The organism is Streptomyces sp. NPDC006552 (assembly GCF_040611655.1).
In the GTDB taxonomy this organism is placed as follows: Bacteria; Actinomycetota; Actinomycetes; order Streptomycetales; family Streptomycetaceae; genus Streptomyces.
In genome coordinates this window covers 51,110-166,130 of sequence record NZ_JBEXOS010000004.1, presented here as the reverse complement: position 1 = coordinate 166,130, position 115,021 = coordinate 51,110, and the positions used below count along the sequence as shown (strand labels likewise).

General features: G+C 71.1%; 98 protein-coding genes, 4 tRNA genes, 1 pseudogene and 1 riboswitch (1 of these 104 only partly in view). Of the genes and pseudogenes, 50 read left to right on the top strand and 53 right to left on the bottom strand.

Annotated features, from left to right (window positions below; genetic code table 11):
* The 6 genes from trxB to ABZY33_RS04270 all read right to left on the bottom strand — a co-directional run.
* On the bottom strand, positions 1–50 hold the start of the coding sequence (trxB, locus tag ABZY33_RS04295) for a thioredoxin-disulfide reductase (protein ID WP_356489917.1). 928 nt of this gene lie to the left of the window's left edge; only the first 50 of its 978 coding nucleotides appear in the window; its start codon is at positions 48–50; the stop codon falls past the left edge of the window.
* Between the two features lie 142 nt (positions 51–192).
* Complete coding sequence (locus ABZY33_RS04290; protein WP_356489916.1) at positions 193–1,161, bottom strand: hypothetical protein; 969 nt, start codon at positions 1,159–1,161, stop codon at positions 193–195.
* Positions 1,158–1,871, bottom strand: a complete 714-nt coding sequence (gene sigM, locus ABZY33_RS04285) for an RNA polymerase sigma factor SigM (protein WP_356489915.1) — start codon at positions 1,869–1,871, stop codon at positions 1,158–1,160. Before sigM ends, ABZY33_RS04290 begins: the two co-directional genes overlap by 4 nt.
* Before the next feature lie 31 nt (positions 1,872–1,902).
* On the bottom strand, positions 1,903–3,633 hold the full coding sequence (locus tag ABZY33_RS04280) for a serine/threonine protein kinase (RefSeq protein ID WP_356489914.1): 1,731 nt from the start codon (positions 3,631–3,633) through the stop codon (positions 1,903–1,905).
* A gap of 120 nt (positions 3,634–3,753) precedes the next feature.
* Entirely contained in the window at positions 3,754–6,000 is a 2,247-nt protein-coding gene (gene murJ / locus ABZY33_RS04275; protein ID WP_356489913.1) for a murein biosynthesis integral membrane protein MurJ, read from the bottom strand.
* 45 nt (positions 6,001–6,045) lie between these two features.
* Positions 6,046–8,385, bottom strand: a complete 2,340-nt coding sequence (locus tag ABZY33_RS04270) for a DUF6049 family protein (RefSeq protein WP_356489912.1) — start codon at positions 8,383–8,385, stop codon at positions 6,046–6,048.
* Between the two features lie 221 nt (positions 8,386–8,606).
* Here ABZY33_RS04270 and ABZY33_RS04265 point away from each other — a divergent pair, with 221 nt between their 5' ends.
* Positions 8,607–10,079, top strand: a complete 1,473-nt coding sequence (locus ABZY33_RS04265; protein ID WP_356489911.1) for a CCA tRNA nucleotidyltransferase — start codon at positions 8,607–8,609, stop codon at positions 10,077–10,079.
* Positions 10,080–10,213: 134 nt separating this feature from the next.
* Here the strand turns inward: ABZY33_RS04265 and ABZY33_RS04260 are convergent, their stop codons facing one another.
* The 3 genes from ABZY33_RS04260 to ABZY33_RS04250 form a co-directional block, all read right to left on the bottom strand.
* The gene (locus tag ABZY33_RS04260) at positions 10,214–11,485 is read right to left on the bottom strand and encodes an MFS transporter (protein ID WP_356489910.1); all 1,272 of its coding nucleotides are present in this window, start codon (positions 11,483–11,485) and stop codon (positions 10,214–10,216) included.
* A gap of 116 nt (positions 11,486–11,601) precedes the next feature.
* Positions 11,602–12,684, bottom strand: coding sequence for an inositol-3-phosphate synthase (locus ABZY33_RS04255; RefSeq protein WP_356489909.1), 1,083 nt, complete (start codon positions 12,682–12,684; stop codon positions 11,602–11,604).
* Positions 12,685–12,727: 43 nt separating this feature from the next.
* Entirely contained in the window at positions 12,728–13,405 is a 678-nt protein-coding gene (locus tag ABZY33_RS04250) for a PadR family transcriptional regulator (protein ID WP_356489908.1), read from the bottom strand.
* Between the two features lie 374 nt (positions 13,406–13,779).
* Between ABZY33_RS04250 and ABZY33_RS04245 the strand changes: the two genes are divergently transcribed.
* On the top strand, positions 13,780–16,476 hold the full coding sequence (locus tag ABZY33_RS04245; RefSeq protein ID WP_356489907.1) for a transglycosylase domain-containing protein: 2,697 nt from the start codon (positions 13,780–13,782) through the stop codon (positions 16,474–16,476).
* 171 nt (positions 16,477–16,647) lie between these two features.
* Positions 16,648–18,150: a glycosyltransferase 87 family protein gene (locus tag ABZY33_RS04240; RefSeq protein WP_356489906.1), complete on the top strand. Its 1,503-nt coding sequence runs from the start codon at positions 16,648–16,650 to the stop codon at positions 18,148–18,150.
* A gap of 89 nt (positions 18,151–18,239) precedes the next feature.
* On the opposite strand, the gene ABZY33_RS04235 is transcribed toward ABZY33_RS04240, so the two are convergent.
* The 3 genes from ABZY33_RS04235 to ABZY33_RS04225 form a co-directional block, all read right to left on the bottom strand.
* Complete coding sequence (locus tag ABZY33_RS04235; protein ID WP_356489905.1) at positions 18,240–19,271, bottom strand: alanine racemase; 1,032 nt, start codon at positions 19,269–19,271, stop codon at positions 18,240–18,242.
* 146 nt (positions 19,272–19,417) lie between these two features.
* Positions 19,418–20,539 (bottom strand): peptidoglycan bridge formation glycyltransferase FemX, encoded by a 1,122-nt coding sequence (gene femX / locus ABZY33_RS04230; protein WP_356489904.1) that lies wholly within the window; start codon positions 20,537–20,539, stop codon positions 19,418–19,420.
* Between the two features lie 128 nt (positions 20,540–20,667).
* On the bottom strand, positions 20,668–20,988 hold the full coding sequence (locus ABZY33_RS04225) for a hypothetical protein (RefSeq protein ID WP_356489903.1): 321 nt from the start codon (positions 20,986–20,988) through the stop codon (positions 20,668–20,670).
* 289 nt (positions 20,989–21,277) lie between these two features.
* Between ABZY33_RS04225 and rpsF the strand changes: the two genes are divergently transcribed.
* The 4 genes from rpsF to rplI all read left to right on the top strand — a co-directional run bounded on the left by rpsF (position 21,278) and on the right by rplI (position 23,002).
* Positions 21,278–21,568, top strand: a complete 291-nt coding sequence (rpsF, locus tag ABZY33_RS04220; protein WP_006604399.1) for a 30S ribosomal protein S6 — start codon at positions 21,278–21,280, stop codon at positions 21,566–21,568.
* Between the two features lie 73 nt (positions 21,569–21,641).
* Positions 21,642–22,244 (top strand): single-stranded DNA-binding protein, encoded by a 603-nt coding sequence (locus tag ABZY33_RS04215; RefSeq protein ID WP_356489902.1) that lies wholly within the window; start codon positions 21,642–21,644, stop codon positions 22,242–22,244.
* 57 nt (positions 22,245–22,301) lie between these two features.
* Positions 22,302–22,538 (top strand): 30S ribosomal protein S18, encoded by a 237-nt coding sequence (rpsR, locus tag ABZY33_RS04210; RefSeq protein ID WP_003949403.1) that lies wholly within the window; start codon positions 22,302–22,304, stop codon positions 22,536–22,538.
* 17 nt (positions 22,539–22,555) lie between these two features.
* Entirely contained in the window at positions 22,556–23,002 is a 447-nt protein-coding gene (gene rplI, locus ABZY33_RS04205) for a 50S ribosomal protein L9 (RefSeq protein ID WP_324774709.1), read from the top strand.
* Between the two features lie 129 nt (positions 23,003–23,131).
* Here the strand turns inward: rplI and ABZY33_RS04200 are convergent, their stop codons facing one another.
* Positions 23,132–24,469, bottom strand: coding sequence for an MATE family efflux transporter (locus tag ABZY33_RS04200; protein WP_356489901.1), 1,338 nt, complete (start codon positions 24,467–24,469; stop codon positions 23,132–23,134).
* Positions 24,470–24,929: 460 nt separating this feature from the next.
* Between ABZY33_RS04200 and dnaB the strand changes: the two genes are divergently transcribed.
* Complete coding sequence (dnaB, locus tag ABZY33_RS04195) at positions 24,930–26,408, top strand: replicative DNA helicase (protein ID WP_356489900.1); 1,479 nt, start codon at positions 24,930–24,932, stop codon at positions 26,406–26,408.
* A 279-nt stretch (positions 26,409–26,687) separates the two neighbouring features.
* On the opposite strand, the gene ABZY33_RS04190 is transcribed toward dnaB, so the two are convergent.
* Positions 26,688–27,194 (bottom strand): hypothetical protein, encoded by a 507-nt coding sequence (locus ABZY33_RS04190; protein ID WP_356489899.1) that lies wholly within the window; start codon positions 27,192–27,194, stop codon positions 26,688–26,690.
* A 261-nt stretch (positions 27,195–27,455) separates the two neighbouring features.
* Positions 27,456–28,559 carry a M20 family metallopeptidase gene (locus tag ABZY33_RS04185; RefSeq protein ID WP_356489954.1) on the bottom strand — a complete coding sequence of 368 codons (1,104 nt, stop codon included), beginning with the start codon at positions 28,557–28,559 and terminating at the stop codon, positions 27,456–27,458.
* Between the two features lie 270 nt (positions 28,560–28,829).
* On the opposite strand from ABZY33_RS04185, the gene ABZY33_RS04180 reads away from it, so the two are divergent.
* Together ABZY33_RS04180 and ABZY33_RS04175 are read left to right on the top strand one after the other, a co-directional pair.
* The gene (locus ABZY33_RS04180) at positions 28,830–29,714 is read left to right on the top strand and encodes a LysR family transcriptional regulator (protein ID WP_356489898.1); all 885 of its coding nucleotides are present in this window, start codon (positions 28,830–28,832) and stop codon (positions 29,712–29,714) included.
* 248 nt (positions 29,715–29,962) lie between these two features.
* Positions 29,963–31,342, top strand: coding sequence for a serine hydrolase domain-containing protein (locus ABZY33_RS04175; protein ID WP_356489897.1), 1,380 nt, complete (start codon positions 29,963–29,965; stop codon positions 31,340–31,342).
* A 144-nt stretch (positions 31,343–31,486) separates the two neighbouring features.
* On the opposite strand, the gene ABZY33_RS04170 is transcribed toward ABZY33_RS04175, so the two are convergent.
* Both ABZY33_RS04170 and ABZY33_RS04165 read right to left on the bottom strand, forming a co-directional pair.
* Positions 31,487–31,939, bottom strand: coding sequence for a GNAT family N-acetyltransferase (locus tag ABZY33_RS04170; protein WP_356489896.1), 453 nt, complete (start codon positions 31,937–31,939; stop codon positions 31,487–31,489).
* Positions 31,940–31,982: 43 nt separating this feature from the next.
* The gene (locus ABZY33_RS04165) at positions 31,983–32,441 is read right to left on the bottom strand and encodes a MarR family transcriptional regulator (protein WP_356489895.1); all 459 of its coding nucleotides are present in this window, start codon (positions 32,439–32,441) and stop codon (positions 31,983–31,985) included.
* Positions 32,442–32,583: 142 nt separating this feature from the next.
* On the opposite strand from ABZY33_RS04165, the gene ABZY33_RS04160 reads away from it, so the two are divergent.
* Both ABZY33_RS04160 and ABZY33_RS04155 read left to right on the top strand, forming a co-directional pair.
* Positions 32,584–33,789 (top strand): MFS transporter, encoded by a 1,206-nt coding sequence (locus tag ABZY33_RS04160; RefSeq protein ID WP_356489894.1) that lies wholly within the window; start codon positions 32,584–32,586, stop codon positions 33,787–33,789.
* Positions 33,790–34,061: 272 nt separating this feature from the next.
* Entirely contained in the window at positions 34,062–34,484 is a 423-nt protein-coding gene (locus tag ABZY33_RS04155) for a heme-binding protein (RefSeq protein ID WP_356489893.1), read from the top strand.
* A gap of 71 nt (positions 34,485–34,555) precedes the next feature.
* Here the strand turns inward: ABZY33_RS04155 and ABZY33_RS04150 are convergent, their stop codons facing one another.
* From ABZY33_RS04150 to ABZY33_RS04125, 6 genes are all read right to left on the bottom strand, one after another.
* On the bottom strand, positions 34,556–35,422 hold the full coding sequence (locus tag ABZY33_RS04150; RefSeq protein WP_356489892.1) for a GNAT family N-acetyltransferase: 867 nt from the start codon (positions 35,420–35,422) through the stop codon (positions 34,556–34,558).
* Between the two features lie 5 nt (positions 35,423–35,427).
* Complete coding sequence (locus ABZY33_RS04145; protein WP_356489891.1) at positions 35,428–35,964, bottom strand: DUF2269 domain-containing protein; 537 nt, start codon at positions 35,962–35,964, stop codon at positions 35,428–35,430.
* A gap of 180 nt (positions 35,965–36,144) precedes the next feature.
* Positions 36,145–36,627, bottom strand: a complete 483-nt coding sequence (locus ABZY33_RS04140) for an NUDIX hydrolase (protein WP_356489890.1) — start codon at positions 36,625–36,627, stop codon at positions 36,145–36,147.
* Positions 36,628–36,686: 59 nt separating this feature from the next.
* Positions 36,687–37,592: a LysR family transcriptional regulator gene (locus ABZY33_RS04135; RefSeq protein ID WP_356489889.1), complete on the bottom strand. Its 906-nt coding sequence runs from the start codon at positions 37,590–37,592 to the stop codon at positions 36,687–36,689.
* A gap of 220 nt (positions 37,593–37,812) precedes the next feature.
* Complete coding sequence (locus tag ABZY33_RS04130) at positions 37,813–38,313, bottom strand: low molecular weight protein-tyrosine-phosphatase (protein ID WP_356489888.1); 501 nt, start codon at positions 38,311–38,313, stop codon at positions 37,813–37,815.
* Positions 38,314–38,322: 9 nt separating this feature from the next.
* Positions 38,323–38,700, bottom strand: a complete 378-nt coding sequence (locus ABZY33_RS04125) for a phage holin family protein (RefSeq protein ID WP_356489887.1) — start codon at positions 38,698–38,700, stop codon at positions 38,323–38,325.
* Positions 38,701–38,771: 71 nt separating this feature from the next.
* Between ABZY33_RS04125 and ABZY33_RS04120 the strand changes: the two genes are divergently transcribed.
* From ABZY33_RS04120 to ABZY33_RS04105, 4 genes are all read left to right on the top strand, one after another.
* Positions 38,772–39,089 (top strand): cupin domain-containing protein, encoded by a 318-nt coding sequence (locus ABZY33_RS04120; RefSeq protein ID WP_356489886.1) that lies wholly within the window; start codon positions 38,772–38,774, stop codon positions 39,087–39,089.
* 143 nt (positions 39,090–39,232) lie between these two features.
* Positions 39,233–39,445, top strand: a complete 213-nt coding sequence (locus ABZY33_RS04115) for a DUF5326 family protein (RefSeq protein WP_356489885.1) — start codon at positions 39,233–39,235, stop codon at positions 39,443–39,445.
* 184 nt (positions 39,446–39,629) lie between these two features.
* Positions 39,630–40,406, top strand: a complete 777-nt coding sequence (locus ABZY33_RS04110; RefSeq protein WP_356489884.1) for a helix-turn-helix domain-containing protein — start codon at positions 39,630–39,632, stop codon at positions 40,404–40,406.
* A gap of 100 nt (positions 40,407–40,506) precedes the next feature.
* Complete coding sequence (locus ABZY33_RS04105; protein ID WP_356489883.1) at positions 40,507–40,974, top strand: SsgA family sporulation/cell division regulator; 468 nt, start codon at positions 40,507–40,509, stop codon at positions 40,972–40,974.
* 71 nt (positions 40,975–41,045) lie between these two features.
* Here ABZY33_RS04105 and ABZY33_RS04100 read toward each other — a convergent pair whose 3' ends face one another.
* Positions 41,046–42,419: a YibE/F family protein gene (locus ABZY33_RS04100; RefSeq protein WP_356489882.1), complete on the bottom strand. Its 1,374-nt coding sequence runs from the start codon at positions 42,417–42,419 to the stop codon at positions 41,046–41,048.
* 71 nt (positions 42,420–42,490) lie between these two features.
* Positions 42,491–42,655: riboswitch (TPP riboswitch) on the top strand.
* Between ABZY33_RS04100 and thiC the strand changes: the two genes are divergently transcribed.
* Positions 42,648–44,426, top strand: a complete 1,779-nt coding sequence (thiC, locus tag ABZY33_RS04095; protein WP_356489881.1) for a phosphomethylpyrimidine synthase ThiC — start codon at positions 42,648–42,650, stop codon at positions 44,424–44,426. Its footprint overlaps the riboswitch before it by 8 nt.
* A gap of 75 nt (positions 44,427–44,501) precedes the next feature.
* Here thiC and ABZY33_RS04090 read toward each other — a convergent pair whose 3' ends face one another.
* The 3 genes from ABZY33_RS04090 to ABZY33_RS04080 form a co-directional block, all read right to left on the bottom strand.
* Positions 44,502–45,377: a hypothetical protein gene (locus tag ABZY33_RS04090; protein ID WP_356489880.1), complete on the bottom strand. Its 876-nt coding sequence runs from the start codon at positions 45,375–45,377 to the stop codon at positions 44,502–44,504.
* 183 nt (positions 45,378–45,560) lie between these two features.
* A complete protein-coding gene (locus ABZY33_RS04085) occupies positions 45,561–46,628 on the bottom strand; it encodes a metallophosphoesterase (protein WP_356489879.1) in 1,068 nt (355 codons plus the stop codon).
* A 227-nt stretch (positions 46,629–46,855) separates the two neighbouring features.
* Entirely contained in the window at positions 46,856–47,968 is a 1,113-nt protein-coding gene (locus ABZY33_RS04080; protein WP_356489878.1) for a LacI family DNA-binding transcriptional regulator, read from the bottom strand.
* Between the two features lie 377 nt (positions 47,969–48,345).
* Between ABZY33_RS04080 and hisC the strand changes: the two genes are divergently transcribed.
* The 6 genes from hisC to ABZY33_RS04050 all read left to right on the top strand — a co-directional run bounded on the left by hisC (position 48,346) and on the right by ABZY33_RS04050 (position 58,719).
* Complete coding sequence (hisC, locus tag ABZY33_RS04075) at positions 48,346–49,425, top strand: histidinol-phosphate transaminase (RefSeq protein ID WP_356489877.1); 1,080 nt, start codon at positions 48,346–48,348, stop codon at positions 49,423–49,425.
* A gap of 250 nt (positions 49,426–49,675) precedes the next feature.
* Complete coding sequence (locus ABZY33_RS04070; RefSeq protein WP_356489876.1) at positions 49,676–51,187, top strand: cytochrome ubiquinol oxidase subunit I; 1,512 nt, start codon at positions 49,676–49,678, stop codon at positions 51,185–51,187.
* A 20-nt stretch (positions 51,188–51,207) separates the two neighbouring features.
* On the top strand, positions 51,208–52,212 hold the full coding sequence (gene cydB, locus ABZY33_RS04065) for a cytochrome d ubiquinol oxidase subunit II (protein WP_356489875.1): 1,005 nt from the start codon (positions 51,208–51,210) through the stop codon (positions 52,210–52,212).
* A gap of 49 nt (positions 52,213–52,261) precedes the next feature.
* On the top strand, positions 52,262–55,765 hold the full coding sequence (gene cydD, locus ABZY33_RS04060) for a thiol reductant ABC exporter subunit CydD (RefSeq protein ID WP_356489874.1): 3,504 nt from the start codon (positions 52,262–52,264) through the stop codon (positions 55,763–55,765).
* A 186-nt stretch (positions 55,766–55,951) separates the two neighbouring features.
* Entirely contained in the window at positions 55,952–57,547 is a 1,596-nt protein-coding gene (locus ABZY33_RS04055) for a GAF domain-containing protein (RefSeq protein ID WP_356489953.1), read from the top strand.
* Between the two features lie 131 nt (positions 57,548–57,678).
* A complete protein-coding gene (locus ABZY33_RS04050) occupies positions 57,679–58,719 on the top strand; it encodes a M23 family metallopeptidase (protein ID WP_356489873.1) in 1,041 nt (346 codons plus the stop codon).
* 1 nt (position 58,720) lies between these two features.
* On the opposite strand, the gene ABZY33_RS04045 is transcribed toward ABZY33_RS04050, so the two are convergent.
* The 6 genes from ABZY33_RS04045 to ABZY33_RS04020 all read right to left on the bottom strand — a co-directional run bounded on the left by ABZY33_RS04045 (position 58,721) and on the right by ABZY33_RS04020 (position 65,233).
* Positions 58,721–59,617 (bottom strand): HAD-IIB family hydrolase, encoded by an 897-nt coding sequence (locus ABZY33_RS04045; protein WP_356489872.1) that lies wholly within the window; start codon positions 59,615–59,617, stop codon positions 58,721–58,723.
* A gap of 89 nt (positions 59,618–59,706) precedes the next feature.
* Positions 59,707–60,648 (bottom strand): LLM class flavin-dependent oxidoreductase, encoded by a 942-nt coding sequence (locus ABZY33_RS04040; protein ID WP_356489871.1) that lies wholly within the window; start codon positions 60,646–60,648, stop codon positions 59,707–59,709.
* A 107-nt stretch (positions 60,649–60,755) separates the two neighbouring features.
* Positions 60,756–61,298 (bottom strand): RNA 2'-phosphotransferase, encoded by a 543-nt coding sequence (locus tag ABZY33_RS04035; protein WP_356489870.1) that lies wholly within the window; start codon positions 61,296–61,298, stop codon positions 60,756–60,758.
* Between the two features lie 145 nt (positions 61,299–61,443).
* Complete coding sequence (locus tag ABZY33_RS04030; RefSeq protein ID WP_356489869.1) at positions 61,444–62,379, bottom strand: MerR family transcriptional regulator; 936 nt, start codon at positions 62,377–62,379, stop codon at positions 61,444–61,446.
* Between the two features lie 230 nt (positions 62,380–62,609).
* Positions 62,610–64,391, bottom strand: a complete 1,782-nt coding sequence (locus ABZY33_RS04025) for an SDR family oxidoreductase (protein WP_356489868.1) — start codon at positions 64,389–64,391, stop codon at positions 62,610–62,612.
* Positions 64,391–65,233 carry a M24 family metallopeptidase gene (locus ABZY33_RS04020; RefSeq protein ID WP_356489867.1) on the bottom strand — a complete coding sequence of 281 codons (843 nt, stop codon included), beginning with the start codon at positions 65,231–65,233 and terminating at the stop codon, positions 64,391–64,393. Before ABZY33_RS04020 ends, ABZY33_RS04025 begins: the two co-directional genes overlap by 1 nt.
* Before the next feature lie 311 nt (positions 65,234–65,544).
* Here ABZY33_RS04020 and ABZY33_RS04015 point away from each other — a divergent pair, with 311 nt between their 5' ends.
* The 5 genes from ABZY33_RS04015 to ABZY33_RS03995 all read left to right on the top strand — a co-directional run bounded on the left by ABZY33_RS04015 (position 65,545) and on the right by ABZY33_RS03995 (position 69,498).
* Entirely contained in the window at positions 65,545–66,573 is a 1,029-nt protein-coding gene (locus ABZY33_RS04015) for an ABC transporter ATP-binding protein (RefSeq protein ID WP_356489952.1), read from the top strand.
* Positions 66,563–67,465: an ABC transporter permease subunit gene (locus tag ABZY33_RS04010; RefSeq protein WP_356489866.1), complete on the top strand. Its 903-nt coding sequence runs from the start codon at positions 66,563–66,565 to the stop codon at positions 67,463–67,465. The genes ABZY33_RS04015 and ABZY33_RS04010 overlap by 11 nt, the downstream gene beginning before the upstream one ends.
* Positions 67,462–68,373 (top strand): ABC transporter ATP-binding protein, encoded by a 912-nt coding sequence (locus ABZY33_RS04005; protein ID WP_356489865.1) that lies wholly within the window; start codon positions 67,462–67,464, stop codon positions 68,371–68,373. Before ABZY33_RS04010 ends, ABZY33_RS04005 begins: the two co-directional genes overlap by 4 nt.
* Before the next feature lie 9 nt (positions 68,374–68,382).
* Complete coding sequence (locus tag ABZY33_RS04000) at positions 68,383–69,102, top strand: ABC transporter permease (protein ID WP_356489864.1); 720 nt, start codon at positions 68,383–68,385, stop codon at positions 69,100–69,102.
* 310 nt (positions 69,103–69,412) lie between these two features.
* Positions 69,413–69,498: transfer RNA gene (locus tag ABZY33_RS03995), tRNA-Ser, on the top strand.
* Positions 69,499–69,549: 51 nt separating this feature from the next.
* On the opposite strand, the gene ABZY33_RS03990 is transcribed toward ABZY33_RS03995, so the two are convergent.
* The 9 genes from ABZY33_RS03990 to ABZY33_RS03950 all read right to left on the bottom strand — a co-directional run bounded on the left by ABZY33_RS03990 (position 69,550) and on the right by ABZY33_RS03950 (position 79,581).
* On the bottom strand, positions 69,550–70,362 hold the full coding sequence (locus ABZY33_RS03990) for an HAD family hydrolase (protein WP_356489863.1): 813 nt from the start codon (positions 70,360–70,362) through the stop codon (positions 69,550–69,552).
* A 24-nt stretch (positions 70,363–70,386) separates the two neighbouring features.
* Entirely contained in the window at positions 70,387–71,658 is a 1,272-nt protein-coding gene (serS, locus tag ABZY33_RS03985) for a serine--tRNA ligase (protein WP_356489862.1), read from the bottom strand.
* A 672-nt stretch (positions 71,659–72,330) separates the two neighbouring features.
* Entirely contained in the window at positions 72,331–73,263 is a 933-nt protein-coding gene (gene pheA / locus ABZY33_RS03980; RefSeq protein WP_356489861.1) for a prephenate dehydratase, read from the bottom strand.
* A gap of 49 nt (positions 73,264–73,312) precedes the next feature.
* Positions 73,313–74,590: an iron uptake transporter deferrochelatase/peroxidase subunit gene (gene efeB, locus ABZY33_RS03975; protein ID WP_356489860.1), complete on the bottom strand. Its 1,278-nt coding sequence runs from the start codon at positions 74,588–74,590 to the stop codon at positions 73,313–73,315.
* Between the two features lie 6 nt (positions 74,591–74,596).
* Positions 74,597–76,597 (bottom strand): copper resistance protein CopC, encoded by a 2,001-nt coding sequence (locus tag ABZY33_RS03970; protein ID WP_356489859.1) that lies wholly within the window; start codon positions 76,595–76,597, stop codon positions 74,597–74,599.
* 16 nt (positions 76,598–76,613) lie between these two features.
* The gene (locus tag ABZY33_RS03965; protein ID WP_356489858.1) at positions 76,614–77,087 is read right to left on the bottom strand and encodes a copper chaperone PCu(A)C; all 474 of its coding nucleotides are present in this window, start codon (positions 77,085–77,087) and stop codon (positions 76,614–76,616) included.
* Complete coding sequence (locus ABZY33_RS03960) at positions 77,084–77,737, bottom strand: SCO family protein (RefSeq protein WP_356489951.1); 654 nt, start codon at positions 77,735–77,737, stop codon at positions 77,084–77,086. The genes ABZY33_RS03965 and ABZY33_RS03960 overlap by 4 nt, the downstream gene beginning before the upstream one ends.
* A 90-nt stretch (positions 77,738–77,827) precedes the next feature.
* A complete protein-coding gene (locus ABZY33_RS03955; protein ID WP_356489857.1) occupies positions 77,828–78,577 on the bottom strand; it encodes a YcnI family protein in 750 nt (249 codons plus the stop codon).
* Positions 78,578–78,777: 200 nt separating this feature from the next.
* Entirely contained in the window at positions 78,778–79,581 is an 804-nt protein-coding gene (locus ABZY33_RS03950; protein WP_356489856.1) for a hypothetical protein, read from the bottom strand.
* A gap of 191 nt (positions 79,582–79,772) precedes the next feature.
* Here ABZY33_RS03950 and ABZY33_RS03945 point away from each other — a divergent pair, with 191 nt between their 5' ends.
* On the top strand, positions 79,773–80,225 hold the full coding sequence (locus tag ABZY33_RS03945) for an ATP-binding protein (protein WP_356489855.1): 453 nt from the start codon (positions 79,773–79,775) through the stop codon (positions 80,223–80,225).
* Positions 80,226–80,354: 129 nt separating this feature from the next.
* Here ABZY33_RS03945 and ABZY33_RS03940 read toward each other — a convergent pair whose 3' ends face one another.
* Positions 80,355–81,827: an aminopeptidase P family protein gene (locus ABZY33_RS03940; protein ID WP_356489854.1), complete on the bottom strand. Its 1,473-nt coding sequence runs from the start codon at positions 81,825–81,827 to the stop codon at positions 80,355–80,357.
* A 129-nt stretch (positions 81,828–81,956) separates the two neighbouring features.
* Entirely contained in the window at positions 81,957–83,402 is a 1,446-nt protein-coding gene (locus tag ABZY33_RS03935; RefSeq protein ID WP_356489853.1) for a PP2C family protein-serine/threonine phosphatase, read from the bottom strand.
* A 577-nt stretch (positions 83,403–83,979) separates the two neighbouring features.
* Between ABZY33_RS03935 and ABZY33_RS03930 the strand changes: the two genes are divergently transcribed.
* Both ABZY33_RS03930 and ABZY33_RS03925 read left to right on the top strand, forming a co-directional pair.
* A complete protein-coding gene (locus tag ABZY33_RS03930) occupies positions 83,980–84,675 on the top strand; it encodes a bifunctional DNA primase/polymerase (protein ID WP_356489852.1) in 696 nt (231 codons plus the stop codon).
* A gap of 56 nt (positions 84,676–84,731) precedes the next feature.
* Positions 84,732–85,385, top strand: coding sequence for a hypothetical protein (locus ABZY33_RS03925; RefSeq protein ID WP_356489851.1), 654 nt, complete (start codon positions 84,732–84,734; stop codon positions 85,383–85,385).
* Positions 85,386–85,615: 230 nt separating this feature from the next.
* Here ABZY33_RS03925 and ABZY33_RS03920 read toward each other — a convergent pair whose 3' ends face one another.
* The 3 genes from ABZY33_RS03920 to ABZY33_RS03910 all read right to left on the bottom strand — a co-directional run bounded on the left by ABZY33_RS03920 (position 85,616) and on the right by ABZY33_RS03910 (position 88,242).
* Positions 85,616–86,578, bottom strand: a complete 963-nt coding sequence (locus ABZY33_RS03920; RefSeq protein ID WP_356489850.1) for a DUF5926 family protein — start codon at positions 86,576–86,578, stop codon at positions 85,616–85,618.
* Between the two features lie 127 nt (positions 86,579–86,705).
* The gene (locus tag ABZY33_RS03915) at positions 86,706–87,344 is read right to left on the bottom strand and encodes an ATP-binding protein (protein ID WP_356489849.1); all 639 of its coding nucleotides are present in this window, start codon (positions 87,342–87,344) and stop codon (positions 86,706–86,708) included.
* 73 nt (positions 87,345–87,417) lie between these two features.
* Positions 87,418–88,242 (bottom strand): glycerophosphodiester phosphodiesterase, encoded by an 825-nt coding sequence (locus tag ABZY33_RS03910; RefSeq protein ID WP_356489848.1) that lies wholly within the window; start codon positions 88,240–88,242, stop codon positions 87,418–87,420.
* 454 nt (positions 88,243–88,696) lie between these two features.
* Between ABZY33_RS03910 and ABZY33_RS03905 the strand changes: the two genes are divergently transcribed.
* Positions 88,697–90,259, top strand: coding sequence for a trypsin-like peptidase domain-containing protein (locus tag ABZY33_RS03905; RefSeq protein ID WP_356489847.1), 1,563 nt, complete (start codon positions 88,697–88,699; stop codon positions 90,257–90,259).
* A gap of 73 nt (positions 90,260–90,332) precedes the next feature.
* Positions 90,333–90,417: transfer RNA gene (locus ABZY33_RS03900), tRNA-Ser, on the top strand.
* Positions 90,418–90,488: 71 nt separating this feature from the next.
* Here ABZY33_RS03900 and ABZY33_RS03895 read toward each other — a convergent pair.
* Complete coding sequence (locus tag ABZY33_RS03895) at positions 90,489–90,968, bottom strand: hypothetical protein (protein ID WP_356489846.1); 480 nt, start codon at positions 90,966–90,968, stop codon at positions 90,489–90,491.
* A gap of 138 nt (positions 90,969–91,106) precedes the next feature.
* On the bottom strand, positions 91,107–92,000 hold the full coding sequence (locus tag ABZY33_RS03890) for a bifunctional DNA primase/polymerase (protein WP_356489845.1): 894 nt from the start codon (positions 91,998–92,000) through the stop codon (positions 91,107–91,109).
* Between the two features lie 374 nt (positions 92,001–92,374).
* On the opposite strand from ABZY33_RS03890, the gene ABZY33_RS03885 reads away from it, so the two are divergent.
* Positions 92,375–92,686, top strand: coding sequence for a hypothetical protein (locus ABZY33_RS03885; RefSeq protein WP_356489844.1), 312 nt, complete (start codon positions 92,375–92,377; stop codon positions 92,684–92,686).
* Positions 92,687–93,023: 337 nt separating this feature from the next.
* Here ABZY33_RS03885 and ABZY33_RS03880 read toward each other — a convergent pair whose 3' ends face one another.
* Positions 93,024–93,176 (bottom strand): hypothetical protein, encoded by a 153-nt coding sequence (locus tag ABZY33_RS03880; protein WP_356489843.1) that lies wholly within the window; start codon positions 93,174–93,176, stop codon positions 93,024–93,026.
* A gap of 273 nt (positions 93,177–93,449) precedes the next feature.
* Here ABZY33_RS03880 and ABZY33_RS03875 point away from each other — a divergent pair, with 273 nt between their 5' ends.
* From ABZY33_RS03875 to ABZY33_RS03850, 6 genes are all read left to right on the top strand, one after another.
* Positions 93,450–94,637 (top strand): OB-fold domain-containing protein, encoded by a 1,188-nt coding sequence (locus ABZY33_RS03875; protein WP_356489842.1) that lies wholly within the window; start codon positions 93,450–93,452, stop codon positions 94,635–94,637.
* A gap of 169 nt (positions 94,638–94,806) precedes the next feature.
* Positions 94,807–95,295, top strand: a complete 489-nt coding sequence (locus ABZY33_RS03870) for an acyl dehydratase (protein WP_356489841.1) — start codon at positions 94,807–94,809, stop codon at positions 95,293–95,295.
* Entirely contained in the window at positions 95,292–96,458 is a 1,167-nt protein-coding gene (locus ABZY33_RS03865) for a lipid-transfer protein (protein WP_356489840.1), read from the top strand. The genes ABZY33_RS03870 and ABZY33_RS03865 overlap by 4 nt, the downstream gene beginning before the upstream one ends.
* 67 nt (positions 96,459–96,525) lie before the next feature.
* The gene (locus ABZY33_RS03860; protein ID WP_356489839.1) at positions 96,526–97,413 is read left to right on the top strand and encodes a DUF1906 domain-containing protein; all 888 of its coding nucleotides are present in this window, start codon (positions 96,526–96,528) and stop codon (positions 97,411–97,413) included.
* A 194-nt stretch (positions 97,414–97,607) separates the two neighbouring features.
* Positions 97,608–98,231 carry a SigE family RNA polymerase sigma factor gene (locus ABZY33_RS03855; RefSeq protein ID WP_356489838.1) on the top strand — a complete coding sequence of 208 codons (624 nt, stop codon included), beginning with the start codon at positions 97,608–97,610 and terminating at the stop codon, positions 98,229–98,231.
* Positions 98,232–98,352: 121 nt separating this feature from the next.
* On the top strand, positions 98,353–100,005 hold the full coding sequence (locus ABZY33_RS03850) for a long-chain fatty acid--CoA ligase (RefSeq protein WP_356489837.1): 1,653 nt from the start codon (positions 98,353–98,355) through the stop codon (positions 100,003–100,005).
* A 144-nt stretch (positions 100,006–100,149) separates the two neighbouring features.
* On the opposite strand, the gene ABZY33_RS03845 is transcribed toward ABZY33_RS03850, so the two are convergent.
* Positions 100,150–104,286 (bottom strand): PAS domain-containing protein, encoded by a 4,137-nt coding sequence (locus ABZY33_RS03845; protein WP_356489836.1) that lies wholly within the window; start codon positions 104,284–104,286, stop codon positions 100,150–100,152.
* 195 nt (positions 104,287–104,481) lie between these two features.
* Positions 104,482–104,979, bottom strand: coding sequence for an SSI family serine proteinase inhibitor (locus ABZY33_RS03840; protein ID WP_356489835.1), 498 nt, complete (start codon positions 104,977–104,979; stop codon positions 104,482–104,484).
* Between the two features lie 162 nt (positions 104,980–105,141).
* Here ABZY33_RS03840 and ABZY33_RS03835 point away from each other — a divergent pair.
* From ABZY33_RS03835 to ABZY33_RS03790, 10 genes are all read left to right on the top strand, one after another.
* A tRNA-Ser gene (locus ABZY33_RS03835) sits at positions 105,142–105,232 on the top strand.
* Between the two features lie 214 nt (positions 105,233–105,446).
* A tRNA-Arg gene (locus tag ABZY33_RS03830) sits at positions 105,447–105,519 on the top strand.
* A gap of 149 nt (positions 105,520–105,668) precedes the next feature.
* Positions 105,669–106,040: a DUF805 domain-containing protein gene (locus ABZY33_RS03825; protein WP_356489834.1), complete on the top strand. Its 372-nt coding sequence runs from the start codon at positions 105,669–105,671 to the stop codon at positions 106,038–106,040.
* A gap of 65 nt (positions 106,041–106,105) precedes the next feature.
* Positions 106,106–106,963, top strand: coding sequence for a DUF2797 domain-containing protein (locus ABZY33_RS03820; protein WP_356489950.1), 858 nt, complete (start codon positions 106,106–106,108; stop codon positions 106,961–106,963).
* Positions 106,964–107,104: 141 nt separating this feature from the next.
* A complete protein-coding gene (locus ABZY33_RS03815) occupies positions 107,105–108,049 on the top strand; it encodes an amidohydrolase family protein (RefSeq protein ID WP_356489833.1) in 945 nt (314 codons plus the stop codon).
* 123 nt (positions 108,050–108,172) lie between these two features.
* Entirely contained in the window at positions 108,173–108,871 is a 699-nt protein-coding gene (locus tag ABZY33_RS03810) for a chitinase (protein WP_356489949.1), read from the top strand.
* Between the two features lie 74 nt (positions 108,872–108,945).
* On the top strand, positions 108,946–109,695 hold the full coding sequence (locus ABZY33_RS03805; protein ID WP_356489832.1) for a response regulator transcription factor: 750 nt from the start codon (positions 108,946–108,948) through the stop codon (positions 109,693–109,695).
* Positions 109,692–111,182: a HAMP domain-containing sensor histidine kinase gene (locus tag ABZY33_RS03800; RefSeq protein ID WP_356489831.1), complete on the top strand. Its 1,491-nt coding sequence runs from the start codon at positions 109,692–109,694 to the stop codon at positions 111,180–111,182. The genes ABZY33_RS03805 and ABZY33_RS03800 overlap by 4 nt, the downstream gene beginning before the upstream one ends.
* A 26-nt stretch (positions 111,183–111,208) precedes the next feature.
* The gene (locus ABZY33_RS03795) at positions 111,209–112,582 is read left to right on the top strand and encodes a glycosyltransferase (protein ID WP_356489830.1); all 1,374 of its coding nucleotides are present in this window, start codon (positions 111,209–111,211) and stop codon (positions 112,580–112,582) included.
* Positions 112,579–114,690, top strand: a complete 2,112-nt coding sequence (locus ABZY33_RS03790; protein WP_356489829.1) for a glycosyltransferase family 39 protein — start codon at positions 112,579–112,581, stop codon at positions 114,688–114,690. The genes ABZY33_RS03795 and ABZY33_RS03790 overlap by 4 nt, the downstream gene beginning before the upstream one ends.
* 47 nt (positions 114,691–114,737) lie before the next feature.
* On the opposite strand, the pseudogene ABZY33_RS03785 reads toward ABZY33_RS03790, so the two are convergent.
* Positions 114,738–115,021, bottom strand: a pseudogene (locus ABZY33_RS03785) (hypothetical protein); the annotation flags it as partial.

Genomic DNA, 115,021 nt, shown 5'->3' with positions numbered 1-115,021 from the left:
TAGCCGGCGGGCCCGGAGCCGATGATGATCACGTTACGGACGTCGCTCACGGCTTGATTCCTCGTCTCTGCGGGACTGCTGCGTACTGCCGGGGGAGCCTCTTCTCTCGACTCTCACCCCACCCAACGGATCCTACGGGGCCCGCATTCCCGACGTGTCCGGGCGCACGCCGTGAGTCCGTTCGGGCGCCCGTCAGCCGCGGTCGTAGTCGTGGGTGTACAGGACCTCGCCCGCGGAGGACGCGACCTGCTTCGTGCAGGCGGAGTCCACGATGAAGGCCGTGACCCGGTGTGCCGGGTCGGTCTCGTGGGGCAGCACGACGAGGTAGACGCTCTTCCCTCCGTACCTGCCCTTCTCTGCCGCGAGGGGATCCTCATTGCGATGCGTTCCGAGCTGGACGCAGGCTGGGACGGTGGTGGCTCGCTTCGGCATCGGGACGGACTGGGGCGTCTTGGGGCCGCTGTCCTGGGTGCCGAAGGACTGTTTGCCGGTCGTCGAATCAGGAGCCACGGTCTGCGGCCCCGTACCGAGGAGCTCGGAGACCTTCGTGTCCAGGGACCCCTCAGCGAAGGTGTCCCGGGCTCCGCTCTGCTTCGCGGTCGGGGTATCGCCTCCGCCCTGCTGAAGGAGGAGCGCACCGATACCGAGGGCTGCCGCGGCCAGGACCGTCCCCAGGGCAGCGCTCGTACGCCGTCGTGTGACGCGCCTCTTGCGTCCCGGGCCTGAGGCGCCCCGAGGGCGACCCGACGGTCGTTCCGGGGAACGCGGGGCGGCATCGGAGGCGGTGGTGGCGAGCGATGTTTCACGTGAAACGGGATCGCTCGTTTCACGCGCCGCCTCCTCGGCGGCCGCTTCCCCGGGACCGGGAGCGGAGTCGTCAGAGGCAGCGGCGGCCTCGGGGGCGAGGCTGTCCAAGAGCGCCTCGGCCGCCAGGGCCGCGTCGATGCGACCGGCGATGTCCTCGGGCATGCGCGGAGGACCGGGCACCGTACCGAGCAGACCGCGGATCTCCTCCAGCGAGGCGTAGACGTCGGCGCACAGCGAACAGCCGTCGAGGTGGCGCCGGAGGTCGGTCGTACGGGACGCGGGCAGCAGACCCTCGGCCAGGTCGGAGATCTCCGCGACCTCCGGGTGCTCCGCCGTGTCGGTCGTCGATGTCACGCTCGTCCACCTCCGCCCTTCACGGCAGCAGCATCACTGGGTCCTGCCTCGTCCCGAGGCCCTGCTGCGGGTGGGACGGATGTCCCGCGCTCCCGGTTCCTTGTGGCAGGGCCGGTTTCGCCCTTTTCCTGGCTGTCGTCCCCGGTCCGCAGGTGGGTCAGCAGCGGCAGGAGCCGGGCCCTGCCGCGTGAGCAGCGGCTCTTGACGGTGCCGGCGGGGATGTCGAGTATCTGCGCGGCCTCCGCCACGGGGTAGCCCTGCATGTCGACGAGGACGAGGGCTGCCTGCTGGTCCGGCGGCAGCGACCCCAGGGCCTCCAGCAGCTCGCGGTGGAGGTCGTTGCGCTCGGCGGGGGCCTCGGCGGACTCGTGCGGCTCCAGGAGCTGGTCCAGGCGGTCGGCGTCGTCCACCGGTGAGGTCTTGCGGGAGGCCGCCTTGCGGGCCCGGTCCAGGCACGCGTTGACGGTGATGCGGTGCAGCCACGTCGTCACGGCGGACTGCCCGCGGAAGGTGTGCGCCGCGCGGTAGGCGGAGACCAGGGCGTCCTGCACCGCGTCCGCGGCTTCCTCCCGGTCGCCCAGAGTCCTCAGGGCCACGGCCCACAGCCGGTCGCGGTGGCGCCGCACGATCTCTGCGAAGGCGTCCTTGTCACCCGCCACATGGCGGGAGAGGAGGTCCTGGTCGCTCGCTTCGCCGTAGGCGTCGTCCACGGTGGAACCCCCTCCCCTGTGTCCCGCGTCCTCAGCCGGTGAACTTCACATCCGTGACGCCCTGCTTGTAACCGGCGTTGCTGAACCCATCCTTGCCCGCATGCGGCAGCGCAGTCAGCCAGACGAGCACATAGCGCGTATTGACCGGCTTGTCGGCCTTGATGCCGGCGGAGGCCGTGGTGGTCCGTGTCTTGGCCCCGATGCGCTTCAGGCCGTCGACCGAGGCCGGGGTGAGGGAGTCCGCCGCGTAGAGCGAGACGGAGGTGTGGTCACCGCCGTACCGGAGCCCTATCGAGGCGGCGGAGACGTCCTTGGCTGAGCCGAGGTCGTACACGATGCCGACGCCCGGCTTTATGACCATCTCGGGGCCGTCGAGGAACGACTTGGTCCGCCAGAAGGTCGAACTGTCGTCGTCATAGGTCTGCGCGACGTCCCCCGGCGCCTGGGCGTCGCCCTCGGCGACGTACTCCCTGGCGTCCTGGATGGTGATCGGCTTGACGGGCTTCTTGTCCTCCTTGCCGCCGCCGTCGCCATCCGTGATGTGCGTCTCTTCCGTGCCGTCGGACTTGCTGCGGTTCATCAGGGCGTCCGCGAGCTGCCAGCTGCCGAGGCCCAGCGCGGCGATCAGCAGGGCGGAGACGGCCCACTTGAGGGCCCTGCCGGTGCGGCTCTGCAGCGGGGCCGGCGGGGTCGGCACGGGCTGGGTGGGGCCGGGAGGGGTGACCCGTCCGTACGAGCCCTGCTGGTAGGTCGTCCGCTGGTACTCCGGCGGCGCGGTGAAGGCGGGCTCCGGCGGCCGGATCTTCGGCATCTCGCCGATGGCCTTCACCAGGTCCTCCGACGTGGTGCACGGGGGCTCCTGGCGGGACGCCGTCGCCCCGTCATTGGCGAGCGCGCGCATGGCGAGCTCCGCGAGACCGCGGTGGACGCCGGCCCGCACCTGGTCGGGGGCGATGAGACCGACGCCCTTGGGCAGCCCGGACAGGCCGTACGCGTCGTTCTCGTAGGGCCAGCGCTGGGTGAGCGCGGCGTACAGCAGGGCGCCGATCGCCTCGGTGTCGGTGCGCTGGGGAGTCTCGGAGGTGATCCCGCGCAGGGCGGCGTTCACGGCGAGGCCGCGGATGCGCCACTGCCCGGTGGAGGTGCGCAGCACGGCGCTGGGTGTGAGCCGCAGGTGCGCGAGGCCCTCGCGGTGGGCGGCCGCCATCGCGTAGGAGATCTGGCTGACCATCTGGTAGGCGTCGTGCGCCTCGAGGGAGCCGATCGCGAGCAGGGCCGTCAGCTCGGTGGCGTCGGGCAGCCACTCGTGCACGACGTAGACCAGGTCGTTCTCCTCGACCGCGTCCAGGACCTGGACGAAGCGCGGGTCGCCGAGCAGCGCCGACGAACGGGCCGCGGCCAGCACCGAGCGGGCCCGCGGATGGTCGGCCGGCAGCAGGTGCACGCCGACGGCGCGGCGGAGCTTCTCGTCGACCGCACGCCAGCTGCTGAAACCGTCCAGACGAGTGACGCATTCTTCGAGCCGGTAGCGCCTGGCGAGCTTGTGGCCACTGTGCAGCTCGGGCGCTGAGGGCGTGCGAGGGCTCACATGAGTCCCCGTCTCCGCGATGTCCGCGGACTCCTCACGTGTCGTGGTGTCGCGCCCGCCGGCCTCGGCCGCCCCGCCGTCCGTGGCCTGCTCCGCCTTGTCCGCCTTGGCGGTCAACGGATCGTCACCGCTGTTGTCGGCCACGTCGATGGCAGCCGTGCTCCGTTCCGCCACCGTCGTTCCAGCCTCCCCAATCGTTGCGCTCACTCCGACGCCAAAGCCAATTGTGCCCACAGTCCGACGCTATGCACGACACGCGGTGGTCGCCGATGGTTGTGCGCGCCGGTGGACCGGTCAGCGGCCAAGTCGACCGCGAACCATACCGACCATCGAATTCAGTTCCTCGATCCGCATTTTGCGGGCCGCCACGTAGAAGGAGCCCAGCAGGGCCGCTCCGCCGACGACCAGCGCCGCGATCGAGCCGACCACTCCGTGGCCGAGCACCATCGTGAGCGCGTACCCGATCCCGCCGCCGATGATCGCCGCGGGCACCGACGCCAGACAGAGCCGGGCGTACGTACGCACGACGTTCGCGCCGTCCAGGTCACCGCCGAGCCGCTTGCGCAGCCGCTGCCACGCGACACCGACGCCGATGGCATAGGCGAGACCGTAGGAGAAGGCCATGCCGACGACCGCCCAGCGGGCGGGCAGGATCACGTAGCACAGGGCCGAGGCGGCGGCGTTGATGGCGGCGACGATGACCGTGTTGTAGAAGGGGGTCCGGGTGTCCTCGTACGCGTAGAAGCCGCGCAGCACCACGTACTGCACGGAGAACGGGATGAGGCCGAGTCCGAACGCCATGAGGATGTACCCCATGGACTGGGCGGCCTCGGTGCCGCTGGAGCCGAAGAGCAGGGTGCACATCGGGACGCCGAGGGCCACGAACATGAAGGCCACCGGGACGATCGCCACGGCCGAGGTCCGCAGGCCCGAGGAGATGTCGTCGCGCACGGCACCCGGGTCGCCGTCGTGGGCCGAGCGCGAGATGCGCGGCAGCATCGCGGCCATGACCGAGACGGTGATGATGGCCTGCGGCATGCCCCAGATCAGCTGGGCGTTGGAGTAGCCGAGGATGCCGGTGCCCTTGACCGGGGACGCCTCACCCGCGGCGGTGGCGAGCTGGGTGACGACGATGACACCGGCCTGGTTCGCCAGCACGAACAGGACCGTCCACTTGGCGAGCTTCATGGCCTTGCCCAGGCCGTGGCCCTTCCAGTCGAAGCGCAGACGGAAGCGGAAGCCGGTCTCGCGCAGGTACGGGATCATCGCCAGCGCCTGCACGGTCAGCCCGAGCAGGGTGCCGATGCCGAGGAGCCGCACGCCGTCCGCGGGGATCGTCGTCACACCCATGTGGGACTCGGCGGCGGTGCCGTAGACCCAGATGAACATGCCGAACGTGAAGATCATCACGATGTTGTTCAGGACCGGGGTCCACATCATCGCGCCGAACTTGCCGCGGGCGTTGAGGATCTGGCCCATGACGACGTGCACGCCCATGAAGAAGATCGTGGGCAGGCAGTAGCGGGCGAAGGTGACGCCGACGCTGTTGGCCGCCGTGTTGCCGGAGACCGTGTTCGACATCAGCTGGATCAGCAGCGGCGCCGCGAAGACGACCACGGCGACGATCACGGCCAGGGCGACCATCACGAGGGTGAGCAGGCGGTTGGCGAACGCCTCGCCGCCGTCCTCGTCCTCCTTCATGGAGCGCACCAGTTGCGGCACGAACACCGAGTTCAGGCCGCCGCCGACGGTCAGGATGTAGATCATCGTCGGCAGCGTGTACGCGACGGTCCAGGTGTCGCCGAGAAGTCCGGCGCCGAGCGCCGCGGTGATCACCATCGTGCGGACGAAACCGGTGAGGCGGGAGACGAGCGTGCCCGCCGCCATCACCGCGCTCGACTTCATGAGACTCGACCCACGACCGCCCTTCTTGGGAGCGGCGGCCGGTGCGGGAGCGGGCGGAGGCGCCTGGAGCGGTGCCTGACCGAGGAACTGGGTCGGATCGTCGACCGGCACCTCGGACGGCGCGCGGCCCCCGCCGTAGCCGGGCTGCTGGTCGCGGAAGAGGTGGGCGAAGGCGTCCGGCTCGTGGCGCTCCTCGCCGGCCTGCGTCACCAGGTCGTCGACGCCGACGAACTGGGTCGTCCGCGCGTCGTCGCCGTACGGCAGGTACTGGGACGGGCCCTCGGGCTCCGGCGCCGGCGTCTGGGCCCACACGCGGGGATCGGGCTGGTACTGACCGGCCGGCGGCGGGGCGTACAGGGGCCCGGGGGCCTGGTAGGTGCCCGGGGGCGGCGGAGGGTGCGCGGCGCGGTCGTACAGCGCCTCGGTCACCGGGTCCTGGGCGGAGAGGTCCTGCGCCCGGTACGGGTCCTGCTGGTACGCGTCCTGGAGGTACGCGTCCTGGGGATAGGCGTCAGGGGCCTGCTGCGGCGGCGGGACCTGCCCACCGGCCCCGCGGGGGTCGGCGTACGGGCGGCCGTCGCCCGCGGCGGGACCACCCGAGCCCTGACCACGGTCACCGTCGTACGGCGCGTTCATGGATACCCCACCTCATCGTCCCCGGCCCACCGGCCACGACATCGCTCAACGGTCCACTCTCTCACCCGTGCCCGACGGGGCCGCGCTTTCCGCAGCGGTGTCCGCGGTCGGGTCACTCGGCTGCTCCGGAACGTCCGCTTGCGCGGTGGGAGCCGTCGCTTCTTGTGACTCGCCCGGCTCCGCGGCGGTTGCGCCGTCCTGCGGCTCGTCCTCGGGCGGCAGGACGGCCGCGGCGCGCTTGCGCTGGGTGTACATCCGGAAACCGGCCAGGACCAGCAGCAGGACACCGCCGCCGATGACGAGCATCACCGTCGGCGTGATCTCGGTGGCGTCGACCTGGAAGGCGATCTTCTTGCCGTAGGGCTGGTTGTCCTCGGTGAAGAGCTGAGCGTAGACGGTGATCGGTCCGGTGGCCTTGGCCGTGGTGGTGAACTTCACGGACTGGCTGTGGCCGCTGGCGATCTTCACCTCCTGCTCCTCGGAGAGGCCGTCGCCGATCTTGAGGCGGGTGCCGTTGGCCGACGTGAGGCGCAGGACGAGGTGGTCGACGTCCTGCCACAGGTTGTTCTGCACGGACACCGGGATGGTCGCGCTGCGGCCCGAGAGCCGCATTCCTGACTTGTCGATGAGGGCGACCTGGTCGGTGATGTCGGAGAGGTACGTCGAGACACCGTCGCGGAACGACTCCGCGGCGCCGGCCCTGCCCCGCCACGACGTGGACATCTCACGGTCCATCGCCCGGCCGAACGGAGTCACCACGCGGGACTGGTCGGTGAGGACGACCTTGAAGTTCTCGAGGTCGTCCTGGGTGCCCTGGATCTTCTGGAACGCCGCGCCCGACAGTTCCTGCTTCCCCAGCGAGGCGGGGTAGGACCGGGTGGAGGGAACTCGCGTGGTCGCGCCCGGGTCGGGTGTGGCTGTGGTGGCGGCCGACAGGCTCTGCGGCTGCGACCAGGTGCTGTCCTGGAGGGCGTGCAACGCCTCGGCCAGCGCGTGGGCCTGGCTGCTGGTGGGCATCCGCTGCGGGGCCACCACGACGCTGCGCTGCCGGTCCGTCTGCCGGGCGAGCATCAGACTCTGGGCGAGGAACTCCTGGACGGCCAGCGTGGAGTTCTCGGCACGGGTCATGTCGCCCTGGAACGCGGTCGACAGCCGGGCGTCGGCGACCACCGCCGTGGCACCGCCGCCGATGGGCCGCGCGGCGGACGGGGTGTAGGTAAGGCCGCCGGTCTCCCGGAAGCTGTCGCTGCGCGCGATGATCTTGTCGGCGCCGGCGGACGTGGCGACCTTGACGATGTCCGGGTCGACAGCACCCTCCGCGGGCCACGCGTAGGACGTGTCGGCCTTCACATGAAGGATCGTGTCCACGGTGGACACGGCGGCGTCCGTGGCGTCCTTGAGATGGCCGAGCGAACCGGTGACCTTGGTGCCCGAGTGCGCGAGGGACGCCAGATCCGGATCGGCGAACGGCAGTGTGACCACTTTCTGGTCCTCGACGGCCTTCTGCAGGTCGTTCAGCCACTCCTTGGCGACCGCCTGGTCCTTGCCCGACGTGAACTCCCCGTCGGCGCCCTTGATCTTGTAGGTCTCCGTCATCGCGTCGACGGAGGCCAGCAGGTCGGGGTCGAGCACCCAGGTCACGTCGAGGTCGTCGCCGAGCGCCAGCATCTGCTGCAGGCGGCCGCCCGGGGCGATCTGCCGCGCCAGGCTGTCGTCGTTGAAGACGGGCGTCTGCTGCTCGTTCGTTCCGGTCTCGGCGGTGAGGTGGGTGTCGGAGATCAGCGGCCACAGAGCCGTCGTCCTCGTCCGGTTGCCCCCACCGGCCGGCTGCCACGGCAGAAAGGTCCGCTGGATGCCGAGCGTCTGCTGGTAGGGCAGAGCGGCGGTCTGGCCCATGAGGGCCACGCTGATCTGATAGACGCCGTCGGCGCCCAGATGCAGCTCCTTCACCGGCACCGACAGCGTGTAGTCCTGCGTGGCGCCGGGCGCCAGCTTCGCGAGCTTCTGGGCGTACTTGCTCGCGACCTCTGTGCCGTCCGGCGAGCCGCCGGAGCCGCTCTTCGCGGCGTCGTCGAGTGCCGTACGCCCGTCGTAGGAGGTGCCGACCCGCAGCCCCAGGTGTGCGCCGGTGACGGCCTGCTTGCCGTTGTTCCTGACCGTGCCGCGGACCGTCAGGGTGTCCTGGGCCGTCGGCACGCTGGGCGAGAGCTGATTGACGGCCACGTCGACCGTGCTCGTGCCGCTCGCCTTGGCCGCGGCGGTCATCGGTGCGGAGGCCGCCGCCGGCGCGGCACCCGACAGCAGCGGAAGCGCGGTCAGGAGCGGCGCCGCGGCGAGCAGCACGCCGGTGCGCCGCAACAGACGGCGGGCAGGTGAGGGACTCATCCCTGGGAAGTCTGCCGCCTCGGCCACGCGCTCGTCCGTCCCTCGTCGTCGTCAGTGGTCGCAGATGTGTCCACGCATGGTAACGAGGCGCACTGTGGCTGAGTGCCCCGGTCCGCTCCACAAGATCGTGGAGCCAGGGTAGGGGGCCGCTCCGGCGGCCGCGGCACGGCCCCGGGAAACGGTTCGGTCCGGGTGCTTCGCGGCACGTACCCTGTCCTGTTGTGCCGAACGCCAATGAAGACAATCCCAGCGCCCTGAGCCAGGTGCAGCGTCTCGCCGTCAGCGAGCTGCTGCGGGTCTCGCCTGTCGCAGACGACCTCGCCCGCAGATTCCAGGAGGCCGGGTTCTCCCTCGCCCTGGTCGGCGGCTCGGTCCGGGACGCGCTGCTCGGCCGGCTCGGCAACGATCTGGACTTCACGACGGACGCCCGGCCCGAGGACGTACTGAAGATCGTCCGGCCCTGGGCCGACGCGGTCTGGGAGGTCGGGATCGCCTTCGGCACCGTCGGCTGCCAGAAGAACGCCCGCGTCGGTGACGTCGAGCAGAGTTTCCAGGTCGAGGTCACCACCTACCGGTCCGAGGCGTACGACCGCACCTCGCGCAAGCCGGAGGTGTCGTACGGGGAGTCCATCGAGGAAGACCTCGTGCGCCGCGACTTCACCGTGAACGCGATGGCCGTCGCCCTCCCCGAGAAGGACTTCATCGATCCGCACGGGGGCCTTGAGGACCTGGCGGCGCGGGTCCTGCGCACGCCGGGCACGCCCGAGGACTCGTTCTCCGATGACCCGCTGCGCATGATGCGGGCGGCGCGCTTCGCCGCGCAGCTCGACTTCGAGGTGGATGCCGGGGTCGTCGCCGCGATGACGGCCATGGCCGGCCGCATCGAGATCGTCTCGGCGGAGCGCGTGCGGGACGAGCTGAACAAGCTGCTCCTCTCCGCGCACCCGCGCAAGGGCCTGACCCTCCTCGTCGACACGGGCCTGGCCGACCACGTCCTGCCCGAGCTGCCGGCCCTGCGACTGGAGCGGGACGAGCACCACCGGCACAAGGACGTCTACGACCACTCGCTGATCGTGCTCGAACAGGCGATGGCGCTGGAGACCGACGGGCCGGATCTGACGCTGCGCCTCGCGGCTCTGCTGCACGACATCGGCAAGCCGCGGACGCGCCGCTTCGAGGCGGACGGCCGCGTCTCCTTCCACCACCACGAGGTGGTCGGCGCCAAGATGACGAAGAAGCGCATGACCGCGCTGAAGTACTCGAACGAGCTGGTGAAGGATGTCTCGCGCCTCGTCGAGCTGCACCTGCGCTTTCACGGATACGGCACCGGCGAGTGGACGGATTCCGCCGTCCGTCGCTATGTGCGGGACGCTGGTCCGCTGCTCGAACGGCTGCACAAGCTGACCCGGTCCGACTGCACGACGCGCAACAAGCGCAAGGCGAATGCTCTTTCCCGCGCTTACGACGGGCTGGAGGAGCGCGTCGCCCGGCTCCAGGAGCAGGAGGAGCTGGACTCGATCCGTCCGGACCTCGACGGCAACGAGATCATGGAGATCCTGGGGATCGGTCCCGGCCCCGCGATCGGCCAGGCGTACAAGTTCCTCCTGGAGCTGCGCCTGGAGAACGGGCCGATGGAGCAAGACGCGGCGGTCGCCGCTCTCAAGGAGTGGTGGGCGGAGCAGCCGCAGGGCTAGTACGCGAGCCAGATCGCGGGGCGCTGTTTCACGTGAAACAGCGCCCCGCGGCGTTTCTGGGGCCTTGGCACACGGCTAGGGGTCACGGAGTACGTCGTTGTTTCACGTGAAACAACGACGTACTTATCCCCGCCTCAGACCGGGTTCTTCGCGCGGGTCTGGAAGCGGGCCATGGCAAGGGCGACGGCGCCGTAGAGAGCCGCGATGAGCGCTACCAGCGGGACGGAGCGGCCGTCAGGCGGCAGCATCAGGGCCGCCACCCCCGCGGCGGCGACGAACGAGATGTTGAACAGCACGTCATAGACGGAGAAGATCCGTCCGCGGAAGCCGTCGTCGACCGAGGACTGGACGACCGTGTCGGTGGCGATCTTCGCTCCCTGCGTCGCGACTCCCAGGACGAAGGCGGCCGCCACGGTGGGTGCGGGTTCGAAGAAAAGTCCCAGGGCCGGCTCCAGCACGGCGGTCGCGCCGGCGCAGACCGCGATCCAGCCACCCGGTCCGAACCGTCCCGTGGCCGCAGGCGTCACGAGGGCCGCGACGAAGAATCCCGCTCCCGAGACGCCCAGTGCGAGGCCCAGCAGGGCCAGTCCCTCGGACTCCGTGGACGACCACGCGTACCGGCACAGCATCAGCACCATGACCAGCAGAGCGCCGTAGCAGAACCGCATCACCGTGACCGCGGCCAGGGCCCGCGCCGCGGGGCGTCGGGAGGTGAGGTGGCGTACGCCGGCGAGCAGGTCCCGTGCGGTGCCGGACAGGGCCGCTTTGAGCCGCGGTCGCACCAGCTCCGGGTCCGGCCCGAGCAGGTGTATGCCGAGCCGGAGTGAGGCCAGGGCGGCGCAGAGGTAGAGCGCCGCGCCGAGCAGTACGACGGCGGCGTCCGAATCGGCGCCCACGAGGCGGATGACGAAGGCCAGGCCGCCGCCGACGGTCGCCGCGAGGGTGCCCGCGGTCGGGGAGAGCGAGTTGGCCACGACGAGGCGGTCGGCGTCGACGACGCGGGGCAGCGCGGCCGAGAGACCGGCGAGGACGAAACGGTTGACTGCGGTGACGCAGAGGGCGGAGGCGTAGAAGAGCCAGTCCGGTGCGTGGCTCACCATGAGAGCGGCCGTCGCGGAGGCCAGCAGTACGCGCAGCAGGTTGCCGTAGAGGAAGACCTGGCGTCGGCGCCACCGGTCGAGAAGGACGCCCGCGAAGGGGCCCACGAGGGAGTAGGGCAGCAGCAGGACGGCCATCGCCGAGGCGATGGCGGCGGGCGAGGTCTGCTTCTCCGGGGAGAAGACGACGTACGTGGCGAGCCCGACCTGATACACGCCGTCCGCGCCCTGGGAGAGCAGCCGGAGCGCGAGCAGCCGCCGGAAGTCGCGCAGGCGCAGCAGGACGCGCAGATCACCAACGACAGCCATGGGCACAGCCTCACATAGGGGAAGGCCCCCGGTCGCACGGTGGGGTGCGGTCCGGGGGCCTCGACAGCCCTCAGGGGAAAGGGTGTTTCACGTGAAACACCGCATCCGGAGGAAGGTCAGCGCTCGACCTCGCCCTTGATGAACTTCTCGACGTTCTCGTAGGCCTCGTCGTCGAAGTACTGCACCGGCGGGGACTTCATGAAGTACGAGGACGCGGAGAGGATCGGGCCGCCGATACCGCGGTCCTTGGCGATCTTCGCGGCGCGCACGGCGTCGATGATGACACCGGCCGAGTTCGGGGAGTCCCAGACCTCGAGCTTGTACTCGAGGTTCAGCGGGACCTCGCCGAAGGCGCGACCCTCAAGGCGGACGTACGCCCACTTGCGGTCGTCGAGCCACGCGACGTAGTCGGACGGGCCGATGTGGACGTTCTTCTCGCCCAGCTCACGGTCGCGGATCTGCGAGGTGACGGCCTGCGTCTTCGAGATCTTCTTCGACTCGAGGCGGTCCCGCTCGAGCATGTTCTTGAAGTCCATGTTGCCGCCGACGTTGAGCTGCATGGTGCGCTCGAGACGGACACCGCGGTCCTCGAACAGCTTCGCCATCACGCGGTGCGTGATGGTCGCGCCGACCTGCGACTTGATGTCGTCACCGACGATCGGGACGCCCGCCTCGGTGAACTTGTCAGCCCATTCCTTGGTGCCGGCGATGAAGACCGGAAGGGCGTTGACGAAGGCGACCTTGGCGTCGATGGCGCACTGGGCGTAGAACTTCGCCGCGTCCTCGGAACCGACGGGCAGGTAGCAGACGAGAACGTCGACCTGCTTGTCCTTGAGGATCTGGACGACGTCGACCGGGGCCTCGTCGGACTCCTCGATCGTCTCGCGGTAGTACTTGCCCAAACCGTCGAGCGTGTGACCACGCTGGACCTGGACGCCCGAGTTCGGGACGTCGCAGATCTTGATGGTGTTGTTCTCGGAGGCGCCGATGGCGTCCGCGAGGTCCAGGCCGACCTTCTTCGCGTCGACGTCGAACGCGGCGACGAACTCGACGTCACCGACGTGGTAGTCGCCGAACTGGACGTGCATGAGGCCGGGGACCTTGGTCTCCGGGTCTGCGTCCTTGTAGAACTCGACGCCCTGCACCAGCGAGGCGGCGCAGTTGCCCACGCCAACGATGGCTACGCGAACCGAACCCATTCCGGTTGCTCCCTGTGTGTACTGGTGAAGTCCTGAGCGGACTTCACGTGGCGGTGTCTTCGGACGGATCCGGCCGGGTGCTGTCCCGGTGCCGGGGCAGGCCGCCCGTCTCTCCAGATGTGTCCTGCTGAGCTGCGTCCTCCGGGCCCGGCTTTCGCTGGTCACGCCCCGTGCGCTCGCTCTCGATCAACTCGTTCAGCCAGCGCACCTCGCGCTCCACGGACTCCATGCCGTGGCGCTGCAACTCGAGGGTGTAGTCGTCCAGGCGCTCCCGGGTGCGGGTGAAGGAGAGGCGCATCTTTTCGAGCCGCTCCTCCAGCCGGCTCCGACGGCCTTCGAGCACGCGCATGCGTACGTCGCGCGAGGTCTGCCCGAAGAAGGCGAAACGCGCGGCGAAGTGCTCGTCCTCGTAGGCGTCGGGGCCGGTCTGCGAGAGGAGGTCCTCGAAGTGCTCCTTACCTTCCGCCGTCAACCGGTAGACGATCTTGGCGCGACGCCCGGTGAGCGCGGCCGGAGCGTCGGCGGGACCGGCACCCGGTTCCTCGATCAACCAGCCGCTCGCGACCAGCGTCTTGAGGCAGGGGTACAGCGTCCCGTAGCTGAAGGCGCGGAAGACGCCCAGTGACGTATTGAGTCGTTTGCGCAGCTCATAGCCGTGCATCGGGGACTCGCGGAGCAGCCCGAGTACGGCGAACTCAAGGATGCCGGAGCGCCGGCTCATCGTCGCCTCCTCACTGTCGCGGTCCCATGTATCGACTCTTTATGTCGTGCTGATGTATCGACTCGATACATCTCGACGATAGATCGACCATCCGATTGCGACAAGGGCAAGGACGGTGAACGGCGTCACATCAGGGATTCAAAGGAAGCAACTTGCCTGTTTTGGGGTGAACTTCGGCCCTCGGAGGGTTTTGACGGTGCGTAGTCTGTCCGCCATGCAGACCACCGGGAACCAAGTGATGCCTGGGGGCGTCGTTGTCCCAGGTGCAGTGCGGGTGAGTGCCGGAAGCGGCGCATCCGTACTCCGGGGGGACCGGAAACCAGACGCCGTTTCCAGGCGCGCGTGGCCGCGCCTGCCCGAGGAGTAGTCGTTCGATGAGCGAGCACCGTCGCAAACCGCCGCAGCCGCAGGGCGGCGGGCGCGCCGCGGCCCGACGCGGAGCGTCACCAGAACCGTCGGGCCGCCGTGCGGCGCCGCGCGGCAGCACCGCGTCGCCCTCCGGTTCCTACGATCCCCCGAGTTCCTCGGGCTCGTACGGCAGCCCCGAGGAGGACCGTCCCTGGGGAGGCCGCGCGGAGGCCCGCCGGGCCGCGCAGCGCGGCAGCGGGAGCCGGCGCAAAGCCACCCCCGACGGGGGCGGCGCCGGGCGCGGTGGCGCCGGCGGAGGGGGACGCCGCGGTGGCGGCGGCCCGAGCGGTCCGGGGCGCGGCAGGGGCCGCGGCGCGGGAGGCCCGCAGAAGAAGCGGTTCATCGACTACCCGCGCGCGGGCAAGTACGGCGCCGCTCGGTTCGTGCCGTCCTGGAAGCAGGTCGCCGGTACGTGCTTCGGTTTCCTGCTGCTGGGGATCGGCGCGTTCGGCATCGGCCTGCTGGTCGTGTCCGTGCCGGTCGAGGCACAGGCGGCGCAGGCCCAGTCGAACGTCTTCTACTGGGACGACAACACGCAGATGGCCGCGACGGGCGGCAAGCAGAACCGTCAGATCGTGCCCCTGGACGAGATTCCGAAGTCCATGCGCAATGCGGTCATCTCGGCGGAGAACGCCTCGTTCTATGACGACTCCGGCGTCGACCCGATGGGCATCGCGCGCGCGATGTTCAACATGGCGCGGGGCGGTCAGACGCAGGGCGGCTCGACCATCACCCAGCAGTACGTGAAGAACGCCATGCTGGACGACCAGTCGCAGTCGATCTCCCGCAAGGCCAAGGAACTCTTCATCTCGGTGAAGGTCGGCGCCACGGTCGACAAGGACGACATCCTCAAGGGGTACCTCAACACCGCGTACTTCGGTCGCAACGCCTACGGCATCCAGGCGGCCGCGCGGGCCTACTTCGACACGAATTCCCGGGACCTCACCCCCGAGCAGAGCATCTTCCTCGCCTCGATGCTCAAGGGCCCGAACCTCTACAACCCTGACGGAGGCATCGGCGAGGCCGCGACGCCGGCCGCCAACAAGGCGCGTGCCGAGTCGCGGTGGAAGTGGATCGCCGACCGTGAGGTCGAGGTCGGGAACATGACCAAGGCCGAGCGCAGCAGCCTCAAGGGCTTCCCCGAGACCAAGAAGCAGAAGTCCGCTCTCTCGGGCCAGACGGGCTACCTGGTGGACATCGCCAAGGACTACGTCACCAAGAAGAGCCACATCTCGCCCGAGGCCCTGGAGATGGGTGGCTACAAGATCTACACGACCTTCAACAAGAAGAAGGTCGAACAGCTCCAGAAGGCGGTCAAGGCGACCGAGGACAGTTTCCTCGACCCCAAGCACCGTGCGAAGGACAAGTACGTGCAGTTCGGCGCCGGCTCGGTCGATCCGAACAGCGGTGCCATCGTGGCCTTGTACGGCGGCGCGGGGTACGACCAGGACCACTACACGAACAACGCCAACACCGCGGGTGTCCCCGTCGGCTCCACCTGGAAGCCCTTCGTCCTGGCCTCCGCGATGGAGTACGGCACGAACAAGTCGGGCGGGAAGCCGATCTCCCCGATGAGCCTGTACAACGGCAACGACCTCGTCGTGATCAAGGACCGCAACGGTGATCCCATCCGGGCGGCCGACGGCACGCCGTTCCGGCAGAAGAACGAGAGCGACCGGGCTTGGGGCGACATCACCCTGCGCAAGGCCATGGAGCAGTCGGTCAACTCGCCGTTCGTCCAGCTCGGCATCGATGTGGGCCTGGACAAGACACGCGACCTGGCGAAGAAGGCCGGCATCCTTGAGGGCAGCTTCGACCAGGGCAACAAATACAACGCGTCCTTCTCCCTGGGTACGTCCACGCCGAGCGCCATCCGCATGGCGGACGCCTACGGGTCGTTCGCCGCATCCGGCACGCACTACGACCCGTACTCCGTGACCAAGGCCGTCGACAAGAACGGCAGCGCCCTGCCGGGCTTCGAGAAGCCGAAGTCGGCTCAGGCCATGCCGGCGTCGGTGGCGGACAACGTCACCGATGTCCTGCAGAACGTGGTGAAGAACGGTACGGGCAAGAAGGTCGCGGACATCGGCTTCCCCGTCGCCGGCAAGACCGGTACGACGGACGAGAACAAGTCGGCCTGGTTCGTGGGGTACACCCCGGAGCTGTCGACGGCCGTCACGCTGTTCCGTACCGACCCGCGGTCCAACGGCAAGAAGCTGCTGTCCATGAACGGCACGGGTGGAGTGACCTCCATCCACGGTGGTGACATTCCGGCGCAGATCTGGAAGGACTACATGGCGGCCGCCCTGAAGGGCGTCGACCACAAGAACTTCCCCACGCCCGAGAAGATCGGTGAGATCGTCGGCACTCCGACGCCGACCCCGACGCCGACCCCGTCCGTGACGCCGTCCCCGACCGAGACCGAGACGGTCAAGCCGTCCACGAAGCCGTCCACGAGCCCCACGCCGTCCACCAGCGAGTCGTGCGGCAAGTGGGACTGGAACTGTGACGACAACGGCGGTGCGGGCAATGGCGGCACCGACACGGGCGGCACCGACGGCGGGGGCGGGATGAGCCCCTCGCCGACGGAGAGCGTCACCGAAGGACCTGGAGGCACCAGAGGCAACCAGAACGGGGGCGGCCTGTTCGGAGGGACAGGCTAAGCCGCTCGAAGCAGTGCGCCGAGGGCTGTGCGCGGATCCCGGACGGGAACCCGCGCACAGCCCTCAGTCGTTCCTGGGGCGGGTGGTGGGGCCCTGGACGGGCAGTGGCGGTCCTCGCCGCCTCTCCACACCCTCGCCGTCTTCTCGGCCGCGTACGGCAGGATGTGCGGCATGCCCAGTGCTGAGACGACGTATACGAGCCGCCAGGAGCCGGAGCCGGAGCCGGTACGGCCGACCCGGGAGGACGAGGTCGCGGCGGCCGGCAGCGAGCTCATCGGGGGCCCTGTCGGGCGGCGGGCGCTGATCGGGCGCTCATGGTGGACCCCGGTCCGCGTCATCGCGCTGGTGATGCTCGGCATGTTCGCGCTCGGGATGATCCAGAAATTCCCCTGCTACGACGGTTCGTGGTTCTACGGAGCGAGCTCCCAGTACACGCACGCGTGCTACTCGGACATCCCGCACCTCTACCAGGGGCGCGGGTTCGCCGACGGCCTGGTGCCGTACTTCGACAAGCTCCCCGGCGACATGGAGTACCTCGAGTACCCGGTGCTCACCGGCCTCTTCATGGAGGTCGCCGCCTGGCTGACGCCGGGCAGCGGCTCCATCCAGCACCAGGAACAGGTGTACTGGATGGTGAACGCCGGGATGCTGATGATCTGCGCCGCGGTCATCGCCGTCTGTGTCGCCCGGACCCACCGCAGGCGGCCCTGGGACGGCCTTCTGGTGGCCCTGGCGCCCGCGTTCGCGCTGACGGCCACCATCAACTGGGATCTCTTCGCGGTGGCGCTCACAGCGGCCGCGATGCTGATGTGGTCGCGGGGCCGCGCCCTCGCCTTCGGGGTGCTCCTCGGGCTCGCGACCGCCGCCAAGCTCTACCCCGTCCTCCTTCTCGGCCCGCTGTTCGTGCTGTGCTGGCGGGCCGGGAAGTGGCGGTCCTTCGGCGTCGCGACGGTCGGTGCGGCCGTCTCGTGGGTGGTGGTGAACGCGCCGGTGCTGCTCCTCGCACCCGACGGCTGGTCGAAGTTCTACACGTTCAGCCAGGAGCGCGGCGTGGACTTCGGCTCCTTCTGGCTGATCATCTCCCAGCACCGGGACACGCCGCTCGACACCGATGTCGTCAACACCCTGGCCACGGCCCTGATGGTGCTGGCCTGCCTCGGTGTCGGGGCCCTCACGCTGACCGCACCGCGCCGTCCGCGCTTCGCTCAGCTGGCCTTCCTGGTCGTCGCGGTCTTCATCCTCACCAACAAGGTCTACTCGCCGCAGTACGTCCTGTGGCTGATCCCGCTCGCCGTTCTCGCGCGGCCGAAGTGGCGGGACTTCCTGATCTGGCAGGCCTGTGAGGTCGCGTACTTCCTGGGGATCTGGCTGTACCTCGCCTACACCACCAGCGGTGACAAGCATCAGGGTCTGCCGACCGACGGCTACCAACTGGCCATCGCCGCTCACCTGGTGGGCACGCTGTACCTGTGTGCCGTCATCATCCGCGACATCTGGCTGCCGGACCGGGACGTGGTGCGCCGCGCGGGCGCGGACGACCCGTCGGGCGGCGTACTGGACGGCGCCGAGGACCGCTTCGTCCTGGGGTATGCGGCCCATCCCCCGCGCCACGCGGGCCACGGCGGTGAGCAGCCGCCGGTGAACTGGGGCAAGGACGCGGACAGTTCGCTCTGAGCGAACAGGCGACGTGCAGGGAACGGAATCGGGGCCGGGCACCTCCTAGGTGCCCGGCCCCGATGCGTTCGTCTTCAGTAGCAGCCGGTTCAGCGGTCCACGAGCCGGTCGAACTGTGTCGTGGTGTGCCGCAGATGGGCCACCAGTTCCTCGCCCACCTTCGGCTCGGCGGCGTCCGACGGCACGAACAGGATCGACACCTGCATGTGCGGCGGCTCGGCGAACCAGCGCTGCTTGCCGGACCAGACGTACGGCGCGAGGTTGCGGTTCACCGTCGCGAGGCCGGCCCGGGCGACGCCCTTGGCGCGGGGCATGACACCGTGCAGCGCCTTCGGGGCCTCCAGGCCGACGCCGTGCGACGTTCCGCCCGCCACGACCACGAGCCAGCCGTCGGAGGCCGCCTTCTGCTGGCGGTAGCCGAACCGGTCGCCCTTGGCGACACGCGTGACGTCCAGGACCGCGCCGCGGTACTCGGTCGCCTCGTGGTCGCCCAGCCACAGCCGCGTGCCGATCCGCGCGCGGAAACGGGTCTGCGGGAACTGCTGCTGCAGCCGCGCCAGTTCCTCGGCCTTGAGGTGGCTCACGAACATGGTGTGCAGCGGCAGGCGGGCCGCGCGCAGCCGGTCCATCCAGCCGATGACCTCCTCGACGGCGTCCGAGCCGTCGGTGCGGTCGAGCGGCAGGTGGATGGCGAAGCCCTCCAGGCGCACGTCCTGGATGGCGTGGGCGAGCTGCGGCAGGTCCTGCTCGGTCACGCCGTGCCGCTTCATCGAGGACATGACCTCGACGACGACGCGGGCGCCGACGAGGCCGTGCACGCCGTCGACGGAGGAGACGGAGCGGATGACGCGGTCGGGCAGCGGAACCGGTTCCTCGCCCCGCCGGAACGGGGTCAGGACCAGCAGGTCGCCGCTGAACCAGTCCTTGATCCGGGCGGCTTCGTAGGTGGTTCCGACGGCGAGGATGTCGGAGCCGAGGCGGGAGGCCTCCTCCGCGAGCCGTTCATGGCCGAAGCCGTATCCGTTGCCCTTGCAAACGGGCACGAGCCCCGGAAACTGCTCGAGCACGTGCTTGTGGTGTGCCCGCCAGCGCGCGGTGTCGACGTAGAGCGTGAGCGCCATGGCCGGTCCCGGAACCTTTCTCGTGGCTGCGGTGTATCAGAGGTATGAAGAGTCTTTGGAGCTACGTGAATTGTGCCGGGTCCGCCGGGAAAGCGGGGCGGGGTGGGCCGGGAGGGGCCGCAGGCGGCCCCGTGACCGGCCCGCGGTCAGCGCCGGGACATGTACATGTCCAGCGCCTTGTGCAGCAGTTTGTTGAGCGGGAAGTCCCACTCGCCGAGGTACTCGGCGGCCTCGCCACCCGTGCCGACCTTGAACTGGATGAGGCCGAAGAGGTGGTCGGTCTCGTCCAGCGAGTCGCTGATGCCGCGCAGGTCGTAGACCGTGGCGCCGAGTGCGTAGGAGTCGCGCAGCATGCGCCACTGCATCGCGTTCGAGGGCCGGACCTCGCGGCCGATGTTGTCGGAGGCCCCGTAGGAGTACCAGACGTGTCCGCCGACGACGAGCATCGTCGCCGCCGAGAGGTTCACCCCGTTGTGGCGCGCGAAATACAGCCGCATGCGGTTGGGGTCCTCGGAGTTGAGGGCCGTCCACATGCGCTGGAAGTACGAGAGCGGGCGGGGCCGGAAGTGGTCGCGCACGGCCGTGATCTCGTACAGGCGCTGCCACTCGGCGAGGTCCTGGTAGCCACCCTGGACGACCTCGACCCCTGCCTTCTCGGCCTTCTTGATGTTGCGGCGCCACAGCTGGTTGAAGTTCTTGTGGACTTCTTCCAGGGAGCGGTTGGCGAGCGGCACCTGGAAGACGTAGCGCGGCTGCACGTCACCGAAGCCGGCCCCGCCGTCCTCGCCCTGCTGCCAGCCCATGCGGCGCAGCTTGTCGGCGACCTCGAAGGCGCGGGGCTCGATGAAGTCCGCCTCGATGTCGCGCAGGCGCTTCACATCCGGGTCCTGGATGCCCCTCTTGATCGAAGCGGCTTCCCAGCGCCGGATGATGACGGGCGGGCCCATCTTCACGGAGAAGGCGCCCTGCTGCTTCAGGTGCGCCAGCATCGGGCGCAGCCAGTCGTCGAGGTTGGGGGCGAACCAGTTGATGACCGGGCCCTCGGGGAGGTACGCGAGGTACCGCTTGATCTTGGGGAGCTGGCGGTAGAGGACCAAGCCCGCGCCGACCATCTCGCCGTTGCGGTCGTCGAACCAGCCCATGTTCTCCGAGCGCCACTCGGCCTTCACGTCGGCCCAGGCCGGGACCTGCATGTGACTGGCCGCGGGCAGGCTCTGGAGGTATGCCAGATGCTGCTCGCGGCTGATGGTCCTCAGGGTCAGGCTCATTCGGGGCGCTCCTCGGGCTGGTGTGTCCCCATGGGTACAGGGGCTCCGGCTCTCGCGCGAAGCCTACTGCGCCCTGTGAGCGCCCCGACTGGCCGTATGGGAGGTCGACCCCCTTGAGGGGGCTGGCCTCAGCCGAGGATGCCGCCGAACAGACCGCCGTGGGCCATTCCGATGAAGAAGCCGACGGCCGAGGCGCCGAGACCCAGGATCAGGGCGAAGCGTTCCCGGGTCGTCTCCGACACGTACTGGCCGTAGGCGCCGGTGAGGATGCCGATCAGGCCGGTCCAGGAGCTGAGGAGGTGGAGGTTGTGCCAGATCGAGGTGATGAGGGCGATGATCCCGAGCACCGCGGTCACCGCGAGCAGCGTGTCCGGGACCGGATGGGGCTTTCCGTCCGAGGCGAGAAGAGAGCCTGCGTTGGTGCTGTGCGGTCGCATTGCTTGTGCCATGAGGGCACCTCCTGCGGAAGGCGGCGCATCGTAGCGCCATACACACCCGACGTGTACAGATTGCGGGCCTCTGCTGCCGGATTTCAACCGGAAGCCCCGGGGCGGGTAGTCTGTACCGTCTGCAACGGTGTCTGCACGTGTCCCTACGAGGGACTAGTACCCACTGATCCGCTCGGTTCTCCCTCCGGGAGACCGATTGTCAGTGGTCGCCGATACCGTCGCTCACGCATAACAACCCTCCTGCCACGGAACGACCGTGGCCGCTGAGTCCAAAGGAGGTGGGTTCCACATGCGTCACTACGAGGTGATGGTCATCCTCGACCCCGATCTCGAGGAGCGTGCTGTCTCCCCCCTGATCGAGAACTTCCTCTCCGTCGTCCGCGAGGGCAACGGAAAGGTCGAGAAGGTCGACACCTGGGGCCGTCGTCGTCTCTCGTACGAGATCAAGAAGAAGCCTGAGGGCATCTACTCGGTCATCGACCTGCAGGCCGAGCCTGCGGTCGTCAAGGAGCTCGACCGGCAGATGAACCTGAACGAGTCGGTCCTCCGGACCAAGGTCCTCCGTCCCGAGACCCACTGAACTTCCTAGTTCAGCGGTCCTGGGATCCGAGTAGCAGCAAGCAGTCCGCAGCAAACCCGCCGAGAGGTACCCCATGGCAGGCGAGACCGTCATCACGGTCGTCGGCAATCTTGTCGACGACCCCGAGCTGCGCTTCACCCCCTCCGGTGCGGCGGTCGCGAAGTTCCGTGTCGCGTCCACTCCCCGCACCTTCGACCGGCAGACCAATGAGTGGAAGGACGGCGAGAGCCTGTTCCTGACCTGCTCGGTCTGGCGTCAGGCGGCGGAGAACGTCGCGGAGTCGCTCCAGCGAGGCATGCGCGTCATCGTGCAGGGCCGGCTGAAGCAGCGGTCCTACGACGACCGTGAGGGCGTCAAGCGCACGGTCTACGAGCTGGACGTCGAGGAAGTCGGCGCCAGCCTGCGCAGCGCCACGGCCAAGGTCACCAAGACCAGCGGCCGCGGTGGCCAGGGCGGTTACGGCGGCGGCGCCGGCGGCGGCCAGCAGGGCGGCGGCTGGAGCGGTGGCTCCGGCGGCGGTCAGCAGCAGGGTGGCGGCGGGGCTCCCGCCGACGACCCCTGGGCGACCGGTGCGCCGGCCGGCGGCAGCGGTCAGCAGCAGGGCGGCGGCGGTGGCGGCTGGGGCGGAAGCTCTGGCGGTTCCGGCGGCGGCTACTCGGACGAGCCCCCCTTCTAGGCCCTCGGGCCGAGGGTGGGCCGTACCCCCACTTCTTGATCACACAGGAGATACACCATGGCGAAGCCGCCTGTGCGCAAGCCGAAGAAGAAGGTCTGCGCTTTCTGCAAGGACAAGGTCACGTACGTGGACTACAAGGACACGAACATGCTGCGGAAGTTCATTTCCGACCGCGGCAAGATCCGTGCCCGCCGCGTGACCGGCAACTGCACGCAGCACCAGCGTGACGTCGCCACGGCCGTGAAGAACAGCCGTGAGATGGCGCTGCTGCCCTACACGTCCACCGCGCGATAAGGAAGGGTGACCGAAACATGAAGATCATCCTTACCCACGAGGTCTCCGGCCTCGGTGCCGCCGGCGAGGTCGTCGACGTCAAGGACGGGTACGCCCGTAACTACCTGATCCCGCGGAACTTCGCGATCCGCTGGACCAAGGGTGGCGAGAAGGACGTCGCGCAGATCCGTCGTGCGCGCAAGATCCACGAGATCGCCACGATCGAGCAGGCCAACGAGATCAAGGCCAAGCTCGAAGGTGTGAACGTCCGTCTGGCCGTCCGCTCCGGCGACGCCGGTCGTCTCTTCGGTTCTGTCACCCCGGCTGACGTCGCTTCGGCGATCGAGGCTGCCGGTGGCCCGAAGATCGACAAGCGCCGTGTCGAGCTGGGCTCGCCGATCAAGACGCTGGGCGCCCACGAGACGTCCGTGCGTCTGCACCCCGAGGTTGCCGCCAAGGTCAACGTCGAGGTCGTCGCTGCCTGAGGCCTGCGCTGAGCAGAGCTGAAGCAGATGTGGGGCCGCACCCTTCGGGGTGCGGCCCCACACGCGTGTGGTGTGCCGGTGCGGGGCACCGTTTCACGTGAAACGGTGCCCCGCGTCCACAGGGTCGGCTCATCGCGTCGCGCCGGTGACCGCCCAGCGCCCGGACCGATAGCGCGTCCACAGGGTGACCGTGCGCATCGCCATCATGAGCATCATGGCGCCCCACACGGCGGTGAGGCCGCCGCCGAGTACCGGTACCAGCAAGGCCACCGGGGTGAAGACCGCGAGGGTGACGATCATGGCCCAGGCCAGGTACGGTCCGTCCCCCGCGCCCATCAGGACGCCGTCGAGCACGTATACGAGGCCGCAGAGCGGCTGGGCGAGGGCCACCACGATCAGGGCGCCCACGGCCGCGTCCTGGACGGTCCGGTCACTGGTGAACAGCGGGACGTACACGGGACGCGTGGCGACGACCAGGACGGCGAGGACCACACCCGCGGCGAGGCCCCACTGCACCATGCGTCGGCAGACGTCCCGCGCCCCCGCCGCGTCGTCGGCGCCGAGGTACCGGCCGATGATGGCCTGGCCGGCGATGGCGATGGCGTCGAGGGCGAAAGCGAGCAGGCTCCACAGCGACAGGATGATCTGGTGCGCGGCCACGTCGGCATCACCGAGCCGGGCGGCCACGGCTGTGGCGATCATGAGGATGGCGCGCAGCGAGAGCGTACGGACGAGCAGGGGTACGCCGGCCTGGGCGCAGGCCCGGATGCCGGCGATGTCCGGGCGCAGCGAGGCGCCGTGGCGCCGGGCTCCGCGGACGACCACGACCAGATAGACGGCGGCCATGCCTACCTGGGCGATGACGGTGCCCCAGGCGGATCCGGCGATACCGAGGCCGGCGCCGTAGACCAGCCCGAGGTTGAGCGCGGCGTTGGCGACGAAACCGGCGATGGCGACGTACAGCGGGGTCTTGGTGTTCTGCAGGCCACGCAGGATGCCGGTGGCAGCGAGAACCACGAGCATGGCGGGGATGCCGAGCGCGGAGACGCGCAGGTAGGTGACGGCGTAGGGCGCGGCCGTGTCGGAGGCGCCGAAGAGAGCGATCAGGCCGGGAGCGGTGGGCAGGACGATCGCGATGACGGCGGCGCCCAGGAGGAGGGCGAGCCAGACTCCGTCCATGCCCTGCTGGATCGCTGCCCGCAGATCACCCGAGCCGACGCGGCGTGCGACAGCGGCCGTGGTGGCGTAGGCGAGGAAGACGAAGATGCTGACGGCTGTCGTGAGGAGCGCGGAGGCGATGGCGAGTCCCGCCAGCTGGGCCGTGCCGAGGTGCCCGACGATGGCGCTGTCGGCCATGAGGAAGAGGGGCTCCGCGACGAGTGCGCCGAAGGCGGGTACGGCGAGGGCGACGATCTCTCGGTCGTGCCGGCGCCGGGCGGCGCGGGGTGTCACGGAAGCCTGTGTCATGGGCACCAATCTAATCTTCCACAGGTAAGAGATGCAACGGGCCTGCGATCCTTACGTGTGGCGGGTTCGTGTGCGTCGTGGAAGGGGGCTTTCGTGGATCTTGGGCTGACCGGGAAAGTTTTTCTTCTGCACAGCCAGTGGACGGGGTATGCGCAGGTCAGGCCGGTTGTGGTGGAACGGCTGAGGGCTTGTTCACAGGCCTGTCCACCGGGTCGTGCACAGGTTTTCCCGAGTTCTCCACAGCGAGAGGCCCGTCGTCCACAGTGCCTGTGGATAACCAGATTGGCTGACGGTGCCGACGGGCCTACCGTGGGGCGGCGCCCACCGTGTCCTCCGGCCCCGGAAACCTCGAGAAACCGACGCGTCAGAACCGGAATCGGGCCCCTAGTTTTGTCAGTGTCGTGCCGTAGGAATGTGAGGCACGGCGAGGTCCGCTCGGCGGACGGGAGGAGGTGGCCCGGTGAGTATTTCCGAGCCCTTGGACGACCCCTGGGCCGACAGCGGTCCCAGTGACCGCCTGCCTTCTTCCCGGCAGAGCCGTAACGGTGGCCGCGGCCGGGGTGACGAGCACGAGCGCGGCCGGGAAGGCGACGCCTGGGACGACGGGCCGGCCACCTTCGAGCGGGTACCGCCGCAGGACCTGGGCGCCGAGCAGTCGGTGCTCGGTGGCATGCTCCTGTCCAAGGACGCGATCGCGGACGTCGTGGAGGTACTCAAGGGCGCCGACTTCTACAAGCCGGCTCACGAGATGATCTTCCAGGCGGTTCTCGACGTCTACGCCAAGGGCGAGCCGGCCGACCCGATCACCATCGCCGCGGAGCTGACCAAGCGCGGGGAGATCAACAAGGTCGGCGGCGCATCGTATCTGCACACGCTCGTCCAGACCGTCCCGACGGCTGCGAACGCCGAGTACTACGCGGAGATCGTCCACGAGCGCGCCGTGCTGCGTCGCCTGGTCGAGGCGGGTACGCGGATCACGCAGATGGGGTACGCGGCCGACGACGACGTCGACGAGATCGTCAACAAGGCGCAGGCCGAGATCTACGCGGTCACCGAGCAGCGCACGAGCGAGGATTACCTGCCGCTCGGCGACATCATGGAAGGTGCCCTCGACGAGATCGAGGCGATCGGGTCGCGCAGCGGCGAGATGACCGGTGTGCCGACCGGCTTCACGGACTTCGACTCGCTGACGAACGGCCTGCACCCGGGCCAGATGATCGTGATCGCCGCCCGTCCCGCCATGGGCAAGTCGACGCTCGCGCTGGACTTCGCGCGGGCGGCGTCGATCAAGCACAACCTCCCCAGCGTCATCTTCTCCCTGGAGATGGGGCGCAACGAGATCGCGATGCGCCTGCTCTCCGCCGAGGCGCGCGTGGCTCTGCACCACATGCGTTCCGGCACGATGACGGATGAGGACTGGACGCGACTCGCCCGCCGGATGCCCGAGGTCTCGGCCGCACCGCTGTACATCGACGACTCCCCGAACCTGTCGATGATGGAGATCCGCGCGAAGTGCCGTCGGCTCAAGCAGCGCAACGACATCAAGCTCGTGATCATCGACTACTTGCAGCTCATGCAGGCCGGCGGGTCGAAGCGGTCCGAGAGCCGTCAGCAGGAGGTGTCGGACATGTCGCGAAACCTCAAGCTGCTGGCCAAGGAGCTGGAAGTTCCGGTGATCGCGCTCTCGCAGCTGAACCGTGGTCCCGAGCAGCGCACGGACAAAAAGCCGATGGTCTCCGACCTGCGTGAGTCCGGCTCCATCGAGCAGGACGCGGACATGGTCATCCTGCTCCACCGCGAGGACGCGTACGAGAAGGAGTCCCCGCGCGCGGGCGAGGCCGACATCATCGTCGGCAAGCACCGTAACGGTCCGACGGCCACCATCACGGTCGCTTTCCAGGGCCACTACTCACGCTTCGTGGACATGGCGCAGACCTGAGGGGCCCGATTTTGTAGGGGTTCGCATTTCCGATGTCCCTTTCTCATTGACGGTGGCCTTTTTCTGGCCCAAGGGACAGCACAGTGAGACGAACTCCTGTCTGAATCGTTCGCCCGTAGTAGTGCAGATCCCGGTCTCGACCTATGGAATGGCGTTCTCCGACACGATCGTGGAGATGTATCAGCTGATCGAGGCCGGGGCCTCGCTCCAAGTTCGCTGCGCGGGGAAGCACCAGACGGTGAGCGTCGGCGCCGCCGTGACCGTAGCCGTTACGGCGGCTCAGCGGTGAATGCCGTTCTTTGCCGCCAGGTTCAGCAGAACCTCTGCCAACGCAGGCTTCTGTCCGAGGGCCAGAAACGCCAGGGCTGGGGAACCGTCCCGCTCGATCTCGAACCTGTGGCAGACCATCAGGAAGGACATGGTGCCGATCTGGTGATTCAGCACCCTCACGTTGCTCCACGCCACCGCATCCCGCACGCCGCCGGTCAGGTTGGTGACGACCAGGCCGCCCGTGTGGAGACAGCACCTGCTGATCCCGAGCCTGGCAGTACCGCGACTCCATGCCAGCCTTAGACCGTAGATGGCGAGCACCACGGCCATGATGAAGGCACCCTTGGCGAACGCCGCCGGCGGTCTGCGGACGACCAGCAGGAAGAGCAGGACGGCAGCCAGTGCCACGACGCTGCGCCGCGCCAACTGCAGGAGACCGCCTCCGACGCCCGCTATGGGGTAACTCCCGAGCCGCTCGCCCAGGCCGATCCCGAACCCGTTCATGTCCTGTTGCACGATCGATTGCCTTCCTTGGAAGAAACTACGATGTGGACGCACAGCGTCAGAGGGAAAGCCCTTGCCGTGTTCGCGCGGAGTCCCGCCGGTGACGGGCGGGCCATGGCTGGGTCTCCGCGATAAGTTGAGCCATAGTCAGGTGCGGTGCCCGTCATCCTTTCGTCGCTGCTCGCCTCGGCTGCCTGCTCCGCCCCCAGGGGGAGAGCATCTGTCGGTGATCTGCTGGATTCGGCGTTCTGCGGGCCGCCCGAGCGGGCCGGCTCATCGCTGCGCCCTGCCGATGAGGTGGGCGAGGAGGAGGCCGCGGGGGATCATCCGCGCGATCTGGACGTGCTCGGTGTCCGCGTGGGCGCCGCCGCCCACCGCGCCCAGGCCGTCCAGCGTCGGGCAGCCAGCAGCCGCGGTCCAGTTGCCGTCCGAGGCGCCGCCGACGGCGATCCCCCGCAGGGGCTCCTGGCCCAGTTCGGCGGCGAGGCGGGAAGCGAGGGCGAACAGTTCGGCGGAGGACTCCGGTTCCATGGGCGGCCGTTGCGCACCGCCCCGGATCTCCAACCGGGCGCCGGGTGTTCGCACAGTGAGTTCCCGGATCAGCCCATCGATCCATTCCTGCGCCGCCGTGGTCGGAACGCGCACGTCCACCGACACCCGCGCCCGTGCGGGCACCGTGTTGCGCGCGCTGCCGGCCGACAGCAGGGTGGGCGTGACCGTCGAGACGCCCAGGACAGGGTGGGCGGCACCGACGGCGCCCATCGCGGCCCCGATACCGGCGACGGCCAGCACCTGGTGAGCGGCCTCGACGGCGGCGTTGACCCCCCGGTGCGGCTCCTGCCCGGCGTGCGCGGCCCTGCCGTGCACCACGACCTCGTACCGTGAGGTGCCCTTGCGGGCGGTCTTGAGCGCACCCGCCTCGTCCGCTGCCGCCTCCAGTACGAAGGCGGCCCCGCACGCCCGCGCCGCCTCCTCGATCATCTTCCGGGATGTCGGGGAGCCGACCTCCTCGTCCCCGTTGACCAGCACGCACACCCCGTCAGGGGAGGGAAGCGAGGCCAGCGCGTGGAACATCTGCACCAGACCCGCCTTCATGTCCAGCACTCCGGGCCCCCGGGCGATCCCGTCGGCCACCGACCAGGGACGGTCCTCAAGCGAGCCGATGGGCCAGACTGTGTCGTGGTGGCCCAGCAGCAGTACCCGCGGGGTGCCGAAGGCCCACCGCAGATGGGTCACCCCGTCGATCACGATCGTCTCCGGCTCGGCCCCCAGCAGCCTCGCGCCGAGGGCGCCGACCACCTCGGCACTGCGCGCCACCGCCGCATGGTCTGCCGAGAAGGACTCGCAGGCGACGAGCTCCTCAAGATCTGCGAGCATCGCCGCCAGGGCGAGCGCGGACCCCCGGGTCACCGGCCCCACCCCTGCTCAAGTCCCTGTCGCGACAACACACTTCCCCCTTGGGTCTCATGGGTGATTGGGGCGGCGGCGCGCTCCCCTCCGGTGCGCCGCCGCGTGAACGACGCTAGGACCGGGCCAGGCATTACACCAGCGACTGGTTTGCATGGAATCTATGCGCCAGAGGAATGTGTTCGGGCAAGATGGCCGACTGATCAATGGCCGGGTGAGGGTCTTGGTGACGGGAGGAACATGTTCGAGATCGACGCGCTGCGGCTGCTCGTGACCGTGGCCGAGGCCGGGTCGTTCACGCATGCCGCCGACCGGCTCAACTACACACAGTCCGCAGTGTCCCGGCGGATCGCCACGCTGGAACAGCAGGCGGGCGGACCCCTGTTCGAGCGGCTGCCGCGTGGCGTGCGGCTCAATCCCGCCGGGCGGGCGCTGCACCGGCACGCCGTGGAGGTGCTCGACCGGCTGGCGCGGGCGCAGCGGGAACTGGCCGTGCTGCATGCGGGCCACGGCGGACTGCTGCACGTGGGTGCGTTCGCCACCGCCAACATCCAGCTGCTGCCCACCGCCCTGCGCGCCCTCCAGCAGACCAGGCCGGACGTCGAGGTCGTCGCGGTCGAGGGCCCGACCGACACGCTGATGCGGCGCCTCGCGGACGGGGCGCTGGACCTCGCCATCGTCAGCGACTATCCCTCCGGGCTGCCGTCTGCCGACGGCGTCACCACGACCGTTCTGTACGAGGACGAACTGCTCGTCGCCCTCCCACGCGAGCACCGTCTGGCCGAGGCCGGGACGGTCGACCTGCGCGAACTACGCGACGAGCCCTGGGTACAGAGCGCCTACGGCGACCGCCCGACGATGCTCGCCGACGCCTGCGCGCGGGCCGGCTTCACCCCCCAGAAGATCATCCGGATCGCGGAGTGGACCGGGAAATTCGGCTACGTCGCCGCCGGACTCGGCGTTGCACTGGTCCCCTCCCTGGCCGCCTGCGCCGTCCCCGATGAAGTCGTCCTGTGCCGCCTCGCCGACCCCGCCCTGCGCCGCACCCTCCACGCGGCCCTGCCCGCCACCCCTCTGCCAGCGGCACTGGAACTGCGGGACCTGTTGCGCAACGTCGTCGGCTGACCCCCTCGGCATGGCGAGCTTCGCCTTAATAGCGAGTGTGCGCTCAAGGTACCGGCAGGCAAGCAAGGGCCAAGATCGCGAGATAGAAGTGCTGTGTCCCTTAAATGAGACGGCCAGAGAAAACCAGGTCGCCTCAACTGAACGGGACAGTCTGAATGGGGGCCTACACGATCGGTCGGACCGGTCGCCCGGTCCGCCGCTGGTGAAATCGGCTCGACGCGGTCCGGTGTGCGGGGTGGACTGGGGCCATGACCATTCCCGCAGAGCTGTTGCCTGCCACTCGACGTGCCCTCTTGCACCGCATCGCTGTCGCGCAGCGGGACGGGCGTGCCCCGTCTCTCGTCGCCGCCGTCGCCCGGGACGGGGAGTTGGTGTGGTCCGGCTCGCGTACTTCGGTGGAAGGCCACGGGCCGGACGAGGACGTGCAGTACCGGATCGGTTCGATCACGAAGACCTTCACCGCCGTGCTCGTCCTGCGGCTTCGCGACGAGGGGTTGCTGGATCTCGGGGACCCGCTGGAGAAGCATCTCCCCGGGACCGGCGCGGGTGAGGTCACGATCGCCGAACTCCTCGCGCACACCGGTGGGCTGGCGGCCGAGACACCGGGTGAGTGGTGGGAGCGTTCGTCCGCCACGCTCCGCCCGACCCTCGCGGAGGTCCTCGGTGAGCAGCCCTTCCGGCATCCGGTCGGGCGCCGCCATCACTACTCCAATCCTGGCTATACGTTGCTGGGCTCGCTGGTGGCAGCGGTGCGCGGGATCACCTGGGAGGAGGCCCTGCGCCGCGAGGTCCTTCAACCGCTCGGCCTGACCCGCACCAGCTGCACACCGGAGGCGCCGCACGCCGGGGGCTGGGCCGTGCATCCGTACGCAGATGTCCTGTTGCCGGAACCGAGCCAGGACCTCGGTCTGATGGCACCTGCCGGGCAACTCTGGTCCACCGCCCGTGACCTGGCCTCCTTCGCGTTCTTCCTGGCCACGGGGGACGAGCGGGTGCTGAGCGCGGAGTCCGTACGGGAGATGCGGACACCGGCGGCGCCGGTCGTGCCCGGTGACTGGGAGGCGTCGTACGGGCTCGGGACGCAGGTGCTGCGCCGGGACGGCCGGACGCTGGTGGGCCACACCGGTTCCCTGCCCGGCTTCGTGGCGGGGCTGTGGCTGTGCGAGGAGGACGGGCTCGCGGCGGCCACGCTCGTCAACTGCACCTCAGGGGTGCCGGCCCCTACGGTGGCTGCCGATCTGCTGAAGATCGTGGCGGAGGCCGAGCCGCGCATCCCCGCGCCCTGGCGGCCGCTCGCCGATGTCGACGCCGGCATGTTGGAGCTGGTCGGCCCCTGGTACTGGGGGACCCAGGTCGTGGCGCTGCGGCTTTCAGCCGATGGCGGAGTGGACCTGGGCCCGGCGGCCGGTGGTGGGCGGCGTTCCCGGTTCCGGCCGAACGGTGACGGCACTTGGACCGGCCTCGACGGGTACTACGCGGGGGAGGTGCTCCAGGCTGTGCGGCGGCCCGACGGTTCCGTGAGCCACCTGGACCTCGGGTCGTTCGTCTTCACGCGGGAGCCGTACGGCCAGAACACTCCGGTGCCGGGCGGCGTGGACGCGGAGGGCTGGCGGGGACTGCCGAGGTAGGGCCATGCGGGACAGCCCGCTTCACGAAGAGGCCCCGTTTCACGTGAAACGGGGCCTGCCTGGTGTTTCACGTGAAACCGGTCCGCGTGCTTCCGGCGCTGGGGCTGATGGAGTTTTCGACGACCGGGCGTAGGGGCGGGCTCGTCACAACTGCAGCTTGAATCCCACGTGGGAGGCCTCGAAACCGAGCCGCTCGTAGAAGCGGTGGGCGTCGGTGCGGGTCGCGTCGGACGTCAGCTGGACCAGCTGGCACCCCTGGCGCCGCGATGCGGCGACGGCCCATTCGATCAGCTGCGTACCCAGCCCGCTGCCCCGCTCGTCCGCGTGGATGCGCACGCCTTCGATGATCGAGCGGGTGGCGCCCCTGCGGGAGAGGCCCGGGACCACCGTGAGCTGGAGGGTGCCGACCACGCGGTCCGCGCGTACGGCGACCACGAGGTGCTGGTTCGGGTCCGCGGCGAGCCGTGCGTGGGCGGCGAGATAGGGTGCCAGGTCCTCCGGTGACTCACGACGGGCGCCCAGCGGATCGTCGGCCAGCATGGCCACGATCGCCGGGACGTCCTCGGCCGCGGCCACTCTTATCTCAAGATCTGCCATGACGGCAGCCTAGGTGACCGGTGCGGCAGGACGTCCCGGGACGTCACGCGGGGACGCGCAGCTCTTCGACGGCCCGCACGAGCGGTGCCAGCTCGGGGTTCTCGGCCGCGGTGTCCAGGGCCTCACGCAGGGCCTTCTCGTTGGTGGGGCGGGCAGCCCGGAGCAGTTCGAGGCCGGCGTCCGAGACGTTCGTGTAGATGCCGCGCCGGTCGGTAGGGCACAGGTAGCGCAGCAGCAGCCCCCGGTCCTCGAGGCGGGTCACCAGGCGGGTGGTGGCGCTCTGGCTGAGGACGACGGCGTCGGCGACCTGCTTCATCTGCAGGTGGCCGCCCTCCCCGTCGTGCTGACGGCTGAGGACGTCGAGCAGGGAGTACTCGCGCACGCTGAGGTCGTGCCCGGCCTGTAGGGCCCGCTCGATGTGGGCCTCGATCTTTCCGTGGAGCAGGGAGAGCGCGCACCAGCCCTGGGAGAGGGCGGTGAGTGCGGGGTCTGTCGCGGTCATGGCTCGTGGATCCTCCGTCCCGGCGCGGCTGTACACCAGCGTAGTCGATGCTCCGCGATTGCCCGCGTTTGCAATTAGCCAGCGTCTGCAATTATTGTGAGGTCTCGTAAAGCGCACTTGCAACAGTCTGGAAGGTGAACCCATGCCGCTCGCGCTTCTCGCCCTCGCGATCGGGGCTTTCGGGATAGGAACCACCGAATTCGTGATCATGGGGTTGCTCCCGGAGGTCGCGGGTGACTTCGGCGTCTCCATCCCCACGGCCGGATTTCTGGTGACCGGATACGCCCTCGGCGTCATGTTCGGCGCCCCGCTCATGACCGTCCTGGGGACCCGGACCTCCCGCAAGCGCATGCTGATGCTTCTGATGGGCCTCTTCATCGTCGGCAACCTGCTCTCCGCCGTGGCACCGGTCTTCGCCGTGATGCTGGTCGGCCGGGTCGTCGCCTCGCTCGCCCACGGCGCTTTCTTCGGCATCGGTTCGGTCGTCGCGGCCGAACTGGTCGCTCCGCAGAAGAAGGCCGGAGCGATCGCCATGATGTTCACCGGCCTGACCGTGGCCAACGTCGTCGGCGTGCCCCTGGGCACCCTCGTCGGCCAGTCCCTCGGGTGGCGCTTCACCTTCATGATCGTGGCGGCACTCGGGGTCATCGGACTGGTCGGTATCGCAAAGCTGGTACCGGACCTGCCCAAGCCCGCGGGGGTGCAACTGCGCCATGAGCTGGCCGCGTTCAAGAACGTGCAGGTCCTGCTCGCCATGGCGATGACCGTGCTCGGCTTCGGCGGGGTCTTCGCGGCCATCACCTACATCGCGCCGATGATGACGCACGTCGCCGGGTTCTCCGACGGCTCGGTGACCTGGCTGCTGGTCCTCTTCGGCCTCGGCATGGTCGGCGGCAATCTTGTCGGCGGAAGGTTCGCCGACCGAGCCCTGATGCCGCTGCTGTATGTCTCCCTGGGTGCCCTGGCGCTCGTGCTCGGCCTGTTCACCGTCACCGCGCACCACAAGGTTCTCGCCGCGGTCACCATCGCCCTGATCGGCGCACTCGGCTTCGCGACCGTGCCGCCGCTGCAGAAGCGCGTCCTCGACCAGGCCTCCGGAGCGCCCACGCTCGCCTCGGCGGTCAACATCGGCGCCTTCAACCTCGGCAACGCCCTCTCCGCCTGGCTCGGCGGCATGGTGATCTCCGCGGGCCTCGGCTACACCGCCCCGAACTGGGTCGGCGCCGTCCTCGCCGCGAGCGCGCTCGTCCTGGCCGTCGTCTCGGCCGCGCTGGAGCGACGTGCGCCCGAGCATGACGTGGCCGTCACCGGCGCAGAGCGGCGGCCTGCCGAGCCGGTCCACCACTGAGCGGCCGTCCGATCAGCCTGGACCGCGTTGCGGCTAGCCGAGCCGCGGTCCAGCACCGGTCACCTAACGCCCAGCCTGACCGAGCGACAGCACGCCGCGCCGTCCACCACCGAGGACCACCTCGACCAGCCCGTACCGCGCAATGGCGCGCCGATCCGGCCCGCGGCCGGTCACCTCTCGCCCAGCTGACCGAGCGACGGCACGCCAAGCCCGTCCACTGCGCACGCCCCCCGATGTTCAGCCTGCACCACCCGTAAGGAGCCCGATCCCCCATGAGCAGCACCACTCGCATCGCCCCGCTGACCATCCAGGACGCCGAGACGCTCGTCGATGCGGCCCGTCGTGCCGCCGAGGCCGCCGGAGTCACCGTGAGCGTCACCGTGCTCGACGCCGGCGGGCACCTGCTCGCCTTCCGTCGCGACGAGCGCGCCGTGCTGATCTCCGGCGAGACCAGCACGCGCAAGGCCTACACCGCCCTGCAACTGAACGCGCCCACCGCCGACCTCGTCGACCTGGTCAAGCCGGACGGACCGTTCCACAGCCTGCAAACGGCGCTCGACCGGCCGCTGCTGTTCATCGCGGGCGGGCTCCCGGTCCACCGCGGCGGCCACCTCATCGGCGCGATCGGTGTCGGTGGGGGCACCCCCGACCAGGATCACGGCTTCGCCACCACGGCCGCGCAGTCCCTCGCCTGAGAGACCGCACCCGGCATCGGGCCCGGAGCGGCCGCGGCACAGCGGCGCTCGGGGCGGGCCCGTCGCGCTGCTCAGCCGGCGGCGACCGTCAGCGGTGCGAAACGGCGTGCCCAGTCGCCGGGCAGCTCCGCGGCGCCGTAGTTCATCACGGTGTTCATGGCGACGCCGTCCAGGCCCCGCTCCTTGAGCCAGGACAGCAGGGCGTCGTGGCGTACGTCGACATCGGTCCGTAGCGGCCGGTCGGTTCCCGCGGCGAGTCCGGTGATCAGGGACGTGGCGGTTTCGGTGTCACGGGCGATCAAGGGGCCGATGACGTGGGTGTCCATGTTGGGCCAGGCGGCCGCGTATCCGATGAGTTCACCGCCGTCCTCGGCGACGCGCAGCTGGTCCGCGAAGGCGGGAAGGCGGGCGATGACGTGCGTGCGGTCGGCCCCGAACACCTCGGCGTCCAGGCGCAGGATCGCCGACAGATCCTCCGCGGTGGCCGGTCGGGTGGCCACCGCGGGCGCCGGGCCACCGGCGACGAACCGGCCCCGCACCATCTCGGCGCGTCCGGTGACCTTGAAGCCCAGCTCCTCGTAGAGCGGCTGCCCGTACGGCGTCGCGTGCAGCGTCAGCGGCGTGGTGCCCGCCCGTTCGACGATGTACCGCATCAGGCGTCTGCCGACCCCGCGGCGCGCGTACCGCTCGGCGACCAGGACCATGCCGATCGCCCCGAGTTCGGCCCGCTCCCCGGGCCCGTACTCGGTCAGGACGCAGACGGTGACGAGTCCGCCGGCCGGGTCATCGATGCCGTAGCCGGTGCCCGCCGCGAGCAGCAGGCCCCATTTGTGCTCCTCGCGTGGCCAGCCACGGTTCTCGGAGAGGTCGGCGCACGCGCGCACGTCACGCGGGGTGAGGCGGCGGATGGGCAGGTCGGAGAGGGAAGGTGTCGACACGCAGGTCAGGCTGTCGGACGGAGCCCGGTGGCGTCCACCGCTTTGCGCGCACTGGCCCGATGCTTTCGGCCACGTCGGGTCAGGCCCCAGGGCTTGAGGACGGAGATCGCCGTCATGAAGACGTAGGAGGTCAGGGAGACGATCGGGCCGGCCAGCAGATCCGTCGGGCGGGTGAGTGCCTCACCGGCGGAGAGCGTCACCACGGCGTCGTCGACGCCGGGCCGCAGAGCGAAGACCGATGCCGCGGTCGTGACGAGAGTGAGCCAGAACTTGATGTAGACCCACCGGTGCCGGGCCAGCCCCCATGGCGTGCCGAGGGAGAGCAGGAGACCGCTCACCAGGGTCAGCAGGGCGACCGGGATCACCAGCCAGTCAGCGAAGAGCTTCATGGCCCGGGCCGAGGCTTCGACGGCAGGGCCGGCCCCCGTCGCCGTCGCGGTGACGGCGAGCGTGAGAAGCCCGAGCGTGACGCCGAGCCAGGAGGCGGAAGCGGTCACGTGGACGACGAGGAGCGCCCGGCGCGGGCGGCGGCGAAGTTTCACGTGAAACACGGTGCCGGGGACGGGCTCAGCACGCGTCTGCCGGCGGGAGTAACCGGGCCTACTCGTCCCGGCGTACGGGTCGGGAGGCTCCTCAAGGCTGACCGTCGCGGGCCAAGTCCCCGGTGGCGGGCCGCGCACGCCGACGAGGAAGGTCGGGCCCTGGCTCTGGACGGAAGCGGCTCAGCCGAGGTCCGGGGCGTGCATCGCCCGTACTCCCTCGATGTTGCCGTCAAGGTAGTGGCGCAGGGAGAGCGGTACCAAGTGGACCGAGGCGATGCCGACCCGCGTGAAGGGCACCCGGACGATCTCGTACTCACCGCACGGTTCATCGATCTCGGGGCCGTGCCGCTGGTCCAGGTCCATGGACTCCAGGCGGCAGACGAAGAAGTGCTGGACCTTCACGCCGGTCGTCGTGGCGTCCTCACCGATGTGTTCGACGGTGTCCACGAAGCAGGGCACCACGTCGGTGACCTTGGCCCCGAGCTCCTCGTGCACCTCCCGGTGGAGGGCGTCCACGACGGTCGGGTCCTCCGGTTCGACACCGCCACCAGGGGTGACCCAGTACGGATCGACGCCGGGCTTGGTGCGCTTGATCAGGATGAGGTCGTCGCCATCGAGTAGGACGGCGCGTGCGGTGCGCTTGACCACGGGTCGGACGGTCATGGGAGAAATGTGGCCCGGTCGGTTCCACGTGAAACATTCCGAGTCGGGTCAGTCGTCTCTCACGACCAGTCGGCCGCGGCACGCAGGAGCCACTCGTGCGCCCGCGCGATGTGCGGCAGGGCGAGGGTGCCGGTGCGTACGACGAGGAAGTACGTGCGCAGAGGAGGTACCGGCGGATCCAGCAGCGCCACGATCTCGCCGCGTTCCAAAGCGGGCGCACACAGATAGCGGGGCAGGACGGCGAGGCCCGCTCCCGCGATCACGCACGCCAGTACCGCACGCAGATCCGGCACCACGACCGTGCCGGAGACGGCGGGGCGGGAGTCGAAGACGGAAACCCAGTACCGGGAGACCAGCGGCAGCGACTCGTGGACCTCGACCACCGGGAACTTCTCCAGCGAGGGGGCCGCGTCCCGGTGCACCATGCCGGAGCCGATCCGGGCGGCCCAGTGGGCTCCGGCGACCAGCACATGCTCCTCGTCACAGAGCGGAGCCGCCATGAGCAGGGCGCCGCGCGGGCGGGCCGTGGTGATGGCCAGATCATGATGTCCGGCGGCGAGCCCCTCGACCGACTCCTCGGCGGTGCCGAAGGAGGCGCGCAGAGCGATGCTGTGGCCGTCGTCCCGGGTCAGGGCGGTCAAGGCGGGCAGCGCGCGCTCAGCGGTGAACTCCGGGGGCCCCGCGAGGTGCAGCGTACGGACGGCGGACTCCTCGTCGAGTCCGGCCTCGGTGATCTCGACGAGTGCGTCGAGGTGCGGGGCCGCCTTGTGCGCGAGCTCGTCCCCGATGCTGGTGGGCGTGACACCGCGCGCCTGACGCAGGAAGAGCGGGCGGCCCAGCTGTCGTTCCAGTGTCCGTATCTGGGAGGTCACCGCGGGCTGCGAGAGTCCCAGCAGTGCGGCGGCGCGGGTGAACGACCCTGCGCGATGGACCGTCACGAAGGTGCGCAGCAGAGCGAGATCCATCGTGACGCGTGCCTCCCCTCCGGCTCAGGGCCGCGCCCCACTATAAATAAGTCGATAGGGCTCTGTCGCCCACGTGATTGGACACTGACACAGAGTCAACTAGCCTTGTGAGCGCGGTTCTTCGCGCGCAGAACCGGGACGGCCCGAGCCACGAGGGGGGAGGCTCGGGCCGTCCGTCGTGCGGGGGGCGGCAGGTGCGCGGCCCCCCGCCCCGCCCTGGTCAGGGCCGCGCGCCGCGGCCGTCCACCGCGTCCCGCACCGCGTCGAGCAGGCCGTCGCTCGCTGCCTCGACCATGCGCAAGCACTCCTCGAAGCCGCTCAGGTCGCCGTAGTACGGGTCCAGGACGTCCTGGTCGTCGGGGCCGGCCGCGGGGTCGTAGGAGCGCAGCAGGCGCACCTTCGCCGCGTCCTGGGGGGTCGGTGCCAGCCGGCGCAGGGTGCGCAGGTGGCCCGCGTCGAGGGCGAGGACGAGATCGAGGCGGTCGAACCAGTCGCGCCGGAACTGGCGGGCCGTGTGCTCGGCGGGGTAGCCGCCCTCCTGGAGGACGCGGACGGCGCGGGGGTCGGCGCCCTCGCCCACGTGCCAGCCGTCGGTGCCCGCGCTGTCGAGCGCGACGGCACCGGACAGACCGGCTTCCTCGACGCGGGTGCGGAAGACGTGTTCGGCGATGGGTGAGCGGCAGATGTTGCCGGTGCAGACGAAGCAGAGGCGGTACGTCATGGCCGGGGCTCAGTCGTTGTCGGGCAGGACGACGTTCAGCGCCCAGGAGACGATCGAGATGATGAGGCCGCCGAGGACCGCCGTCCAGAAGCCGTCGACGTGGAAGCTGAGGTCCAGCTTGTCGGCGAGCCAGGACGTGAGCAGCAGCATCAGGGCGTTCACGACCAGCGTGATCAGGCCCAGGGTGAGGATGAAGAGCGGGAAGGTGAGAACCTTCACGATCGGCTTCACGAAGAAGTTGATCAGGCCGAAGATCAGTGCCACCACGATCAGGGTGCCGATCTCCTTGCCGGTGCTGTCGCCGGTCAGCGTGATCTTGTCGAGCAGCCAGACCGCGACGGCCAGGGCCCCCGCGTTGGCGAGTGTCTTGACTACGAAATTCATCATGTGTCTGATCGTGGCAGACGGGGCCGGTGTGGATGCCGGTGCCAAGTGGGGACAGCGAGGCGACGAGGGCGATGAAGGCATTCCGGCTGGACGAACTGGAGACGGAGCGCGTCGCCAACGACGGCGCGTACCTGCAGTTCCTGCGTGAGCGGAACATGTCGGTCGGGCTGTACGCGCTGGACGCGGGGGAGCAGGACCCGCAGCAGCCGCACCAGCAGGACGAGGTGTATGTCGTGGTCAGCGGGCGCGCTTCGATCACCGTGGGGATGGAGACCACGCAGGTCGGCCGCGGGAGCGTGGTCTACGTGCCGGCGGGGGTCGCGCACAAGTTCCACCACATCAGCGAGGACCTGCGGGTCCTGGTGGTCTTCTCTCCCCCGGAGAGCTGACCTGGACCCGGGGGTTCCCTAAGGGTCGGGTCAGGGGAGGGCAAGGGGTCGCGGTGCCCCGCGCGGGCCCCCGCCGTGTCAGCATCGAGTGCAGGAAGTCAGGAGAGTCCCGGCACGGGACTCACGGTGAAGGAGCGAGGGCAGTGCGAGAGATATTCGCGGGCATGCCGTGGTGGGTGAAGTGGGTCGCGGTGCCGGTCATCGCCCTGGTCGTGTTCGGCGGGCTGATCGCCAGCGTCGTCGGCTTCGTGATCGGCCTGCTCTTCAAGGTGCTGGTGTTCGCCGCGCTGGTGGGCGGACTCATCTACGTCGTACGGAAGTTCGTGGTGGGGTCGTCCTCGCACAGCGACTGGTGAGGCGCGGCGGGGGCGCCGTAGCGGGCCCGGAGGGTTGTGCGGTGCGACGGTTCGCACGACCGGGGGAAGTTTCCTCTTCAGGCCCGCACCAAGCGGTGGCCAAGGGTTAAAGTCCGGATTCCGACGGCTCCGCCCCCGCGAGCCCGGGGGTGCGCGGGGGACCCACCCGCAGCGGGAGTGCACCTTGGCCACGGCTGATCCCCCACCTGCCGCCCCGCAGACGCTCATCGGCTCCGTCCAGCGAGCCCTGCGCCTGTTGGAGGCGGTCGCCGCGCACGGTGAAGGCGCTCCCGCCAAACAACTGGCCCGCGAGGCCGGGGTCGCCCTTCCCACGGCGTACCACCTGCTGCGCACGCTCACGCATGAGGGATATCTCCGCAAGGAGCGGGGCGTCTTCGTGTTCGGGGCGGCGGCCGAGCGGCTGAGCAGCAGCGGCGCGCAGCAGAATCGTCGCGGCATGATCACCGACGCGCTGCGGCACTGGCGCGACGTCCTGGGGGTGCCGGTCTACTTCGCGCTCTACCGGGACGGCGAGATCGAGGTCATCGCCGTCGCCGACACCCCGGCCACTCCGGCTGTCGAGGAGTGGGCCGACTTCCGGGAGACGGGCCACGCGCACGCGCTCGGCCAGTGTCTGCTCTCCCAGCTCGACGAGCAGGCGCGCCGTGATCACCTCGACCGCTATCCGGCCCGGTCCCTCACCCCGTACTCGGTCCGTGACGACCGGGCGCTGCTGCGCAGGCTGCGGACCGTGGGGCGGATGGAGCCGGTCATCGAGCGGCAGGAGTACGCGCTCGGGACGGTCTGTGCCGCGCTGCCGGTCACCGTCGGTGCGACCGCGGCGGCTTTGGCCATTTCTCTCCCTACCCATCAAGCAGAGAAACTGCTACCTGCGATCCACCGACTTCAGGCGGAGATCGACAAGCTCGTAGGGACACTCTCCTTCTCTATCAGCATCTGAAAACTCACTCCTTGTGATCCCCCGTGTACGTTGAGCAAGATGCGAACAGTGTCAGGAAGGTTATTCCTGGCCAATCGACGGCAAGTTGACGGGGTAGGCGATGCGCGAGTCGGTCCAGGCAGTCCAGGCAGAAGTCATGATGAGCTTCCTCGTCTCCGAGGAACTCTCGTTCCGCATCCCGGTGGAGCTGCAGTACGAGTCCCCGGACCCCTACGCGGTGCGCCTCACCTTCCATCTCCCCGGAGACGCGCCCGTGACCTGGGCGTTCGGCCGGGAACTGCTCGTCGACGGGGTCAACGGCGCGACCGGCGACGGCGACGTGCGGATCTCTCCCGTGGAGTGCGCGGGCGGCGGCCGCACCGACGAGCTGCCGGGCGAGGTGCACATCCGGCTCCAGGTGGGCAGCGATCACGCGCTGTTCCGGGTCGGCGTCGCACCCCTCATCGCGTTCCTCGACCGCACCGACAAGCTCGTGCCGCTCGGCCAGGAACAGGCCCTCTGCGACTACGAGGCCGAACTCGACGAGGCGCTCGACCGGATCCTCGCCGAGGAGCAGAACGCCGGCTGATCACCGGCCGTCACCAGGGCGTTCGGCGTAACGCTTCAGCAGCGCGGTGCACCCGAGCCGTTCCGCGCCGCTCAGTGCTTGCGCCGCCGCCCTCTGCCGCCGCGGGCCGCGGCCGCCACCGCACGCCCCCGGGTCTCCGGCCGGTCGGCGGCGACCACCAGCGCGGCCAGCGCGGTGGTCACCGGAACCGCGGCCACCAGGCCGATCGAACCGACCAGCGTGCGCACGATCTCCTCGGCCACCAGCTCGCTGTTGGCGACCTCGACCACACTGCTCTGCGCGATCGAGAAGAGCAGCAGCAGCGGCAGCGCCGCGCCCGCGTACGCGAGCACCAGCGTGTTGACGACGGACGCGATGTGGTCGCGGCCGATCCGGATGCCCGCCCGGTACAGCCCGCGCCAGCCCATCGCGGGGTTGGCCTCGTGCAGCTCCCACACCGCGGACGTCTGGGTCACCGTCACATCGTCCAGGACACCGAGCGAGCCGATGATGACGCCGGCGAGCAGCAGACCACTCATGTCGATGTGCGGGTACAGGCCGTGGATCAGACCGGTGTTGTCGTCCGTGTTGCCGGTCAGCGCCGCCCAGCCGATGAACAGCGAGCCCAACAGGCCGATGAGCAGCAGCGATACGAGAGTGCCGAGGACGGCGACCGAGGTCCGGGCCGTCAGTCCGTGGCACAGGTAGAGCGCGATCAGCATGATGGCGCTCGCCCCGACGACCGCCACCACCAGCGGGTTCGACCCCTGGAGGATCGCCGGGAGGATGAACAGCGTCAGGACCAGAAAGCTCACCGCCAGCGCGACCAGAGCCATGACACCGCGCAGCCGGCCCACGACGACCACCACGACGGCGAAGATTCCGGCCAGCAGCGCCATCGGGAACTTACGGTTCACATCGGTGACCGAGTACTGCAGGTTCTCCGGTGCATCCGGCGCGTAGGCCACGATCACCCGCTGGCCCGCACGCAGTTGGCGTGGCGAGTCCGGCTGGACGACCTCGGTGAACGTGCGTCCCTTGTCCTTGCCGGTGTCGATCCGGATGGACGCCTTCCCACACGTGCCGGTGGCCTGCTGCTGCGCCGACGAGCCCTCAGCCGTGGAGGTGTCGCCGGTCGGGGTCTCCCCCGAGGCGTTCACGGACTTGCAGTCGACCTTCTCGACCGTGGAGACCGTGGCCTGCTGTGTCTGCCGGTCGAAGCCGACCCCCGTGCGCTCGTGTGCCGGGGCGCCACCGGGCCACAGGACCACCAGACCGACGACGACCGCGACGGAGAACGGCACGAGGACGGCCGCGATGACCTTGCGCAGGTGCTGGGAGACGGGCGCGGCCGGGCCGTGGCTGTGCGAATGACCGTGTCCGTGGCCACCGCCGCCAGGGCCCGACGGGCCTGGCCCGTGCGGGGGTTGGGGCGGCGGAGGCGGGGGCTGCTGGGTGGTGGTCACCGCCCGATCATCGCAAGAACGACAGGGGCCCTCTGTTCAACGCGTCCGAAGGGACGCTAGCGTGGAGGCACCTTTGCACACGCGGGAGCTCGGAGCACCGGGCTGAGAGGGCGCTGACCTTCGTCCCGGCGTGTTTCACGTGAAACAGCGTGGAGCGCCGCCGACGAACATCGCTGCGTCGACCGCCGAACCTGTTACCGGGTAATGCCGGCGTAGGGAGTAGGTCTCATGACCACAACGGACGCACGCACGCCTGTCTCCAGCGGCTCACAGCCGGAGGCCGGGAAGTCCATCGGCTGGCACAAGGGGTACATCCGGGGTTCGCGCCCCGACCTCAACGTGCCGGTCCGCCAGGTGCACCTCACCAACGGCCAGGCCGTCACGCTGTACGACACCTCCGGCCCGTACACCGATCCGACCGTCGACACCGACGTCCGCCGGGGGCTCGCCCCCCTCCGAGAGAACTGGATCATCGCCCGCGGCGACACCGAGGAGTACGCGGGCCGGCCCGCCCGTCCGGAGGACGACGGCATCAAGCACACGTCGCCGCGCGGCGGGCTGCGCAACCTCGACGCGGTCTTCCCCGGCCGGCCGCGCCAGCCGCGCCGCGGCCGGACCGGCGAGCCCGTGACCCAGCTCGCGTACGCCCGGCGAGGCGAGATCACCCCGGAGATGGAGTACGTGGCCCTCCGGGAGAACGTCGCGCCGGAGGTCGTCCGCGAGGAGATCGCGGCGGGGCGCGCGGTCCTGCCCGCCAATGTGAACCACCCGGAGATCGAGCCGATGATCATCGGCAAGCGGTTCCTGGTGAAGGTCAACGCCAACATCGGCAACTCCGCCGTCACCTCGTCCATCGAGGAGGAGGTGGAGAAGATGACGTGGGCGACCCGCTGGGGCGCCGACACCGTCATGGACCTCTCCACCGGCCGCAACATCCACACCACGCGCGAGTGGGTGCTGCGCAACTCCCCCGTCCCCATCGGCACCGTGCCGCTCTACCAGGCCCTGGAGAAGGTCGACGGCAAGGCCGAGGAGCTGACCTGGGAGATCTATAAGGACACGGTCGTCGAACAGGCCGAGCAGGGGGTGGACTACATGACGGTCCACGCCGGCGTGCGGCTGCCGTACGTCCCGCTGACCGCCAACCGCAAGACCGGCATCGTCTCGCGCGGCGGTTCGATCATGGCCGCGTGGTGCCTGGCCCACCACAAGGAGAGCTTCCTCTACGAGCACTTCGAGGAGCTGTGCGACATCCTCGCGGCGTACGACGTCACGTACTCCCTGGGTGACGGACTGCGCCCCGGCTCCATCGCCGACGCCAACGACGAGGCGCAGTTCGCCGAGCTCAGGACGCTCGGTGAGCTGAACACCGTGGCCAAGCGGCACGGTGTCCAGACCATGATCGAGGGCCCGGGCCACGTCCCGATGCACAAGATCAAGGAGAACATCGACCTCCAGCAGGAGATCTGCGAGGAGGCGCCGTTCTACACGCTCGGCCCGCTGACCACGGACGTTGCTCCGGCCTACGACCACATCACGTCCGGGATCGGCGCCGCGATGATCGCCTGGTGGGGCACGGCGATGCTCTGCTACGTCACGCCCAAGGAGCACCTGGGCCTGCCCAACCGCGACGACGTGAAGACCGGCGTCATCACGTACAAGATCGCGGCGCACGCGGCGGACCTCGCCAAGGGGCACCCGGGCGCGCAGGACTGGGACGACGCGCTCTCCGACGCCCGCTTCGAGTTCCGCTGGGAGGACCAGTTCAATCTGGCCCTCGATCCGGACACGGCCCGGGAGTTCCACGACGAGACGCTGCCCGCCGAACCGGCGAAGACCGCGCACTTCTGCTCGATGTGCGGTCCCAAGTTCTGCTCGATGAAGATCTCGCAGGACATCCGCCGCGAGCACGGCTCCACGAAGGCCGAGGTCGAGGCGGGCATGGAACAGAAGTCGAAGGAGTTCGCGGAAGCGGGCAACCGCGTCTATCTGCCGCTCGCCGACTGACCGTCCTGCGTCTCGGACAGCGGGCTCGGGGCGGGCGCCCCGAGCCCGGTCACGGCCCCGTGCCCGGCCCGGCGCTCAGTCGGGCCGGTGCTCGGGGCCGCCGTAGTCCGGGCTCGTGAAGTCCGGGCTGGAGTAGCCGGCGCGCTGTCCCGTGGCGGTGCCGCCGCCGTCGGGGCTGCTGAAACCCGGCCGGTTGTAGCCGAGCTGGGGCATGCGGCTGGGGCCGCCGCTCCGGCCGCCGAGCGCCCCGCCGGCCGGCGGCACCGCCTGCGCTTCCCGCAGGAACGGCAGGATGCCCCGCTCCAGCAACGCTTCGCCCCAGGCTTCTCTGGCGCGCGTCAGCTCCTTGTCGGCCTCGCTGTGGGCGTGGGCCGGCAGCGAGGTCGATCCGTTGCGCAGGGCCGTCAGGAGCAGGCAGACCGCGGCGACGAGGATGCCCGCGGCCGTGAGCGCCCCGAAGACCCAGCCGGCCGACAGCAGCGCGCCGGCGAAGTCCGGCGGCGGGCTGAGCATCTTCAGGACGTAACCGACCAGCAGGAATATCGCGGCCGCGGTCCCCGCGAGGACCGGGGCCAGCACGACGGCGACCGCGGCGACCCCGGGCCCCGTGGTCTCCGCGACCTCGCCGATCGTGGCGGCGAACCCCAGGGAGCTGCCGCCGCCCGCTCCGGCGGTGTTGGAGGCGCCTCCTTCGCTCGGCGGACGGACGGGCCCGGACGCGGCGCGCAGCTCGTCGCGGACCTGGGTGTAGTGCTCGTACTCGGCGGCGGCCGCCGTGCTGATGATCGCGGCCGCGCCCAGCGCCATGGTGCGCAGTTGTTCGGGGTTGAGCCGCCGGCCCCCGGCGGCGAGATCAGGCCGGTCGGGTGCGGTACGCAGCGCCTCATCGAGGAGCCGCTCGAACTCGGGGCGGTCCTCGTTCAGCAAATGCGGAGCGCTGTTCATGTGCATCCCCCGATGCTCCGTAGGGCTTGGTGGCCCGCATGGTTACGAGCCGTCGGGCAGAAACGGAGGGGAGCCTGCTACGGATAGGCCGATGGTAGAGCGGTCACGGCACGAGGTGACAGGGGGTTTCCGAAAATTGCCCCCCTGTGGCACCGGACCCTTTGTCTCCCGCGCCTGCCCGGTGAACTGTCAGATATCCATGGGGAGTTGCTGGACCAGCAGCTTTCCGGCCATGGTCACGCCGCCGTCCATGGCGATGGCCAGGCCGCCCGCGTACACATGCGGCCCCTCGACGACGGGGCCGCTGTCCTCGCCGTCGGCATCCTCGGTCCCGACCTCGCCGAGGAGGTAGGGGATGGGGCTGTGGCCGTGCACGACGCGCGAGCCGCCGAAGGTGCCGAGGAGTTCGCGCACGGCGCCCGGCCCCGTCTCGCCGTCCCGGAACGCGAAGCGCTTGGTGAACTTCCGGAACAGGTCCCAGCACTCGTCCGCGTCGTTGCGCGTGAGCGTCTCGCGGACCGTGTCGTTGACCGCCTCGATCGAGTCGCCGTAGTCGAGGTAGGCGGTGGTGTCCGAGTGCATGAGCAGGTGGTCGTCCTCGATCTCGATCGCGTCGAGCCGGGACATCCACTGCAGATGCACGTCCTGGAGGCGGTCCATGTCGGCCTTCTGACCGCCGTTGAGCAGCCAGGCCGCCTGGAAGGTGGCGGTGCCCGCGCCGGAGTTGACGGGCGTGTCGCCGAACCGTTTCGCGCCGAGCAGCAGCAGCTCGTGGTTGCCCATGAGCGCCTTGCAGTAGCCGCCCGCGGCGGCCGCCTCGGCGCTGAGCCGCATCACGAGGTCGATGACGCCGATCCCGTCGGGCCCCCGGTCGGTGAAGTCACCGAGGAACCACAGCCGCGCGTTCCCCGCGGCCCAGGCGCCCTCCGCGTCGACGAGACCCTTCACGTGGAGCGCGGCGAGCAGCTCGTCGAGGTAGCCGTGCACGTCGCCGACGACGAAGAGCGGGCCCATCCCGTCACCCGTGACGGGCGCCGGCTGACCGGTCTCCATCGGCACGGTGTCCCCCCGGGTGATGACCGGCAGATCGCGCTCGGTCGGGGTGTACCCGTCGGGGAACGGCGCCGGCTCGGGGGAGTCGGGGACGGGCTCGGGCGCCATCATGTTCGCCGGTACGTCATGGACGTACGCGGGAACGCGGAAGTCGCGCAGCGTCTCCGTGCGCGCTGCGGGTCCCTGACCGGCCCCCTGAGTCATCGACCCCTCCACCATTGCGCCGCCTGTGCACCGGATCGGACTGCCTGGTCGCAGCGGCCCGCGGTGTCGTCCGCCCATCATAGGAATGCGGCTCGCGCTGTGTGACGCACCAGGGGTGGTGAATCGGTGACGGGCGGCTGTTCACCACACTTTTCTCCCGAATTGGTGTGGACTTTTCCGCTCGTCCGCGCGGGGGACGACGGGCGGACGACGGCGTGCGGGGGCGGTCAGCCCTGCCTCGGGGACCGGGGCGGGCTGACCGTGGTGCGCTGCGGGCGGCGCTGCGAGGAGGTGCGGACGATGAGTTCGGTCGGTATCACCTGCTCGACCGGACGGTCCCCGTCGACCCCCTCGATCGCGTCGATGAGCAGTTGGATGACGGCCGTGCCGATCCGCCGCGGTTTGAGCGAGAGGGTGGTGATGGGCGGTTCCGTGGTGGCGTACACCATCGACTCGCTGCAGCACACGAGCAGCAGGTCCTCCGGGACGCGCAGCCCGTAGCGGCGGGCCGCGGCGAGCAGGTCGGTGCCGTTGGGGTCGAAGAGGCCGTAGACCGCGTCGGGGCGGTCGGGGCGGGCGAGCAGCCGGTCGGCGGCGACGGCGCCCGCGCACGGGTCGTGCGCCGGGTAGGACTCGTAGACCGGTTCCTGTCCGACCCGCTCGCACCAGTGCAGGTAGGCGGAGGTGGACAGGTGCGTGTAGGTGTCCGTGGTGGTGCCGGTGAGCAGGCCGATGCGGCGGGCGCCGGCCTCGGCGAGGTGGTCGAGGATGCCGAGGACGGCGGCCTCGTGGTCGTTGTCGACCCAGGCGGTCACGGGCAGGGTGCCCGCGGGACGTCCGTCCGAGACGACGGGCAGGCCCTGGCGGACCAGCTCGGTGACGACCGGATCATGGTCGGAGGGGTCGATGACGACGGTGCCGTCGAGCGCGACGTTCGCCCACACGTCGTGGCGTGAGGTGGCGGGCAGGATGACGAGCGCGTAGCCGCGGGCCAGGGCGGCGGAGGTCGCGGCTCTCGCCATCTCCGCGAAGTAGGCGAATTCGGTGAAGGTGAAAGGTTCATCCCCGTAGGTCGTCACGGTCAGACCGATCAGGCCCGACTTGCCGGTACGGAGCGTGCGGGCGGCCGCGGAGGGGCGATAGCCCAACCGGTCGGCGACCTCGCGGACATGGCGTCGGGTGGCGTCCGGGAGCCTGCCCTTGCCGTTGAGCGCATCGGAGACAGTCGTGATCGAGACCCCGGCGGCGGCGGCAACGTCTCTGATGCCTGCCCGGCCCGGCCGGGTGCCCCTGCGGGTCGTCTCCGCCCGGCTCACCTGGTGCTTCCCTGCTGCTGTCATGGCGAGCCGATAGTAGGGCTCATGTGGCTGCATGGCGGAGGCGCATATGCACGCGTTGACAGGCACGTTTCTGCAAGGTCAATCTCTCCCAATGCCCTTGGAATACAAGGCAGTTAGCGATTCGTACCGGGCTGCGTCCTGTGTCGGTGCGTACGGGTCTGCCCACTCGGCGAGGTTGCGGACAGGTCTCAACTCACCTCTACGGGGGATGCGCGCCACGGCGCAAGCCACCGGCGCGCGCCAGGGTGCGAAGCGCCCCCCTCGGGTCGGCGCGCTGCCGCCCCGTCGCGCGGGCGGGAAGGGCGGACCCATTGGGGCGGGCGTCCAATCCTCTTAAGGTGAGCAGTATTGGAACGGTGGCCACAAGGAGGACTGCGGTGAGCGAGACGAACCCCAAGCTGCGTGCGGAGCTGGCGGGGATCCCCACGTATAAGCCGGGCAAGCCCGCGGCTGCCGGGGGCCCGGCGGCGTACAAGCTCTCCTCCAACGAGAACCCCTATCCCCCGCTGCCCGGTGTCATGGAGCGGGCGATCGCCGCGGCCGGCACCTTCAACCGCTACCCGGACATGGCCTGCACGGGGCTGATGGCTGAGCTGGCCGACCGCTTCGGCGTGCCGGTCTCGCACCTGGCCACCGGGACGGGCTCGGTCGGCGTCGCCCAGCAGCTGCTCCAGGCGACCAGCGGTCCGGGCGACGAGGTCATCTACGCGTGGCGGTCCTTCGAGGCGTACCCGATCATCACGCAGATCAGCGGCGCGACGTCGGTGAAGGTGCCGCTGACGCCGGACGAGGACCACGACCTCGACGCGATGGCCGGCGCGATCACCGACCGCACCCGGCTGATCTTCGTGTGCAACCCCAACAACCCCACGGGCAACGCCATCCGCCGGGCCGAGCTGGAACGTTTCCTCGACCGGGTGCCGTCGGATGTGCTGGTCGTGCTCGACGAGGCGTACCGGGAGTTCATCCGCGACCCCGAGGTCCCGGACGGCGTGGAGATCTACCGGGACCGGCCGAACGTGGCGGTGTTGCGCACCTTCTCCAAGGCCTACGGGCTCGCGGGGCTGCGGGTCGGGTTCGCCATCGCCCACGAGCCGGTGGCGGCGGCGTTGCGCAAGACGGCGGTCCCCTTCGGCGTCAGCCAGCTCGCGCAGGACGCGGCGGTGGCCTCGCTGCGTGCGGAGGACGAGCTGCTCGGCCGCGTCGGCTGCCTGGTGGACGAGCGGGCCCGGGTCCTGGAGACCCTGCGTGGCCAGGGCTGGACCGTGCCGGAGACGCAGGCCAACTTCGTGTGGCTGCGGCTCGGCGAGCGGACGATGGACTTCGCGGCGGCGTGCGAGCGGGCCGGGGTCGTCGTGCGCCCGTTCGCCGGTGAGGGGATGCGGGCGACGATCGGGGAGACCGAGGCCAACGACGTCTTCCTGCGGACCGCGGAGACGTTCCGCAAGGAGCTGTGAGCCGGTCCGTGCGGCGGTGACGAGACGCGAGGTGGCCCACCGGCCGCCTCGCGTCTTCGTCTGTCCGCGTGCGGCCCGCTGTGGCGTTGCTCGCAGTAGGGGGCCCCGGCTTCGGTTTCCGACAACCAGTACGACATAATGCTTGTGAATGTGAACGCGTTCACAAGCGCGTCCCGGTTCCTCCGTATATCGGCGGGATCAATGGGACAAATCGCTGGCGTGTGGCGCGGTGATGTAAGGAGATGACGCAGTGGACCTGGCTCTGGCGCCGGAGACTCTGGCGCGATGGCAGTTCGGCATCACCACCGTCTACCACTTCCTCTTCGTTCCCCTGACGATCTCGCTCGCGGCGCTCACCGCCGGCCTGCAGACCGCCTGGGTGCGCACCGAGAAGGAGAAGTACCTCAGGGCCACCAAGTTCTGGGGCAAGCTCTTCCTGATCAACATCGCGATGGGCGTCGTCACCGGCATCGTGCAGGAGTTCCAGTTCGGCATGAACTGGTCCGACTACTCGCGCTTCGTCGGGGACATCTTCGGAGCGCCGCTGGCCTTCGAGGCGCTGATCGCGTTCTTCTTCGAGTCCACCTTCATCGGCCTGTGGATCTTCGGCTGGGACAAGCTGCCGAAGAAGATCCACCTGGCCTGCATCTGGATGGTCTCGATCGGCACGATCCTCTCCGCGTACTTCATCCTCGCGGCCAACTCCTGGATGCAGCACCCGGTCGGCTACCGCTACAACAAGGCCACCGGGCGGGCCGAACTCACCGACTTCTGGCAGGTGCTGACCCAGAACACGGCGCTCGCCCAGGCCTTCCACACGCTGTCCGCCTCGTTCCTGACCGGTGGCGCGTTCATGGTCGGCATCGCCGCCTTCCACCTGGCGCGCAAGAAGCCGAAGAACATCGCGACGATGCGGACCTCGCTCCGGCTCGGCCTGGTCACCCTCGTCATCGGCGGCATGCTCACCGCGATCAGCGGCGACCAGCTCGGCAAGGTCATGTTCAAGCAGCAGCCGATGAAGATGGCGTCGGCCGAGGCGCTCTGGGACGGCCAGGACGCGGCACCGTTCTCGATCTTCGCCTACGGAGACGTGAGCAAGGGCCACAACAGTGTCGAGTTCTCCGTCCCCGGCGTGCTGTCCTTCCTCGCCGACGACAACTTCACCTCGCACATCCCCGGCATCAACGACACCAACAAGGCCGAGCAGCAGAAGTACGGGCCCGGCGACTACCGGCCGATCATCCCGGTCACCTTCTGGGCCTTCCGCTGGATGATCGGCTTCGGGATGGCGTCCTTCGCTATCGGGCTGCTCGGGCTCTGGCTCACCCGCAAGAAGTTCATGCTGCCGCAGGCGATGCGGACCGGTGAGGACGAGGTGCCGAACCTGGTCCTCTTCAAGAACAAGGCGCTGAGTTCGAAGTTCACCAAGCTCTACTGGATCGTCGCCCTGTGGACCATCGGGTTCCCGCTGATCGCCAACTCCTGGGGCTGGATCTTCACCGAGATGGGCCGGCAGCCGTGGGTCGTCTACGGCGTCCTGCAGACCCGCGACGCGGTCTCCCCCAGCGTCTCGCAGGGCGAGGTCATCACCTCGATGACCGTCTTCACCCTGCTCTACGCGGTGCTCGCCGTCATCGAGGTCAAGCTGCTGGTCAAGTACATCAAGGCCGGCCCGCCCGAGCTGAGCGAGGACGACCTCACCCCGCCCACCAGGATCGGCGGCGACCGTGACGCCGACAAGCCGATGGCCTTCTCCTACTAGGCCGAGGGAGCGCACAAGTCATGGAACTCCACGATGTCTGGTTCGTCCTCATCGCGGTCCTCTGGATCGGCTACTTCTTCCTGGAGGGCTTCGACTTCGGGATCGGCGTCCTCACCAAGCTGCTGGCGCGTGACCGCACCGAGCGGCGCGTCCTGATCAACACGATCGGCCCCGTCTGGGACGGCAACGAGGTGTGGCTGCTGACGGCGGGCGGCGCGACCTTCGCCGCCTTCCCGGAGTGGTACGCGACGCTCTTCTCCGGCTTCTACCTGCCGTTGCTGGCCATCCTGGTCTGTCTCATCGTGCGCGGTGTCGGCTTCGAGTACCGCTCGAAGCGCCCGGAGGAGCGGTGGCAGACCAACTGGGAGCACGCGATCTTCTGGACGTCGCTGATCCCGGCCGTGCTCTGGGGCGTGGCCTTCGGCAACATCGTGCGCGGTGTCAAGATCGACCGGGACTTCGAGTACGTCGGCAACCTCGGGGACCTGCTCAACCCCTACGCCCTCCTGGGCGGCCTGGTCACCCTGACGCTGTTCACCTTCCACGGCGCGGTGTTCGCCTCGCTCAAGACGCTGGGCGACATCCGGGCGCGGGCACGGAAGCTGGCCTTCACGCTCGGTCTGGTGACCGCGGTGCTGGCGCTCGTCTTCCTGGCGTGGACCCAGGCCGACAAGGGGGACGGCACGTCGCTCATCGCGCTGATCGTGGCGGTGGCCGCCCTGTTCGGCGCGGTCGGCGCCATCAAGGCGGGGCGCGAGGGCTGGTCGTTCGCGCTCTCCGGCATCACCATCGCCGCGGCCTTCGCCATGCTCTTCCTGACGATGTTCCCGAACGTCATGCCGTCCTCGCTCGACCCGGCGTGGAGCCTGACCGTCAGCAACGCCTCGTCGAGCCCCTACACGCTGAAGATCATGACGTGGCTCGCGGCGATCGCGACCCCGCTCGTCCTGCTCTACCAGTCGTGGACCTACTGGGTGTTCCGCAAGCGGATCGGCACCAAGCACATCGCCGACGCCGCGCACTGAACCCCGTCCCGTCCCCGGACCTTCGTGTCTACGTGAGGGTGTGTTTCACGTGAAACCGATCGACCAGCGCCTGCTCCGGTACGCCCGGGCCACCCGCCTCTTCCTGCTGGCTGTGGTCGTCCTCGGCGCCGCCGGGGCCGGTCTGGTCATCGCGCAGGCCATGCTCATCGCCGAGGTGGTGGTGGGGGCCTTCCAGCACGGTTACGACGTGGCCCAGCTGCGCACACCGCTGTTGCTGCTGGTGGCCGTCGCGGCCGGGCGGGGCCTCGTCTCCTGGCTGACCGAGCTGGCCGCGCACCGGGCCGGCGCGGCGGTCAAGTCGGAGCTGCGCAGGCGGCTGCTGGAGCGGGCCGTCCAGCTCGGCCCGGACTGGCTGAGCGGTCGGCGCACGGGCTCACTGGTCGCGCTCGCCACGCGCGGGGTGGACGCGCTGGACGACTACTTCTCGCGTTATCTGCCGCAGCTGGGGCTCGCCGTAGTGGTCCCGGTCGCCGTGCTCGCCCGGGTCGTCACCGAGGACTGGGTGTCGGCGGCGATCATCGTGGGCACGCTGCCGCTCATCCCGGTCTTCATGATCCTCATCGGCTGGGCCACCCAGTCCCGGATGGACCGGCAGTGGCGGCTGCTGTCCCGGCTGTCCGGCCACTTCCTCGACGTGGTCGCCGGGCTGCCGACCCTGAAGGTGTTCGGCCGCGCCAAGGCGCAGGCCGAGTCCATCCGCACCATCACCCACCAGTACCGCACGGCGACGATGCGGACCCTGCGGATCGCCTTCCTGTCGTCCTTCGCGCTGGAACTGCTCGCCACGCTGTCGGTCGCACTCGTCGCCGTCACCGTCGGCATGCGGCTCGTGCACGGCTCCATGGACCTCTACGTCGGACTGGTCATCCTCGTCCTCGCGCCCGAGGCGTATCTGCCGCTGCGGCAGGTCGGGACCCAGTTCCACGCGGCGGCCGAGGGGCTCGCCGCGGCGGAGGAGATCTTCGCCGTCCTGGAGACGCCGCTGCCGCCCACCGGCACGGAGCCGGTCCCCGCCGGCGCCGACGTCGTCTTCGACGACGTGTCCGTCCGCTACGAAGGACGCACCGGCGACGCGGTCTCCCATGCCTCCTTCAGCGTGGCGCCCGGTGAGACCGTGGCCCTGGTCGGGCCCAGCGGCGCGGGCAAGTCGACGCTGCTGAGCACCCTGCTGGGGTTCGTCCGGCCCAGCGGCGGGCGCGTCCTCGTCGGCGGCGCCGACCTCTCCACCGTGGAGCGCGCGCAGTGGCACGCGCGCGTGGCCTGGGTCCCGCAGCGCCCGCAGCTGTATGCCGGGTCGATCGCCGACAACGTACGGCTCGCCCGGCCCGAGGCCGATGACGCCGCGGTGCGGGTCGCCCTGGGCGAGGCAGGGGCGCTGGAGTTCGTCGACGCCCTGCCCGACGGCGCACGCACCGAGCTGGGCGACGACGGTGCGGGCCTGTCGGCCGGGCAGCGGCAGCGCCTCGCGCTGGCCCGGGCGTTCCTCGCCGACCGGCCCGTGGTGCTTCTCGACGAGCCGACGGCCGCGCTGGACGGCGCGACCGAGGCGGGCATCGTCGAGGCGGTCCGCAGGCTGGCCGTGGGCCGCACCGTGCTGCTGGTCGTGCACCGGCCTGCCCTGCTCGCCCTCGCGGACCGCGTGGTCCGGCTCCGGACACCGGACACGGACCGGTCCCTCCAGGCGCGGTCGGCCGCCGCGCCCGCCGGTTCCGGGCCGGCGGAGACCGTGGCCGCCCCCGCGGACCGGCCCGTCCAGGACGCGCCCGCCGCCCGGCGCCACGCCCTCACCCGGCTGCGTGCCGCGGCCCGCCCGCGCCGCTCCCGCCTCGCGCTCGCCCTGCTGCTCGGCGCGCTCGCGCTCGGCAGCTCGGTGGGGCTGATGGGGACCAGCGGCTGGCTCATCTCGCGGGCCTCGCAGCAGCCGCCGGTGCTGTACCTGATGGTCGCGGTGACGGCCACGCGCGCGTTCGGCATCGGCCGGGCCTGCTTCCGGTACGCGGAGCGGCTCGTGTCGCACGATGCCGTGCTGCGGATGCTGGCCGACACCCGGGTCGCCGTCTACCGGCGCCTGGAGCGGCTCGCGCCCGCCGGGCTGCGCGCGACGCGCCGCGGCGACCTGCTCTCCCGGCTCGTCGCCGACGTGGACGCCCTCCAGGACTACTGGCTGCGCTGGCTGCTGCCCGCGTCGGTCGCGGCGCTCGTCGGCGCCGCGTCCGTGGCGTTCACCGCCTGGCTGCTGCCCGCGGCCGGTGCCGTCCTCGCCGTGGGCCTGGTGCTCGCCGGGGCCGGCGTGCCGCTGCTGTCCGGCGCCGTGGCCCGCCGCGCGGAACGGAGGCTGGCGCCCGCGCGCGGGGTGCTCGCGGTCCGGGTGGCCGAACTGCTCACCGGCACCGCCGAACTGACCGTCTCCGGCGCGCTCGCGCGGCGGACGAAGGAGGCCGCAGCGGCGGACTCCGTGCTCACCCGGATCGCCTCGCGCGCGGCCACCGCGACCGCGCTCGGCGACGGCCTCACCGCCCTCATCACGGGCCTGACCGTGGCCGCGGCCGCCCTCGCGGGCGTCCAGGGCGTCCGCTCCGGGCAGCTCGACGGCGTGACGGCGGCGGTGGTCGTCCTGACACCGCTCGCCGCGTTCGAGGCGGTGCTCGGGCTGCCGCTCGCGGTGCAGTACCGCCAGCGCGTCCGCAAGAGCGCCGAGCGCGTCTACGAGGTCCTGGACGCGCCCGAGCCCGTACGGGAGCCCGAGCGGCCCGCACCGGCGCCGCGGGACCCCTTCCCGCTCGTCGTGCGGGACCTCACCGCGCGGTACGACGGCCAGGCGCGGCCCGCGCTCGACGGGGTCGGCCTGACCCTGGAGCGGGGCCGCCGGATCGCCGTCGTGGGGCCGTCCGGGTCGGGCAAGACGACCCTGGCCCAGGTGCTGCTGCGCTTCCTCGACGCGGAGGCCGGCACGTACACGCTGGGCGGGAGCGACGCGTACGCCCTGGAAGGCGATGCCGTCCGCGGGCTGGTCGGGCTGTGCGCGCAGGACGCCCACCTCTTCGACAGCAGCGTCCGCGAGAACCTGCGGCTCGCCAAGAAGGACGCCACCGAGGAGGAACTGCGGGCCGCGCTGGGCCGGGTCCACCTCCTGGCGTGGGTGGACGCGCTGCCCGACGGGCTCGACACCCTGGTGGGCGAGCACGCCGCGCGGCTCTCCGGCGGACAGCGGCAGCGGCTCGCGCTGGCCCGGGCGCTGCTGGCCGACTTCCCGGTGCTGGTCCTGGACGAGCCCGCCGAGCACCTCGACCTGGAGACGGCGGACGCGCTCACCGCGGATCTGCTGGACGCGACCCAGGGCCGCACGACCGTGCTGATCACGCACCGGCTCGCCGGTCTGGACGCCGTCGACGAGGTGATCGTGCTCGACGCCGGGCAGGTCGTCCAGCGCGGCTCCTACGCCGTGCTGAGCGTCGCCGACGGGCCGCTGCGGGAGCTGCGGGAGCGGGAGAGCGCGGCGGAGCTGCTGGCCGGGGCGGGCGCGGGCCGATGACGCCGACCGGGGTGCCCGCCCCGCGGTACCGACTTTCCTCAGTAAATGGGACTAACTAGGCTCAATGGCATGCCACCACCCAGGGGACCCTCCGCTCCGACGCCCGCCGAGCCCACCGCGGCCTCCTCGGGCCCGCACCGGCTCTCCACCGAGCTGACCGCGCGGGTGCCCCAGCTCCTGGACGCGATGCGGTCCGTGGGGACGGGCCTGGAACTGCACACCACGCTGGACCGGATCTGCGAGACCGCCGCCGAACTGGCGGGCGCCACGTATGCGGCGATCGGCGTCGTGGCCGAGGACGGCGCCGGGCTCGCGGACTTCGTCTGGCACGGCATCGACGAGGAGACCGCCCTGCGCATCGGGCGGCTGCCCGACGGGCACCGGGGGCTGCTCGGCGCGCTCATCCACGATCCGCAACCGGTGCGCCTGGCGGACCTCGCGCAGGACCCGCGCGCGTGTGGCTTCCCCGCGCACCACCCGCCGATGCGGACGTTCCTCGGTGTCCCCATCCGCGTCCAGGGCGAGATCTTCGGCAACCTCTACCTCACGGAGAAGCACGGCGGCGGCGAGTTCAACGACTACGACCTGAACATGGTCCGGGTCCTCGCCACGGAGGCGGGCATCGCGATCGGCAACGCGCGCCTGTACGAGGCCGCCCGGCAGCGGGAGCGCTGGATCGACGGGTCCGTGGCCGTGACCACCGCCCTGCTGTCCGGCGGTGACGCGGACGACGCGCTGCAGGTCGTCGCCGAACAGGCCCGCAGACTCTCGGAGTCGGCCGCCGGCATCGTGCTGCTGCCCGCCGCGGACGGCGGCCTGGAGATCGTCGCCGTCGCCTCGGACGAGCCCTCCGGCGCGCTCGGCCTGATCGTCCCCCCGGAGAGCGCGATCGTCGCCGAACTGCTCGCCGGTGACGTCGTCTTCATGGAGGACACGGCGAGCGACCCGCGCGTGATGACCGACCTCGCGCGCGATTACGGCCCGGCCATGCTGCTCCCTTTGCAGAGCGACGGACGCGTCCTGGGGACGCTGGTGATGACCCGAGCGCGGGGGCAGCGTCCCTTCACGGAAGGGGAGCGCACGCTCGCCACGCAGTTCGCCTCCCAGGCCGCGCTCGCGCTGATGATGGCCGAGGCGCAGCGCGACCGGGAGCGGCTCGCCGTCTTCGAGGACCGCGACCGCATCGCCCGTGACCTGCACGACCTCGTGATCCAACGCCTCTTCGCCACCGGGATGATGCTGGAGTCGGCGCAGCGCCGGTCCGAGGCGCCCGAGGTGCAGCACGGTGTCGGCAAGGCCGTGGACGAACTGGACGTCACCATCCAGGAGATCCGCACGGCCATCTTCGCCCTGCAACAAGGCCCGGCGGAGGCGCTGTCGGGCCTGCGCACGCGCGTGCTGCGGGAGATCAACACGGCCGCCGTGCCGCTCGGCTTCAAGCCCGCGCACCGTTTCGTCGGCGCCGTCGACTCGACCGTCGGCGAACTCACCGGCAAGAACCTCATCGCGGCCCTGCGGGAGGCGCTGTCGAACGCGTTCCGGCACGCGGGCGCCGCGCGCATCGAGGTCGTCGTGGACGCGACCGTCACCCTGCCGGACGGGCGGCCCGGCGTGCGCCTGACGGTCGCGGACGACGGTGTGGGCATCCCGGCGGGCGGCCGCCGCAGCGGCCTGCGGAACCTCAAGAGGCGGGCGGAGTCGCTCGGCGGCGACAGCTGGTACGGGCCCGGCCTCGGGGACGCCGGGGGCGGCACCACAGTGGTCTGGCAAGCGCCCCACTGAGCGGGGACGGGGGCGGCTGATCCGGCGGTACCTGGTTCGGCGGTACGTCTCTGCGCCGTACGGGGCACGCGTTCCCCCGCCCGCACGAATCCGGGAGGAGGCCGCCTGCGGTGGGGGCGACCATCCGGGACATGCGCCCTCGCCCTCGTCGCTCCCTTGTCGTCATGGCGCTGGTGTGCGCGCTCACGGCACTGTGCGGCCCGCCCACGCTCTCCGCGGGAGCGGATGGGCCCCGGACGAGCGAGGACGTGGCGCGCCTCTTCCAGGAGGCGTCCGTGGCGACGCAGCGCTACGAAGCGGGGCGCCGGGCCGCCCGCGCGCAGCGGACCGCGGCGCGCAGGACGGAGCGGTCGCTGGCCCGGGAGCGGCGCGAGATCCGCGTGCTCCACAACGACCTCGGGCGGATCGCCCGCGCCCAGTACCGAAGCGGCGGCGGCCTGCCGCTCACCGCGCAGCTGCTGCTCGCGGACGAGCCCGAGGACCTGCTGCACGGACAACACGCGGTGTGGCAGGCCGACCTGGCGCTGAACAACGCCGTCAGCACGAGCCGCCGCGCCGAGCAGAGACTCGCGGACGGGCAGCGCCGGGCGACTGCGCAATGGCACGCCCTACAGGAGCGCAACAAGCGGCTCGCGCGGCTGAAGAGGAACATCGCGAGCAAGCTCGTACAGGCGCAGTGGAAGCTGCAAGGGGACGCCGACCGGGCGGTGGCGGCGGGGCGTTGCCGGGGTGCCGTCCGCCTCGATGAGCCGAAACTGCGCGCTACGCGCGCGTGGGTGGCCCCGGTGGAGGCATACACGCTCTCCGCGGGCTTCGACAGCAAGGGCGAACGCTGGGCGCGCCGGCACACCGGACAGGACTTCGCGGTCGACATCGGCACGCCCGTGCGAGCGGCGGGCGCCGGGCGCGTGGTGCACGTCTCCTGTGGCGGCGCTTTCGGCATCGAGGTCGTCGTGCGCCACCGGGGCGGCTACTACACGCAGTACGCGCACCTCGCGGCCGTCACGGTGGACCAGGGGGAGAAGGTGCGGGCGGGGCAGTGGGTCGGGCAGTCGGGCACCACCGGCAACTCGACGGGGCCGCATCTCCACTTCGAGGTGCGGCTCACGCCGTATCTGGGGTCGGGGGTGGACCCGGTGCCGTGGTTCGCCCAGCGGGGCGTACGGCTGTAGGTCAGCGGGCGGCCAGGATGGACTCGATGACGCGGGCCACGCCGTCCTCGTTGTTGCTCGCCGTGACGCCGGTGGCCGCGGCCAGCACGTCGGGGTGCGCGTTTCCCATCGCATAGGAAGCGCCCGCCCAGGTGAGCATCTCCATGTCGTTGGGCATGTCCCCGAAGGCGACGACCTCGGCGGGGGAGATACCGCGCTCGGCGCAGCACAGTTCGAGGGTGCTCGCCTTGGAGACGGCGCGTCCGCTGATCTCCAGGAGGGCGCTGGGGCTGGAGCGCGTGATGCTCGCCAGGTCACCGGCCGCGGTGCGCGCCAGGGCCAGGAACGCGTCGGGGCCGAGTTCCGGGTGGTAGGCGAGGAGCTTGAGGACGGGTTGCTCCGCCACGGCGCCGCCCTCGAAGTCCGCGCTGAGCAGTTTCTCGGCCGGCGCGACGCATTCGCCCTGGTCGAGGTGGAGGGGCGGGTACGTCGGCTCGTGGTGCAGACCGCCGGTCCGCTCGACCGCGAACGAGGTGCCGGGGGCCGCCGCGCGCAGAACCCGGACGACGTCGAGGGCGTCCGGGACGGCCAGCTCGCGGATGGTGACGAAGCGGTGGTTGCCGGGGCCGCCGTGCAGGTCCACGACGGCGGCGCCGTTGCCGCAGATGGCCAGGCCGTGGCCGTGCAGGTGATCGCTGACGACGTCCATCCAGCGGGCCGGGCGGCCCGTCACGAAGAAGACCTCGATACCGGCCTCCTCGGCGGCCGCCAGCGCGGCCACCGTCCGTGGGGAGACGGTCTTGTCGTCGTGCAGCAGCGTGCCGTCGAGATCCGTGGCGATCAGCCGGGGCGCGGGGGCGGGAGGAGCCGGGGGCCGGGGGCCAGAGGTCGATGAGGTCACCGTGCCATCGTCGCGCATATGCGCGCACGGGCGTGCGGCGGGGCGCGCAGATGAGTACGTTGCCGGCCCCCGCGCCCCGCCCGGCCCGGCCTGTCGCAACCCGATGATCAAGCGAGCTGGGCTAGGGCCTGGGTCGCGACGGCTTCGAAGACCTTCTGGTCGGCCGCGAAGGCGGTGTCGGGGATCGGCCAGTGCACGACGATGTCGGTGAAGCCCAGCTCACGGTGGTTGCCCGCGAAGTCGACGAAGGCGTCGACGGACTCCAGGGGGCCGCCGCGGTCCGGGGTGAAGCCGGTGAGCAGGATCTTGTCGAGTTCGGACACGTCCCGGCCAAGGGCGTCGCAGGCGTCGGTCAGCTTCCGCACCTGACCGCGAATGGCTTGAATCGACTCCTCCGGGGTGCCGTTTTCATACAGTTTCGGGTCACCGGTGGTCACCCACGCCTGGCCGTGCCGGGCGGCGAGCTTGAGTCCCCGGGGCCCGGTGGCGGCCACCGCGAAGGGCAGCCGGGGGCGCTGCACGCAGCCCGGGATGTTCTGGGCGCCGCCCGCGGAGTAGAAGGCGCCGTCGGAGGAGACCGTGTCCTCGGTGAGCAGCCGGTCGAGCAGGGGAACGAACTCGCCGAACCGGTCGGCTCGCTCGCGCGGCGTCCACGCCTCCTGGTCGCCACGGGCCAGGGCGCTCGCGTCGAAGCCGGTGCCGCCCGCGCCGATGCCGAGCGTGATCCGGCCACCGGAGATGTCGTCGAGCGTGATCAGTTCCTTGGCCAGGGTGACCGGGTGGCGGAAGTTCGGCGACGTCACGAGGGTGCCCAGGCGCATCCGCTCGGTGACTCCCGCCGCGGCGGTCAGGGTCGGGATCGCGCCGAACCACGGCCCGTCGCGGAACGGCACGCGCCAGGAGAGGTGGTCGTAGGTGTACGCGGTGTGGAAGCCCAGTTCCTCGGCGCGCAGCCAGGTCTCGCGGGCGCCCTCGCGCCAGCGGCGGTGGGGCAGGATCACGGTGCTCAGGCGGAGCGGAGGCTGGGGCGTGCGGGCCGTGTCGTTCATGCCAGCGAGCGTATGCGGAGGTCGCCGGGGGCGGTGCGGGTGGTTCGGGGTGCGTGGCCGGGGCGGTGGGAGACCCGGCCGGAATCGGGCGCGGGGCGGGGAGGTGCTCAGCCCGGGAAGCGGAGGTAGCGCGCGGGGACGGCGGCGGTGAGCCAGACGCCGTTGGCGCTCACGCGGAACGTGTGGCCGGCGCGGTGCATCGCCCCCGCGTCGACCGACAGCACGACGGGCCGGCCGCGCCGGGCGCCGACCCGCGTGGCGGTCTCGCGCTCCGCGGACAGGTGCACGTCGTGCCGGTCCATGGGCCGCAGGCCCTCGGCGCGGATCGCGTCGAGGAAGCGGGCCACGGTGCCGTGGTACAGGTACGCCGGCGGCTGCTGCGCCGCCAGGCCCAGGTCGACGCCGACCGTGTGGCCCTGGTTGGCGCGGATGCGGGAGCCGTCGATGGTGAAGCGCTGCTTGTCGTTCTCCGCGACCGCCTGGTCCAGCTCGGCCCGGCTGACCCGGAAGCCGTGCGCGGCGGCCGCGGCCAGCAGCGCGTCGATCTCGACCCAGCCGGCTTCGTCGAGGGTGAGCCCGATGCGGTCCGGTTGATGGCGCAGATGCTTCGAGAGGTACTTCGACACCTTGACGGTGCGTTGCTCATTCATGGCGCCAGGGTGCCCGGCAGGCCGCTGGGCGTGCACGCGGATTTCATCCGTGAGAACACCCTCGAAGGTTTGATCCACAGCCAACTGGGGTTATCCACAGGCTACTTGGGGATTCTGTGGACAACGGACGCCCGAATAGGTCGACTTAATCAACTGATGCGCCATTAGCTCCCTTTGTCGCCAATGCATCTAATGTCCGTGCCTGTACTTCACGTTCAGCAGCCACTGAGATGAACTCGGCCGCACCCTCCGCCCCAACCAGCGCATGTACGGCCCGCATTGTCTCCGCCGGTATGGCGACCGACTGCGGCCCGTCCACGGGTACGTTTCCGGCCCCTTCCGCCAGGTGCCGGTGCAGGTGGCGGGTGGCGAACAGCCGCATCGCGCGGGCCAGTTCGGCGTCGACCGACTGCTGGGCGAGCGGGCGCAGGCGCCGTACGAGCGCGGCGGCTTCGACTGCTTCCGTGTCGGTCGGCGGGTGCGGACCCAAGTAGCGCGCGAAGACGTGCTCCGTCGTGAACTCCAGGAACCTGGCGGCAATATGCTCCACCTGCCCCCTCAACTCCCGCAGATGGCCGGAGATCGCGGTGAGAGGTACGCCCGCCGCGTGCAACTCCACGGCCACCGCCAGCTCTTGAGGACTCGGCACCAGGAACTCGTCGTCCCTCCCCGGCACCGGCTCCAGTACCCCGAGGTCGAGCGCGTCCCGCACGGCGGCGTCGTCGGGCCGGCCGCCGAACCGCTCGTCCAGCTCTGCCCGCGTGATACGGCCCGCCCGCTCGTCCGTCCACGGGCCGTCCACCTCGGCGACCAGGCCGAGGACCCCGCCCAGGCCCCGGCCCGCGTCCCAGGCCTCCAGGAGCTCCTTGATGGAGGCCAGGGTGTAGCCGCGGTCGAGCAGGTCGGCGATCTGGCGCAGCCGGGACAGATGCGCGGCCGTGTACACGTTGGCCCGGCCGCGTCGCTCGGGCCGCGGCAACAGTCCGCGGTCCTGGTAGGCGCGGATCGTGCGGACCGTGGCGCCGCTGTGGTGGGCCAGGTCCTCGATCCGGTACTCGACGACCGACTGCTGCTCCGTCACACCTCACGCCCCTCGGCCGTACGTGGTCGTCCACGCGGACGCCCCGGTCCGCTCACCCCGCCCCCGCGCCGCCGGTCGCACCGGGCGCGGGGCAGGTCAGCGGGTACCCGCCGGCCCAGTGGCGCGAACTCTCCTGCGAGGGATGGTACGACCGACGCGCGCGGCCCGGTACGGCCCGGCCCGCTCCCGGCTGCGCACCTTCCGGCTCCCCCGCCCCGTACCGCCCGGCCTCACAGCGGCGGCTCCATCCGCGCGAGCGCCCGCAGGGCCCGGGGTGCGAAACGGGACAGGAAGCGCGCCCCCCGCGCCTCCGGGGTGACCGGCAGCACCGCCTTGTTGTGCGCGACGGCGTCCAGGATCGCGGCCGCCACCTTCTCCGGCGGATAGTTGCGCAGTCCGTAGAGGCGAGCGGACTTCTTCTGGCGCCGCTTCTCCTCGTCGGCGTCGACCCCGGTGAACCTGGCCGTCGACGTGATGTTCGTGTTGACCAGGCCGGGACAGATCGCGGAGACGCCGATGCCCTGTCCGGCCAGTTCGGCGCGGAGGCACTCGCTCAGCATGAGGACGGCCGCCTTGGAGGTGGCGTAGGCGGGGAGGACCTTCGAGGGCTGGTACGCGGCGGCGGAGGCGGTGTTGACGATGTGACCGCCCTGACCGCGCTCGGCCATCTGCCTGCCGAACAGGCGGCACCCATGAATGACCCCCCACAAGTTGACGTCAAGGACCCTTCTCCAGTCCTCCGGCGTCGTGTCGAGGAACGAGCCCGACAGGCCGATCCCCGCGTTGTTCACCAGGACATCGACCACGCCGTACTCGGCGGCGACCTTCTCCGCGAGCTTCTCCATGGCCTGTTCGTCCGCGACGTCGACGGTCTCCGCCCAGGCCGCGGGCGCCCCGACGAGCCGGGCCATCTCGGCGGTGCGGGAGGCGCTCTCGGTGTCCCGGTCGACGGCGACCACGCGCGCGCCCGCCTCGGCGAACGCGAACGCGGTGGCCCGTCCGATCCCGCTGCCGGCACCGGTGACCAGGACGAGCTGGCCACCGAACCGGTCCGCGTACGGCCCGTCGGCCGCCGTGCGCGGGGCCGGGACCCCCGCCTCCTGCTCCTCGTGGGCCGTGACGAACTCGCCGATCCAGGAAGTGAGCTGGTCGGGCCGGGTGCGCGGGACCCAGTGCTTGGCGGGCAGCGTCCGGCGGGTCAGCTGCGGCGCCCACTGTTCGAGCTGGTCGTACAGGCGCGGGGAGAGGAAGGCGTCTCCCAGGGGCGTGATGAGCTGCACGGGCGCGTGCGCGTAGGCGTCCTCGCGCGGCCGGCGCAGCCTCGCCCGCACGTTGTCCCGGTACAGCCAGGCGCCGTGCGCCGCGTCCGCGGGCAGCGACGCGGTGGGATAGTCACCGGCCGGGACCTTCTCCGTGCGCTCCAGGATCGCCGGCCAGCGCTTGCCGAGCGGCCCGCGCCAGGCCAGCTCCGGCAGGACCGGGGTGTGCAGCAGGTAGACGTACCAGGACTTAGCGCCCTGGCCGAGCAGCTGGCCGACCTTGCGGGGCGTGGGCCGCCGCACGCGCTGCTTGATCCAGTGCCCGAAGTGGTCGAGCGACGGTCCTGACATCGACGTGAAGGAGGCGATGCGGCCTTCGGTGCGGCGGACCGTGACGAACTCCCACGCCTGCACCGAACCCCAGTCGTGGCCCACCAGGTGAACGGGCCGGTCCGGGCTCACGGCGTCGACGACCGCCACGAAGTCGTCGGTCAGCTTCTCCAGCGTGAAACCGCCGCGCAGTGGGGTCGGCGCCGTGGAGCGGCCGTGCCCGCGCACGTCGTAGAGCACGACATGGAAGCGCTCCGCGAGGCGCGTGGCCACCTCGGACCAGACTTCCTTGGAGTCCGGGTAACCGTGGACAAGGACGACGGTCGGCCGCGCCGCGTCGCCCAGTTCGACGACGCACAGCTCGATCCCGCCGGTGCGTACCCAGCGCTCGCGCGCGCCGTGGATGGTGGTGAGGTCCGTCATCAGATGCCTTCCGCCCAGCGCCGCACGTGCGGCAGATCGTCGTCCAGCCAAAAGGCGTGTTCTTCGGGGTCCTTGGAGTCCGTCACGACGAGGATCTCCTCGAACTTGGCGCCCGTGCCGCGAAAACCCAGGTGCGGCTCGACCGCCCACAGGCCGGGCCGCGGGGGATGGTCGGAGAACCGGTACGGCGACCACAGCGGCGACCAGCCGTCCCGGTGCCCGCGCAGCGCGTCACCGGCGAGGCCCTTGAGCGACTGGGTGCCGAAGCCGAAGAGGGTGGGGTTGATCCGCCGCTCCCGGACCCGGTCGACCTTGTGCGCGATGACGCCGAAGGGGTACGCGCGGTGCCGGTTCGCGTAACCCTGGCGGACCATCAGCCGGTCGACGTCCTCGTAGATCTCCCGCAGCGGGCGGCGCTCGCGCACCTCCCGCAGGAGCAGCTCGCGATGGGCCTCCAGGTCGGCGAGCAGCTTGTCGTGCACGGGGTTGAGGCCGAGGCAGCCGGAGTACCCGATGTCCGCCGTGCAGCCGTCCAGGACGGGGGCCATGTCGAGGATGAAGGGCATCCCCGGCTCCAGCGCGCGGTTGGTGGGGAAGAACTGCAGTGGTATCCGGAAGTTCACGAACGCCGTGCGGTCCCCGAACCAGGCGAAGGGGAGATGGAACCAGTCCCGCACCCCGCGCTCGCGCAGCCACTGCCGCTGCATCCGCGCCGCCTCCCGCTCCGTCACACCGGGCTTCAGCTGCGCGGCCACCGCCTCCGCGCACTCGTACGCGAGCCGCTGGACCACTCTGAACCCCCGCAGCTCCGCGGAGAGTTCCCGAACCACTGCTGGGGGCATGCCACCGTCCGTCCGTGCCAGGGCCGTCCGTGACCGGACCGTCGCCGTACGCGCTCGTAACTTGACACTGATGAATGTGACAATGCCTGGCGGCGGCGTCAAGGGGCCGGCGGAAGACTGTGGAGAACGTCCGCGATGTGCACAACGGCGCCACCGTGCCGGGTGACGGGCGAAAAGGCACGTCCGACCCGGGCGCGGAGGGCTACTCAGGGAGGACCCTTAGGGACCCGTAATACTCAGGTCTCATAAAGGGTTGACCCTGTGGTCTGACGAATTCCTGTGTCCTGCGCCACTACGGTCGAACCGTGACTGTGATCGCGACCGAAAGCCTGAGCAAGCGGTTCCCCCGGGTGACCGCGCTTGACCGGCTGACCATGGATATCGGGCCCGGGGTGACCGGACTCGTCGGAGCCAATGGTGCCGGCAAGTCCACCATGATCAAGATCCTGCTGGGTCTGTCCCCCGCGTCGGAGGGCCGGGCCGAAGTGCTCGGCCTCGACGTCGCGACCAAGGGCGGTGAGATCCGCGAGCGCGTGGGGTACATGCCCGAGCACGACTGCCTGCCGCCCGACGTCTCGGCCACCGAGTTCGTCGTCCACATGGCCCGCATGTCGGGCCTGCCGCCCACCGCGGCCCGCGAGCGCACCGCCGACACGCTGCGCCACGTCGGCCTGTACGAGGAGCGCTACCGCCCCATCGGCGGCTACTCGACGGGCATGAAACAGCGCGTCAAGCTGGCCCAGGCCCTCGTCCACGACCCGCAGCTGGTCTTCCTGGACGAGCCGACGAACGGCCTGGACCCGGTCGGCCGCGACGACATGCTCGACCTGATCCGCCGCGTCCACACGGACTTCGGCATCTCGGTCCTGGTCACCTCGCACCTGCTCGGCGAGCTCGAGCGCACCTGCGACCACGTCGTCGTCATCGACGGCGGCAAGCTGCTGCGCTCCAGCTCCACCACCGACTTCACCCAGAGCACCGCCACCCTCGCGATCGAGGTCACCGACAGCGACGCGCACCCCGACGGGACGAGCGCGCTGCGCGAGGCGTTCGCCCGGCGCGGCATCGAGACGACCACCGGCGGCGAACTGCCGGGCGCGGGCCACACCGTGCTCCTCACCGCCCAAGGCGAGGAGACGTACGACATCGTGCGCGACGTCGTCGCCGACCTCGGCCTGGGACTGATCCGCATGGAGCAGCGCAGGCACCACATCGCGGAGGTCTTCCGCCCCACCGACCAGCAGGACGAGCAGCAGCGGGAGCAGGGCTCCGAGCGCGCGGTCGCCTGGGCGGCCACCGCCGCCGCACAGCAGACGGGAGGCTCGCGCGATGACCACTGAGCCCATGGCCACGGACCGTGCGTCCACCCAGATCCACAACATCGGCTACCGCCACTACGACGGCCCGCGCCTGGGCCGTGCGTACGCGCGCCGCTCGCTGTTCTCGCAGAGCCTGCGCGGCGCGTACGGACTCGGCCGCTCGGCCAAGTCCAAGGTGCTGCCGATGCTGCTCTTCGTCGTGATGTGCGTCCCCGCACTGATCATGGTCGCGGTCGCCGTCGCCACCAAGGCGAAGGACCTGCCCGTCGACTACACGCGCTACGCGGTCATCCTGCAAGCGGTGATCGGCCTGTACGTGGCGTCCCAGGCGCCGCAGGCCGTCTCCCGCGACCTGCGCTTCAAGTCGGTGCCGCTGTACTTCTCGCGTCCCATCGAGCGGGTGGACTACGTGGTCGCCAAGTACGCCGCCATGGCGTCGGCCCTGTTCATCCTCACGGCCGCCCCGCTGCTCGTCCTGTACGTAGGCTCTCTGCTCGCCAAACTGGACTTCACCGAGCAGACCGAGGGATTCGGCCAAGGACTGGTCTCCGTGGTGCTGCTGTCACTGCTCTTCGCCGGCATCGGGCTGGTCGTCTCCGCCGTCACCCCGCGCCGCGGCTTCGGCATCGCCGCCGTCATCGCCGTCCTGACCATCTCCTACGGGGCGGTCTCCACGGTCCAGGCGATCGCCTGGAATCAGGGCAACGCGAGCGCGGTCTCCTGGCTGGGCCTGTTCTCGCCGATCACCCTCATCGACGGCGTACAGACCGCCTTCCTCGGTGCCACGTCCGCCTTCCCGGGGGCCCACGGCCCCTCCAGCGGCCAAGGCGTGGTCTACCTGCTCGTCGTACTCGGGCTCATCGCCGGCTCCTACGGGCTGCTGATGCGCCGCTACCGGAAGGTCGGAATGTGACCGCCATCAACATCGACCACGTCTCGCGCTGGTTCGGCAACGTCGTGGCCGTCAACGACGTCACGATGACGATCGGCCCCGGCGTGACCGGCCTGCTCGGTCCGAACGGCGCGGGAAAGTCCACCCTCATCAACATGATGGGCGGCTTCCTCGCTCCCTCGAACGGCTCGGTGACCCTCGACGACCGGCCGATCTGGCGCAACGAGGAGATCTACCGGCACATCGGCATCGTCCCCGAGCGCGAGGCGATGTACGACTTCCTCACGGGCAGGGAGTTCGTCGTCGCCAATGCCGAACTCCACGGCCTCGGCAAGAAGGAGGCGGACCGGGCGCTCGCCACGGTCGAGATGGAGTACGCGCAGGACCGCAAGATCTCGACGTACTCCAAGGGCATGCGGCAGCGGGTGAAGATGGCGTCCGCCCTCGTCCATGACCCGTCCGTGCTGCTCCTGGACGAGCCGTTCAACGGCATGGACCCGCGCCAGCGCATGCAGCTCATGGACCTGCTGCGGCAGATGGGGGACGAGGGGCGCACCGTGCTCTTCTCCTCACACATCCTCGAAGAGGTCGAGCAACTCGCCTCCCACATCGAGGTGATCGTCGCCGGCCGGCACGCGGCCAGCGGTGACTTCCGCAAGATCCGCCGGCTGATGACCGACCGGCCCCACCGCTACCTCGTCCGCTCCAGCGACGACCGGGCCCTGGCCGCCGCGCTGATCGCGGACCCGTCGACCGCGGGCATCGAGGTCGACCTGAAGGAGGGTGCGCTGCGCATCCAGGCCGTCGACTTCGGCCGGTTCACCACGCTGCTTCCGAAGGTGGCGCGGGAGCACGGCATCCGCCTGCTCACGGTCTCGCCGTCCGACGAATCCCTCGAGTCCGTCTTCTCGTATCTCGTCGCGGCGTAGGAGGCCCTGATGTACGACCCCACTGTCGCCCGGCTCACCTACCGGGCTCTGCTCGGCCGTCGCCGGGCCCTCATCCTCTTCGCGCTGCCCGTCCTGCTCGTGGTGATCTCCGCACTGGTGCGCGGCCTCACCGGAGCCGACGACCAGACCGCCTCCGATGTCCTCGGCGGCTTCGCCCTGGCCACGATGGTGCCGCTCATCGGCGTCATCGCGGGCACGGGCGCCATCGGCCCCGAGATCGATGACGGCTCCGTGGTCTACCTGCTCTCCAAGCCGGTCAAGCGCCCGACCATCATCTTCACCAAGCTCATCGTGGCGGTCGCCGTCACCATGGTCTTCTCGGCCGTCCCGACGCTGATCGCGGGCCTCATCCTGAACGGGAACGGGCAGCAGATCGCGGTCGCCTACACGATCGCCGCGCTGGTCGCCTCCATCGCGTACGCCGCGATCTTCCTGCTGCTCGGCACGGTGACGCGGCACGCGGTCGTCTTCGGCCTGGTCTACGCCCTCGTCTGGGAGGCGCTCTTCGGCTCCCTGGTGTCCGGCGCCCGCACCCTCAGCGTCCAGCAGTGGTCACTGGCCGTCGCCCACAAGGTGGCCGGTGGCGACCTTGTCACCTCGGACGTGGGGCTGCCGCTGGCGACGGTCCTGCTGGTGGGCGTGACCGTGGTGGCGACCTGGTACGCGGGTCAGCGGCTGCGGTCCCTGAAGCTGGCGGGGGAGGAGTAGCGGCCCCGCGCGGGCAGACCCGTGGCGCCGGTTGCGGCCTCCGAAAACAATTCGGTGGCGGCGAACCCGGCGCCACGGCACAGTAGTTGTCGTCACACCGCACCGGCCGACCGTCAGAGTCCGTCCGCCGGTGCCCGCCCACTGGGAGAGGAGCGCGGCGATGTCCTTCAGTAGTCCGTCGAGCTCCCTACAGGGCAGCCCGAGGCAGGCTCCGGAGTAGCCACCACACTCCGTCGAGCCCCGCCCAGGGGCGTTGCCCGGGGCGGCCGCTTCGAGCGCGTGTCCTCAGCGGCACGCGGGCCGCCCACCCGGAGGATTGGCCGAGTGGTAAGGCAGCGGCTTGCTAAGCCGTCGTCGGGGTCACGCCCCGCGCGCGTTCGATCCGCGCATCCTCCACACCGCACAGCCCCACCGCACGACCGTGCCGCACAGCCCCGCCGCAGCGGATCAGCCGAGCAGGCGCTCCAGGACCACGGCGATGCCGTCGTCCTCGTTCGACGCCGTCACCTCGTCCGCCACGGCCTTCAGGCTCTCGTGGGCGTTGGACATCGCCACGCCGTGGGCCGCCCACGCGAACATCGGGATGTCGTTGGGCATGTCGCCGAAGGCGATCGTGTCGGCGGGCTTCACGCCCAGGCGCCGCGCCGCGAGGGAGAGCCCGGTGGCCTTGGAGAGGCCGAGCGGGAGCAGCTCGACAATGCCTTCGCCCGCCATCGTGACCCCCACCAGATCGCCGGCCACGGCCCGCGCGACCTCGGCCAGCCGGTCGTCGCCGAGACCGGGATGCTGGACGTAGACCTTGTTCAGCGGGGCCGCCCACAGCTCCGCGACGTCCGTGAACGGAGTCGCGGGCAGAGCGCCGCCCTCGCGGTAGCCGGGGCCGACGATGACGTCCCCGTCGAGCCCGTCCCGGCTCGCGGCCAGCGCCAGCGGGCCGACCTCCGCCTCGATCTTGGCGAGCGCGAGCCCGGCGAGCTGCCGGTCGAGCGTCACCGAGGTGAGGAGCCGGTGCTCGCCCGCGTGGTAGAGCTGCGCGCCCTGGCCGCACACCGCGAGACCGTCGTAACCGAGGTCGTCGAGGATGTGGCGGGTCCAGGGCACGGCCCGGCCGGTGACGATGATGTGCGCGGCCCCCGCGGCGGTGACCGCGGCGAGCGCGTCACGCGTCCGCCCCGAGACCGTGTCGTCGGAGCGCAGCAGCGTGCCGTCGAGGTCGGTCGCGACGAGCTTGTACGGGAACGCGGGGGCGGGGTGGCTCACTTGGTGTTCGGCTCCAGGCTGCGGTTACTTGGGGTCAAGCGTGGTGCGGCCCCCGAGGTACGGCCGCAGCATCTCGGGCACGCGCACGGAGCCGTCGGGCAGCTGGTGGTTCTCCAGCAGGGCGACGATCGTGCGGGGCACCGCGCACAGCGTCCCGTTCAGGGTCGCGAGCGGCTGCACCTTCTTACCGTCGCGCATCCGGATCGACAGGCGGCGCGCCTGGAAGCCGTCGCAGTTCGAGGCGGACGTCAGCTCGCGGTACTTGCCCTGCGTCGGGATCCACGCCTCGCAGTCGAACTTGCGCGAGGCCGAGGAGCCGAGGTCACCGGTGGCGACGTCGATCACCTGGAAGGGCAGTTCGAGGCCGGTCAGCCACTGCTTCTCCCAGTCCAGCAGCCGCTGGTGCTCGTTCTCCGCGTCCTCGGGGGCGACGTAGGAGAACATCTCGACCTTGTCGAACTGGTGCACGCGGAAGATGCCGCGGGTGTCCTTGCCGTACGTGCCCGCCTCGCGGCGGAAGCACGGCGAGAACCCGGCGTAACGCAGCGGCAGCTGGCTCGCGTCGAGGATCTCGTCCATGTGGTACCCGGCGAGGGCGACCTCGGAGGTGCCGACGAGGTAGTAGTCGTCCTTCTCCAGGTGGTACACGTTCTCCGCGGCCTGGCCGAGGAAACCCGTGCCCTCCATGGCGCGCGGGCGCACCAGGGCCGGGGTGAGCATCGGCGTGAAGCCGGCCTCGGTGGCCTGTGCGATCGCCGCGTTGACCAGCGCCAGCTCCAGGAGTGCGCCGATGCCCGTCAGGTAGTAGAAGCGCGAGCCGGAGACCTTCGCGCCGCGCTCGACGTCGATGGCGCCGAGCGCCTCGCCGAGCTCCAGGTGGTCCTTGGGCGTGAAGCCCTCGGCGCCGAAGTCGCGGATCGTGCCGTGCGTCTCCAGGACGACGAAGTCCTCCTCGCCGCCGCGCGGGACGTCGGGGTGCACCACGTTGCCCAGCTGGAGGGCGAGGCGCTGGGTCTCCTCCTCCGCCTCGCGCTGCTCGGACTCGGCGGCCTTCACGCGGAGCTTGAGGCCCTCGGCCTGCTGGAGCAGCTCGGTGCGCTCCTCGGGCGTGGCCTTGCCCATCAGCTTGCCGAGCGACTTCTGCTCGGAGCGCAGTTCGTCGAAGCGCAACCCGGACGACCTGCGTCGCTCATCGGCGGACAGGACGGAGTCGACGAGCGCGACGTCCTCTCCACGGGCGCGCTGGGAGGCGCGAACACGGTCGGGGTCCTCACGGAGCAGGCGAAGGTCAATCACCCCCCCAGGCTACCGGTGCGGGGTTCCCGCGCTCGACCCGATATCCGTTGCGAGGCTTTATGCCCTATTTGCCGGAATGTGAATTAACGGCGGAACCTGGCCGGAAAAGATCAGGCCGCGCCCTTGTGGGCGCCCGTCAAGAGGAACGCCCGATTTCCCCTAAAGAGCCAGGTGGGGAGTGATGCCTTGACCGGACTCCCTTGTGGCGGGCGGGACTTGACGGCTCGTTGTCCACAGGAGGAGGGAGTTCCGGCGGGTTATCCACAGGCTGTGAGAAAAGGGTGTGGACATCGGAAGGGGGCGTTCCGAAAGCCACATGTATCGCGAAGGATTCCCGCTCCAAACCGGCTCTATCCTCACTTTCGGGTGGAAACGCTTCACTCCAAAGGGTTGATCAAAGGAAAAGAGTGGACGAAGGGTGACTGGCGGGGCTGTGGACTCCCTTGGGGCGTGTAGGGCGATTTGTCGACCATGTCACGCCTTCCTGTCGACTTGTCCCCAGGTCGAGATGGCAGGCTGTGGATAACTCTTGTGGACGGAGAAAATCCGCTGGTCGGACCGGGTGGGCCGTCGGCATCGAGCCCGGCGGGCCGGTGGAGAACCCGCCCGCGGTCCCCGCCCACGGCCCCCGCGCGCGACCCGCGCAGCGGGAATCGGACGACGTGGAACCGCCTAGAACCGGCCGTCCTGGCACCGCGCCAGCCAGTCGGACGCCGTCACGAACTCACCGTCCGACGTCCCGGTCCGCAGCGGCCGTACGTCCTCGGCGGCGACACCCGCACGCGGATACGAGCCGAGATAGCGCACCTCCGGGCAGGCCCGTTTCAGGCCCATCAGCGCCTCCGCCACCCGGCGCTCGGAGATGTGGCCCTCCGCGTCGATGGCGAAGCAGTAGTCGCCGATGCCCTTGCCCGTGGGCCGGGACTGCAACAGCATCAGGTTGACCCCGCGGATCGCGAATTGCTGGAGCAGCTCCATGAGCGCGCCCGGGTGGTCCTCGCGCTGCCAGATGACCACGGAGGTCTTGTCCGCGCCGGTCGGGGCCGCGGGCCGGGCTGGCCGGCCGACCAGGACGAACCGGGTCTGGGCGTTCTCCGCGTCGTGGATCTCGGTGACCAGCGGCTCGAGGCCGTAGCGCGCGGCCGCGAACTCGCCGGCGAAGGCGGCGTCGTAACGCCCCTCGCGCACCAGTCGCGCCCCGTCCGCGTTCGACGCCGAGGACTCCCAGGTCACGTCGGGCAGATGGGCCTTGAGCCAGTTGCGCACCTGGGGCTGGGCCGCCGGGTGCGCGGTGACCGTCTTGATGGCGTCGAGTTTGGTGCCGGGACGCACCAGCAGCGCGAAGGTGATGTCGAGCAGCACCTCGCGGTAGATCATCAGCGGCCGCCCCGCGACCAGCTCGTCCAGGGTCGTGGTGATGCCGCCCTCGACGGAGTTCTCGATCGGCACGAACGCCGCCTCGACCTCGCCGCCACGGACGGCGTCGAGCGCCGCCGGCACGGAGACCATGGGAACGAGTTCCCGGGTGGCCGCCTCCGGGAGCGTGCGCAGGGCGACTTCGGTGAAGGTGCCCTCAGGTCCGAGATACGCGTAACTGGCTGGCATGAGGTCACCCTAATGGGCCCTGTGAGGCCCGGCTCACGCCCGCGGCCGGTCAGCCCTCCAGCAGCTCCTGCCCCACGTATCCGCCCTTGCGCGCCCCGCCCGGCACGGCGAACAGGCCGCTCGCCTCGTGCCGGATGAACCGCGACAGCGCGTCCCCGCGGTCGAGCTTGCGCTGGACGGGCACGAAACCGCGCAGCGGGTCCGCCTGCCAGCAGACGAACAGCAGACCGGCGTCCGGAGTGCCGTCCGCGTCGAACCCGTCGTGGAAGGAGAACGGGCGGCGCAGCATCGCGGCGCCCCCGTTCTGGTCGGGGCGGCTGATGCGGGCGTGCGCGTTGATCGGGACGACGAGGTCGCCGTTCGCGTCCGTCTTCTCCAGGTCGGGCTCGGTCGTCTCGGTGCCGCCGGACAAGGGGGCGCCGGTGGACTTCGTGCGCCCGATCACCGCTTCCTGCGCCGTCTTCGACTGCTTCTCCCAGTCGTCGAGGAGCATCCGGATCCGGCGGACGACGACGTAGGAACCGTTCGCCATCCATGCGGGCGAACCCGTGGCCGGGACGAAGATCCGCCGGTCGAAGTCGGACTCGCCGGGCTTGGGGTTGTTGGTGCCGTCGATCTGACCCATCAGGTTGCGGGTCGTCATGGGGCGGGCGGTGGCGCCGGGCGAGCGGTTGAAGCCGGTCATCTGCCAGCGCAGCTTCGCCGCGCCGCCCGCGTCCTTCTGCAGCGCGCGCAACGCGTGGAAGGCGACGAGCGAGTCGTCCGCGCCGATCTGGACCCACAGGTCGCCGTTGCTGCGCGCCTTGTCGAGGTGGTCGGAGAAGAAGTCCGGCAGCGGGTCGAGCGCGGCAGGGCGCTGCTCGCTCAGGCCGGTGCGCGCGAAGAAGCTGTGGCCGAAGCCGAAGGTGACGGTGAGGGAGGACGGCCCGGCATCCCGGGCGACGTCGGTGTCGCCGGCGGCCGACGGCTCCCCCGCCATCAGCCGCTCGGCCGTCGCCGACCAGCGGCGCAACAGGGCGGCGGCCTCCTTGCGGCCCGCGCCCGCGCTCAGGTCGAAGGCGACGAGGTGGCCACTGGCCTGCATCGGCGTGGTGATGCCGGGCTGATGTTTCCCGTGAAACATCACCGCCTCGCTGCCCAGTGAGGTCAGCGCGGCGGGCTGCTCGGGCGGGTTCGACGCGGCCACGGCGTATCCCGCGCCCGCGCCGGCCACACCGAGGGCGGCGCCGGTGGCCCCGGCCGTGCCGATGAGCCGGCGTCGGGTGATGCCCGGGGGCGACGAGGGGGAGTCCGTGTCCGGTGCCGTACGGCGCTGGGTGTCAGCCATGCTGGTTCAGCCGATCTTCGCGTTCTTGACGACCGTGACCTGGTCGATGTCGGAGGTGCGGACGGTCACGGCGACCTTCCAGTCGCCCGCGACCGGGATCTGCACAGCGCTCGCGGCCCAGTGGCCCGTGGCGATGTGGTCGGGCACGACGGGCAGCGGGCCGAGCTTCCTCGCCTCCAGGGTGAAGGCGATCTTCACCTCGGGGACGTCGAAGGCCCGGCCGCCGGGACGTTCCACGTAGAGGTGCATCTCGTTGGTGCCGGTGCGTCCGGGGTCCAGTTCGAGGACGACCGTGCCCTTGCCCTCCTTGGTGCCGGTGTCGAACGGCAGCTTCAGGGAGAGCGGCCCGGACTGGCTCTGCGCGGCGGCGGTGGCGGACGCGGCCTCCTCCTCGGTGCGGCCAGGCTCGGTCGTCGTCAGGATGGTGGTGACGGCGAGCAGCACGACCGCCACACCCGCCTCGGCGAGCACGGAGCGGCGCAGACCGAAGCGGTGCGGGTCACCGTCGCGGACGCGCTTCTGGCGTGCGGTGGCGACCGCGGCGCGCTGCCGGGCCAGCTGGGCGGCGCGCCCGGGAGCCTCGTCCCGCGCACCACCCCCCTCGGTCTCGGCCGCGTCCGCGTCGTCGCCCTGGACGCCGGCGCCGACCGGGACCGGCTTCTTCGTCGCGGACGTGCGCTGCTCCACGACGGTCGCGGGGGCCGCGGAGTTCTCGGTGGTCGCGGCGGTCCTGGCGGCCTCAGCGGCCTCAGCGACCTCGGCGGCCTCGGCGGAGAGGCGTTCGGAGAGCCGCCCCGTCCACCTGCGCGAGAACCAGCCGATGCCGAGGAGCACGGCGACCAGCCCGACCTTGAGCAGCAAAAGCTGCCCGTACCGCGTCCCGGTCAGCGCGGACCAGGTGCCGACCTGACGCCAGGACTGGTAGAGCCCGGTCGCGGCGAGCACGACGACGCTGGAGAACGCCACCCGGGAGTAGCGGCGCACCGCGGAGCCCTCGATCGAGGGCGCCCGGTACAGCGCGACGAGCAGCGTCGTCAGACCGCCGAGCCACGCGGCCACGGCCAGGAGGTGCAGGACGTCGACGGGCATGGCGAGCCCCGCCTGGATACCGGTCGAGGCGTGCTCGGCCATGGCCCAGGTCGCGCCGAGCCCCGCGGCGACGACGGCACCGCCGACCGCGAGCCCGAAGGTGAGGTCCTTGACCTCCTTCTCGTCGCCTTCCTCGGTCCGCTTCACATAGGCGCCGAACAGCACCGCGACGAAGAGCGCGGCCGCGGCGAGCAACAGCAGGCGGGAGGTGAGCGCCGCGCCGCTCTTGGTCTGCAGCACCTCGCCGAGCAGCGTCATGTCGAAGATGTCGCCGACCGCCCCCGACGTGGTGTACGAGCCGCGCATCAGCAGCAGGGCGAGGGTCGCCGTGGTGAGCGCGGTCCAGCCGGTGACGACGATCCGCTGCACGGGCTTGATCCCCGCGCCGCGCGGCCAGCAGCCGAGGACGAAGGCGGCGCCGCCCACGAGCAGGATGAATCCGGCGTACGAGACGTAGCGCGCGACGCCGTAGAGGGCGCCGACGACGCCTCCGCCGGCGTTCTGGTCGCTCAGCACAGCGGTGGTCTTGGAAGGCGCGCCGATGGAGAAGGTGAAGGCGCCGGAGACGGGATGGCTGTCGGCGGAGACGACCTGATAGGCCACGGTGAACGTGCCGTCCGGCAGCCCGGAGTGGAGCCCGACCGTGTAGGTGGTGCCGCCGGAGTGGCCCACCTTGCCGCTGTCGACGCGCTTGCCGGCGGGGTCGAGCACGCGTACCGCGTCGTCGGAGATGGCGACGTCTTCGGAGAAGGTCAGCGATACCTGCCTCGGCGCCGTCTCGACCACCGCTCCCTGCTTGGGGTCGCTCCCGGTCAGCGCGGCGTGCGCGGCGGCGGGGGCGGCACCGGCCAGGAGCGCGCCGGTGACGGCGAGGAGCAGCAGCACCAGGTGCCGGAAACGGGGAGCGATGGTCTTCACGTACGGGTCAGCCCCTTCAGTGAGAAGCGCCCGACGCGTGCGACGCCGGGTGGTAGGTGGCGGCCTTCACGGGGAAGGAGACGGTGACGGCGCCGGACTTCGAGAAGTGCAGCGTCACCGCCACCTTGTCGCCCTGCTTCGGCCGGTGCTTCAGGTTTTCGAACATGAGGTGGTTGCCGCCGCGTTCGAAGTCCAGTTCGCCCTTGGCGGGGACGGCGAAGGACGACCGCTCCTTCATCACGCCGTCCTCGGTGCTGTGCAGGGTGACCTGCCCGGAGATCGGGCTGTCGACGGAGGAGAGGGTGTCGGCGCCGCCGCTGTTGTGGACGAGGAAGAACCCGGCGGCCATAGAGCCGGAGGCCGGCTCGGGGATGAACGCGCCCTGGACCTTCACCTCCGGTGCGGCGTCGGAGCCGTCGGAGCCGCAGGCGGTGAGCGCGAGCCCCAGGGCCAGCACCATGGCTGCCGGAGCCGGCGTGCGGCGCCTCATGGCTTCGCCCCCTTGATGAGCTTGGGGAGGTCCTTGGTGTAGTCGTCGACGGTGGCGTCCTCGCCGTAGAGGACGTAGCCGGCGTTCGTCTTCGGCGAGAAGGCGACGACCTGCGTGCCGTGCATCGACACGAGCTTGCCGTTCTTGTCCTTCTGCGTCGGCTCGATGGAGATGCCGAGGGCGCGGGCGGCGCGCTGGATGGTGGCGAAGTCGCCCGTCAGTCCGGTGAAGTCCCGGTCCTGGGCGTTGAGCCACTTGCCGAGCACGGCCGGGGTGTCCCGGTCGGGGTCGGTGGTGACGAAGACGACCTGGAGCTTGCCCTGTTCGGCCTTGGGCAGGGACTTCTTGGCGACGGCGATGTTGCTCATCGTCAGCGGGCAGACGTCCGGGCAGTGCGTGTAGCCGAAGTAGACAAGCGTCGGCTTGTCCTTGGTCCGCTCGCGCAGGTCGAACTTCTTGCCGTGGGTGTCGGTGAGGACCAGGTCCGGCTTCTTGAAGGGCTGGTCGAGGACGGTCGCCACCTTCCGCGCACCGTTCTCGGCGGACACGTCGGCGACGGGCTTGCCGCTGTCGTCACCGCTGCCGCAGGCCGTCAGCGTGAGGGCCGCCACCGTGGCCAGGCCGGCGGCGGCGAGCAGGGTCTTGTTCATGGTCTTGCGCATAGAGAGATGTCCCAGAGGTGAGGGGGCCGGCGGCTGCCGGGGTCGCGGTGCGCGACCCCGGCAGCCGCTGCGGGTGGATCAGTTGGCGGTGCGGCGACGGCCCGCCAGCACGCCGAAGGCCACGCCGGCGGCACCGATGACGATGCCGACGATGCCGAGGACGCGGGCGGTGGTGTCGCTGTCGGAGCCGTCGGACGACGTGGCCGAGGCCGCGGTGGCCTCCTTGTCGTCCCCGTGGTCGTCGTCGGAGGCGCCGGACGCCCCGTGCTCGTCGTCGGCCGCGGCCGTCAGCGCCAGGACGGGGGCCGGGTTCTCCGGCTCCTCCTGGCCCTTCTGCTGCGGCTCGATCCAGCGCACGACCTCCTTGTCGGAGTACGTCTGGATGGCCTTGAAGACGAGTTCGTCGGCGTCGGTCGGCAGGGCGCCGACGGAGACCGGGAACTTCTGGAAGTAGCCGGGCTGGACGCCCTTGTCGGCGCCGGAGCCGGTCGCGGTCCAGGTGACCTTGGAGACGGCCTCGGTGATCTTCTCGCCGTGCATCTCCATCGGCTTGTCCAGCTTCGCCTTGGTGACCTCGGCCTTCCAGCCCGGGATCGGCTGCGGCATCACGGAGGCCAGCGGGTGGTCCGTCGGGAGGTTGACCTCGAGCTTGGTGGTCGCGGCGTCGTCGCGCTCGTTCGGGACCTTGAAGTCGACGACGGCGTAACCGCCCTTGGCGGCGGCGCCCTCCGGCTGCACGCTCACGTGCGCGAAGGCGGGAGCGGAGACGAGGACGACGGAGGAGACGGCAGCGGCACCGACGAGAGCGGCGCGGGACATCTTCTTCATGACAGAGAGAACTCCACGTTCAGCGGGATCCAACGAAGGGTGAGGGGCGCGTCCGCGCGCCACCGCACTACGGGCAGCCGCGGGAAAGCAGAGAGCGGCGCACTACAGGGCGGCGAAAAACGCGGCTACGCGCGCGTGCCGCACAGCACGCCTCACCCCACGCGGGACCACTGAAGTCGCGCAGGAGTACGGATGCTGTGTCAGGCAGCGAGAAGGAACGCGTCGGCGCAGGACGGCGGCCCGCGGCGGATCACGGAGTGCTGAAGTGCCGCCGTACGCGGGGCGGGCCGGTCGGGGAACGCGGCACGGGCCACGAGTGGCGTAGCCCCGGACGCACCGGGAAGCCCCGCCCGCAGCGCCCGTACGAGGGCCAGGGCCGCCCGCAGGGAACGGACGAGGGCCGCTTCCGCGACCGACTGGGCCGACAGCTTCGAGAGCCGCACGAGCCTGCCCAGGGCGAGATCGCCGCGGCGCAGCAGCCACCCGGCGCCGACGGCGGCCAGCAGGTGGCCGATGAGCATCGGCAGCGACGGCAGCAGCGGCATCGAGGCACCGGCCACGGCGGCCATGTCGTGGTGCGTCCCGCCGGTGGCCGCCGCGGGCACCCGCGCCTGGTCGAGAATGCGCTGCGCCTGCACCGGACTGATCGCCGAGGCGCCCGCCCCGCACATCAGGTGTGCGGCCTGCTCCACGACGGAGGGCCGGCCGGCGTCCATGGCCATCGGAGCGTGCTGGCCGGCGGCGAACAGGCTGTGCAGGCCGATCTGCCCGACCCCCAGGGTGACGGCGATGCCCGGCAGCGAACGCTCGCGGCCCGCCAGCGGCACGGTCACACAGAAGACGGCGGCGAAGGCGAGCGACAGCGTCCACAACGGGACGGTGGCGCTCGAACCGAGGACGTGCCCCGCCGCGGACAGCACGACGCAGACCGCGGCGAACACCGCGGCCCTCAGCAGCCGGAGATCGGCCGCGCTGCGCACTGTGTGCTTGTGGGGGGCAGACATGGCGGGGTCATCATCCCACTGGCCTTACCCGTCCCATACGGCAGGTCCACAAGGTCCGGAATCTCCCCTACCGCGCCAGGTGCCACGCTCGCGTCGGCCATATGGGCGGCTTCCCGCCGGCCGAGCGATTGCGCCGGGCCGGTGGTGGCAATACGTATCGGTACGTCGAGCCGCGCCCAGGAGGCTGGAGCATGAGCATCTGGTGGTCCCTCCATCTGCGGCGCGAGGCCGCGAGCGTGCCGCTCGCCAGACGCCTGCTCGTCGGCGCCATGGATACCGCGGGCGTCGACCCGGACATCTCCTACGACCTGTCGGTCGCCCTCAGCGAGGCGTGCGCGAACGCCGTCGAGCACGGCGGCGCCGCCACGAGCGAGGCGTCGGGCGCCTACCGGGTCACCGCGTACCTGGACGGCGAGATGTGCCGCATCGAAGTGGCGGACTCCGGGCCCGGTATCCCGTCGCGCAAGGGCCGCGCGGCCCTCCAGCAGGCGCCCGACGACGCGGAGCACGGCCGGGGCCTGTGCCTCATCCACGAACTCGCCGACCACGTACATGTCGTCAACAAGCCCGGCCGCACGGGTGTTGTGGTCAGCTTCGACAAGATCCTGAAGTGGCGCACGGACACCCCGCTCCTGGCGGTGTGAAGCCGAAGACGCCGCATGTGGTGGCGGAAAACGCCGCATACGTAAGAACAACGCAGGGACGGGGCCGCGCCACGCATGACGCGTAGCGCGGCCCCGTCCGTGCGTGCCGGTATGCCGGTATGCCGGGGATCAGCCCTTCAGGCGGGCCATCCACGCCTCGACCTCGTCGGCCTGCCGGGGCAGACCGGACGACATGTTCCGGTTGCCGTCCTCGGTGACGAGGATGTCGTCCTCGATCCGGACGCCGATGCCCCGGTACTCCTCGGGCACGGTCAGGTCGTCGGCCTGGAAGTACAGGCCGGGCTCGACGGTGAGCACCATGCCGGGCTCCAGCGTGCCGTCCACATACGTCTCGGTCCGCGCGACCGCGCAGTCGTGCACGTCCATGCCGAGCATGTGGCCGGTGCCGTGCAGGGTCCAGCGGCGCTGAAGGCCCAGCTCCAGGACCCGCTCGACCGGGCCCTCGACCAGGCCCCACGCGACGAGCTTCTTGGCGAGCACGCGCTGCGAGGCGTCGTGGAAGTCGCGGTACTTGGCTCCCGGCGTGACGGCCGCGATCCCGGCCTCCTGCGCCTCGTACACGGCGTCGTAGATCTTGCGCTGGATCTCGCTGTACGTGCCGTTGACCGGCAGCGTGCGCGTGACGTCGGCGGTGTAGTACGTATGCGTCTCCACGCCGGCGTCGAGCAGCAGCAGGTCGCCGGAGCGGACCGGGCCGTCGTTGCGGACCCAGTGCAGGGTGCAGGCGTGCGGGCCCGCGGCGCAGATGGAGCCGTAGCCGATGTCATTGCCCTCGACCCGGGCGCGCAGGAAGAACGTGCCTTCGATGTAACGCTCGCTCGTCGCCTCGGCCTTGTCGAGCACCTTCACGACGTCCTCGAAGCCGCGGACCGTCGAGTCGACGGCCTTCTGCAACTCGCCGACCTCGAAAGCGTCCTTCACGAGGCGCGCCTCGGAGAGGAAGGTCTTCAGCTCGTCGTCGCGCTCGGCGGTGACCTTGTCGGTCAGGGCGGCCTCGATGCCGGCGTCGTAGCCGCGCACGACGCGCACCGGGCCCGTGGCCTCGCGCAGCCGGTCGGCGAGGTCGCGCACGTCGGCGGCGGGGATGCCGTGGAGCTTCTCGGCCTCGGTCAGGGAGTGCCGGCGGCCCACCCACAGCTCACCGTCGCCGCTGAGCCAGAACTCGCCGTTCTCCCGGTCCGAACGCGGCAGCAGGTAGATCGTCGCCCGGTGGCCGTCGGCGACGGGCTCAAGGACGAGGACGCCGTCCTCGGTCTGGTTGCCGGTGAGGTACGCGTACTCGACCGAGGCGCGGAAGGCGTACTCGGTGTCGTTCGAGCGGGTCTTGAGGTTGCCCGCGGGCACGACGAGCCGCTCGCCCGGGAAGCGCGCGGACAGGGCGGCGCGACGGGCGGCCGTCTCGGCGGCCTGCGCGATCGGCCGCAGGTCGTGCAGTTCGGTGTCGGCCCAGCCGGACTTCATGTTCTCGGCGAGCTCGTCGGACACGCCCGGGTAGAGGCCGTTCTTGCGCTGCTTGATGGGCTCGTCGCCCTCCGGGGCCTCCACGATCTCCGGGTTCTCCGGGGTGAGCTCCTCCGACACGGTTCCTCCTCGACGGGTCCGGTGAATGACCGGGGTATGGCCTGATATGGCAGTGGACCCCCTCCATCGTACGAGCGTACGGAAGGGGGTCCAGGGCCGGAGGGCCTCTTACCGCGTGTGCGGGGGCGTCTACGCGAAGCGCGCCGCGAGGAGCACCACGTCCTCGTCACTGTCCGCGACGTCGAGCCCGTCCGGCAGCATCGCGTGCAGGACGTGGTCGGCGAGGGCGCCCGGGTCCTCGCGCAGTGCCTTCGGGACGCTCGCCGCGGCCGCGTGCAGCCGGGCGAACGCGCGGTCCATGGGGTCACCGGTGCGGTGCAGGAGGCCGTCCGTGTACAGCAGCACCGTTTCGCCCGGGTCCGGTGCCAGCTCCACGCTCGGCGCCTCCCAGCAGGCCAGCATCCCCAGCGGAGCGGAGAGCGTCGTCTCCACGAACTCGGTGCGCCGGTCCCCGACCACCAGGGGCGGGCTGTGTCCGGCGCCCGCGAGCAGGATCGTGCGCCGGGCGGGCTCGCAGTAGGCGAAGAGCGCGGTCGCGCTGCGCGCCGGCTCGGTGAGGCGCAGCAGCAGTTCCAGGTCGGAGAGGACCGCGACGGGGTCCTCGCCCTCCATCACCGCGTACGCGCGCAGCGAGGCGCGGAGCCGGCCCATCGCGGCGAGCGCGCTGGCACCGGAGCCGGAGACGGAACCGACCGCGAGGCCGAGCGCTCCCTCCGGCAGCGGCAGCGCGTCGTACCAGTCACCGCCGCCGCGCGGCCCGGTGCGGTGGCGCACGGCGAGCTGGACGCCGGGGACCCGCGGCAGCCGCGCGGGCAGCAGTTCGTCGGAGACGGTGCGCGACCACGCGCGCGTGCGCTCCAGTTCCAGCAGGCGGCCCAGGTGCTCGGTGGCGTAGCGCGCGTACAGGCCGACGAGATGGCGCCGGCGTTCGGTGGGCGCGGCCGGCTCGTCGTAGAACCAGACGGCGGCGCCGAGGCGGCCCGCGTCATCGGTGGCGAGGGGCAGCGCGTAGCTCGCCGCATAGCCGAGGCGGGCGGCGACCTCGCGGTGGCGCGGGTCGAGCCCGTCCTCGGCGAACAGGTCGGCGCGGGTCTCGTCCTCGGTGCCGCGGCCGTCGAGGATGCGCCCGTAGGACGTCGCGCCGCGCGGGACCGTCTCGATGTGGCCGAGGTCGGGGCGGGAGAGGCCGAGGCCGACGGTGGTGTCGGTGCCGCGCCCGTCGCCCGGCTCCAGGACGACGAGACCGCGCCGGGCGCCCACGAGGACGGCGCCGGCGCGCAGGAGTTCGCGCAGGGCCTCGTCGAGTCCCGCGGTGCGGGCCAGCCGCTCGGTGAGTTCGTGCAGCGTGGTCAGGTCGGAGACCCAGCCGGCGAGCCTGTCCTGGATCACGGCGGCGGGGGTTGCGGGGGCGGGAGTGTCCGGTGGAGCGGCCGACGCGGGCGCGACCGTGTGGGCGGGCGGGGGAACCTGTCCAGGAGGGGAATCGATTCCGGCCACTTTCGGCAGATGCGGGGTCGTCATGGTTTCCGGCTTTCTGACCGGTGCGTATTGCTCGATAGCATCGCAAACCCCCATGTCATTCTGCGCCGCCTGGCAATGTCTCCACATGTACACGCACTGAAGAGGGGATGTCCAGCATTGTCCTGCGGGGATTCCTGGTGTTGGTGGTGCTCAAGTGGCTTCTGCGGTAATGCGATCTCTGTTCTCCCCCGTGCCCGCGGGCCGGTCGAGATCGTTCCAACTTGGCCGGAAACCGACTCGGGGAACGGGGTATTGGGGTCGACTGGCCCTGTTCGACGGAGCGTCATAGCGGCCGCGGTGGGTACGTAGTCGGAGAAGGCCAGGGGCAGTTGGGATCCACCCGGAACCTGGTGACGGAACCGGGCGTCATAACCATCGACGACCGTGCCCCATCCTCCCGTGGGGGAGGCGACGAGAAATACGCGGGATGGCAAAGCGCCAGGCGCCGCCACCCCACGCCAGGCTTTCGAAGCACACAGCAGGCGCTCGGACTATAGGGGTCACCTCTGCCCCAGGCCGGCAGCCGAGGCTGTGGTGCAGCGCTCCAGCACGTACGCACAGTGATTGTTCGGCACATGGTGTGGTGTGGCCCAAAGCGTTCTCTTCGGTCAACGGAAAGGAACGAGCGCAGATGCGCGAGATCCTCGGAAGGCGACGCAGGCTCCTGTCCAGGCGCGACAGCGGGAAGTCTGACCTGATCAGCGCGGCCCTCACGTATGCGACATCGTGGCGGTGGCCGGTACTGCCGGGCGTAGCGCTCGCGGCGGCGGGCCGCCGCGACGGCGTCCGGTGCGCCTGTCCCGACCCGGAATGCACCGTGCCCGGCGCACATCCGTTCGACCCGGGACTGCTCGCGGCGACGACCGACGAGCGACTGGTCCGGTGGTGGTGGACCAATCGGCCGGGAGCCCCGATCGTGCTCGCTACGGGTGCGTCGTCCGGCGCCCCCGGGGGGCGCGCGCCCTGCGCCGTGAGCCTCCCCGCCGCCGCGGGGGCCCGCGCGCTCGCCGCGCTCGACCACGCCGACGTACGCCTGGGCCCGGTCATCGCCACCCCGGAGCGCCTCGCGATCCTTGTGGCGCCGTACGGCATGGAGCAGCTCGGTGAACTCCTGTATGCGCAGGATTACGTTCCCGGTTCGCTGCGCTTCCACGGTGAGGGCGGCTATCTCGCCCTGCCGCCGTCCGCCACGGGCGCGGGCCAGGTCCGCTGGGAGCGGGCGCCGCTGCCCGGTTCGGCGGCCCCCTGGGTCCCCGATGTGGAGGCCGTGGTCGACGCGGTGGTGGACGCGCTCACTCGTACGGGTGTGAGCGCGCCCGAGTTGTAGGGCCAGGAGGCGCGCGGCGCGCCGCCGTGACGGGTGTGCGCCGATATCTTCGGCGCATGCCTGCCGCGCCCTCACTCCCCGAGGTTCCGAACGGATCCGAGCGGGAGAGGCCTCCTTCGCGTCTTCGTCTGTCCGGACTGCTCTGCGTCATCGTGCTCACCGCCGCGCTGCCGCTGGCGGGCGCGTCCGCGGGGGTCCTCGGAGACCCGCCCGCCCGGCCTGCCGCACAGGAGCCCGTGAGGGCGACGACGGGGGATGCGGCCGCTGCCCCCGCGCGGGGCGCGGCGAGCGGCTCCACAGGTGGCGCCGTGGACGAGAAGATCACCACGGAGGCCGGCCGTGCGTCCTCGCTGCTCCCGTCCGGCCCAGGCCCGGCCGCCGCCGCCCAGTGCGGCCCCCAACTCACCTCTCCCGAAGGCATCGAGGCCCAGACCTGTGTGCTGCGCCGGGAGCGGGAGACCTGGGCGCGCACCTACTACCGCAACACGACCGGCGGGGGGCTGAGCGCCGTACTGACCCTCATGGCGCCGGAGGGGCGCACGGTGCGGATCACCTGTGCGGTGGGCGCCGAGGACGAGCCGGGGATGTGTGAGACGCCGCGGGGCCGGACCGGGGCGCGGCTCGCGCGCTACGCCGCGGTGGCGGAGTACGCGGCCGACGGCGAGGGCCCGCTGCTGCTCAGGTCGGGGAGCAACTCCGCGCCTCAGTAAGGGCGTTGAGTCCCCGGAAGCGGACGCGGGCATGAAAGCGCCCGGTTGCTGGCGACGGGGGATGCACCAGCAACCGGGCTACCTGAACGGTAACAAGAGATCGGCAGTTAGCAAATTCGATCTCTTCTATTCGGACATGGATTTACCTGCAACCAACGGGAGTTGTGACCGGAGTCACCTCTTCCGGAAGCGCCGGCCAGCTGGGAAGTTCTCTGTCCGGCGCGGGCGCGTCAGCTGAGCGTCACCTGTCGGTTGGTGAGCCCTCCGCGCGCGCGGCGCTCGTCCGCGGTCAGCGGCGCGTCCGTGGCGAGCGCGGCGGTCAGCCGCTCGGCGAACTCGGCGGCCGGCTTCTCGACGTCCTCAGCCGTGACCGAGCTGGGCAGGTCCCACACCGGGACCGTCAGCCCGTGCGCCCGGAACGAACCGACGAGACGCGTGCCCTCGCCGAGCGAGGAGGTGCCCGCCGCGTGCAGCCGCGCGAGCGCGTCGAGGAGCTTCTCCTCCGGGTGCGGCATGACCCACCGCAGGTGGTTCTTCTCCGGCGTCTCGCACCAGTAGGCGCTGTCCACACCGGTGAGCTTCACGGTCGGGATGGCCGCGGCGTTCGCCCGCTCCAGGGACGCGGCGACCTCGCCCGACGCGTTCTCCGAGTCCGGCACCCAGAACTCGAAGCCCGTGTGCACGACCGGCTCGAAAGCGCCGTCCGGGTCGAGGAGGTCCTGCAGGCGCGGGCCGTCGGCGGGGGCGCGGCGCGCCTGCACCGGGCTGCCCGGCTCGGCGGTCAGCGCGCGCTGGAGGGTGTCGGCCAGGTCGCGGCTGATGTCCCCCGACGAGGTGTCGTTCTGCAGGCCCAGCAGGATCGTGCCGTCGTCACGGCGCAGTGCGGGCCACGCCATCGGCAGCACTGTCGCGAGCGTCACCGAGGGGACGTCCTCGGGCAGCTTCTCCTTCAACGACAGCTCGACCGTCGCCGCGGGGACCAGCTCACGCAGCGCGACCCAGTCGCCCTCGCCCGGCAGGCCCTCGAACGGACGCTGCACCAGCTCCGTCACCGCGTGGGCGGCCTCGCGGCCGTGGCAGGCCTTGTAGCGGCGGCCGCTGCCGCAGGGGCACGGCTCACGGGCGCCGACAACCGGGATCTCTCCACTGGTGACTTGCGGCTTGCCCTTGGTCTGCGGGCGCTTCTTGGCCATCTTGGACGTCTCCCGGATACGGCTCTCGTACGTACGGGCGCGAGCCTATCCGCTCGTGCTGACAAGGGTGGGATGCGCTGAGGGCGGCCCGCGCGAGGGTGCTGCGGCTCGGTTCCGTCCGCTCGGTTCAGTTCAGCTCGTCGAAGGCGTCCGCGAATTCGCAGCCCACCAGTTCGGCGGCGGGTGGCGCGGTGATGCGGGCCGCGAAGTCGTCGCGGCGGTGCGACGCCGCTTCCGCGTGCACGTCCTTGTGCACGACCACCCAGACGGTGACCTCGCCCCGGGCGTCGTCGCGTACGCCCCAGTCGTCGGCGAGCGCCGTGATGATGTTGAGCCCACGGCCACCGCGCGCGGTCACCGAAGGGGTGGCGGGAACCGGGCGGGTGGGCCCGCCGCCGTCCGTCACCTCGACCGTGAGGCAGCCCCGGTCGTCCACGCGCCACGCGACGCGTACGTCGCCGTCGCCCGTCATGTCGTCACCCAGCGGCCTGCCGTGCCGGCAGGCATTGCTGAGCAACTCGGAAAGGATCAGTACCGCATCGTCCACGACCGAGTCCGAGACCCCGCGGCGTCGTAGCTGATCACGCATCCTGTGCCGTGCTTCGCCGACGCCCGCAGGGCCATGGGGTACGGCCATGCTCGACGACGCGGGCACCTCCTGTGCCACCACCAACGCCACCCCCGAAACCTCCTTCGCCCCACGCCACGGTGTGGATGCCCCAATGGACTGGACCGGAAACCGGCCAAACAACCCCTGGTGACGCACTCGGGACGATCGAACACGCACCGAACGCGCCGGAGCACTCCCCGTTACGAAAGCGGGCGAAGGTGGCCTGAAGTCACCCCCTGCCGAGGTGGTCGAGGACCGCCGCGGGCCGGTTCGTGATGATCGCGTCGACACCGAGCCGGACGCAGAGGTCGACGTCCTCCGGTTCGTTCACCGTCCAGACGTGCACCTGGTGTCCCGCGCGCGTGAGCTTCTCGATGTATGCGGGGTGGTTGCGCACGATCCGGATGCCGGGCCCCGCGATCCGCACCCCCTGGGGAAGCCGCCCCTCCCGGTGCCGGGGCGAGACGAACTGCATCAGATAGACGGTCGGCAGGGTCGGCGACGCCTGCTGCACGCGGAGCAAGGAGCGGGCCGAAAAGCTCATCACCCGTACCGGTGAGGGCTCGTCCGGAAGCGGTGCTTCCAGGCCGAACCGCTTGAGCAGTAGAAGAAGCCGCTCCTCCACCTGGCCCGCCCACCGGGTGGGGTGTTTGGTCTCGATGGCCAGCTCGACCCGGCGCCCGGCGTCCACGACGAGTTCCAGCAGCCGCTCCAGGGTCAGGACGGAGGTGTCGGCCGAGGCTCCCGCCCAGTCCGGCCCCTCCGCCTGGTCCCTCCAGGAGCCCCCGATGTCCTTCCAGGAACCGAAGTCGAGAGCCGCCAGATCCGCGAGCTCCAGGGCCGAGACGGCTCCGCGGCCGTTCGACGTACGGTTGACGCGGCGGTCGTGCACACAGACGAGATGACCGTCCGCGGTGAGCCGCACATCGCATTCGAGGGCGTCGGCACCGTCCTCGATCGCCTTCTTGTATGCGGCCAATGTGTGCTCGGGGGCGTCCTGCGAGGCACCGCGATGGGCGACGACCTGGATGCGTTGCTGTCGTGCGTGGGTCACCGCGACATGGTGCCACCGTGCGGCCGGCCACCGAGAAAGTTCGGCCTAGCGGATGCGTCCGTTTCGTCCGGCATAAAGGATGGCGGCGGACGCACAGGAACGCCTTATGGTGCCCTGACGCCCCATGGGAAAAGCTGACGGCGTACAACTGCACAGAACTGGACCGTGACAGGACCATGTCGGAACGGTGCGTGCGGACAGCCGGGCCGGAGGGTGGTCCTGCCGTTCGTAACGTACGTACGTACCGGAGGCGGTTCTGGCAAGGACGGTCGTTTCGAGGGCAGTCGTACGTGAGACAGCCGTTCGAAGGTGGTCGTACGAGGTCGGCTGTACTGAGGTCGGCTGTACTGAGGTCGGTCGTACCGAGGTCAGTCGTATCGAAGTCAGCCGACCGATGTCAGCCGTACCGATGTCAGCAGTATCGAAGACAGCCGTGGATCGAGGAGAGAAAGCTGTGAGCACCGAGAACGAGGGCACTGCGGTCCCCCCGGCCCCGTCCGCACCTCCCGTGCCGGTGGACGCTCCCGCTGCTCCCGCACCGACGCCGGCCGGACCCGCGCCGAGCGCCCCGGAGAACCCCCCGGGACACGAGACGGCGCACCAGGCCCCCGCGGGCGCGGGGCACCACACGTCCCACCCGGGCCCGGACCAGGGTCCTGAGGGCGCCGGATACGGCGCGCACGCGGCCCCGGGGGCATACGAGACATCCGGCCCGCACGAAGCGCCTGGCGCGCATGCGGCCCCTGGCCATGCCGCCGGCGCGACCGCCCCTGTCGGGTTCGCCTCCGGCGGGGACTGGCCCCCGCCGCCGCCGGTGGTCCCGTCGTACGCGGGCGGCGGTGGCAACGGCGCATGGGGCGCCTCCTACCAGCCGCCGCAGCCCAAGCCGGGCGGCCGGCGCGGCGGGCTGCTGGCCGGGGTCATCGCGGCGGCCCTGATCGCGGGCGTCGTCGGCGGCGGCGTCGGCTACTGGGCGGCGGAGCGGGGTGACGACTCCGGCACCGGTTCGACGACCGTGTCCGCCTCCAACCCCGCCGACCTCAAGCGCGACCCGGGCACCGTCGCGAACGTGGCCGCCAAGGCGCTGCCGAGCACGGTCACCATCGAGGCCGAGGGCAACAACGGCGAGGGCGGTACCGGCACCGGCTTCGTGTACGACAAGGAAGGCCACATCCTCACCAACAACCACGTGGTGGCGGAGGCGGTGGACGGCGGCAAGCTGTCGGCGACGTTCTCGAACGGCAAGAAGTACGAGGCCGAGGTGATCGGGCACGCGCAGGGTTACGACGTCGCGGTCATCAAGCTCAAGAACGCGCCGAACGACCTCAAGCCCCTGGTGCTCGGCAACTCCGACAAGGTGGCCGTCGGTGACTCGACCATCGCGATCGGCGCGCCCTTCGGCCTGTCGAACACGGTGACCACGGGCATCATCTCCGCGAAGGACCGCCCGGTGGCCTCCAGCGACGGCACCGGCAGCAGCAAGGCCTCGTACATGAGCGCCCTGCAGACCGACGCGTCGATCAACCCGGGCAACTCCGGAGGACCGCTCCTCGACGGGAACGGCAACGTGATCGGCATCAACTCGGCTATCCAGTCCGCCTCCAGCGGCGGCATGGGCGGCGGCTCGGGCCAGGCGGGTTCGATCGGCCTGGGCTTCGCCATCCCGATCAACCAGGCCAAGATGGTCGCCCAGCAGCTCATCAAGTCCGGCCAGCCGGTCTACCCGGTGATCGGCGCCTCGGTCTCCATCGAGGAGGGCACCGGCGGCGCGAAGATCACCGAGCAGGGCACGAGCGGCTCCGCGGCGATCACGGCGAACGGCCCGGCGGACAAGGCCGGTCTCAAGCCCGGCGACGTCATCACGAAGCTGGACGACTCGGTGATCGACTCGGGCCCGACCCTGATCGGCCAGATCTGGACGCACAAGCCGGGCGACACGGTGAAGCTCACCTACACGCGGGACGGCAAGCAGCACACGACCGACGTGACCCTGGGCGAACGCAAGGGCGACAGCTGACGGACCCCGTTCCGGGACCCGCTACCCTGGTCCCGCGCCCCTGGGACACCGCGGTGAGGCTTCCGGGGCGCGGGGTGGGTTGCCCGAGCGGCCTAAGGGAACGGTCTTGAAAACCGTCGTGGCGAGAGTCACCGTGGGTTCAAATCCCACACCCACCGCGCAGGCGCAGGGCCCCTGACCATGCTTGTGGTCGGGGGCCTCCGTGCTTCGTAGGCCGCACGCCGGCACTTCACCGGGCAGGAGTACCGCTCGATATCGCCAGGTCTGATCGCGCTGCCTCGTGCAGCACGTTGAGCGCCTGCACGAGGAAGTCTGTGCGGAGTTCGGCTGCGCCACTCGCGGATTCACGGGCTGTCCTCAGCAGCTCCCACGTTCGCTGGTTGACCGTGTGTGCGGCAGTGGCTGCCTTGTCATTGCTCAGCAGGATGAAGGTCTCGAAGAGGATCGATCGTCTGCCCTCAGCCGCCTCCATCGCCTGCAACGCCTCAGAGGCATTCAACCCTTGGTCGCGAGCCCGTCCGGCGGCCATGGCGGCTCGTTGGATCTCCTTTATGCATGTCACGTACTCGATGTAGGTGTCGAGTTTGCGCTCGTCCCATCGTGTGACCATGTCCCGCCGGAATTTCGCCCGCTCGGCGGCCGCCGTCACGACATAGGACGTCAAGGCGCCCATGAGAACGCCGATCAGAGTGAGTATCTGGGTGGCCATGCCGGACAACGTATCTGCGCGGGAGGCTCAGCCCGCTCGGTCCGCCTCGCACCCGGCAACCCGAACACGGTCGCGGCTGTAGGGCACGTAGCGCACGTAGCCGGACCCTGGCTTTCGAGCTCGCCCTCCAAGCCGCCCCTACGCCCCCGCCGTCATCCGTGCCGCGGAGGCGATCGTCGCGCGGGCCTCCCGTTCCGTCAGGCCCGTGTGGACCGCGGCGTCCACGAGGGCCTCCGTCAGGGTGGGCCCGAGGTCGCTTTCGTAGGCGCGGCACGCTGCCCAGAAGAGGCAGGTGTTGCGCTGCCCTTCATGTGCGCCGAGAACGAACTGGACGAGGCCGGACCCGTGTCGCTCACTCCGCGTGGGGTCGGGGTGGTGGGGGCGCGGCGGGGGTGTGAGCAGTCGTAGGAGCGCCGGCGGGCACGGCGCGGGCGCCAGGTGCGCGGTGCCTGGCACCGTGGCGTAGACGCCGTGTTCGGTGCGGGAACCGGGGCCCACCAGGTAGCCGCCGGCGCCGCGGATGTCGATGCCGGGAGCGAGACGGCCCGCGGAGTTGGGGACCACGACGTGCTGCGGCCCGGACAGCCACAGGTGCCGGCCGCCGCTGGGCGTGGCCACGACCACGGTGTCGGGGATGGTGAACAGGTGCCGTAAGGCCAGTTCACGCAGGGCGGCGGAGGAGTTCGTACCCGTCTTGGTGTCCAGGTCGACGCCGATGAGGTGGTGTGGCGGCAGACCGCAGGCGATCCCGTAACCGGTGGCGCGGGGCGCGGCGGCGAAGAGCGCGCGGATGCGGCGCGGGTCGACCGTCGCGTCGTGCACGCCGTGGCCGGGGCGGCCGCACTCACCGTGGCAGCGCGGGGTCGTCGGAGGGTCGTTCCGGTGCGGTGAGGGCAGCGCCGGGAGCTTGGTGCGGGAGAGCGGGAACACGGCGAACCCGCGCGCGGCGGCGGAGAGCGCGTGCGCGAGGGCCAGGGGCGCCAGGGACGCGGTCGGTACGGCGGGCGGCAAAGGTCGGTCGGTGGTGGCCATGGCTCTATTTTCGTACAGACGTTCGAACTAGGGAAGAGGGGTGGGTCGACCGGGGGTCGGCTGGAGGCTGCTTCGCCAGAATTGTGCCGAAACGCTTCACCCCAGGGGAGGTCCGGCCCGTGATCGCCCGAAGGCGCCGGATCGGGGATGGCCTGGGCCGCTTTGAGCAGGAAACAGGTTTATCGACATGTCCTCACGCTTGCGAGCGAAAGGCGGCTTCCGGGGTGGTTCGCCAGGGATCCGGTGGGCAACTCTGGTCTCGCGACGTCGTGAACACCACTGAGGCGGTCGGCCAACTGCCTTGGGGACACCCGTACTTCCCGGGCGCCGGACATCCGTCCGTACCCCGATGTACTGCCTTCTGGAGGAAAAACATGGCTTCCATCCGTACTGCCCGCACTGTCGCCGCCATCGCCGCCCTGCCGCTCGCCGCGGCCCTGTTCTCTGGGGTGGCGATCGCCGACAACGGCTCGTTCGCGGGCAACGGATCGAACGCGGGGGTGGCGACCGTCAGCGGCAGCGGCGTCGGACACAACAACTCCGGCAACTCGTCGACCACGCAGCAGCAGGCGGTCGGCAACGGTGCCTCGAACCAGAGCAATACCGCTCAGGTGAACGGTTCGGCGTTCACCGCGATCCACCAGTCCAACCAGAACTACGTCGTGAACTTCACCGAGCTCTGGTGAGCCGGTGGGTCCTGGCCGACAGTTCGACTGTGCGACGGGGGCCCTCCTCGGGGAGCGTGACACTCTGCGCGGCGGTGCTTCGGCACCGCCGCGCAGGCGTGTGGGTCGGGCGCGCTGACGGGGGCGTCGCGCGGCGGGCTGCGGGCGGGAGGCGTGGGGCGGGGTGCCGCGGTGGCCTTTCGGGCGGCCCGGGTGGCGAGGGGCGGACTCTTGACACCGCGCGGTACCTGACGGACAGTCAGGAACTCCTGCTCGAACGAGGCCCGGGAGGGCCGCCATCGTGCACCTCGCCCCTACCGAGCGCCGGCGCGAGCTACGCGGGCAACTGCGCGGCGCTTTACGTGTGGTGCTGCCCGACGGGCCGCCGCCCGGCGGCATCGTCCGGCCTGAGCCGCCCGGTCCGCCCAGGCCGGACGATGCCGCCGGGCAGCGGCGCCTTCTGCGGCGTCTGGTGGGCGGTGGCGGGGCCGGTCGCCCGGTTCCTGGTCACGACGGCGGCGTGACATCCGCGGGAACCGATTCGGCGGTCGCGGTGTATCAGATATGTCCGCGGATCGCGGGCGGGCCGGGTGGCTTCGGCGGGGGTCGCCGGGGGCGTTCGCCGGAGCGGACGGCGGTGATACGGCGGTGATGGCGCGGCGGGGGAGGGGGAGTCGGAGCGATGAACAGGGCGGAACAGATCAGTACGTCCGGGGGCGGGGTGAGCCAGGTGCAGCGGAGGGGTGCGACCCTCGCCGCGGCTCAGGAGGGAGCGGGGGAAGCGATGAGGGTGTCGGCGGCGGGGGCGGGGCGGCGGGCCCTGGAGTACGAGGAGTTGCAGGCGTTCGAGGGGTTGGCCGCGGCGGAAGCGGGTGAAGGCAGGGACCCGGTGAACGCGCCGATGATCCGGCACTGGTGCGAGGCCATGGGGGACACCAATCCCGCGTACGAGGGGCCAGACGCCGTGGCACCGCCGACCATGTTGCAGGCGTGGACCATGGCGGGGCTGCCCGGGTACGCGGAACGGTCGGGACCCTATGACGACCTGCTCACGCTGTTGGACGGCGCCGGATACACCTCGGTCGTCGCGACCGACTGCGAGCAGGAGTACCTGCGGCCGCTGCGGTCCGGGGACACGATCACTTTCGACGCGGTGATCGAGTCGGTTTCCCCGCTCAAGACGACGAAGCTGGGGGCGGGCCACTTCGTCACGACACGTATGGATGTGCGGGCGGACGGCGAACCGGCGGGCAGACACCGGTTCCGCATCCTGAAGTACGCACCCGCGCACCGGGACGCACCATCGGTCGGGGTCGCGAGCGCCCCGGATACGCCGAAGAGGCGGGTGGCCGGGTCGGAGAGTGCTCGGGTTTCGCCGGAGAGGCTGGCAGTCGGGTCGGAGAGTGCCCGGGTCTCGCCGGAGAGGCTGGCGGCCAGGTCCGAGAGTGCCCGGCTCTCACCGGAGAGGCTGGCGGCCAGGTCCGAGAGTGCCCGGCTCTCACCGGAGAAGCTGGCGGCCGGGTCCGAGAGAGCCGGGTCCGAGAGTGTCCCGGTCCCGCCGGAGAAGCTCCGGCCCCGCCCCGTCGTGAACCGGGACAATGCCGGGTTCTGGGAAGGCGTTGCGGAGCACCAGTTGCTCATCCAGCGCTGCCGGGGCTGCGACACACTGCGCTTCCCTTGGCTTCCGGGATGCAATGCGTGCGGCGGCCAGGACTGGGACACCGTCCCGGCGAGCGGCGCAGGCACGGTCTTCAGTTACGTCGTCATGCACCACCCGCCCTTCCCGGCCTTCGACCCGCCGTACGCGGTGGGCCTGATCGAGCTGGCGGAAGGGGTCCGCGTCGTCAGCAACGTCGTCGGGGTGCCCTGCGACCAAGTGCGCATCGGGATGCCGGTCGGCCTGGAGTTCCTGCGCGTGGATGAGGAGCTGGAGCTGCCGGTGTTCCGGGCCGCCGAGGGTGGTGAGGCGTGACACGCACTCCACCCCGGCCGCGGAGCAGGCGGCGGTCCAGGAGCCGGCCCGGACCACCCCTCCCCCCCCCGGCACTTCCTGCCAGGGAGAGAGAGACAGCTCGACGGGTATCTCGGCGGCGGACCGGAAGTACTGGAGGAGTTGGTCGACGTGATCGTAGGGGAGCCGCATGAGCGGGGATGAAGTGCTGCTGAAGGTGGGCGCGGAGCTGCCACCCCTGACGATCCCGGTCACCCGGACTTTGATCGTCGCCGGGGCGATCGCTTCCCGTGACTACCAGGACGTGCACCACGATGTGGAGCTGGCCCGGCAGAAGGGTTCGCCCGACATCTTCATGAACATTCTGACGACGAACGGACTGGTGGGCCGTTACATCACCGATCACTTCGGTCCGGCGGCCGTGCTGCGAAAGGTCGCGATACGCCTCGGGGTACCGAACTACCCGGGCGACACGATGGTGTTGACGGGGACGGTCACCGCGGTCGTGGGCGCGGACCAGGACGGAGGTGGCGGCGGGGACGAGGACGGCGGGGCGGCTGGGAGCGAGGGTGCGGGCGCCATCGCCGAGGTGAAGGTGGTCGGGAGGAACGGCCTCGGCAACCATGTCACCGGCACGGTGACCGTCACCGTGCCCCGGGCCGGGCGGGGCCAGTCATGAGCGTGCGCGGGAGGGACCGGCTGGGCGGCAAGGCGGCGATCGCCGGGATCGGTGCCACCCAGTTCTCCAAGGACTCCGGGCGCAGCGAGTTGAAGCTCGCGGTGGAGGCGGTGCACGCGGCGCTCGGCGACGCGGGCCTGTCCCCCGCCGATGTGGACGGGCTGGTCACGTTCACGATGGACACCAGCCCGGAGATCACCGTGGCGCAGGCCGCAGGGATGGGTGAGCTCTCTTTCTTCTCGCGGGTGCACTACGGAGGCGGCGCCGCGTGCGGCACCGTGCAGCAGGCGGCCCTCGCGGTGGCGAGCGGGGTGGCCGAGGTGGTGGTCTGCTATCGGGCGTTCAACGAGCGGTCGGGCAGACGCTTCGGCTCCGGGGTGCAGTACCGGGAGGCCTCGGCGGAGGGTGCGGCGCTCGGCTGGAACCTGCCGTTCGGGCTGCTCACCCCGGCGTCCTGGGTGGCGATGGCGGCCCAGCGGTATCTGTACGCCTACGGTCTGACCCCCGAGGCGTTCGGCCAGGTCGCGGTGGTGGACCGCAAGTACGCGGCGACGAACCCTGCGGCGTACTTCTTCGGAAAGCCGATCACCCTCGCCGACCACGCGGCCTCGCGCTGGATCGTCGAACCGCTGCGCCTGCTGGACTGCTGCCAGGAGACGGACGGCGGGCAGGCGATCGTCGTCACCAGCGTCGAGCGGGCCCGCGATCTGCCGCGGCCGCCCGCGGTGATTGTCGCGGCGGCGCAGGGCGCGGGCCGGGCGCAGGAGCAGATGACCAGCTTCTACCGGGACGGCCTGACGGGGCTGCCGGAGATGAGCGTGGTGGCGCGGCAGTTGTGGCGCAGCGCCGGACTCGGGCCCGGGGAGGTGGATGTCGGCATCCTGTACGACCACTTCACTCCGTTCGTGCTGATGCAGTTGGAGGAGTTCGGGTTCTGTGCGCGCGGCGAGGCGGCCGGCTTCGTCGCGGAGGAGCGGCTGCCGCTCAACACACACGGCGGACAGCTGGGGGAGGCGTATCTGCACGGGATGAACGGCATAGCGGAAGGGGTGCGGCAGGTGCGGGGGACGGCGGTGAACCAGATATCCGGCGCGGCCACGGCACTGGTCACCGCGGGCACCGGGGTCCCCACATCGGGTCTGATTCTGGGGTCGGACGGCTGAACGGCGGGCGTGTCCGCGGCACGGGTGCGCGGGCGGCCCCTTCACTCGGTTCATGTATCGGTACAAGATGATCATTGGACTGGTGGTGCTCGTCCTGGGGGCCGGGATCCTGCCGACGACGGGCGCGGTGGCCGCTGCGAGTGCGGTGGGTGCGACGGGGACGGTGGGGTCGGCGCGCTCGGAGGGTGAGGTGGCGCGGCCGGCCGGGGCGACGGGGCCCGGGGCCTGGGGCGCGTCGGTGCGCACGTTCCACGGCTGGGGGTTCGACAGCTGCAGGGCGCAGTCCCTGGACACGATGGGGCGGTGGCGGGCCTCTCCGTACCAGGCGGTGGGGGTCTACTTCGGGGGCCGCGGGCGGGCCTGCCAGACCCAGCGCGCGCTGAACCAGAGCTGGATGCGGGAGGTGGACGAGATGGGGTGGCGGGTGCTGCCGGTGTACGTGGGGTCGCAGTCTCCCTGCGTGCGGTCGAAGCACAAGAAGAAGGTGCGGATCGGCCGGTACCCATGGCAACAGGGGGTGAGCGAGGCGCAGGACGCGGTGCGCCGCGCTCAGGCACTGCTCATCGACGTGCAGAGCCCGCTCTATCTGGACATGGAGGCCTACAACTACCGACAGCGCACGTGCGCGGACGCGACGCTGTCGTTCGTACGGGCGTGGAGCAGGGAGGTGCGGCGGCAGGGGTACCTGCCCGGGTTCTACAGCAGCGCGGATTCGGGGGTGCGGCACATGGAGGCGGCCCGGCGCGCGGGGGTGCGGGATCTGCCCTCGGTGATGTGGTTCGCGCGCTGGCGCACCAAGCCCCATCTCTCCGGGGAACCGGCGCTGGCGGCGACCGCCTGGCACCCGCAACGCCGCATCCACCAGTACGCGGGCAACGTGAAGGAGCGGCACGGCGGCCGCACCCTGGTGATCGACCGGAACCTGCTGCACGCTCCGGTGGCCCGGATCGGCTGAGCCGGGCGGCGGCCGGGCAGGCCCCCGCGGACGTGCGGCCGCGGTGCGGTTCTCGGGGGTGAACCCTCAGGGTCCGCACCGCGTCCTCCACCTTCAGGAGGTGGGGCCACCACCCCGCGTACAACCTGAGGCGGAGGTCGCTTCGGGACCTCCGGCCGATCCGTAGGAGCGGGGTGCGCTCATAGCGTGGAGCCATGACCGCAACCCTGGCGCCTGTCCGCACCAGCGCATCGAAGCCGGTGACGCGTACCTCCGCGACGCAACCCGCGCACCCGTCGCTCCCCGGGCGCCCGTCGCTCCCCGGACACGCGGGGCACGCGGTGTACCCGTCCTTCGCGTCGTACGTCCGGGCGCGCCAGCCCCTGTTGCTGCGTACCGCCCGGTCGCTGACGGCGAACCCGAGCGATGCCGAGGACCTGCTGCAGACCGCGCTCACGAAGACGTACGTCGCGTGGGACCGGATCGAGGACCACCGGGCGCTCGACGGGTACGTCCGCCGGGCTCTGCTGAACACACGGACCTCGCAGTGGCGCAAGCGCAAGGTCGACGAGTTCGTCTGCGACGAGCTGCCGGAGCCGACGACGCCGGTGGCCGGGGACCCGGCCGAGCAGCAGGCGCTGCACGACGCGATGTGGCGCGCCATCCTGAAGCTGCCCGCCCGGCAGCGGGCAATGGTCGTGCTGCGGTACTACGAGGACCTGAGCGAGGCCCAGACGGCCGAGGTGCTCGGGGTCTCCATCGGGACGGTGAAGAGCGCGGTCTCGCGGGCGCTCGGCAAGCTGCGTCAGGACCCCGAGCTGGTGCCCGAGCGGGGCTGAGCAGGGGATCCACGCACGGCACGCGGTGATCGATCATTCCCGGAGCTAGTGACATACCACGCGGTATGTGGAAAGAATCGGCGGAACCCTACTGCTCCGTAGCGCCCACCGGGAGGACGCCGTGCTGAGCACGATGCAGGACGTACCGCTGACTGTGACCCGCCTGCTGCACCACGGGGTGCGTGTCCACGGCACCTCGCTGATCACCACCTGGACCGGCGAGGGCGAGCCGCACCGCCGGACGTTCGCCGAGGTGGGCGCCCGTGTGGCCCAGCTCGCGCACGCGCTCCGGGATGACCTGGGGGTGCGGGGCGACGACCGGGTCGCGACGCTGATGTGGAACAACGCGGAGCACGTCGAGGCATACTTCGCCGCTCCCGCCATGGGCGCGGTGCTGCACACCCTGAACCTCCGTCTCCCCGCGCAGCAGCTGACGTGGATCGTGAACCACGCGGCGGACCGGGTGATCATCGTCAACGGTTCGCTGCTGCCGCTGCTCGCACCGTTGCTGCCCGGTCTCACGACGGTCGAGCACATCGTCGTCTCGGGCCCCGGTGACCGGTCGGTCCTCGACGGCGTCCGCCCGCAGGTGCACGAGTACGAGCAGCTCATCGCCGGGAAACCGGTCGCGTACGACTGGCCGGAGCTGGACGAGCGCCAGGCTGCGGCCATGTGCTACACCTCCGGCACCACGGGGGACCCGAAAGGTGTCGTCTACTCGCACCGTTCGATCTACCTGCACTCGATGCAGGTGAACATGGCGCAGTCGATGGGTCTGACCGACTCCGACACCTCGCTCGTGGTGGTCCCGCAGTTCCATGTGAACGCGTGGGGGCTGCCGCACGCCACGTTCATGACCGGTGTGAACATGCTGATGCCGGACCGCTTCCTGCAACCCGCGCCGCTCGCCGAGATGATCGAGTCGCAGCGTCCGACGCACGCCGCGGCCGTGCCCACGATCTGGCAGGGCCTGCTCGCCGAACTCACCGCCAGGCCGCGCGACGTCTCCACGCTCACCCAGGTCACCATCGGCGGCTCCGCCTGTCCGCCCTCCCTGATGAAGGCCTTCGACGACCTGGGCATGCGCGTCTGTCACGCCTGGGGCATGACGGAGACGTCACCGCTGGGCACGGTCTCGCGGCCGCCGGCCGGGGTCGAGCCGGGCAGTGACGAGGAGTTCGCGTACCGGCTCACGCAGGGGCGGTTCCCGGCCGGGGTCGAGGCGCGCCTGAGCGGCCCCGGCGGCGAGCACCTGCCCTGGGACGGGGAGTCCGCGGGCGAGCTGGAGGTCCGCGGCAACTGGATCGCGGGCGCGTACTACGGCGGCGCGGACGGCGAGCCGCAGCGGCCCGCCGACAAGTTCAGCGAGGACGGCTGGCTGAAGACCGGCGATGTCGGCACCATCAGCCCCGACGGCTATCTCACCCTCACCGACCGTGCCAAGGACGTCATCAAGTCCGGCGGCGAGTGGATCTCCAGCGTCGACCTCGAGAACGCGCTGATGTCGCACCCCGATGTCGCGGAGGCGGCCGTCGTGGCCGTGCCCGACGAGAAGTGGGGGGAGCGGCCGCTCGCCACCGTCGTACTGAAGGAGGGGGCGAGCGCCGACTTCCGGACGCTGCGGGCGTTCCTCGCGGAGCGGGTCGCCAAGTGGCAGCTGCCCGAGCGGTGGACGGTCATTCCCGCAGTCCCCAAGACCAGCGTCGGCAAGTTCGACAAGAAGGTGCTGCGCAAGCAGTACGCGGACGGAGAGCTGGCCGTCACGGAGCTGTGAGCACCGGCCCCGGCGTGGACGGCCCACACCGGGGCCCACGTCCACGCCCGGGTCTCAGCCCCGCAGCGCGGTGTTTCACGTGAAACAGCAACACGAAGGGCGGCCCGCAACGGGCCGCCCTTCCGCATCAGTTGACGTCGCCGCTCAGTTGGTACCGATCTTCGCCAGCAGGTCCACGATCCGGCTCTGCACCTCGGTGCTCGTCGAGCGCTCCGCCAGGAACAGCACCGTCTCCCCCGCCGCGAGCCGCGGCAGGTCGGCGCGGTCGACGGCGGCCGTGTAGACGACGAGAGGCGTGCGGTTCAGCTGCCCGTTCGCCCGCAGCCAGTCGATGATGCCCGCGCGGCGACGGCGTACCTGAAGCAGATCCATGACCACCAGGTTCGGCCGCATCTGGGCCGCCAGGGTCACCGCGTCCGCGTCGGTCGACGCCCGCGCGACCTGCATCCCGCGCCGCTCCAGCGTCGCGGTCAGCGCGAGCGCGATCTCCTCGTGCTCCTCGATGAGCAGGACCCGTGGCGGGTGCTGCTCACTGTCGCGCGGGGCCAGTGCCTTCAACAGCACCGCCGGATCGGCGCCGTACGCCGCCTCGCGTGTCGCCTGCCCGAGCCCCGCCGTCACCAGGACCGGCACCTCGGCCGCGACGGCGGCCTGCCGCAGCGACTGAAGCGCGGTGCGCGTGATCGGCCCGGTCAGCGGGTCCACGAACAGCGCGGCCGGGAACGCCGCGATCTGCGCGTCGACCTCCTCGCGCGAGTGCACGGTCACCGGCCGGTAGCCGCGCTCGCTCAGCGCCTGCTGCGTCGTCACGTCCGGCGCGGGCCAGACCAGGAGCCGACGCGGGTTGTCGAGGGGCTCCGGGGGCAGCTCGTCGTCCATGGGCCGCGGTTGCGGCTTGTCGGCGATCTCGACCGCCCCGCCCGGACCGTCCAGCGGCTCGGGCCCCTCGTCGGCGTCCTGGGCCGGGGCGCCGATCGCGTAGGAACGACCGCGGCCCTCCGAGGAGTTCGGGGCCGGCCGAGACGGCTGGGGCTGCGGATGCGGGCGGGCCGTTGCGCCCCGGCCCGGAGCGGCGGCCGGGGCCGTTCCGCGCGCCGGGGGCTGTGCCGCTGCCTGGGGTGCGCCCGGCGCCGCCTGGCCCGTCCCCTGCGCCGGCGTCCGCGTGTCGGCGGCGGCCTCGGGCTGTTCCGGCCGGGTGGAGAGCCGGCGCCGACGGCCACCGCCGCCGCCCTGGGTCTGCGTCTCCTGCGGCACGCCCCCCGCCGGCGTGGCGCCGGGCCGGGCGGGCTGCTGCACGGGCGCGGCACCCTGCGGCCGACGCTGCTGATCGGTGGCCTGCCGCCCGAACGGGACCCCCTGACCGAGGGTGCGCACGCTGAACGCGCGGCCCTGCGTCGAGTTCGTGTCCCCGGACGGCTGCTGCGGCTGCGGCGCCTCCGCGGGCAACGGCTGCGCGGCACGCGCCCGCGCCGCGTTCTCCGGGCGGGCGGCCTGGCGGGGCGTGCCCTGCGGCGGCGTACCGGCCGGATGCGGCTGCGGCGGCGTGTGGTCGTCCGCCTGATGCCCGGCGGCGCCGTCATGCCGCTGCGACGCGTCCGGCAGCGGGGCGGCCTGGGCGGCGGGCGCGTGGGCCGCGGTGCTGCGCGGGGCGCCGGGTTGCGGGTCGGCGGCCTGCGGGCCAGCGGCGTGGGGGCCTGCGGCGTGCGCACCACTGGCCTGTGCCACACCGAACGCGGAAGCGTCCAGCTGTCCGTCTACGTCCCGCTGTCCGGCTACGTCTACGGCGGTGGGGGCGGGAGCGGCGGCATGAGCAGCCTGGGCCCTGCCCACCCCGCTCGCCGGATACGCCGCGCTCGCGGCCTCCGCGTCGACAGCGGACGCCGCCTCGGGCGCCACCGCCGTGTCCGGGGTCCCCGCCTGGGGCCCGCGGTCGGCCTGGGCCGGCGGCAGCGCGAACACCTCGCGGGGCGCCGCGTCGTCCATGGCCGCGGCAGCTTGCGCGGCACCCAGCGCACGCCGTGCCCGGCGCCCGCCAGAGGGCTGATCCGCCCCGGCGTCCTGGGCGGGGACGCCCTGCGCGGGAGCCGCCGGCAGGGCGGGCAGCGCCGCCTGCTCCGCGTCGCCCGCGCGCCGGGCGCGTCGTCCGGTGGGAGCGGGCACGCCCTGCGGCGGCACGGTCTGACCCAGGGCCGGGGAGCCAGCGGCGTGTTCGGCCGCCGTCATCACGGAGCCCTCGGCGGCCGGGCCGGCCTCCACGGACCGTGCCCGGCGCCGTCCGGTGCCGCCGCCATGCCCGTCGGTACCGTCCGCCGCGGCGGGCCCGGGCAGTTCCGGCCGCGGGGCGGCCGCGGCCGGGGCGGCGGGCTCCTCGGGGGCACGCCGTCCGCGCCTGCGGCCCGTACCGCCGGAGGGCCCACTGCCCTGCGCTCCGTCGTCCGCCACCGCGCTGTCCAGGAACGAGTCGACCGAGGGCCCGGCGGTCCGCCTGGCCCGGCGCCGCCCGCCGCCGGTGGCCGCGGTGGCCTGCTCGGGCAGGTTCGGGACGGCCTCGGGGACCGGCTCGGCGTAGGGCGCGACGGGGGTGGTGACGACCCCGGCGCCGCTGCCGATCGGCACTTCGAGCACGTACGCGCTGCCGCTCATCCCCGGCATCTCGTGCGTCTGCAGCACACCGCCGTGGGCCCGCACGATGCCCTGGACGATCGGTTCGTGCACCGGGTCGCCGCCCGCGTAGGGGCCCCGCACCTCGATGCGGACGCTCTCGCCCCGCTGCGCGGCGGCCACGACGACGGTGGAGTCGACGTAACCGGCGCCCGCGGGAACCCGCGCGTTGCCCGTCGCGTCGATCCCGGCCACGTCGGCGATCAGGTGCGCGAGCGCGGTCGCGAGCCGCCCCGCGTCCACCTCGGCCTCGATCGGCGGCGCGTGCACGGCGAACTGGACGCGCCCGGGACCGATCAGCTCCACGGCCCCGTCCACACCGGCGGCGACGACGGTGTCCAGCATCACCGGCGTACGGACCAGCTGTTCGCCGCCGGCGTCGAGGAGCTGGTAGGCGAGCACGTTGTCGACGAGGGTGGTGATCCGCGAGTAGCCCGCGGAGAGGTGGTGCAGGACCTGGTTGGCCTCGGGCCACAGCTGTCCGGCGTCGTCCGCGGCCAGCTGGCCCAGCTCGCGCCGGAGTTCGTCGAGCGGGCCGCGCAGCGACTGGCCGAGGACGGCGAGGAGCTGCGAGTGCCGCGCGGCCAGCTCCTCGAACCGGTCCTTCTCCCGCTCGGCGAACGCGGCACCGCGCTCGCGCTCGGCGGAGAGTTCCTCGGCGTGCTCCTCGCGGGTGGCGGCGAGTTCGGCGGCCAGCTCCTCGCGTACGCGGGCCAGCTCGGCGGCGTGCTCCTCGCGCTCCTGCTCCGCGGCCTGGTCGCGCCGGGCGATCTCCTCGGCGTGCTCGGTGACCAGCTTGTCGTAGGGGCGCCGGTCGGTGAAGGTCATGACGGCGCCGACCAGTTGGTCGCCGTCGCGCACGGGTGCCGTCGTCATGTCGACGGGCACCTTCTCGCCCTTCTTGTTCCACAGGACCTGCCCGCGCACCCGGTGCTTGCGCCCGGAGCGCAGGGTGTCGGCGAGCGGCGACTCCTCGTACGGGAACGGCTCGCCCTCGGGCCGGGAGTGCAGGACGAGCGGGTGCAGCTCCTGGCCGCCGAGGTCGCTGGCGCGGAAGCCGAGGATCTGCGCGGCGGCAGGGTTGACCAGAACGATCCGGCCGTCGGTGTCGGTGCCGACGACCCCCTCGGCGGCGGCCCGCAGGATCATCTCGGTCTGCCGCTGCGAACGGGCCAGCTCGGCCTCGGTGTCGAGCGTGCCGGACAGATCGCGGACGACGAGCATGAGCAGCTCGGAACCGCTGTAGGAACCGCTGCCCATGCTGTACGGGTCCACCGCGTCGCGGGCGCCGTCGGCGACGTTCGCGCTGGTCACCTCGACGGGGAAGTCACTGCCGTCGGTGCGCCGGGCGATCATCCGCGTCGGCTTCGTGCGCCCGCGGTCGTCGGTGGCCGTGTCGGGCCTGCGCATCGAGCCGGGGATCAGCCGGGAGTCGAACTCCGGCAGCAGATCGAGCAGTCCGCGCCCCACCAGGGCCGTGCCCGGGGCCTCGAAGGCCTCGAGAGCGATGGAGTTGGCGTTGACGACCGTCCCATTGGTGTTGACCAGCACCAATGCGTCAGGGAGTGCATCGAGTATGGCTGCGAGGCGAGCAGCGCCTCGGGATGGCCTGCTGCTCACGACGACGCTTCCTCCCTGATTCACCGCGACTTGCCGACCGTGCGGGCCATCTTGCCTCGCGGCCCGCAGCGTGTCACGGAAGGGAGTCTACGGGCAGTGGTCGCGCTCGCGGCGCCGGATGAGAGGGAGCCCACGTAGAGGATGTGCGGACCCCGTGCGCGCCGGGTCGCGGCGAGGTGACCGCGGGACCGAGGGTCACGGCGTCGTCGCAGGCAGCACGGGAACCATCCGGCGCCACCGGGAGATCTCACAACCGTCGGTCAGTTTGTACGAGGAGTCGACGCGGTGTCCGTGCCAGGTCCCGGTGATGTGGGCGGTGGCGTTCCCCCCGTACTGCATCGTGCAGTACGTCCCCTTGGGTACCGGCGCGAACGGGTCCTGGTCGTCGTCCGCCAGCTCGTCGAGCCGCTTGCAGGCGCCGGCCGGGTCGGCGTGGGTGCCGCGGTCGGGGTGGCACCGCAGGTCGTACGTGCCGTCCTTGCCGGCACCCGCGTCGACGACGGAGACGGTCAGGTGGTCGCCGCCGACAGTGCCGAGGGCGCCGCCGCCCCAGCCGTCGAGGGAGCCGTACGGGGACGGGGGGATCCGGGTCGGGCCCGTGTCGGCGTGCGCGGTGGCGGGCACCGCCGTGAGGGCCGCGACCGAGGCGGCGGCGGTGAGGAGCAGGCGGGAGGAGAGGTGTCGGATCAACATGCGCTGCCTAACGGGTGGACCCGCCATGACGTTGCGCCCCGCGGCCCGGGCTTTGCCCTGCGGCCTGAGCGCCTAGTACCGTGGGGGGCGATTGGTGACACGGCGCTGAACTGTGTCATCATCTGCACGCACCGGTTCGCGCTCGCGCGACACGGTTGTGCGGGAGGCGTCGCCTAGTCCGGTCTATGGCGCCGCACTGCTAATGCGGTTTGGGACTTAAATCCCATCGAGGGTTCAAATCCCTCCGCCTCCGCAGCAAGATCCGAAGCCCCGGTCCACACGGACCGGGGCTTCGTCGTTCCCGGCCCGGCGGCGCCCCGCGCTCGTACCCGCTCCTGCGGGCGTTTGCGCAGGTCACAACGGGTGTGGTCAACGGATTTCACATGGCGGCGGCAGTCATGTAATGTTCTTCCTGTCGCCGCGAACGGGCCGAAAGGCCGGAGAGCGAAGACCAAAACAAAAGACAAGCACTCGTAGCTTAACGGATAGAGCATCTGACTACGGATCAGAAGGTTGCAGGTTCGAATCCTGCCGAGTGCACACAGGTAAGAGGCCCCCGGAGATGATCCGGGGGCCTCTTGCGTTGCGCTCGGGCCTCTCCTTGACGTGCGGCTCTGCCGTCCCTAGCCTCATGCCGCTCAGGTGAGCCGCATGGTGCGAGACCGGGCACGGGGTGGGGACACAAGCCGATGACCTGGTACTTCAGAGTGCTCAGAAACTACTTCGGGTTCCGCGGGCGAGCCGGCCGCAAGGAATACTGGATGTACACGCTGTTCAACATGGTGATCCTGTACGCGTTGTGGGGTCTCGGCACCGCTCTTGACCAGCCCTTGTACTGCTTCGGCTACGCGCTGGCGGTCGCCGTCCCCACGGTCGCGGTCGGTGTGCGGCGGCTTCGTGACGCCGGGTTCAGCGGGTGGCTGATGTTGCTCATGCTGGTGCCCCCGGCAGGGGCGATCGCTCTTGTCGTCCTTCATGCCAAGGAGAGCAAGCCGGAGATGCGCGCCTACGCTCCCGGCCCGGACGCGGCATGGACCGCATCGCCTCCGGCCGGACGCTGAGTCTGTCCGGCGGCGTTGTCAGTGGGCTGCGGCATGCTGGCCGTATGACGTGGTGGTGCACCGGGATGCGATGGGGTGGGGGTGGGCCCTCGTTCGGGTGGACGGGGGTCGGGGGCGAGCGGGAGAGCTCGGTGCGGTTCGGGGAGACGGTGGCGTTCCGGGTGGGCGGGGCGCGGCGGTGTCTTGGGGTGTGGCGCGGCGGGCGGCGTTCGGTGTGTCCGGGGCGGGACGCCGTGCCGGTGCGGGGGACCCGGGCGCAGTGCGGGGAGTGCGCGGGGATCGACCGGGCGCGGTCGGTCGCGGCGGACACCGTCGCTGATGATCCCCGGCCGTACCACGTGTATCTCGCCTGGTTCGGGGACGGGCTCGTGAAGGTGGGGATCACGGGGGTGGCGAGAGGGAGCGCGCGGCTGTTGGAGCAGGGGGCCGTGGCCTACACGTGGTTGGGGCGCGGGCCCCTGATGGCTGCGCGGCGGGCCGAGGAGCTGTTGCGGGTGGCGCTGGGCGTGCCCGACCGCATTCCCTACGAGCGCAAGCGCGCCGTCCGGGCCGGCCTGGGGGACGCGGACGAGCGGGGCGGCGCGTTGGTGCGGGCGCATGCCGTGGCCGTGGGGCTCGGGGAGTGGCCCGAGTCCCTGGAGCGGATGCCGTGCCGGGTCGTCGGGCACGGTGCGGCGTTCGGGCTCGCGGCGATCGACCGGGTGGACGCCGTGGTGGCCGGGCTCGCCGAAGGCGCCGTGGTGGCGGGCGCCGTGGCTGCCGCCGCCGGGCCCGATCTGCATCTCGTCGAGCCGGGCGGGCGGCGGCTCGTGGTGGATACGCGGGTGCTGGCCGGCTGGCCGCTGGAACGGGCCGCTGTGCCGGTGAGCGGGGCCGGGGTTCTGGTCCGGGAGGTGCCGGCTGTGCAAAGTGGGTTGTTCTAGGGGCCGTGAGCCGGGGGGCGGCCGGCCTTGGCCGCCTGAAGCGTGCCGTCCCAGGTGAGGGGGGGCAGGGACGGCTCTCGTGGGGGCGCCCCGGTCCCGGGAGTGTGGACAGCGCGCGGCCCGCGGGTGACCGTGGGGGCCATGTGTGATCACGCCGATGTCGCCCCGGACCCGTCCTCGTCGGGCGCGTCCGTCCCCCGACTGCCCAGTCCGCGGCAAGAGGCCGCCCCCGTCGCCGCGTTCCTCGAACGGCACCGGTTGCCCGGGCTCGTCGATGTGCATACCCACTTCATGCCCGAGCGCGTGCTGCACAAGGTGTGGGCGTACTTCGACGCCGCCGGCCCGCTCGTGGGGAGCGAGTGGCCGATCACGTACCGGGAGGAAGAAGCGCAACGGCTGGCCCGGCTGCGGGAGTTCGGGGTCGTCGCCTTCACCTCCCTGTTCTATCCGCACAAGCCCGGGATGGCGGAGTGGCTCAACGGCTGGGCCGCCGGCTTCGCCGCCCGTACCCCCGACTGTCTGCACTCCGCCACCTTCTATCCGGAGCCGGGCGTGGCGGCGTACGTGCGCCGAGCGGTCGAGGCGGGGGCGCGGGTCTTCAAGGCGCATGTGCAAGTAGGGGCGTACGACCCGAACGATCCGCTGCTCGATCCCGTGTGGGGACTGCTCGCCGAGGCCGGGGTGCCGGTCGTGACGCACTGCGGTTCGGGGCCCGCGCCGGGCAGGCACACCGGCCCCGGACCCATCGCGCGGCTGCTCGCGCGGCACCCTCGGCTCCCGCTCGTCGTCGCCCACCTGGGGATGCCGGAGTACACCGGCTTCCTGGACCTGGCGGAGCGGTACGGGCAGGTGCGGCTCGACACGACGATGGCGTTCACCGACTTCAGCGAGCGGCGGGCGCCGTTCCCGCCGCGGGAGCTGGGGCGGCTCCTGGAGCTGGGGGACCGGGTGCTGCTGGGCAGCGACTTTCCCAATATCCCCTACCCGTACGTGCATCAGCTGGAGGCGATCGAGCGGCTCGGGCTGGGGAGCGAGTGGGTGCGGGCAGTCTGTTACGCGAACGGGGCGGCGCTGTTCAGGATCTGAGGGCCTGGGGTGGGTGCGGGTCGTGTGGGGTGGGTCGGTCGTGGGTAAGTAGCGCGCGGACCCCTTGGTCCAGACCAACTCCCTGGAGGTGTCGGTGTGTTGAGGCGATGCGTGCTGTGGCTGATGGCCGCCGCCGTCGGGCTGCTGGGTGGCGTCGTCGCGCCAGGGGCGGCGAGCGCCGCCCCTGGCGCGGGCGGGCACGGGCGGTTCGTCGTCAGCGAGGCGCAGTTCGAGCGGATGTTCCCGCACCGGGACTCCTTCTTCACGTACGACGGCCTGGTGCGGGCCACCGCGGCGTACCCGCGCTTCGCCCGTACCGGCGGCGCCGCGCTGCGCAGGCGGGAGGCCGCCGCCTTCCTCGCCAACGTCAGCCATGAGACGGGCGGGCTGTACTACGTCGTCGCGCAGAACAAGGAGACGTACCCGGTCTTCTGCGACGAGAGCCAGAGCTACGGGTGCCCGGCCGGGCACGACGCCTACTACGGGCGCGGCGCGATCATGCTCAGCTGGAACTTCAACTACAAGGCCGCAGGTGACGCCCTCGGCCTGGATCTGCTGCACGATCCGTGGCTGGTCGAGCGGGATCCGGCCGTGGCCTGGATGACCGCCCTCTGGTACTGGAACACGCAGACCGGCCCCGGGACCCTGACCGGGCACGAGGCGATGGTGGAGCGGGCCGGTTTCGGCGAGACGATCCGCAGTCTGAACGGGACCGCGGAGTGCGACGGCGGCAACACCGCGCAGATGCGCCACCGGGTCGGCCTGTACGTCTCCTTCACCAAGATCCTGCACGTGGGGGCGGGCCACGCACTGACCTGTTAGGCCCCTGCCTGTTTCTCAGCGAATTCACAGGTTCGGGAAAGGACGTTCTCAGAGGCGGGTCGCAGGGTTGCGGTATGACGACGACCTCGCCCCAGGGGCGTACCGAACTGCTGAGGCCGGACGGGAGTCCCGTGCGGGTGCTCGTCGTGGACGACGAGCAGTCGATCACCGAGCTGCTCTCCATGGCCCTGCGCTACGAAGGCTGGCAGATCCGTGCCGCCGCGGACGGGTCCGGAGCGGTGCGCAGCGCGCGCGAGTTCCGGCCCGACGCCGTCGTGCTCGACATGATGCTGCCCGACATGGACGGGCTGAGCGTGCTGGGGCGGCTGCGCCGCGAACTGCCCGACGTGCCCGTGCTCTTCCTGACGGCCAAGGACGCCGTGGAGGACCGGATCGCCGGGCTCACCGCGGGCGGCGACGACTACGTCACCAAGCCGTTCAGCCTGGAGGAGGTCGTCGCGCGGCTGCGCGGTCTGATCCGCCGGACCGGCGCGGCCGACCGGCGCAGCGAGTCCGTGCTGGTCGTGGGCGATCTGATGCTCGACGAGGACAGCCACGAGGTCTCCCGGGGCGGGGCCAACATCCATCTGACGGCGACCGAGTTCGAGCTGCTGCGCTTCCTGATGCGCAATCCGCGGCGCGTGCTCAGCAAGGCGCAGATCCTGGACCGGGTGTGGTCCTACGACTTCGGCGGCCAGGCCAACGTCGTCGAGCTGTACATCTCCTATCTGCGGCGCAAGATAGACGCCGGACGCGAGCCGATGATCCACACCCGGCGCGGCGCCGGTTACCTGATCAAGCCCGCGGCGACCACGGTCACGTGAGGCGGGCCCGCACCCTGCGGACCCGCCTCGTCGTCACCGCCGTCGGGCTGATCGCGCTGGTCGGCGTGGTGATCGGGACGGTGACGACGCTGTCCCTGCACACGTATCTGTACGGGCAGCTGGACGGCAAGGTCGACCAGGTCGTGCGGATGGCCTCGGGGCCCGGCGGCCGCGATCCCGGCGAGGGCGGGCAGCGGCGGGACCTGTCGTTCCTGGGGCTGCCGGGCCCCGGCGGCGAGAAGACCGTGGGCGCGCTGGTCGGCGCCGACGGCTCGCTCACCCGGGCGGCCACGTCCGACCCGGACTCCCCCACCCGCATGACCGGGCTGAGCGACGCCCAGACGCAGGCCCTCGCCGCCGTCCCCCGCGACCGCCACCCCCACAGCGTCAGCCTCCCCGGGCTCGGGGAGTACCGCGTCCAGCTGTCCAGGGACGGCACCTTGCTCGCCGGTCTGCCGTCCACGGACGTCGACGCGACCCTGAACCGGCTCGTCGTCATCGAACTCTCCGTCACCGGCGCCGGCCTGCTCGCCGCCGGAGTCACCGGCGCCGTCATGGTCGGCGTCGCCCTGCGCCCCCTGCGCCGGGTCGCCGCGACCGCGACCCGCGTCTCCGAACTCCCCCTGCACAGCGGCGAGGTCGCCCTCCACGAACGGGTGCCGGACGCCGAGGCCGACCCGCGGACCGAGGTCGGGCAGGTCGGGGCCGCGCTCAACCGGATGCTCGACCACGTGCACGGCGCCCTCACCGCGCGCCAGCAGAGCGAGACCCGCGTACGCCAGTTCGTCGCGGACGCCAGCCATGAGCTGCGCACGCCGCTCGCCTCCATCCGGGGCTACGCCGAGCTGACCCGGCGCGGGCGCGAGGAGACCGGGCCCGACACCCGGCACGCGCTCGGCCGCATCGAGTCCGAGGCGCACCGGATGACCGGCCTGGTCGAGGACCTGCTGCTGCTCGCCCGGCTCGACGCGGGGCGGCCGCTGTCGTACGAGCCGACGGACCTGTCGCCGCTCGTGGTCGACGCGCTCGGCGACGCCCGCGCCGCCGGGCAGGACCACGTCTGGCGGCTCGACCTGCCCGGCGAACCGGCGACCGTGCTCGCCGATTCCGCCCGCCTGCACCAGGTCCTGGTCAACCTGCTGGCCAACGCCCGTACGCACACGCCCCCGGGCACCACCGTCACCGCGCGCGTGCACCGGCAGGGGCCCTGGGTCCGCCTCGCCGTGCAGGACGACGGGCCCGGGATCCCCGCCGGGCTGCTGCCGCGCGTCTTCGAGCGGTTCGCCCGCGGTGACTCCTCGCGCTCGCGCAAGGCGGGCTCCACCGGGCTCGGGCTCGCCATCGTGCAGGCCGTCGCGGCCGCGCACGGCGGTGCCGTGAGCGTCGACAGCGTCCCCGGCCGGACCGTGTTCACCGTGCATCTGCCCGCCCACGCCGGGCCCGTCACGTACTCACAGGCAGGGCACAGCCTCACCACACAGCGGTGACAGGGCAGTTGGCGACCGTCGGTGGCATGCGAACCGACTCTTCCGAGGGCCTCGGCCCCACCGCCTCGTGGTTCGGGGCGCTGCCGGCGCGGGAGCACCTCCACGCGGGCAGCGGCGACACCCCGGTCCTGGACGTCGTCGTCCCCGTATACAACGAGGAGAAGGACCTCGGCGCGTGCGTCCGCAGACTCCACGACCACCTCCTGCGCACCTTCCCCTACCGCTTCCGCGTCACCGTCGCGGACAACGCGTCCACGGACTCCACTCCCCGGGAAGCCGCCCGGCTGATCGCGGACCTGCCCGAGGTCAGGTACGTCCGCCTGGAGCAGAAGGGGCGCGGGCGGGCGCTGCGCACCGTCTGGTCGGCGTCCGACGCGCCGGTCCTCGCGTACATGGACGTGGACCTGTCCACCGACCTCAACGCCCTGCTGCCGCTGGTCGCCCCGCTCATCTCCGGCCACTCGGACCTGGCGATCGGCTCCCGTCTCGCCCGCAGCTCGCGGGTGGTGCGCGGGCCGAAGCGCGAGTTCATCTCGCGGGCCTACAACCTGATCCTGCGCGGTTCGCTCCAGGCCCGCTTCTCCGACGCCCAGTGCGGGTTCAAGGCGATCCGGCGCGATGTCGCGCAGGTGCTGCTGCCGCTGGTGGAGGACACCGGCTGGTTCTTCGACACGGAGATGCTGGTGCTCGCCGAACGCGCCGGACTGCGGATCCACGAGGTACCCGTCGACTGGATCGACGACCCGGACTCCACCGTCCACATCGTCCGGACCGCCACCGAGGACCTGAAGGGCGTCTGGCGCGTCGGCACGGCGCTGGCCACCGGCTCGCTCGCCCTGGACCGGCTCGCCCGCCCCTTCGGCGACGACCCGCGCGACCGGCTGCCGGGCGTGCCCAGGGGCCTCGCCCGCCAGCTGGTCGGCTTCTGCGTCGTCGGCGTGCTGTCGACGCTGCTCTACCTCCTGCTCTACTCCGGGTTCCGGACGTTCTCGGGGGCGCAGCTCGCCAACGCGCTCGCCCTGCTCGTCTCCGCGGTCGCCAACACCGCGGCCAACCGGCGCCTGACCTTCGGCGTGCGCGGCCGCGACCGGGCCGTGCGCCACCAGGCCCAGGGCCTGGTCGTCTTCGGCATCGGACTCGCGCTGACCAGCGGCTCGCTCGCCGCCCTGAACGCGGCCTCCGGCGCCCCCGCCCACTCCACCGAGCTGGCCGTGCTCGTCGCGGCCAACCTCGCCGCGACGGTGCTGCGCTTCCTGCTCTTCCGGGCCTGGGTCTTCCCCGACCCGGCGCCCGCCCCGGCCGCCGCCTCCGCGCAGGCTCCGCCGGGACGGGACGCCACCGCGCGGGTGCCCGTGCCGGGCGCGCCCACGACCGCCCCCGACCCCAGGGAGCCCCGATGACCACGGACATCCGACCGTACGACGCCGCCCCCGCGGCCCCGTCCGCCCGCGCGGGCCACAGCCGCCCGCAGGGCGCGTTCCCGCGGCGCGTGTGGCGCGGCCGGCCCGAGGACGCGCGCTGGGTGCGCCCGGCCTTCCTCGGCCTGCTGCTCCTCGTCGGCCTCGCCTACCTCTGGAACCTGTCCGCCTCCGGCTACGCCAACTCCTTCTACTCGGCGGCCGCCCAGGCGGGCAGCGAGAGCTGGAAGGCGATGTTCTTCGGCTCGTCCGACGCGGCCAACGCCATCACCGTCGACAAGCCGCCGGCCGCGCTGTGGCCGATGGCGCTCTCCGTCCGCCTCTTCGGCCTGAACTCCTGGGCGGTCCTCGTCCCCCAGGTGCTGATGGCGCTCGCCACGGCCGCCGTCCTGTACGGGGCCGTCCGCCGCAGGTTCAGCGCCGCCGCGGGCCTGATCGCCGTCGTGGTCCTCGCCACGACACCGGTCGCCGCGCTGATGTTCCGCTTCAACAATCCGGACGCGCTGCTCGCGCTTCTCATGACCGGCACGGTCTACTGCGTGCTGCGCGCCCTGGAGCACGCCCGCACGACGTGGCTGGTCCTGGCCGGAGCGGCCGTCGGCCTCGCCTTCCTCACCAAGACGCTCCAGGCGTTCCTGATCCTGCCGCCGCTCGCCGTGCTCTACGCGGTCCTCGCACCGGCGCGGCTGCGCAGGCGGCTCGGACAACTCGTTCTCGCCGGGCTCGCGATGGCCGTCGCGGGCGGCTGGTGGGTGGCGATCGTCGAGCTGTGGCCCGCCTCCTCCCGCCCGTACATCGGCGGCTCCCAGCACAACTCGTTCCTGGAGCTGACCTTCGGCTACAACGGCCTCGGCCGGATCAGCGGCGACGAGACCGGCTCCGTCGGCGGCGGTGGCGGCATGGGCGGCGGCACCGGGCAGTGGGGCGAGACCGGCATCGGCCGGATGTTCAACTCCGAGATCGGCGGCCAGATCTCCTGGCTGCTCCCGGCCGCGCTGATCCTGTTCGCCGCCGGGACCGTGCTGACCTGGCGGGTCAGGCGGACGGACACGGCCCGCGCCGCGTTCCTCGCCTGGGGCGGCGCGCTGCTCATGACCGGCCTGGTCTTCAGCTTCATGGCCGGCATCTTCCACCAGTACTACACGGTGGCCCTGGCCCCCTGCATCGCCGCTCTGACCGGCATGGGCGCCACGGTCCTGTGGGAGGAGCGCTCCCGCGTCCCGGCCGCCGCGACGCTGGGCGCCACCGTCGCCGCCACGGCGCTCTGGGCGTACGTGCTGCTCGGGCGGGTCCCGGACCACCTGCCGTGGCTGCGCTGGGCCGTGCTCGTCGGCGGCCTGCTCGCCGGGCTCGGCCTCGCCTTCGTGGGCCGCCTGGGCCGCCGGCCGGCACTCGGTGCGGCCGGGCTCGGCCTCGTGGCCGCGCTCGCGGCGCCGACCGCGTACACCCTCAGCACGCTGGACACCGGGCACACCGGCTCCATCGTGACGGCCGGCCCGTCCGGGGCGGGCATGAGGGGCGGCGGCCCCGGGGGCGGCGGGTTCCCCGGCGGCGGCAAGGGCGGCGGACCCGGCGGTCAGGGCGGCCAGATGGGACGGCCCCCGACCGGCACCGGCAACCAGCAGGGCGGCTTCCCGGGCGGCGGTATGCCGGGCCGGGGCCAGAACGGCCAGAGCCAGAAGCAGGGCGCGGGCCGCGGCGGGGGCGGCATGGGCGGCCTGCTCAACGGCGCCGAGGTCAGCTCCCGGGCCAAGAAGCTGCTGGAGAAGGATGCCGGTGACTACACCTGGGCGGCGGCCACGGTCGGTTCGCAGAACCAGGCGAGCTACCAACTGGCCACCGGCGCCCCCGTCATGGCGGTCGGCGGCTTCAACGGGACGGACCCGTCCCCGACGCCGGCCCGGTTCAAGCAGTACGTCGAGGACGGGAAGATCCACTACTTCATCGGGAGCGGCAGCGGTTCCGGTGGCGGCATGGGCGGATCGGACTCCGGCTCGGCAGCCGAGATCACGTCATGGGTCGAGGCCCACTTCGAGAAGGTGACGGTCGGGAACGCGACGTTCTACGACCTGACCCAGCGGACGGGCTGACCCCGGCCGGGCCCCTTCCGGAGGGGGCCGGATCAGGGCCGCCCGGTTCACCGCCGCAGCGTCACCTCCGCGACCAGCGGGCGGTGGTCCGACGCCGCCCGCTCGTCCGGCACGGCCGCCGAGCGCACCCGGACGCCCGCGCCCACCGCCACGTAGTCGATCCGCTGCACCGGCGCGTCGGCCGGGAACGTGCCGTCCTCGGCCGGTCCCGCGTCCGTCAGTTCGGTCCACAGCGGGCCCACCGCCACGTAGTCGATCCGCTGCACCGGCGCGTCGGCCGGGAACGTGCCGTCCTCGGCCGGTCCCGCGTCCGTCAGTTCGGTCCACAGCG

Coding starts and splice junctions, on each gene's coding strand:
- murJ (WP_356489913.1), bottom strand. CDS start 6,000: ATGAACGCGCCGTACGACGGTGACCGTGGTCAGGGCTCGGGTGGTCCC.
- ABZY33_RS04270 (WP_356489912.1), bottom strand. CDS start 8,385: ATGAGTCCCTCACCTGCCCGCCGTCTGTTGCGGCGCACCGGCGTGCTG.
- ABZY33_RS04260 (WP_356489910.1), bottom strand. CDS start 11,485: ATGGCTGTCGTTGGTGATCTGCGCGTCCTGCTGCGCCTGCGCGACTTC.
- ABZY33_RS04255 (WP_356489909.1), bottom strand. CDS start 12,684: ATGGGTTCGGTTCGCGTAGCCATCGTTGGCGTGGGCAACTGCGCCGCC.
- ABZY33_RS04250 (WP_356489908.1), bottom strand. CDS start 13,405: ATGAGCCGGCGCTCCGGCATCCTTGAGTTCGCCGTACTCGGGCTGCTC.
- ABZY33_RS04245 (WP_356489907.1), top strand. CDS start 13,780: ATGAGCGAGCACCGTCGCAAACCGCCGCAGCCGCAGGGCGGCGGGCGC.
- ABZY33_RS04240 (WP_356489906.1), top strand. CDS start 16,648: ATGCCCAGTGCTGAGACGACGTATACGAGCCGCCAGGAGCCGGAGCCG.
- ABZY33_RS04235 (WP_356489905.1), bottom strand. CDS start 19,271: ATGGCGCTCACGCTCTACGTCGACACCGCGCGCTGGCGGGCACACCAC.
- femX (WP_356489904.1), bottom strand. CDS start 20,539: ATGAGCCTGACCCTGAGGACCATCAGCCGCGAGCAGCATCTGGCATAC.
- ABZY33_RS04225 (WP_356489903.1), bottom strand. CDS start 20,988: ATGGCACAAGCAATGCGACCGCACAGCACCAACGCAGGCTCTCTTCTC.
- rpsF (WP_006604399.1), top strand. CDS start 21,278: ATGCGTCACTACGAGGTGATGGTCATCCTCGACCCCGATCTCGAGGAG.
- ABZY33_RS04215 (WP_356489902.1), top strand. CDS start 21,642: ATGGCAGGCGAGACCGTCATCACGGTCGTCGGCAATCTTGTCGACGAC.
- rpsR (WP_003949403.1), top strand. CDS start 22,302: ATGGCGAAGCCGCCTGTGCGCAAGCCGAAGAAGAAGGTCTGCGCTTTC.
- rplI (WP_324774709.1), top strand. CDS start 22,556: ATGAAGATCATCCTTACCCACGAGGTCTCCGGCCTCGGTGCCGCCGGC.
- ABZY33_RS04200 (WP_356489901.1), bottom strand. CDS start 24,469: ATGACACAGGCTTCCGTGACACCCCGCGCCGCCCGGCGCCGGCACGAC.
- ABZY33_RS04185 (WP_356489954.1), bottom strand. CDS start 28,559: ATGCTCGCAGATCTTGAGGAGCTCGTCGCCTGCGAGTCCTTCTCGGCA.
- ABZY33_RS04180 (WP_356489898.1), top strand. CDS start 28,830: ATGTTCGAGATCGACGCGCTGCGGCTGCTCGTGACCGTGGCCGAGGCC.
- ABZY33_RS04175 (WP_356489897.1), top strand. CDS start 29,963: ATGACCATTCCCGCAGAGCTGTTGCCTGCCACTCGACGTGCCCTCTTG.
- ABZY33_RS04170 (WP_356489896.1), bottom strand. CDS start 31,939: ATGGCAGATCTTGAGATAAGAGTGGCCGCGGCCGAGGACGTCCCGGCG.
- ABZY33_RS04165 (WP_356489895.1), bottom strand. CDS start 32,441: ATGACCGCGACAGACCCCGCACTCACCGCCCTCTCCCAGGGCTGGTGC.
- ABZY33_RS04160 (WP_356489894.1), top strand. CDS start 32,584: ATGCCGCTCGCGCTTCTCGCCCTCGCGATCGGGGCTTTCGGGATAGGA.
- ABZY33_RS04155 (WP_356489893.1), top strand. CDS start 34,062: ATGAGCAGCACCACTCGCATCGCCCCGCTGACCATCCAGGACGCCGAG.
- ABZY33_RS04140 (WP_356489890.1), bottom strand. CDS start 36,627: ATGACCGTCCGACCCGTGGTCAAGCGCACCGCACGCGCCGTCCTACTC.
- ABZY33_RS04135 (WP_356489889.1), bottom strand. CDS start 37,592: ATGGATCTCGCTCTGCTGCGCACCTTCGTGACGGTCCATCGCGCAGGG.
- ABZY33_RS04130 (WP_356489888.1), bottom strand. CDS start 38,313: ATGACGTACCGCCTCTGCTTCGTCTGCACCGGCAACATCTGCCGCTCA.
- ABZY33_RS04125 (WP_356489887.1), bottom strand. CDS start 38,700: ATGATGAATTTCGTAGTCAAGACACTCGCCAACGCGGGGGCCCTGGCC.
- ABZY33_RS04120 (WP_356489886.1), top strand. CDS start 38,772: ATGAAGGCATTCCGGCTGGACGAACTGGAGACGGAGCGCGTCGCCAAC.
- ABZY33_RS04105 (WP_356489883.1), top strand. CDS start 40,507: ATGCGCGAGTCGGTCCAGGCAGTCCAGGCAGAAGTCATGATGAGCTTC.
- thiC (WP_356489881.1), top strand. CDS start 42,648: ATGACCACAACGGACGCACGCACGCCTGTCTCCAGCGGCTCACAGCCG.
- ABZY33_RS04090 (WP_356489880.1), bottom strand. CDS start 45,377: ATGCACATGAACAGCGCTCCGCATTTGCTGAACGAGGACCGCCCCGAG.
- ABZY33_RS04085 (WP_356489879.1), bottom strand. CDS start 46,628: ATGACTCAGGGGGCCGGTCAGGGACCCGCAGCGCGCACGGAGACGCTG.
- ABZY33_RS04080 (WP_356489878.1), bottom strand. CDS start 47,968: ATGACAGCAGCAGGGAAGCACCAGGTGAGCCGGGCGGAGACGACCCGC.
- cydB (WP_356489875.1), top strand. CDS start 51,208: ATGGAACTCCACGATGTCTGGTTCGTCCTCATCGCGGTCCTCTGGATC.
- ABZY33_RS04055 (WP_356489953.1), top strand. CDS start 55,952: ATGCGGTCCGTGGGGACGGGCCTGGAACTGCACACCACGCTGGACCGG.
- ABZY33_RS04050 (WP_356489873.1), top strand. CDS start 57,679: ATGCGCCCTCGCCCTCGTCGCTCCCTTGTCGTCATGGCGCTGGTGTGC.
- ABZY33_RS04045 (WP_356489872.1), bottom strand. CDS start 59,617: ATGCGCGACGATGGCACGGTGACCTCATCGACCTCTGGCCCCCGGCCC.
- ABZY33_RS04040 (WP_356489871.1), bottom strand. CDS start 60,648: ATGAACGACACGGCCCGCACGCCCCAGCCTCCGCTCCGCCTGAGCACC.
- ABZY33_RS04035 (WP_356489870.1), bottom strand. CDS start 61,298: ATGAATGAGCAACGCACCGTCAAGGTGTCGAAGTACCTCTCGAAGCAT.
- ABZY33_RS04025 (WP_356489868.1), bottom strand. CDS start 64,391: ATGACGGACCTCACCACCATCCACGGCGCGCGCGAGCGCTGGGTACGC.
- ABZY33_RS04020 (WP_356489867.1), bottom strand. CDS start 65,233: ATGCCCCCAGCAGTGGTTCGGGAACTCTCCGCGGAGCTGCGGGGGTTC.
- ABZY33_RS04010 (WP_356489866.1), top strand. CDS start 66,563: ATGACCACTGAGCCCATGGCCACGGACCGTGCGTCCACCCAGATCCAC.
- ABZY33_RS04000 (WP_356489864.1), top strand. CDS start 68,383: ATGTACGACCCCACTGTCGCCCGGCTCACCTACCGGGCTCTGCTCGGC.
- pheA (WP_356489861.1), bottom strand. CDS start 73,263: ATGCCAGCCAGTTACGCGTATCTCGGACCTGAGGGCACCTTCACCGAA.
- efeB (WP_356489860.1), bottom strand. CDS start 74,590: ATGGCTGACACCCAGCGCCGTACGGCACCGGACACGGACTCCCCCTCG.
- ABZY33_RS03965 (WP_356489858.1), bottom strand. CDS start 77,087: ATGAGGCGCCGCACGCCGGCTCCGGCAGCCATGGTGCTGGCCCTGGGG.
- ABZY33_RS03960 (WP_356489951.1), bottom strand. CDS start 77,737: ATGAACAAGACCCTGCTCGCCGCCGCCGGCCTGGCCACGGTGGCGGCC.
- ABZY33_RS03955 (WP_356489857.1), bottom strand. CDS start 78,577: ATGAAGAAGATGTCCCGCGCCGCTCTCGTCGGTGCCGCTGCCGTCTCC.
- ABZY33_RS03950 (WP_356489856.1), bottom strand. CDS start 79,581: ATGTCTGCCCCCCACAAGCACACAGTGCGCAGCGCGGCCGATCTCCGG.
- ABZY33_RS03945 (WP_356489855.1), top strand. CDS start 79,773: ATGAGCATCTGGTGGTCCCTCCATCTGCGGCGCGAGGCCGCGAGCGTG.
- ABZY33_RS03935 (WP_356489853.1), bottom strand. CDS start 83,402: ATGGGGGTTTGCGATGCTATCGAGCAATACGCACCGGTCAGAAAGCCG.
- ABZY33_RS03930 (WP_356489852.1), top strand. CDS start 83,980: ATGCGCGAGATCCTCGGAAGGCGACGCAGGCTCCTGTCCAGGCGCGAC.
- ABZY33_RS03925 (WP_356489851.1), top strand. CDS start 84,732: ATGCCTGCCGCGCCCTCACTCCCCGAGGTTCCGAACGGATCCGAGCGG.
- ABZY33_RS03920 (WP_356489850.1), bottom strand. CDS start 86,578: ATGGCCAAGAAGCGCCCGCAGACCAAGGGCAAGCCGCAAGTCACCAGT.
- ABZY33_RS03895 (WP_356489846.1), bottom strand. CDS start 90,968: ATGGCCACCCAGATACTCACTCTGATCGGCGTTCTCATGGGCGCCTTG.
- ABZY33_RS03890 (WP_356489845.1), bottom strand. CDS start 92,000: ATGGCCACCACCGACCGACCTTTGCCGCCCGCCGTACCGACCGCGTCC.
- ABZY33_RS03885 (WP_356489844.1), top strand. CDS start 92,375: ATGGCTTCCATCCGTACTGCCCGCACTGTCGCCGCCATCGCCGCCCTG.
- ABZY33_RS03875 (WP_356489842.1), top strand. CDS start 93,450: ATGAGGGTGTCGGCGGCGGGGGCGGGGCGGCGGGCCCTGGAGTACGAG.
- ABZY33_RS03870 (WP_356489841.1), top strand. CDS start 94,807: ATGAGCGGGGATGAAGTGCTGCTGAAGGTGGGCGCGGAGCTGCCACCC.
- ABZY33_RS03865 (WP_356489840.1), top strand. CDS start 95,292: ATGAGCGTGCGCGGGAGGGACCGGCTGGGCGGCAAGGCGGCGATCGCC.
- ABZY33_RS03860 (WP_356489839.1), top strand. CDS start 96,526: ATGATCATTGGACTGGTGGTGCTCGTCCTGGGGGCCGGGATCCTGCCG.
- ABZY33_RS03855 (WP_356489838.1), top strand. CDS start 97,608: ATGACCGCAACCCTGGCGCCTGTCCGCACCAGCGCATCGAAGCCGGTG.
- ABZY33_RS03840 (WP_356489835.1), bottom strand. CDS start 104,979: ATGTTGATCCGACACCTCTCCTCCCGCCTGCTCCTCACCGCCGCCGCC.
- ABZY33_RS03825 (WP_356489834.1), top strand. CDS start 105,669: ATGACCTGGTACTTCAGAGTGCTCAGAAACTACTTCGGGTTCCGCGGG.
- ABZY33_RS03820 (WP_356489950.1), top strand. CDS start 106,106: ATGCGATGGGGTGGGGGTGGGCCCTCGTTCGGGTGGACGGGGGTCGGG.
- ABZY33_RS03815 (WP_356489833.1), top strand. CDS start 107,105: ATGTGTGATCACGCCGATGTCGCCCCGGACCCGTCCTCGTCGGGCGCG.
- ABZY33_RS03810 (WP_356489949.1), top strand. CDS start 108,173: ATGGCCGCCGCCGTCGGGCTGCTGGGTGGCGTCGTCGCGCCAGGGGCG.
- ABZY33_RS03805 (WP_356489832.1), top strand. CDS start 108,946: ATGACGACGACCTCGCCCCAGGGGCGTACCGAACTGCTGAGGCCGGAC.
- ABZY33_RS03795 (WP_356489830.1), top strand. CDS start 111,209: ATGCGAACCGACTCTTCCGAGGGCCTCGGCCCCACCGCCTCGTGGTTC.
- ABZY33_RS03790 (WP_356489829.1), top strand. CDS start 112,579: ATGACCACGGACATCCGACCGTACGACGCCGCCCCCGCGGCCCCGTCC.